The following is a 115343-nucleotide window of genomic DNA, read 5'->3' on the forward strand; positions in this document are numbered from 1 at the left end:
CGGTGATATTTCGCAGGCATTAACACGCGGATTACGTCAGCGCAGCACCAATCAGGAGGAATCATCCGATCTGACTGCTCGTGAACGTGAAGTATTGATGCTAATCGCCGAGGGCTTGAGCAACAAGGAGATCGCCGAAGAACTGCATATCAGTATCAAAACGGTTAAAACGCATGTCAGCAATCTATTGATGAAATGCGAACTGGATGACCGTACGCAGCTGGCAATCTTTGCGCATCGCAAAGGCTGGGTCACTCAATATTAAGCCAGTTTTAAGATGAATTCTTACATGTAGAACGATTCATATGACGTTCATAAACGATCAAACCGCCGATTCTGGCGGTTTTTTGCTGTTTTTCCATACTTGATCTGGTGAGCAGGCAAGGATTTATTTTCTTTTTAATTGATTTTAATGTGAAGTTAAGGTTAATAAGCGAATATAACAATGTACCAAATGAGACGCAAACGATCTACACAGGCATTGCACTCATATCATGGGAATCTGGGAGGTTTTCTTCATGGAAGATAAGAACAAACATCAGTTTAATAACGGCCAGAACGATGAAGGCCAAAACAATCATACAGCAAACTCGGCTTCAAACGAAGCCAACAGCGAGCAATCGCATTACTATTCATACGGTCCATTTCAATCGCTTAACAAGGACAACAGCAATGAGCAATCGTCAACCACGTCCGACAATCAGGTAGAAGCGACGCCTCCTGCTCCGGTTCGTCCCATTTACAGTTCGGATTCCAACAATGCAGTGCCAAGCAGCTCGCCAAACGATCATCTCAACAATCTGCACAATACCGGTAACGGAAATGGTAATGGTGGATACAACGGTAATGGATATGGTGGCAATGACGGAAACAACCGCAAACCTCAATTCCAATACAACAAACCGAAAAGCCCTATCAAAACTGTGGTCGCTTCCGTACTTGCCGGCATGATCCTAATGACCGGTGGGATGTATGGTGCAGATCGTGCCAACCTGTTTACAGGCGGCGAAGCTGCGACCACATCAACAGGAACAGCATCGACCACCAACGCGACACCAGCTGAGAGTAATACCGTCACGCAGGCAGCATTGCCAGCAGGATCAGCAGATGTAGCGGATGTCGTGAAAACAGCCAGCCCGGCTGTTGTTAAAATCGAAACGTACACCAATTCCAGCTCTGGCAGTGGAGGTAGCAGCAGCCCTAACTATAGCGATCCGATGTACCGTTTCTTTTTCGGTGATCAATTCGGCGGCGGAGATGGTAGCTCCGGCGGCTCAGGTTCCGGCAACGGCGGAAATGGTAGTGGCAGCGGCAGTGGCTCGTCGGGTGGCTTGACCCCGCTCGGTATCGGCTCTGGCTTTATTTTCGATAAAAGCGGGTATATCCTGACCAATGCTCACGTAGTCGGTGATGCGAGTACAATCCAGGTTACACTGGAAGATAACAAAACACCGTACGAAGCCAAGCTGATGGGCAAAAGTACAGACCTCGATCTGGCTGTACTGAAAATTGAGCCAACGGAAGGTCAAACCGACTTTCCTTACATTTCACTCGGTAACTCGGACAATGTATCGATCGGTAGCTGGTTGGTCGCCATCGGTAACCCACAGGGGTTTGATCATACCGTAACAGCAGGCGTACTGAGTGCGAAGGAACGCAGTATTACCGCTTCCGACGCGTCCAACGGCGAATCGACCAAATATCAGCATCTGCTGCAAACCGATGCTTCCATTAACCCTGGTAACTCTGGTGGTCCGCTGCTGAATATGCAGGGACAAGTGATTGGGATCAATACCGCGGTGAGTGAAGACGCACAAGGTATCGGCTTTGCAATTCCGTCCAACGAAGTTGCCAAAGTCGTAGATAATCTGAAAAATGGTAAAGAAATCCCGGCTACTCCGGTTCCATTTATCGGTGCATCCCTAATGACGCTAACTCCGGAAATTTCCAAACAATTAGGTGTTGATACTACTAGCGGTTCGGTTGTAACGGAAGTATTGTACAGATCTCCTGCATACCAGGCTGACCTGCGTTCGTACGATGTTATTACAGGCATCAATGGTACTGCCTATACGAACAGTCAAGACTTGATCACAGCGATTCAAAAATTGACTGTTGGTGATAATGTAACCTTGAACATCATCCGTGATGGTAAGAAAATGGATCTGAAGGTAGCAATCGGTGATCGCAATCAATACGAGAAAACCGTAGGCACTTCGGGTACAGAAGGTAATCAATAATCGCATACGCGATTTTATATAACAAACAGGCGGAAGGGGTATCCTTTCCGCCTTTTGTGTGGGCAGCACATATAGTCTATTTTTCAATTCATTGTTACAATAGGACTAATACTCACATTACAGAACGATGACCAAAGGAGAAGCTGCGATGAGACCAACGATTCTAATTATTGATGACGATGAAAAAATTATTTCCATGCTCCGACGTGGGCTGGCATTTGAAGGATATGAAGTATTGACCGCTTCTAACGGAGCGGAAGGATTAAACAAAATGCTGGAAAACGATCCTGCGGTAATGGTACTTGATGTGATGATGCCACAAGTGGATGGTTTTGAAGTATGCCGACGTGTGCGCGAAGCGGGAATTTCCGTACCTATTCTGATGTTAACTGCCAAGGATGAAGTGGAAAATCGCGTCAAAGGGCTAGATGCCGGAGCAGACGATTATCTGGTGAAGCCATTTGCGCTGGAAGAATTACTGGCACGTGTACGGGCATTGCTGCGTCGTAAGCCGGATGCAGACAGTGCCAACACGAACCGATTGAGCTTTGAGGATCTGACACTGGATGCAGATGCGCGCGAAGTGACACGCGATGGGAATCGTCTGGAGCTGACAGCCAAGGAATTTGAACTGCTGTATCTGTTTATGCAAAATCCGAAGCGTGTACTTTCGCGTGATCTGATTATGGATAAAATCTGGGGCTACGACTATAGCGGCGAATCCAATGTGCTGGAAGTGTACATTGCGATGCTGCGCCAGAAAACGGAAGAGCATGGCGGCAAACGCCTGATTCAGACAATCCGTGGTGCCGGTTACATTTTGCGAAACAACACCTAGGAAAGGACGGACAGTATGTCAATACGTTTGAGGCTGACAGTATGGTATTCCGGCATATTAGCAGTAACATTGATGCTGTTCAGTATCGCCATTTACGCATTTGTATATTTTAATACGTATCAGGATTTGAGCAACCGTCTAACGGAACTGTTCAACAATCAGATCAATGTGTCGGTAGGTGTTCCCGATGAGAACGGAAGTATTGACTTGCTCCCTTCCCGCAAAGATTACAATCGACTGATTGATGCGGGACTTCGGTTTAAACTAGCTAACTATACCGATTCATCCAAAAATTTGACGTATAACGGTTCTTTTCTAAAAGTCCCTGATAAAAATAAAATACCCGCAAAATGGCAAGAGGTCAGTTACAATGAACGCACGTATCTGATTGCTTATGAGCCTGTACCAGATACGATAGATCCGCAAAATATACTGGGTGTATTGATTATTGCGTCGGATATGACGGATTCACATCAGTTGTTTGACAATCTGCGTGTGACGCTCATTGTCGGCTCGCTGGCGACGCTGTTTATTGCCTTTACCCTCGGGCTATTTCTGGCGCGCAAATCCATGGCGCCTATCGGCAAGGTGATCAAGGCAGCCAATCAGATCCAGAATGGAAAAGATCTGAGCGTTCGTATTGATTATGACGGTCCCGCAGACGAAATCGGGCAGTTGATCAGCACTGTGAACGGCATGTTTGGACGTACTGAGGTGTTCTACAAAGAACTGGCTGAAGCTTATACAGCACAGCGCCGATTTGTATCGGATGCGTCTCATGAATTGCGTACACCGTTGACTACTATTCGCGGGAATGTCGATCTGCTGCAAAAAGCATGGAATAAAAAGCCGCACGAAGCTCCGCATCTCGATGAAGAGATGCTCAAAGAGCTATCGATGGAAGCAATCAATGACATTTCCGATGAAGCCAAACGGATGAGTCGTCTCGTCAATGATATGCTCTCGCTAGCGCGTGCTGATGCGGGGCAGACGATTATGAAAGATGCGCTGCCTGCTGGCGAATTACTGGAAGAAGTCGTACGCCGGGCACAGTTTATTCCGCACCGCGCAGACTGGCAACCGGACATTTCGCCACAGCTGCATGAGTACTTTGTGTACGGCAACAAAGATTATTTACAGCAGATGCTGTTTATCTTTATCGAAAATGCGTTTAAATATACGCCGGAAGGTATTGTTACACTTGACACTGTTCTGTACCCGGATCAGATCGGTATTCGCATTAGCGATAGCGGGATCGGCATGGATCAGGAAGAGGTGCCACATATCTTCGAGCGCTTCTACCGTGCAGATGAATCGCGTGGTGTGACGCCAGGTACAGGTCTGGGTCTGTCTATTGCTAAATGGATTATAGACGCTCATGAAGGCTCTGTGGAGGTCGTTACCGCCAAAGGGAAAGGAACTACCTTTGTCATCTGGCTGCCGCTTGCTGCGGTGCCAGTAGAAGGCGAGATTCTAGCGGACAAATTGCCAGACGGCGAAGAAATATTGGAAATGAAGCCGGATCGCGATACCCGCAAACCGGGTCGACGCGACTCGAAAAAGAAACCGGAAAAAAACGCGCAAAAGAACGGAAAAGACGATCGTAAGCCGGATTCTCCTTTTTCGACCTGAATCGTATTGTACCGTATGACGTATAAGGAATACGCGGACATATAAACATGCACTAGCATCGCGGCACAGTTGACATTCGGATAATCGTACGTTCCGAACCGTCGGCTGTGCCTTTCCTGTCACCGCTCTGATAAGGTATAATGAAATTGTTGTTGCTCCTTTGCGAGCAAACCCCAGAAAGCAGGTGTTAAGCCCATCATGGAAATCGTAAAAATTGCGCCACGCGGATACTGTTACGGTGTCGTTGACGCTATGGTGATTGCACAGCAGGCCGCACAGAATCCGGATCTGCCGCGACCGATTTATATACTTGGTATGATTGTACACAACAGTCATGTAACCCAAGCTTTTGAAGATCAAGGTATTGTTACACTGGACGGTCCGAACCGTCTGGATATTCTGGATCAAGTAGAGAGCGGTACGATTATTTTCACCGCTCATGGCGTTTCTCCAGAAGTCCGCCGGATCGCTCGTGAAAAAGGATTGACGACCGTGGATGCAACTTGTCCCGATGTTACTCGTACCCACGATCTGATCCGCGAGAAAACAGCAGAAGGATATCATGTAATCTATATCGGCAAACGGAATCACCCAGAGCCAGAAGGCGCGATCGGTGTCGCACCAGATTATGTACATCTGATTGAAAAGGAAGAGGAGATCGACGAACTGGAAGTGAATGCCGAGCGCATTCTAATTACGAACCAGACGACGATGAGCCAGTGGGATATACGCAAGATTATGGAACGCTTGCAGGAGAAATTCCCGCATGCCGAAGTGCATAACGAGATTTGTCTGGCAACTCAGGTTCGTCAGGAAGCGGTCGCTGAACAAGCAGGACAGGCTGAACTGGTTATCGTTGTTGGCGACCCACGTAGTAATAACTCCAACCGTTTGGCGCAAGTATCCGAGCAGATTGCTGGTGTGACAGCGTACCGCATCTCCGATATTACAGAGCTGAATCGTGAATGGCTGCTAGGCAAATCCAGAGTAGCTGTTACAGCAGGTGCGTCTACGCCAACCCCGATTACGAAGGAAGTTATTGGATATTTGGAACAATACGATAATGACGATCCTTCCACTTGGGAGATGATACGTACGGTCAATCCGAATCGTTTGTTACCGCCTGTACGTGAGAAAAAAGGTAGAACGACCAATCAACCGGTTCGTCGTTAAATCGTTTCTATGAAGCTGTCTAATAGCTTAGTCCGATACATTATCATTCGAAAAGTACTGTGTTTGCCCCTCCGGCGGACACAGTGCTTTTTGTATATTTGGGATTTTTTATCATACAAAAATTACGATTTCATAACCATAAGCAGGCAAATGATCATCTATTTAAAGCAAAATAAGATGTCTTACATTTACATAATCCGTATAAGAATTTGCATTTTCGTCACAACTGATATTATTGACACTGATAGACAAAAGGTGTATATTTACTTTAGTGATTAAAAGCTTAAAAGCGTGCAAGCTAAAAAGCATAAAATCAATAAAGCGAACGCTAATTTATAGGAACGATAATTTATAGTTGCTTAGTATTTATAATCTCAATGTCCCAAACTATACAATCCTACAGGAGAGGAAGATTTTATTATGATTATCCATGTATCCAAACAAACATCGCAGGAGCAATTGAACCAGATTGTAGAGCTTGTACAACAAGAGGGAGTACAAGCGCATGTATCGCATGCTACCGACCGCATCGTAGTTGGTATGATCGGCTCGGTCAAACCGGATTTGGTAGCACGTCTTCAACAGATGAACGGTGTACAGTCAGTGAACAAAGTGTCCAAATCTTACAAATTGGCAAGTCGTGAATTCCATCCAGAGAATACAGTGATTCGCATCGGAGATGTGAATATCGGCGGTGGTGAACTGGTCGTTATGGGCGGTCCGTGTGCGGTAGAATCACCGCAGCAGATTGACGAAATTGCTCGTCTGGTCAAAGCCGCAGGTGGTCAGGTATTACGCGGAGGTGCGTTCAAACCGCGTACTGGTCCATACAGCTTTCAAGGAGTTGGAGTGGAAGGTCTGATTATGATGGCTGAAGCAGGCAAGAAGCACGGTCTGCTCACGATCACTGAGGTTATGACACCGGAATATGTTGATATTTGTGCAGAATACGCGGATATTTTGCAGGTCGGTACTCGGAATATGCAGAACTTTGATCTGCTGCGCAAGCTGGGCGAGATTCGCAAGCCTGTGCTGTTGAAACGTGGATTCAGCGCGACATATGATGAATTGCTGAATGCAGCAGAATACATTTTGGCAGGCGGTAATCCAGATGTAATGCTGTGTGAGCGTGGTATTCGCACGTTTGAATCATACACGCGCAATACGCTTGATTTGTCAGCGATTCCAGTGCTGCAACAACTGAGCCATTTACCGGTTATTTCCGATCCGAGTCATGGTACAGGACGCCGCGAATTGGTAGAGCCGATGACTAGAGCGTCCGTAGCCGCAGGTGCGGATGGCCTGATTATCGAGATGCATACCGATCCAGACAACTCGATGACTGGTGATGGTGTTCAATCGCTGTTCCCGGATCAGTTTGCTCATTTACTGCGCCAGCTGGAACAATTGTCTCCTATTATCGGCAAAAGCTTCAACACGCCCAAAGCACCAGCAGAGCAGTTTGCCGTGTCCGCTCAGTCGTAAGAGGTAATATAGGACAAATCTTCTTTAATCATGAATTATTGACTGAATAGTACCTGAATATAGACTGTTATTTACGTTATTTTCGATAAATGAAACAGCTTATTGTACATGTACAGATTGAACACTTGAACAATGTGAGAAGACAGGATGTACTTCATTGCCTTTGCCACAACATATTCGTAAAGCGCACAACGTTACTTCTGTACAAACAAATGCAAAGAAATAGACATTAATAACAAACCGCAAGGCAAAAAGACTGGTAGATCAAGGAATCTCGGTCTTTTTGTCTTATTATTTATGATGTTTTCTCACAGTGTAAGCTCTTTCAAAATTAGAATGAATCAAGAGCAGACTTGTAGTTTGCAAAGGAAAGGAGTAATATGCCTTTTAAATATATTGCTGATTTGACGCTTTAAAGCGGCTGATACATATCATTAGCACTGAGATGTAATAATCGCCGATTGACGAGTATAATTCTTTTTTGGTAAGCTAGTAAGTGTAAGCATATCTTACATTTCAGCCAGAAATATATTACATGGCTATTGACGATGTTAGGTTTAAGGTTTTATAATGACGACAGAAAAAAAACGAGAAAATGAACATTGAACGTTAGAAAAAGTTGTAATGTTCGGAAATTTGGGGAGGAAAGTACAAATGCCGGTAGAAAATGTATTGAAACTCGCACAAGAAAACAATATTGAGTGGTTTGATTTCCGTTTCGTGGATCTGTCTGGACGTGCACACCATATCTCGCTGCCATCTAGTGAAGTTGATGAGGATACGTTTGTAAATGGTGTAGCGTTTGACGGTTCTTCTATTCCGGGTTTCCGCGGTATTGAAGAGTCCGATATGGTTATGATGCCAGATCCGGAATCGGTGTTTATCGATGCGTTTACTGCTCATCCAACACTGAATATCATGTGCAACATCTACACACCGGACGGCGAGCGCTATGAGCGTGACCCACGCGGTATTGCCGAGAAAGCAGAAGAATTTCTGCAATCCAGCGGTGTAGGTACAGCGGCATTCTTTGCTCCTGAGTCCGAATTTTTCATCTTTGACGATGTTCGCTACCAAAGTGACACTAACGTATCTGCGTATTCCGTAGATTCGAACGAAGCGTTTTGGAACACTAACCGCAAAGAAGAAGGCGGCAACCTTGGTTTCAAAATCCGCAAAAAAGGCGGTTATGTACCGGTTGCTCCAGTTGATTCCCAGCAAGATATCCGCAGCGAAATGTGTCGCCTGCTGGAAGAAGCTGGTCTGAAAATCGAGCGTCACCACCATGAAGTGGCGACTGCCGGTCAAGCAGAGATCAACTTCCGTTTTGATACATTGAAATTCACAGCAGATAACCTGATGAAATACAAATACATTGTGCATAACACAGCACAACAATATGGTAAAACAGCAACATTCATGCCGAAACCACTGTTTGGTGATAACGGTAGCGGTATGCACGTTCACCAATCTATCTTCAATGGCGATGAGCCGTTGTTCTATGAAAAAGGTGGCTATGCGAACCTGAGCGAAATGGCGCTGCACTACATCGGTGGTATTCTGTACCATGCACCAGCTCTGATCGCACTGACAAACCCAAGCACCAACTCGTTCAAACGTCTGGTTCCTGGTTACGAAGCGCCGGTTAACCTCGTATTCTCCAAAGGTAACCGTTCCGCAGCGGTACGTATCCCGGTAGCTGCTGTAACACCAAAAGGCTGTCGTATCGAGTTCCGTACACCAGATTCCACTGCCAACCCTTACCTGGCGTTCTCCGCTATGCTGATGGCTGGTCTGGACGGTATTAAAAACAAACGAGATCCTCGCGAACTGGGCTATGGTCCTTTCGACAAAAACATCTATGAGCTGTCCGATGCGGACAAAGAAGGTATCCGCAGCGTACCAGCTTCCTTGGAGGAAGCACTGGATGAACTGGAGAAAAACTATGAGTTCCTGCTCGAAGGTGACGTATTCACTGAAGACTTCATTACAAACTACATCGCATTCAAACGTGCTGAAGCGAAAGACGTAGCGATTCGTGTACATCCACACGAATTCAGCCTGTACTACGATTGCTAATACGAATGTAGTCTGATGAAGATGCAAATGGCATATACGCCTACCCAATCCTCCGGAATATCTGTTCCGGAGGATTTTTTAAATCAAGCTGCGATCAATATACTGAAATTGGTAGTTATATTGGCAGGTGCTTTACCATCGTGATATGACTGAAAAGCCGTTTGTAAAGTGAAAATCTACTGGAATAGCAAGGATCGTGTTGCATAGCCTTGTTCGGAAATAGGTTTCATTGAAGCAATATATCTGTTTGGTATCAAGTGATTGTGTGTGCAACTGCAAAGTGACAAAAGGCACTTGCTTGGTTCAACAATTGCTGATATTATAGCGATAATTACCATGAACCTGACATCACTGCATTACAGGATTAAAGATGGCAGGCGTGATCTGAAAGGGTGGAGAAAGAGATGACCAAGAGAGCATACAATTTCAATGCAGGTCCTGCAGCGTTGCCGCTGGAGGTGCTGGAACGCGCCCAGAAGCAATTTGTAGACTATGAAGGTACTGGAATGTCCATTATGGAGATGTCGCACCGTGGAGCCGTCTACGAGGGCGTACATAACGAAGCAGAACAACGCTTGTTGTCCTTGTTTGGTAACCCGAAGGGGTACAAGGTATTATTCCTGCAAGGCGGAGCAAGCACGCAGTTTGCGATGCTGCCGATGAACCTGTTAACGGAAGGCAAAGTGGGTAGCTATGTTGATACAGGCAGCTGGGCGGGGAAAGCGATCAGCGAAGCGAAATTGATCGGTGAGACGCATGTCGTCGCTTCAAGCAAAGCTGCTAATTATATGAGCGTACCGGATTTTGATACATTTGATATTCCGGCTAACGCTGCTTATGTGCATCTGACCTCCAATGAGACGATTGGTGGGGTACAGTTTTATGAGTTTCCGAATACCGGCGATGTGCCATTAATTGTGGACATGTCTAGTGATATTCTGAGTCGTCCGCTGGATATTAGTCAGTTTGGTATGATCTATGCAGGTGCTCAGAAGAATCTGGGTCCATCCGGTGTAACGGTCGTTATCGCTCGCGAGGAGCTGATTAACGAGTCGCCGTCGCATATTCCGACGATTTTCCGTTATAGCACGCATGCGAGTAACGGCTCCCTGTATAATACGCCGCCATCGTTTGCGATCTATATGGTCAATGAAGTATTGAAATGGATTGAAGAGAAGGGCGGTCTGGAAGGCATCGCCCGTCTCAATGAGCAAAAGGCTACGCTGATCTATGATGCGATTGACAACAGCAATGGCTTCTACAAAGGAGCTGCTGATTTTTCGAGCCGTTCCCTGATGAATGTTACGTTTAGGCTGCAAACGGAAGAACTGGAAAAAGCCTTTATTAAGGCATCCGAAGAGGCTGGTATGATCGGTTTGAAAGGTCATCGTAGTGTTGGTGGACTACGAGCATCGATTTATAATGCTGTTCCTTATGAAAGTTGTCAGGCGCTGGTGGATTTGATGGAAAAATTCCAAGAAAATCACAGCTAAACAAGCAACTTTTGCAACGAAAATGCGTTAAAAAGGTAAAGCCTTCCCCGTCGGGAAGGCTTTTTTTAAAAATATTCAACTATTTTTTGTCAAAAGCTGTCGCAATTTACCGAGATCGGTTATAATCAAAAAGTACTATATAAAAGGTGGAAACAGAACTATGGCACTACACATCGTACTCGTGGAACCAGAGATACCAGGAAACACCGGCAATATTGCCAGAACATGCGCAGCTACGGGGATTCACCTGCATCTTGTACGCCCGCTAGGCTTCAAAACTGATGATGCGACGCTCAAAAGAGCAGGACTGGATTACTGGCATGCAGTCAATATTGAGTACCACGATTCATTTGAAGAGGTTCAAAAGTCCTACTCAGGTCATCGTTTCTTCTATGCGACGACCAAGGCTAAAAACAAATATTCTGATTACACATTTCAGGATGGCGATTTTTTCGTATTTGGCAAGGAAACCAAAGGTTTGCCACCCGAGCTAATTGCAGCTAATCCCGATACAGCCATAAGAATGCCAATGACTGGCGATGTGCGTTCGCTAAACTTATCGAACTCCGCAGCCGTTATTGTTTATGAGGCGCTTCGGCAGCTGGATTTCCCCGGTCTTGATTAAAGGGGAGTCGGTGAGAAAAGCTTGGTTTCTAAAAGAAGGAAGCGAAATTAGTAAAAGTTAGCAGGATTCAACAAGTAAGCGGAGAATATAGTGGAGAGTGGAACAGAGAATATATAGCTGATATTCCAAATTTTATGATCCAATATTCTTCCTTCACTTGCGTGAGCACAACTATCGTGCTCCAGTATCAATAATTAGAGAGGTGTTAATTGTATGAAACCGGCAGGCGTTGTACGTAAAGTTGATCAATTGGGAAGAATCGTATTACCAAAGTCTCTGCGCAAAAGATATCAAATGAATGAAGGTGACCCAGTCGAAATTCTGGTACAGGGCGACCACATCATTCTGGAAAGATATCGTCCAAAATGTGTATTTTGCGGCTCTATGGAAGAAGTAAGTGAATTCAAAGAGCGCTACATCTGTGCTCAATGCGTAACGGAAATGAACCTGATTCCTAAAAATGCCTAATTTATTTAATGAGTAACATCGATATATAAAGACGATGAGCATATAAGCTGCTCATCGTCTTTTTTTATGCGCTATAGTTCATATTTTATACGCTGTTGGTTTGTTGTTATTTAAAGAATAGGAAGTTGGTAGCTACGGGACGGAGATTACCGTCGGACGGGTGGTTGACCACGCGTCCGTTCAGGATCAGCGAAGTGGAACCGCCGCCGTCCAGATTGTAGGCATCTACAACGCCCATTTTATACAGTTTGTCCTGTAATTCTTTGAGCGTTGCGCCAGAGCTTCCGTTCTCATTATACCCATCGGCGGCGATAATAATGAGCTGATCATCCTTATATTTGCCGATCACTGTGCGTGGGGCACGTAGCGGCGTTTTTTGCCATTTGGCGGGTATAGCGACCTTTTGCCCGTTTTTGATCAATACAGGAACGAAGGAGGCGCCAAATGATGGACTGAGCGCATCCAGATTCGCCTGACTGTTGAATTTGCCACCGATCAGTTGACCGGAACGATTCAGACCGACGAAAAATAGATCTTTGAATGTTGCCTGAAAGCCATTCACGTATTTGCCATCCAGTACAGTAGTGCTGAGCGGATATCGCTTGCCACCAGAGTCGGCGAATCCGCCTGCATTGATACCAGCGATGGCACCATAGCGCTGCGTCGCAGTGAGTGTCGTTTCCGCACCGCCAAATGTATCTTTGCCGAGCGTCATCTTCATCGCATCGGGATCAAGTAGTTTGATCTTCATCGCATATGCTTTGTACATGCCGGGGTTGAGCCGGAACAACTCGATTTGAATCCGGTCGCTATTTACACGCTCCGCGGCGGCACCTAGCTTTGAAGTGATGCGCTTGTTGTAGATTTGCTCTGGTTTGGCAGCTTGCACGGTCGCCGTTTGGACGATTGAAGACATGGCGGTGGTAGTCTGATTGTATAGACGCGTCGTTTTCTCAATAGACGTCGATGTTTGCGTGGCTACCTTTTCCGCCTGATCTAGCCCGTTCATGATGGAAGTGGACTGAGCAGTTAGCGTTGTTTGCGGTTTATAGGTGTCCAGATCTAGCGACACGGTCAGCTGCTTCGGTTGTAGCAACAAAACGATCAATAGTCCGATAAACGGAGCCAGTGCCAGCAGGAAGAACCGATTGACAGTTTTGACACGCATCGTCATTTGAGTAACTCCATTTTCTTTTGCAAGGTATTCAATTGCTTCTGCACTTCATTCAGCTGAGTGTACAGTTTGTTGCTATTGTCGGTTTTGCTGCTGGCGTTGTCTTTGGTAAAGGTGAGTAGTTCGTTGAACGAATCGACTTTACTTTGCAGGTCGTTCATTTCCTTTGACATGCTGCTCAGTTTGGTTTCGTAATCGGTTTGCAGCGCTGCAATCTGGCGCTCGGTATCCGCCTGAATCGCAGTAATCATCTGCTGTTTGACATGGTTGCTATATAAATAAGCAGCGGTCGCGCCGATAGCTATAATCAATATCCAGAATAACAAAAACCATTTGGCAGAGGACCCTCTGGAGGTCTCGATCCGTGATGCGACACGCCGATTAGACTCTGCTTTTGAATCCATAATGATCACCTCGGTACATACAATAGTTTGAAGAATATCGTCCATTTTAACATGACGTATAGGGAGCGTCCATTTCCGTAAGCTATCAGATCACGCTAGGTGGATTGTACTTGCATGATTGATGGACGATCTGACAAGGATAGCAAATGTGCAATGAATCATGCTCATTCTGGAACGTTAAACGCAAGGGAGAATGAATAGTTTCGCATACATTTACCCATTTTCTCAAAGAGAGCGATGGATGGATGAACGGATAATAAGGCGACAGCAGTTATGCTGGTATCAAGTACAAATCGCTGAGAGTCGGCATGGCAGCTAGGTCGAGAAAGACATGTTTTGACCGTTTTAAATGAAGAAAAGAAAAAGATAGGATTAAAAATAGTCTGCACGTAACCGATAGTAACTATACAGTCCCACCGAGGATCAATGTCTGAAACAGGGAGGAAGTGCCCCAATGGATAGTACATGGAAGGTTATCATTATTGATAATCATCCCGCATTAATGCTGGGAACCAAATTGATACTGGAAGAGACGGATAATCTGAGTGTTGTCGGTACAGCCGGTTCGGTTAAAGATGGACTCAAGCTTGCCGCACGCGTGAAACCACATCTGATCCTGCTGGACGATTCGCTGCCAGAAGGCAATGCAGAACTATATTTGCGTCAAATCAAGCGCAGCAGTGAGCAGAGTCATGTCATTGTACTGACGGGTGATAACAATCTATCATTGTTCGCTGGCTTGATGAGCATGGGCGCAAGCGGTGTATTGTCCAAAGAATCGTCGCCTGCACAATTGCTGCATCTGATCAGCGGATTGCGTCAAGGATTGACGGTAATTCCGTTGTCGTGGCTTAGCCATGGCGTTGTACCGGTTCCTGCACAAATACCGACCGACGGTTATTTTGAATTGTCTCCACTGGAACACAATATTATGACACAGATTACACAGGGGTTTACATACGATAAGATCGCTGAGACGATCCGTGTAAGCCGCCGATCTGTCGATAATTATTTACGCAAAATCTACGATAAGCTTGGCGTCAACAGTCGTGCGCAAGCGATTGAAAAATATACACTGTATTCGCATACCGCTTCGTTTAAAGGGGCATTGGAGAGTCATCCCAGTGTCGCGACTGTAGAATCCGGTGTTACACTGGATAATGTATTGCCTCATTCGCCTGCAACTGCGGCAAAAAAGGTTGCCCTTGATTCAAGTTCAGGTGTATGATCTTGAAAAAGCATCGTACAGGAGGCTGGAACGGTGAAGTTCTCATTTGCATCCAGGGTTGGCAAAATGCCGCCATTTTCAGTCAGACCGGCAGCGGACAATCAGCGCCGCGAATCATGGATTTCGCTGGCGGAAGAGTTGCCTGCTGAGGAGTTGTTCCCGCTTGCCCAGTTGGGGGAAGCGGCAGGGGCGGTATTTTCGGCAGGTCCGCTTGATTTGCAGTATGGTGATGTAGCCGGTTCGCCTGAATTGCGAGAATGGCTGCATACCCGCTGGCAAAAGGATCAGAAGCTCGTCGTCGATCCATCGCATATTTTGCTCACATCCGGTAGCCAGCAGACGATTGATCTGCTAGTGCGTATTTATGTGAACAGCGGAGATGTCGTACTGATCGAATCGCCCGCGCCACCGGGCTGTTTGCAGGTGCTGCATTTGCAAGGGGCAAAGGTAGTGCATGTAAATTGTGATGCCGATGGTATGGTGCCGGATCATCTGGAGCAATTGATTACACAGCATCAGCCCAAGCTGTTATTCGTATCACCGAACTTTGGTAACCCAACCGGACGTGCATGGAGTCTGGAACGTCGTCGTCAAGTGGTAGAGCTATGTCGCCGATATGAGCTATTAGTCGCGGAAGATGATGCGTATGGTGATCTGCATTTTGGATCGGAGCAGGTACGTTCCTTCCGTCGTCGGTATCCGAGTCTGTTTCAACTGGATCGCGAACAGGGTGGCAATCATGTGCTGTATATCGGTTCATTCAGTAAAACGATTGTACCAGCGCTGCGGATTGGCTGGGCGGCTGGCGATCCGCAACTGATCGAGGTACTATCGGCAGCCAAGCAGACGGCAGATTGGCAATCCAGTACGATGAACCAAGCGATTCTGCTACGTTTGCTGCAATCGCCACGTTTTGACTGGGATAGCCATATTACGATGCTGAACCGGGAGTATGAGATTCGGCTCAAGTTGATGCTGGAATTGTTGAAACGACCGAACTGGCGTGGTACTGAGGTCGAGATGCCGGTCGGCGGCATGTTTTTGTGGGCGCGGTTGCCGGATGGGCTGGATGGTGAGGAATTGCTGAATCGGGCGTTGGCGAGAGGGGTCTCCTTTTTGCCGGGTCAACGTTGTTATGCCGATGGGCAGGGCAGCAGCAATATTCGCTTGAATTTTAGTCATCCGGGGCGCGAGGAATTGCTGCTCGGTATGAACCTGATCTCTGAAGAGATCGCTGAGCTACGGAATCGCTAATCCGCTTGGATGCTAATGAACCCTGTTCTGTAAGGGACAGGGCTGACATAAGGCGGATGATACATAGGAATAGAATTGACGAATACGGAATGGCGTGGATGGATAACTGTCCGCGCCATTCTTGTTGTTCTATTGCTGGATATTCTAGTACTGAATACGATGTGTAGATGTGTAGTTGATATGCATTTGGCTACTCAAATCATTCGTTGTGTATAAAAATGATGCTGGCATGGTCGACCAAATTGCATCTTACAGCTGTCCAAAGCGCTGGATGATGGACGCATAATCGCGCAGTGCCTGTTTGCCAGTTGTCGTGAGTCGGTATCGTCCGCGTGCCATACGTTCAAACCAGCCGTAATAATTTTGCTGCATGATCGATGCTGCTAGCGGGACGCCGCTCAATTGACGCAACGTAGCAGGGGAGATGGCTTCCTGATCGCCAAGTGCATAGGCGACGCGCAGCGCCTTTTCCCGGTAAGCGGTAATCAGTGGAACGCCGCTACTGCCACCCAGATTGTAGTCGCCGCTGCGCTCTGCGAGTTCTTTTGCCAGACGAGCACGCTTGCTGCCTTTGCGCGGAGCAGATGGCGGCGTGCTATTCAATGCTGGCGTGCATAGTATTTCCACCAGTGGACGTTTGGTCTGGTAAAAGGTTACAGTGATCAGACCGAGCTGTAGTCGCTGACAGAGTTGAATAAGTTCGCTCCAACGCTGATTGTGCGCGCCTTTTTTGGCACGGTTGCGTTCTACGGCGACGTATACATTGCTACTGAGTGTTTGCCGCTCCAATCCTTGCAAAATGAGCGCCAGATTGAACGTTTTTTTGATCTCAATAATGAGTGGTTCGGGATCATTCTGACGTGTGCCGACCAGATCGCAATGACGGACTTCGCTCTTGATATCATAGCCCTGAAGGGCGAAAAAGTGCTTGATCGGAAGGTATAATTCGCTTTCTTTTTGAACAGCCATATCGGAAGATTCCCCTTTTGCCGTATGAATATATGTGAAGATTATGTGGATCGGTAATATCGGTCAAATGATGTCTGTACATGATGGGATTTTATTATAAAACAAGTGTGCTGGAGAACCAAAATTTTTTTGATAAAAAAACAGAACTTCTTTGACATTTCCATACAACGGTGTATAATGGAAATAGTGCGAATAATTTTATGGAATAAGGTGATTACTCATGAAAAAAGAAGGACATCCTAAATTTCAACAGGCTATTTTCCTGGATCCAAGCTGTGGATATAAATTCCTGAGCGGAACAACTAAACATTCCAGCGAAACTATGGAATGGGAAGATGGCAACACTTACCCTGTAATTCGTGTGGATACTAGCTCTGCTTCCCACCCGTTCTACACTGGTAAACAAAGAAACGCAGACGTGGGTGGCCGCGTAGACAAGTTCAACAAAAAATACGGCTTGAAATAAGACCTGTTTCTTGTGAACCTCTCTTCACAACCATGCCGGTTGTGAACCGTCATAAAAAGCGTACCGTGATATCTTCGGATAAAAGCGGTACGCTTTTTTTGTTGTGGATCGGCATATGTAGTCGACCTGCGCCTTTTTTGATATTCATATCCAGCATGTTCAAGTACGGATAAAAAGGTACATCTTTGTCGTCGTATGCCCTCATTGCGATAGTCACTGTCGCCTAGGTTGCCCTACTCATTCGTAAATCTCGTGTACATAAGTATCTGCGTATCATTAAAAATAGCACTCCCTTTTCGCGAAAGTTTATACTGCGTTTACATTAACCATACACTGCATACAAAAATGACAGATATACTGTTCAGGAAACAGTTGGACATCTAGTGCATGTAAAACAGGCTGAACCGCGTAATCCGGTTCAGACGACCATGGTGAAAACAGGTGGAGTTGAATATCATGATGGAACTTACGATTCTTGGCGGCGCGGGCGAGCATGGACGATCCAGTTATCTGCTGAGGCGGGAAGACCGTTATTTGCTGCTTGATTGTGGGATGGAGCTGCCACGGGATGAGCACGATTTTCCTGCCCGAATGACGTATATGTTATCACGAACACAGGCTGTCTTTTTGTCACACGCGCATGAGGATCACAGTTCCGGTTTGCCGTTATTGGAGCAGTATGGATATACCGGCGATATTTGGACGACGCGGGCTACGCTCAAGCAATTACCGGTTTGTCTTCGTATGCATGAGCAACATCTGAACGAGCAGCACTATGTGGTTGCTGATCACAAATCAGACCAGTGGTCGTATCATACCGCTAGTGAACTAGCGAATCCGTTGACGTATGAACATAATGATAATGATCAGCGACAAGTAAAAGTCTCCAGCGATGCTGAACGAAAGCCGCTGTCTTCTCTAAAATTCCGCTATCTGGAAGATGTCGCACCGCCAGGAGAATGGACATGGCTGCGTCCAGAGCTACAAGTATGCTGGGGACGGGCAGGTCATTTGCCGGGTTCCATCTGGGTTGCAGTGAACTGGTATGGCAAGACGATCTTTTATACCGGTGATTATAGTGCCGAATCGCGACTACTGGAAGCAGATCGTCCGCTGCATCATTCGCGTATTATCTCGCGTGCACATCCGTCACCTGGGCAAATTCCAGATCTGGATCTGGCAATTGTCGATGCGGCGTATGGTGTAGATACAGATCGGCAGGGCAATAAGCTATCACAGTTGAGTCGGTATATGAAGGAAACGTTGAAGCGCGGAGGTGCGATTCTCCTGCCGGTACCGTTATATGGACGCGGACAGGAATTGATTCTGTGGGCGCGTGAGCAGTTTGCTCAGATTCCGATTCTCGTAGAGCAGGATCTGCTGGAAGCGCTAGAGTTGTTCGCTGCTGAACCGCGCTGGCTGCGTAGCGATGGAGCGGAGCGTATTGCACAGCTATTGAAGCATCCACAATTGTATCGGCTGACGGATGAGCATTCGCGCGAAGCCTTATTTCGCCAGCATCCTAGTTCGATTCTGTTTACCGACGACGGGATGCTGCAATCGGTCAAGGCACAGCAGCATTATACTCGTATTGCTACGAGTGCTGTGAATCGGGTGATTTTTACCGGTGATCTGGCGCATGGCTCATTCGGGCGGTTGCTGCTGATGGATATGGAGCATCAGGGCTGTCAGATTCATCATGTGCGCTACAAGGTGCATCAAGGGCTGCCGGATGTGCGGCAAATGCTGCTTGACCTCAAAAGCCCGCGTACCCTGCTCGTACATGCGACACGTCCGCGTACCGATGGACTGGCGCTAAGGCTGGAGCAGGAAGGCTTTCAGCAGGTACATTCGCTGAAGCCGGATGATCAGTTGTATTTTTGACCGTATATAAGCACGAAAAAGAAGTGCGCCGCAGAGACGCACTTCTTTTTGCTAAGCAGGTTCATGTAGAACCCACTCTGCTGAACTTACTGATTCTGTTAGATGGTTCATTGGCAATGAGCATTCGTTCCAACACTACTGCTCATGCACACGGTATCCTTGCTTCTGCCGAATCGTGTTGCTACGTTCTTGCTACAAAATCAATATCCGCCTTGATCCATTCTACTCATAGTGGCAAAGAATGCCGCGCCGAAAATCGCAAAGAAGATAATGTACAGCACGATCCAGATCGCTGCCCACAGCAGTGCGGCTTTGGCGTAGTTCGATTTGGACAGTGGTGCGCTGTTACCGAATGCCCAGACGAACAGCATAACGATATTGACGACAGGAATCGCTAGCAGCAGCAGGGTGATCATCCAGTCTTTGACACTCAGTACACCTGCGCGCGGGTTGTAACCACCGGGTGGGTAGTTCGAGTCTGGAGGGTAGTTCGGATTTTGTCCGGGTGTGAATTCCGGATTGGGTTTGTTAAAATCCAATTTGTTCTTCCCCTTTCAAATATATGTATTTGGTGTGAAAGCTGTAAAAAGCCCACCTTATCTTATACCCAGACACCAAGCTGACAACACACGTATATGTAAAATGTTAAATTCGAACTATTTTGTATACCAAATTTTCGTAAACATGCATTGTATAGACATGTTTAAAATGATTAAAATAGAGAGAGCAAGTAGCGAAATGATAGGATTTAGCATCCTATCTTGAAATGGATAACAGAATACGTTACGCTATACATATAGATAAAACCGAGTTAAACGATATGAATTACATAAAAAGCTATGATTTTTATGTACAAAGCTATTGCAAGTTACTAAAAGTATCTTTATAATGAGATTTATTCAAAGGTTAGCTTGCGAAACTTTCAAAAACGTCTTTCATGGTTAATGAAATAGAATCATGATGATAATCATCAGCTATCGTAATGAACAATCGAATAGAGATCTTCGGGGTAAGGTGAAATTCCTGACCGGCGGTAAATGTTGACGATGTCGACAGCAGCCCGCGACTCACTGTTCCAATTTGGAGCAGTTGACTGATCTGGTGCAATTCCAGAGCCGACGGTAAAGTCCGGATGGGAGAAGATCAACACATAAACCTGTACAGGTTTATTTGCCGATGGACAACATTGGTATATCCTATGTACATGTTTATTTGATCAGCCCCTGAATGTCGGTTCCCGATGCTCAGGGGCTTTCCGTATAAGATCGCCTATTCAAATTCTAATCATATTAAGGAGTTTGAATTATGGAAAACGTCAACTATCGGTTTCAATCTGCCGCTGAAACCAAACAACGTCATGTCAAAAGCGGCTTCTGGCTCGTCTTTATCGGGGCAGCACTATGGGGTGTTGATCCGCTATTCCGTATTATTTTGCTGGAGTCGTTCACATCGACCCAGATCGTATTGCTGGAGCATCTCGTAGCATTCCTAGCTGCCGCTCCGATTTTGTGGATCAATCGTCATGAGCTGCGCGGTCTGAAATGGCAACATATCGGCGCGCTGCTGTTCCTATCTTGGGGCGGCTCGGCAATTGCGACTGTACTGTTCACGATGGGGTTATCGCATGGCGATCTCAACGCCGTCTTATTATTGCAAAAGCTGCAACCATTATTCGCCATCATTCTGGCGCGTCTACTATTGAAAGAAACATTGCCACGCGGTTTTGGCTGGCTGTTCGTTCTGGCGCTGGGCGGTACGTACTTGCTAACATTCGGCTTTGCCGTTCCGATTGGTCATTTTAACGATTTTGCACAGGTCGGTTCCTTACTCGCACTCGGCGCCGCTGCATTATGGGGTGGATCAACCGTTATGGGGCGTCTGATGGTCGGCAAAATGAAATACGAAACGGTCACCTCGCTGCGCTTCATTCTGGCGATTCCATTACTGCTCGTCTTGACCTTGAACGAAAACGCAGCATGGAGCCTGCCTGCAGGTGCCATCCCTGTCCTGCTCGTCATCGTCAATCTGGTCGGTCAAGCTCTGTTGCCGGGACTGCTCAGCCTGCTGATGTACTACAAAGGCTTGTCCACGACCAAAGCATCGGTAGCAACGCTAGCAGAATTAAGCTTCCCGATGGTCGGTGTCCTGATCAACTGGATCGTCTATCATCAGGTCGTAACGTGGTCGCAACTGCTCGGCTTCATACTGATCTGGGGCGTTCTGTTCGCCATTTCCAGACAACAACAACCAACTGAAGCCAAAGACCCGGTTCCTGCTACTTCCTAACGATCAGTACGCAACTGAAATTGGTATGTAAATGCTCTTTCACTTTCGATAAAAGCCTAACCAAAAGCTACGTCAACTCAATCAAGTGAGTTTGCGTAGCTTTTTGAATATATGCAGCAGATGGAATCTATATAAAATCATCCACACACGGTGAGCAGGGATAAGGTATGATGGATACAAATTTAATTGTAACCGCTTACGATATTGTTGTAGATGCTGTCCTGCTGCTTTGATTGGGAACCTATATTGTATCTGAGGGAGGAGCTTTATCATATGAAATATGTCCAACATCCAACTGCGCGCAATGATCGCGACCAACGTCTGCCACGACCGGAATATCCGCGTCCGCAACTGGTACGGGAAGATTGGATTAATTTGAACGGGACGTGGGCGTTTGCGTTTGACGATGAACACCGCGGAGATGCAGAAGGCTGGCATATACGCGGACAGGGGACATTTGACCGCAGCATTGAAGTTCCGTTTGCCTTTCAAAGTGAATTGAGCGGTATTGGTGACACCGGATTTCACGATCTGGTCTGGTATCGCCGGACACTGGAGCTGCCGACCGACTGGGCGGGGAAACAGATCATCGTTCATTTTGGTGCGGTTGACTATGCGGCAACGGTCTGGGTAAATGGACAATGGGCGGCGGCACATGAAGGCGGGCATACGCCGTTTCAAGCGGATATTACAGCGTTGCTGGATAAGGAAGATACAAACGAAATTGTGGTGCGCTGCGAGGACTTTAGCCGTGATGTAACGCTGCCGCGCGGTAAACAGTACTGGCTGGAAGATTCAGCAAGTATCTTTTACACTCGGACGACTGGAATCTGGCAAAGTGTATGGCTGGAAGTGGTAGAGCCGTATCACTTGCAGCGTCTGCGCTTGACGCCGGATATTGATCGCAACGAGATTCGGATCGGGCTGAAGTATACGCCGGAAACGGGACGTGCGCTACATACGAGCTCTTTTCAGGTACGATTGATGGTGGATTTTGACGGAGCAAATATCGCGAGCGACGAATTTTCCTTGCGCAGTGTGGAGCCGTTCCGAGCAATTGGGCTGAATGACTTTAACGATCATACACAGGGGCGCTGGTGGAGTGCTGACCGACCGAATCTGTATGATCTGCGGGTGGAGCTGCTGCGTGACGGCGAAGTGGTGGATACGGTGGACAGCTATTTTGGTATGCGCAAAGTGTCTATCGACAACAGTCGGTTTTATTTAAACAATCGGGCTGAATTTCTGCGGCTCGTCTTGGATCAGGGGTATTTTCCAGATGGCATTCTCACACCGCCGTCGGATGCAGCGATCCTGCGAGATATTGAATTAACACAGCAAATGGGCTTCAACGGTGTGCGCAAGCATCAGAAGACGGAAGACCCGCGCTTTCTATACTGGTGCGATGTGAAGGGGCTGATGGTGTGGGGCGAAGCTGCCAATGCGTATGATTATTCCGAGCAATATGTGAACCGGTTTACCCGCGAATGGCAGGAGATCATTCAGCGTGATTACAACCATCCGTCCGTGATCGTCTGGGTGCCGCTTAACGAGAGCTGGGGCATTCCGAATGCGCTGGTCGATCAACGTCAACAGCAGCATGGGCTGGCAATGTATCATCTGACTCGTTCACTGGATGAGATGCGCCCGGTCATTTACAACGATGGCTGGGAAATGATGAAAACCGACATTGTGGCAATCCATGATTATGCGTGGGAAGAGCAGGTGCTGACAGACCGTTATGCTAACGTGGAGACAGCTGTTAACGCGACGCCGGGCAATCGCCACCTCTTCGTCGGTGGTGCGCAGTATGAAGGGCAGCCGATTATGATCACGGAATTCGGCGGCATCGCGTACCAGACAGGGGAACAGGAGGGCTGGGGCTACTCCGGTGCCGAGAATGACGACGATTATTTGCAGCGTCTACAGGCGGTCATTCGTCCACTGTACGGCTCGCCGATTGTGCGTGGATTCTGTTATACCCAGTTGACAGATGTGGAGCAGGAAATTAACGGTCTGCTGACTTATGATCGCCAGCCGAAGGTTCCGCTGGAGCAGATTCGGCGGATTGTGCTGAATCAGGAGTAGAATGTGTAATAACGCAGGAATGACTATGCACACTTGGACTGAAGAAATGCCAATCGATTGATCTTGTACCTGACAAAGAACCTGAACGTGTATAGATACATGTATATCCTTTGCCATAAATACACGCATAACAAGTGATCGTTATGCAGTGATTATGATGGGAAGAAGTATGCAATCTGTACACCGTCTCAGGTTCTTTTTGCATGTATAGTGTAGTGCGATAAAATAATACCTGTATATTTTACATAAAAAAGGGAACTCATGGACGCTGTGCTCAGTCTACATAGAGAAGGCTCAGAGCGAGAGAGAAGGAAGGGGATATTGTGGACGATAGGGAGCTATTTGAGACATACCGGGAATCGGTCTATCGGTACTGTCTGTATATGACGGGCAATCCTGCCGATGCCGAGGACATTTGTCAGGAAGTGTTTATTAAGGCATTGCTGGCAAAGCGGGATCATATTACACATGAAAAGGCATGGTTACTGCGCATCGCCGCGAACGAATGTCATACTCAGTTTCATCGGCGTACTAGTCGCAAGCGGCGAGAGCAGCGAGCATTTACGTTGCATTTGCCGCTATTGTCTGGCAAATCAGTAGAAACGCAGATTGAGCATGGAGAGACGGTGGATGAGTTTGCTAAGCTGTTGAATCATTTGTCAGTGCCGCTACGAGAGGTGTTGTTGCTGTATTACATGGGGGAATGCAGTACAACCGAGACGGCAGAGATTCTGAATATTCCAGTGGGTACGGTCAAATCCAGACTAAACCGTGCACTGAAAAAGCTACGCAAATATTCAACCCATTTCACCGACGATGCCCAGAAAGGAAGTGATATTCATGCCAAAATGGGATGAGCAGACGATCAAACGGCATCTAGACAAAGAACCGGAACAGACCCCGGATTACGATGGGATGTGGAGCCGCATCCAGCGGGAAGTCGATAACCGTCGCTCCGGTTGGAGTCGGGATGATCAGCCCAAGATGAAGCAGTTTCGTTCGCAGAAGCGGGGACGAAGAGGGGGAGTCATTGCGCTCGGTGCAGTTGCAGCGATTGGTATTGGGGTATTGGGTTGGCAGTACAATGAGCAATCTATACCGATACAATCGACTCAACAAGCAAGCTATAATGTAGAGTCTGCCATCCCACATGCACAAGATAATTCTCTCAATAAGAGCCTGCCAATAATAAAAAATCTGAACATTGAGTCTGTGCAAAATGGCGTAGGGCTAAGATTAAATACAGGACGCTTCAATGTTAATCCAGACGGAATTGAATCGTTAACGCTCAATTTCAGTTTATTTGGAATCGACAAATCCACATTCGATTATGCTTCATTTGTTGAGGGAGATCTTGTGAATGCTGAAAACGGAAGTGATGTTATCAGTACATTGAATGGATTTGACAAAGCTAAAAATTACTTTGCAGACGAAACGTTCTCCTTGAACGAATCTGCGAATATTATGGATAAGCAGCAGTATCTGGTGAAGTTCAAAGATCTAGTATTGATCAAGCATCATAACCTTAAATTGCCATCTAACATGCAGACAGGTAAACAATATACGATTCATCCCGGTGAACAGGCGAACTTCTTGCTTCACTCCCTTAACTGGTCGGATAACTATCGGAAACTGACTCTACGTTATAGCCTAGATCAAAGTGTGATCAAAATTCCAGACAATGATCAGTTTCATAAGCTACAGGCGATGAACAAACTTGTTTTGCGGAAAAATGGCGAGTTGCTAGATTATTCATCATCTCTTACTACTGAAGGAAATATTGTGGAACAGCAGTTTGATTTCAATACATCAATGGTAGATGATCAACAGGATATCGATTTCTATTTCGATTATGCCAATATCGTTCGAACACTAGATGGACAATGGACGATTTCGTTTTCTATGAATGAATAATCGTACACGATCATGTGAAAAAGTATTTTATATTATTCGCAACTTTTCCAGCTATGATGAAGTCTAAAAACAAGGACTTCAAAAATATGGAAAGGAAGATGGATATTGAAAACGATCAAAATGCTCTGGATCATCTCTGTATTGATGATCATCGGATTAGTGCCTACGTTGACCGCACAAGCAGCAACCGAACTAACCATTGTCACGCCTGCCGGGCAAAAATTGGACGGAGGCACCTTGACCACTTCGAGAGGACAACTCATGCTCCCGTTACGTCAGCTTGCCCAAGCCACCCACTCCCAATTTCACATTGCTGCAAACGGCACGATCACGCTGGCACCGTGGGCGGGTGAGGTATATACATTCAAGCTTGGTCAAAACGAATACAAGCTTAATGATGGAAAGCAAAACGTATTTCAGCTGTATACACCGATACAGAAGATGAACGGTCGTATGTATATTCCGGCTGCTGTTATCCGACAGCTAGGTTACAACTATACCTACAATAAGCAAACCTTGACGATTCAGCTGCCATTGAATAGAGATGATCGACAAATTTTGGACAAAGGCGATCTTGCGAGTGCACGTAAGCTGATTGTAGAAGGCACTCTAGTTTCGCTCCCCGGTGTACATAGTTTGCGACAGCCATTGGAAGTCACATCCAATGGAGAAATGTTGGATCGTGAATTTCTATTTCCGGAAGGAGAAGCACTACGGTTCTATTATATTTATGGAGATACGATTTCATTGATTGAATTCAAAGGCGATTTCCTAGTTATTACATGGCAGGCACATGGATTGAGCGCCGAAACAGGCGATTTCCATACGCTGAACGACCTACTTACATTTCAATTAAAAGATAAATGGAGCGATATTCCATTAAAGTATCAAAACTTTGTATATTATTTGCATGGAGGCTGGGGTGATAGTAGCTTAGTAGAAACAGGCATCATTCATTCAAATAACAGTTTTCACAGAACAGGTAGAGTATATAAGGTGGGAGGGGCAATTTCGGATCAATCGGGTACGATTTCGTATACGTTACCTGATGAAAAGCGCATCGATACGCGCTGAGATAGCGACGCATCTTTAAGAGTTAAAAGTATAGAAAGTAACAAGTTTTAAGTACATGCGGTCTAGAAAATAAGTAGGTAGCAAGTATATAGTTTTTTAAACGATAAGGAATTTCACCGATATCATAAGTAGACTTATACCAAAATAGTAGCAATGAGAAGATCAAGAGTAAAAGATCCAACCAGACTTCCCTAATGCAAAGTTCCTAAACAAAAACAAAATCAAAAACCAATAAACAAAGAACCTGTCCGTAACAAGATGCTGTAATCGGAACAGGTTCTTTGCTGTTGCATTGGATTCGCTAGCACATCAATAAACTGGCATGATATACCCCTAGATTCCTCATACTATTACCTGCTATACCCAATAAAATGGAACCGGTTCCTAAAGGAGTTGTCAGCTCTATCAATGTGCCGTATACTGTCAAAGTTACAGTCGTGTAACTATACTGAAAATTTGCGTAAGCTTGTTATATCAGTAAATAAGTAGCTGTATCAACTCATCATCCATCATTGTGAATTCCATTCCGCATTCACACATTCAACACCGAACATTGAACATTGAACAACATTTGCAATCCATAACATTGGCAAAGGAGGAATGCTTGTGCGGGAAGAAGAAACTGCTTCCCCGGCAGCGAAGCGGCTTCAACGCCGTCAGCATATGCAGCAACTGGCAGAACAGCTCATTGTACAATCCGGCGGGCTGCATAATGTACAGGAAGTATTGCATTGCACAACCCGTATCCGCCTGCGGCTGCATCATCCTGAGCTGGCAGATCACCTAGCGCTTGCCAATATTCCAGAAGTACAAAATATACGTCAGGTTGGTGGGCAACTGCAAATCATTGTAGGACCAGAGCTAGTATTCCGGCTGTATCGCCAGATTGAACGCCAGTTGCAGCAAAAGGAAACGACAGTACCACAACAGCATACGATGGAGTCAGAGACAGACGGATCTGTGGGTGAAGAATTAGCAACTCCACCATTCACTGCTGCGGCGATTCGTGCCAATGATCATCCCTCAAAGGATAATCTGCCACTCGTCAGACGTCCGCTGACTACGCGTATCGTAGACGCGGTATCGTTCTTTTCCGATATTATCGTGCCGATGATTCCAGTCTTTGTTGCGGCAGGCATGTTGCTCGGACTGGTTAGCTTACTGCAATTTGTCGGCTGGGCGCAAGCAGATTCCCTCTGGTTCCGATTGCTGCAACTGCTGACCGGATCGATTTTCCAAATCATTAGTGTGATGTTTGGCTATTATGCTGCCAAGCGATTCGGCGGTACACCTGTACTAGGCGCAGTATTGGGGATGTTAATGTCCAGGCCGGAGATTGTAGGCAGTGATGGTATGCCGCCTTCGGTTATTTCATCGTTCGGGTTAGTCGCCCTGCCGCAGTTCAGTTATCAGGGGACAGCAATTCCGGTCATCGTCGCCTCTATGCTGATGGCGATGCTGGAAATCCGCCTACGCCGTATCATTCCCGGTTCCGTACATGTACTGGTCATTCCGGTATTGTCACTGCTCGGTGGCAGTATGCTTGCGCTGTTCGTGATCGGTCCGCTCTCTGGATGGTTGGGTCATTGGTGTGCTGCACTACTGGAGCATCTGTATGCGTACGGTGGTACTTGGTTTGGATTGGTGTTGGGCGGGGCGTACAGCAGTATTGTACTGACAGGGCTGCATCAAGGGTTACAGGCGATTGAAGCAGGCTTGATCTCCAACCCAGATATTGCGGTGAATTTTCTACTGCCGATCTGGTCGATGGCAAATGTGGCACAAGGCGGGGCAGGACTGGCAGTGTATGTGCGTACCCGAGATTCCGTGTTACGCAAAGCGGCATTGCCGGGCGCACTAATTGCCTTTCTCGGCATTACAGAACCGGTCGCGCTTGGTGTCAATCTGAAGCTGGTGCGTCCATTTATCGCGGCGGCAGCTGGTGGTGCAGTCGGTGGCGCTTATATCGGCTGGTATCATGTGGTTGCTAGCTCTTTCGGGTTGACTGGCATTCCGATGCTGGCATTCATTATTCCGTTTGGCTGGTCTAATTTTATTCATTATATGACTGGCTTTGTGCTGGCGACGAGTACAGCATTTGTACTGACCTTGTTGCTGGGCAGAGATGGGCGTTCATCATAACGTATTGTGGAGGTAGATGACATGAAAATCAAAAAGATTCTGAACAACAACGCTGTCATCGTCGACGATCAGGGACAGGAGAAGATTGTGATGGGCGGCGGGGTGTCTTTTGAAAAAGGCAAAAACGATATCGTTGATCCTAGTCGCATTGAGAAAATATTCATTTTGGAAGATCAGGAGCGGTATGGGTATTTGCAGGAAATGCTGCAAAAGCTACCAGAAGAGGAGATCGCAGTGTCGGAGCATATTATTTCCCATGCGGAACGTGAGTTGAATGTTTCTTTTAATGAGCATATTCATATTGCGCTGACCGATCATCTGTCTCATGCGCTGGAGCGGCTGCGTAGCGGCATGATCATTCACAATACATTGCTGGAAGAAATACGAATTCTATATCCGGCAGAATTTCGCATCGGGTTATATGCTCGTGAACTGATCGCCACGCGTCTACAGATTGATATTCCTGAGGATGAAGTCGGTTATATCGCTATGCACATTCATACTGCTGTCATGAATGCAGGCTCTAGTGCTGCTTCTTCCGGTCTGGCAGCGCTCATTCGCGATATGGTAGAGGATATTGAATATGTGCTGAACCAGCCGCTAGATCGCAAGTCGGCAGCATATGAACGATTGATTAGCCAGCTGAAAAGTATACTGCAATCCTCGGTCGATGGTCATCCAGCTGCTGAATTGGATGAGGAGATCATTGTGATCGCTCGTGACAAGTATGCGGATTGGTATGCACAGGTGCAGGAGATGACCGATCATGCGGAGGACGAATATGGATATACCTTTACCGATAGCCAGCGTGTACTTATAGCGATTGAGCTGCAACGGTTGCAGGAAAGGTTGGGTCATCCAGCCCGTTGACACATCGTAGCTAGAAGCGTATGAACGACGAGAATGGACTTGGTTCATTACGAACAAGCAGCAGCATCAACTGTTATTCATACCGATACAGTTCCATATACCTGTTCCGCCTACTAAGCAGAACTATTCATTTTCAAAGGTTGTCTGGATAAAAAGTAGCAAAAATGTAACCTTCAATGACAAACTGTAACCTTTGAAAATGTGAGAATAAGACTAAAAATGATGATTTTTCATGAAAATTTGCGAAAATAGTCGTTTGTATCTGGTTGTCAAATTGGTTCATTCTCTCTATAGTACTGTCAGCAGCAGGCGGTATAGAATAGGTGTCAGCAACAGCATATCCGGGTGTGTTACTGGTAAAGCAGGCAAGACCTAAAAAACTCCGACTGGAGATCGCTATGTCCTATGACATGGTATCTGGTTAGGGATTTTTAGGTCTTTTTGTCGTCCAGTTCCTTCCGGCATTCCATATTCTGAAAGGGAGTTTGAATTATGAACATCAATCAATGGTATAAAAAGGCGGCTGTCGTTACGGTGGCAGCAGCGCTGTTGGCAGGCGGTACACCGGCACTTGCCAGCGGCTACGGACAGGATTACAATGGCGGTTCTCCGACACGTCCTACACATCCTGTACCGGAGAATCCAGCTATCCCATCGGTGATCGACGATACATACGGCTTCTCGCATATCACCCGTTTTGATGCACTGAAAATTCCACAGCAGCAACAGCAATCGCAATTTCAGGTGCCTGCATTCAACAAGGACGAGATACGCAATATTCCGTCTGCTGTCGGCAAAGATGCAAACGGCAATACGATCAATCTCGACGTCTGGGACACATGGCCGCTGCAAAATGCGGACGGTACAGTTGCCAACTATAACGGTTACGAGATCGTATTCGGTCTAGCTGGCGATCCGAAGAGTTCGTCCGACACATTCATCTATCTATTTTACAAAAAAGCAAATGACCAATCGCTGGACGCTTGGAAAAATGCCGGTCGTGTGTTCAAAGATACGGACAAGCTGGTGCCCAACGACTGGATTCTGAATCATCAATCGGAAGAATGGTCTGGCTCAGCAACGATGACCAAGGACGGCAAAGTACGCCTGTTCTACACAAACCGTCATCCATGGGATGCGGATCAAGGCTTCTATGGCAAGCAGACGCTGACAACTGCGCAGGTGAATGTATCACAACCGGAAGATGGCACATTAAAAGTGGATGGCGTGGAAGATTTCAAATCGATCTTTGACGGCGACGGCAAAATGTACCAAACGGTCAATCAGGCATTCAGCGCGGGTGACTATTCCGATAATCATACGCTGCGTGATCCACACTATGTAGAAGATAACGGTCACAAGTATCTGGTATTTGAAGCGAATACCGGCTCGGAAAGTGGTTATCAGGGTGACGAGATGTTTTACAACAAAGCCTACTATGGTGGCAGCGACGAATTTTTCAACATTGAACGGGAGAAGCTGCTGAATAGCCCGGACAAGGATTACATGTCTATCGCTAACGGAGCGCTTGGCATGATTGAACTGAACGACGATTACTCGCTGAAAAGAGTAATGAAGCCGCTGATCGCATCGAATACCGTAACAGATGAGATCGAACGCGCCAACATTTTCAAAATGGATGGCAAATGGTATCTATTCACCGATACACGCGGTGCGAAAATGTTCCTTGACGGTGTAGATGCAGAAGACATTTATATGCTCGGCTATGTATCGGATTCGATCGACGGACCATACAAACCGCTGAATGGAAGCGGGCTGGTGCTGCATCAGGATCTGAATCCGCGTGATGTGACATGGACATATGCGCACTTTGCGATTCCACAGGTGAAGGATAATAAAGTGGTCATTACGAGTTATATGACCAACCGTGGTTATTTTGCCAATCAGCAGTCGACCTTTGCACCAAGCTTCCAAGTGGCGATTCAGGGCGACCGTACATCGGTTGTACCGAACAGTACTCTGAATCAAGGTCAGGTAACAACGAAATAACGAAATAAAAAATACAAAATGACGAAATGGAAATATGCATGTTAATGTATAGATTCGTTTGAATCTATACAATCGGTTTGCTATGACCATGAAGTCTCATTTGAGGACTCGTTTGATTGAAGTTGAATTGGATACACCTTGGATGGAAATTGTCCATGGGCAAGAACGGGAATAGAGGGGGAGAAAGTTGGCGAATGACCGCCGCTTTCTGTTCCCTTATTCCATTTATATCGCATCTGTTATGAACAGGATCAACGACATCAGAGAGGAGAACATATTATGAAGCATCCAGATAACCGCAACACATCCAGAACGACAGTCCTGCGCCGGTGGATATGGCCGCTTGGACTGACCGGAGTGATCGCTATCGGAACGGCGGCGTGCTATGAGCTGCAACCTGATGCATCAACATCTTCATCTACACAAGCGGAAGCAAGTAGCTCAACCAATCCGTCAAGCCAGTCGAATAAACAAAGTGAATCCAATGGACAAAACCAGCAGAATGTAGAAGCACAACTGTCTTCTACCGGGCAGCAGATCAACGGCTACCGTTCGAACTATCATTTCACCGTGCCGGATAAATGGAAGAATGATCCGCAGCGTCCAGTCTACGCCAATGGCAAATATCATTATTACTATCTGTACAACAAAGACTACCCTAACGGTAACGGCACCGAATGGCGTCATGCTACCTCAACCGATCTCGTACACTGGCAGGATCAGGGCGTTGCGATTCCAAAATACACTAGCGCCAATGGCGATCCATGGTCAGGCTCAGTCGTTGTCGATACGAACAATACAGCCGGTCTGGGCAAACATACGATGATCGCTATTGTGACCCAGCCTTCTGCCAATGGCGGAGCGCAGGAGCAATACCTGTGGTTCAGCACGGACGGCGGCAATACGTTCAAGGCATATGGCAACAAGCCGATTTTGTCCAACCCGGGTAATGCCGATTTTCGTGATCCGAAGCTGGTCTGGGATAAGCAATCCAAGCGCTGGATTATGCTTATGGCGGAAGGCAATCGTATCGGCTTTTACACTTCCAAAAATCTAAAAAGCTGGCGTTATGTTAGCGACTTTGTAGCCGACAATATCGGTACACTGGAATGCCCTGATCTGTATCGGATGCGGGCATCGAATGGTACGTATAAATGGGTACTTGGCGTTAGCGCCAACGGCCGTGCATCTGGTCAGCCGAATACGTATGCGTACTGGATCGGCACCTTTAACGGACTAAGCTTCAAAGCGGACAATCAGCAGCCGCAATGGCTTGATTATGGATTTGATTGGTATGCGGCAGTGACCTTTGAAGATGGCACCAGCAACAAGCCCTACGATCATCGCTACGCGCTCGCATGGATGAACAATTGGGATTATGCCAACAATACGCCAACGCTGAAGGATGGCTATAATGGCACCGACTCGATGGTGCGTCAGATTCAATTGAAACCATCATCTAACGGCTATACGCTGCTATCCCAGCCGATCCGTGGACTGTCCCAATTTGTCGCCGCTACTCAGCATATTCCGAGTGTGGAAGTGGACGGACAATATAAGCTGGATGTAAAAGGTTCTTCGTATCAGCTGGACGCCGACATCTCATGGTCTGATCTAAAAAATGCAGGCTTACAGCTACGCCGTTCGCCGGATGGATCACGACATGTGGATGCAGGTGTGTTTGTAGAAGGCGGGTATACGTATGTGAATCGTTCGTACACTGGTCATCCTGACAACAGCAACAATCTGCTGGAAAGTCAGGCGCCCTTCGATTCGTCGAAGAAAAAGGTGCATCTAAAACTACTGGTCGATAAAACAAGTGTAGAAATGTTCGTCGATGGCGGGCAAGTAACACTTTCCAATCTGGTATTCCCGGAGCCGGGTGATCAAGGGATTGCGCTGTATAGCGAAGGGGGCAAAGCGGTATTTGATAATGTTGTCATCAAATATCTAGGCAAATAGAGCGGCTGTAGCTTCAGCCGCTCTGTTCTACACAGATAATAAATTGTTCAAAATCAGGCAAATGCTCCTCAATCATCTCTTCCAGAATCTCCACCTGTACCGCCTGATAATCGTGCATGGCGATATTACGAAAGCCAACCATCGCCTTCAGGCTGCGATTGAGCGCCGGATCAATGATGCCACTGCGCTGCAACAGATCGAACGCATCCCGGCTGCTCTGCGGCACACCAAGTTTATTTTCAGAAATCAGGTGCATCGCCAGATCCAGACATCCTTCACAGGCACGCTGCAAATTCAAAATAATCGAATCCTGACGGGTAAAGTTGAACAGATTGTCGACATTGCCTTCATATTCCTCATGAATCCGCTGCACACATCGACGAATGGTAGCGGATTTGTTCAATATAATATCTCTATTCACGATAAGAGTTCCTCCTATAGAAGTGGCTGCCTGTTCACCATTCGCCACGGGTGTATCCTTGTTGCGCTGCTCCGATAATCGATCTGTATGACATTCTATCGGCAAAATAAAGCTGGACTTGTTCGCAGCATCCGTCATCATCGACTGTGACTGTGACTGTGACTGTGACTGTGACTGTGACTGTGACTGTGACTGTGACTGTGACTGTGACTGTGACTGTGGTGACAATAGCGTGTCGATCACCGTCTGTCTGCGCTCACCGAGCAGCGCATAATCGCGATAAGCAGTAATCCAAGCTAACGGTCGCAGCAGCTCATTGTGCTCGTACAGCACGACCGCTGTCGTAGCAATTTGTAATTGAAAGACCGTACTGGCACATGCAAAATCGATCAGATCCACATCTCTACTGAGCAGATCTGCCAACTCCTGTGCCAGCATATACCGCCGATAAGTAGACAACGGTCGGCGATGCGGCGATGACATATAAACCAGATCCACATCGCTATCCACTCGCAATTCCCCGCGTGCCGCAGACCCAATTAGCAATATCAGCTCCGCATCACACTGTTCACGCAGTCGTTGAATGATCGGCTGCATCATCTGGTGAGACAGCTGCATGAACGATACCTCCCGACGATAAAATGTCCAATTTTTACAACTATAACACACTTTTACGATGAATTTGGTATCGTCTCTACACAGCATTTGCTGGGAACATGTCTTGCCCCATGCTGCTCGGATCGTCTATTTCGTTTGCCATCATTATCCGCAATTGGGAAGCTACATTTGACTTGAGCCGCATCATCACGTTAAATATAAGCGGTACCCCTGTGCAGAACGAAACGACGCACACCTAGATCATACAAGCAGATGTGTACGGCAGATGTATACGTTAAAAGCAGATATTCACTTTTTACATGCCGAGTAGCTTTATAACCAGATCGCTCGATAGCGGGTTCATCCTAATGCAATGACCATTTCGTTACTACAACCACAATGGAATAAATATCCATCTACCGCACCAGCTTATACATACAAATCAGATCAGGACAGCTATCCATACCATAACAATCATTACAGCAACCTACATTAGATATATGAGATTTATACAGACGAGACAGACGGTTTTGCGACAAGCGTAATGAAATGGAGGGGCAACTTTTGGGAATGCCTTATGCAGACAAACGCAGTACGACTTCATGGATGATGTATGATTGGGCGAATTCGGCGTATGCGACAACCGTACTGGCAGCGGTGATGCCAGTCTTTTACAGCTCAGTGGCTGCTTCTACACTGGATAAAACGACAGCTGCATCGTATCTCGGCTATACGCATTCGATTGGCATGTTATGTGTAGCGCTGCTATCGCCACTGTTGGGTGCAGTATCGGATGTGGCGGGCAATAAAGGGCGGTTTTTGTTTGTATTCTCGCTACTGGGCATTGCGGCAACGATATGTTTTAGTACGATCGGTACAGGGGATTGGCTGTTTGCTTCGATTTTGTTAATTGTATCGACAATTGGGTTTGCAGGCAGCAATGCTTTTTACGATGCGTTATTGCCGGATATGGTGCCGCGTGGACAGCGGGAAGCGGTATCGGCGCGCGGGTATGCGTATGGTTATATTGGCGGTGGACTATTGCTGGCGATCAATTTGTTGATGATTCAGCAGCCGCACTGGTTCGGATTGCAGGATACGTTAGCAGGAACCCGGCTTTCCTTTGTAACGGTAGGAATCTGGTGGTTAGTGTTTGCGATCCCATTGTTTCGCGTGAGCGGTGCGTGGTCGAAGCGTTCGACGAACGCTCCCACGATGAGTACGGTGGCTTATCTGCGCGCAGGTATGAATAATATCAAGGTGAGTTTGCGCGGGATTCGTCGTTACCCCGAGCTGGTCAAGCTGCTGGCAGCATTCTGGTTTTTCAATGATGGCATCAATACGATTATTCTGATGGCAACGGTATACGGGGCGACGATTGGCATTGGTACGACCGATCTGATGCTGGCGTTGCTGATGACGCAGTTCATCGGATTCCCGAGTACATTGCTGTTTGGCAGACTGGGTACTACCTACGGCGCGAAACGGTTATTGATAATATCGTTATCGGTGTATTTGCTTATTGTCGTACTGGGTTACTTTATGACTACATCGTGGCATTTTTATATGTTGGCGGCGTTGGTTGGATTGGTGCAGGGTGGCAGTCAAGCGTTAGCGCGTTCGCTGTTTAGCGATCTGATTCCACCGCAGCGTACCGGGGAGTATTTTGGCTTAATCAACGTTACTGGCAAATTTGCTTCGATCTTCGGACCGTTTCTGTTCGGACTAGTCGGACAGCTGACTGGTTCAGCTCGCTATGGCATTTTATCACTGCTCTTTTTCTTTATTATGGGCATTGGGTTGCTGTTGTTCGTGCGCGTCGAGCAGGGACGGGAGCAAGCACTGCGATAGCATGAGCACTATGAAGGACATAGATACAATGCTCAATAGACACCTTGCTCTACGTTCTGATAAACTGGAAATAAATTGGAACGATTGTACTTGTTGCTACGTATAGGTGTACAACGGATAACTACTCTATGGATCGCCATTGCTGTATTCTTCATCACTTATGATAGATAAGCAGGGAGGCTGAATGGTATGAATGATCGCGATATGAACAATAACAATATGCACCCCGGATTACACTCAGAAGAATATGTGAATGAATTGCACAACGATCATCGCCGCCGCTTGCTACATCCTCGTGGATTTTTGCATGAATTGAGTAATTATGGACTGGCGGTACTGCTCATCGCTGCTGTATTGCTTGCGATCGTATGGTTGCGTTAATTGAATAACGAATCATTGGCTATGTTGCATATACTGATTTACATGTAAATCCCTGATTCACATGTAAGACCCCCGATTCCAGTGAATCGGGTTTTTTGATGTTCACGGAATAGTAACCGGTTGAAAAACGTATAGGATACAAACAACCTGAAACGACTTGAAAATGGTATAATACAATCATTTTAGTATGTGTTCTACAGCAGTAAGCTCTTGTCATCTACATACAACAGATATTTTCTCAATCCGATCTATATAGAATGGAGGAACCACGATGCAACTTCAAACCAAGAGACTGATCTTACGCGATCTCGTACCGGATGATTGGACAGCTATACATACGTATACATCCATGCCAGAGGTAACGACCTATACGGCATGGGGACCGAATACCGAAGCGGATACGCAGGCGTACATTCAGCAGGTGGTAGACTGGCAACAGGAGCAACCACGTCAGCATTATGAGCTGGGCATTCAGCTGCAAAGCAATCGTATATTGATTGGCGGTATCGGCATTCATCTGCAATCTACCAATGCCGAGATTGGCTATGTCCTGCATCCACAGTATCAGGGGAGCGGGTATGTAACGGAAGCAGCGCAAGCATTACTCAGTTATGCCTTTGACAAACTGAACGTACATCGCATCTATGCGACCTGCCGTCCCGCCAATACCGCGTCGGAAAAAGTAATGACAAAGCTCGGTATGACACGCGAGGGAGTGTTGCGCCAACATTGGTATTACAAAGGCGAATTTCACGATTCCTATTTGTATTCTATTCTATCAACCGAGTATGCTGGACGATAATTTGCTAGTATATGAGCTGTTTACGTATTGGAAGATACGCTGTTATTCGTAGTATAGTTGTATGGGAAACCTTTATTTTCGGTATGGAAATCATGGAAGCAGAAGGGCTGGGATTGCGATGGAATTTACGTTACAGGAAGCAAGCGTTACGCAGCTGCAACAGCTGATGGAAGAAGGACAGGAAACGGCGGTATCAATCGCCTCTCAATATATGCGCCGCATCGCCCAATTGGATCAGCAAGGTCCGCAGCTGCGCTCTGTTATCGAGCTGAATCCAGATGCCATTCCTATAGCGATGCAGCTGGACAGCGAGCGCGCGGCAGGGCATATTCGCGGTCCGTTGCACGGCATTCCCGTGCTGATCAAGGATAATATCAGCACATCCGATCATATGCACACTAGCGCGGGTTCGCTCGCACTGGCAGATTCGTTTGCACCGACAGACGCGTTTCTTGTACAGCAATTGCGTCAGGCAGGAGCGGTTATTTTAGGCAAAACCAATCTGACCGAGATGGCGAATTTCATGTCGTTTCAGATGAAAAATGGTTATAGCGCACGCGGTGGACAAACGCTGAATCCATACGGTCCCGGGCAGCTGGATACCGGCGGCTCTAGTTCTGGTTCCGGTGTCGCAGTGGCTGCCAATCTATGCGCAGTTGCGGTCGGTACGGAAACGTCTGGTTCGATTTTGAGTCCATCTGCCAGCAATAGTCTCGTCGGCATCAAGCCAACGCTAGGACTGATTAGCCGCACTGGTATTATTCCGATTACATACACGCAGGATACGGCGGGACCGATGGCGCGTACAGTAGAGGATGCAGCGATTCTGTTAGGTGTACTGGCAGGACGCGATGCGCAGGATACGACTACACTATCCGCACCTGTGAATATACCGGATTATGCAGCAGATTTGTATACTGCGAGTTTGCATGGAGTGCGCATTGGCATCAATCGAGCGCATCTGGATCGGTGTAATGAAGAAGAGATTGCCATTATGGAGGCATCGATTGAGGCGATGCGTCATGCGGGGGCGATCATTATCGAAGGTGCCGATTTGCCAGATACGGTAGCCGAAGGTGATATGACGGTGCTGCTGTATGAATTCAAATCAGCATTGAATGGATATTTGGCAAGTCTAGGTGCGCAGGCAACCGTACGTACGCTAAAGGAAATGATTGACTTCAATCATCTGCATCACCGGGAAGCGTTGCGATATGGACAGGACATTTTGCTCAAAGCAGAATACGAAACATCTGGCACATTGACTGAGCCAGCTTATATCAACGCTCGTCTGGATCAGTGGCAAGCTGCGCGTGCAGACGGCATTGACACAATCTTGCATCAGCATCGACTGGACGCCATTTTCACACCTGAATTTACCGATACACCAGCAGTTGGCGGCTATCCGGCGATTATGGTGCCTGCGGGATATCGCCGTGACGGTATGCCGTTTGGCGTTAGCTTTATGGGGACTGCATATAGCGAAGCACAGCTGATTCGTATTGCATATGCTTTTGAACAGGTCGTGCCTGCTCGCCGCAGCCCGCTGCTATAGACGAAGGTACAATGCTACTGATTCTATGATTTCTCTCCAAGCAATCACGTATCTCCACCCGGTCATTGCCGCTCATGGCAGTTACCGGGTTTTTGCTATACACTGCGATCTGAACTGAGCAAACGTCGTATGATGAATCACAGATCACTTTGAAACGATAGAATATTCATCATTATGCAGAAAGAGGCGTTCATTTCTCCAGTCCATATATGTAAACGGTTAAAAATGTTTGATTGCTATCTACACTTCCTGTTGCAAAAGTACGACATAATATAGAAAGAAACGAAAAAACTTAACTTTCGATGATTGAGGAGGATTTATGAATACAGCCATTGCGCCTACACAACCCCCTGTTTTTGCCGACTCGTATGAAAAGCTTGCTGCCAAACTGCATTTGTATACATTATTGCTGCTGCTTGGTTCCTGTGTTCCGATCTTTGCGCTGATGTATATCCTTGGCATTATGCCGCTTATGTACTGGATTGGCATTGAAGCTGTCGTGATTATCGCTATCCCCATCTTGATTTTGTTATATCGTCGTTTTCATGAATACAAAAGCGGCAAACACTGGCTGACCGCATTTTCCTTTTTCATCACATTTTGCTCGTTATGGGTAATTCCATCAGAAGCGGCGTGGTCGTCTATTTTCATTTATGTGCTGTTGGCGTTATTGTATCTGGATCGCCGAACGACTGTATTAAGTATTGTGTACATGCTTGGTATTGAAGTGGTGCACGTACTATATAATCCATTTTTGAGCAGTGCTAGTATTATGGATAAAATCGTCGTTTTCCTCGTGACGATTATGGTTGGCGCGGTAGCAGTCTCCGTCTGTATCGTAGGTCAGCGTATGGCTGCCCATCTGCAAAACCAGCGCGACCAATTAGATGCGCTGCTCGGCGAAGTGGAGCAATCTGCGGAACGGTTACATGATTTTGGTCTTGGATTACAGCAAAATGTACAGGATACGAATCGACTGGGACGAGAGTTGAATGTAGGATTTGGCGAAATTGCTGGTGGTGTGTCCTCCCAAGCGGTAAGTATTAACGAGGTGAATGAGTCGATCCAGCATTCCGAATCATTTATCCATGATATTGACGAAGCTGCTGTCCAGATGAATCGCCTGGCGGAAAAGGCTGCCGTCTTAACCCGTTCTGGTGGCGAGCATGTGCAGCGTCTGCATGGTAGTGTTGGTACTGTGGCAACCGTTATGGATAATACGCATACTGCGATGGATCAATTCCGCGAATACGCTGCCGATATCTTTACTGTATTGGAATCGATTGAGGGCATTGCACGGCAGACGAATATGCTATCATTCAATGCGGGAATCGAAGCCGCACGCGCAGGAGAGCATGGACGCGGATTTGCCGTCGTTGCATCCGAGATTCGCAATCTGGCGAACGATTCCCAGCAGGCGACTCTGAATATTAGTGAAATTTTGAATCGGGTGAATCAACAGCTAGAAGTGGTCGGCAGTGGAATTACCGAGGGGCGCGAAGTGATTGGTGGAATCCAAGAGGCTGCTGGTGAGACCGGCAGATTGTTTGGTCGCATTCTCGACGAAACGGTGATGGTGTCCAGTCATTCCGCTGATATTAGTCGTAAAATTGCGGAACTGATCGAAGCACTCAAGCATTCCGTTATGGAAATTGGTAGCATTTCCGCTGTTACCGAACAGTCTAGCAGCTCGATTGAACAGATTCATTCCAGTCTGCATCTGCAAACCGAACGAGTCGATTCTATTGCGAACAGCTTTGATCAATTGCAGCATCTGATTCAGCTGCTCAACCGCTCCCTGAGTCAAAGTGATACTGCATCTGCCCAGCCTCATCTAGCATAAATCATATCGGGATTGAAATGTACAAAATTCCTTCTAATTCCAGTAAATGTGATAATATTGTCTGTGTTCGACACGCCAGTACAGCAACTAAGCTGATCTTAGAATGGATTTGGTTTTAAAGCGTGAGAGCACATCCTCAAAACCAACATTTTTCTTTCGTATTTGCAGAAAGAAGGTGTTGGTTTTGTTTGTTTTCTCCTTTTTATCCACAAGATGGGTCTTTTGCCCGGTTTCTCATGCAGAGGATTGACTAAAATGACAGACTGCAACAATATGGAATATAGATTCACCGATGTTCCAGTATATGTATTTTTATGCCATTATTATTCATCTGATTGACCACATTCAAAGGAGGAATTGGAATGCAGCAATCCAGTGTTTCTGTTGAGCAAATGATTCAGATGATCAGCGATGTGAAGGACGATCCCGCGTGTTTGACCACTCTTGGTTCGGACTCGGACATTATTCATGATGCCGGTTTGGACTCCCTCCAGCTTATTCATTTTATTTTGCGTATTGAAGACGAGTTTAACGTAGAGATTGATTTTGAGGAATTTGATATGGATCACCTAGGCTCGATTGCGAAATTTTGCGATTTTGTCAATCATTCGCATGCCGGGGAAAGCGTAGAATCACTGGAAGCCTGATCTTTTACATAACGATGTAAAGATGGGGCTTGGCAAGGTACAACAGACAGGGTCCGCATGACGCACAGGATCACGGTATGACGTATAACATGCCGTTAGATGCTGCTCGCCGTCTGCTGTCTTTTGCGACGACACAACAGGAAAATCATCTTCGCCATTTTGATGAAAGAGGTGTTCTGTGTGCAGCCAAGAAGTGAAGTAACGATAGATCGTGAAGCCTTTAAATTAATTAAACGAACCGTGCGCAATGCCACTGTATCCTACCGTAACAAAATCAAAGACCCTACTTACCGGACAGAGCTACCGCAATCGCTCGGCATCAAGCTGACGAATCGCTGTAATCTGCGATGTACCCACTGTTTCCAGTGGAATGAAGACGGCTACCATCACAACATGGAGAAAGCCGAGCAAAATATGGATCTCGATCCTGCTATTTTCAAGCAATTGCTGGATGATACGCGGGAGGTCAAGTCGCGCCTGTATCTATGGGGCGGCGAACCGATGTTTCACCGTCAATTCAGCGAGATTATGGGACATATCCAGAATGATCGCCGCGAGATGACGATCTGTACGAACGGATTGCTGATCAACAAGCATCTGGATCAGATTCTGGATTTGTCGGAAAATCTGGAGCTATTAATTGCGGTCGAAGGATTCGAGGCTGAGCATGATCTGATTCGCGGTAAAGGCACCTTCAAAAAGACGATGGCTGAGATTGATCGTCTGGTAGAGCTGCGTGAACAAGGATTGTATAAAGGTCGCATTTCCGTGCATGCCGTTATCAACGACAATATGATCGGTCGTATGAGCGAGCTGCTGGAATTTTTTGAATCGAAAAAGCTTGATCTCGTGATGCTGTGCTTCCCATGGTATATTTCCCGGGAAACATCGCTCAAGATGGATCGCTATTTTGCCGATCGTTTTAGCTGGCTGCGTCAGCTGGATGAACGTCATATTAGTAGCTGGCATGCATTTAAATACAAAATCAATCCGAACAAAATGGAAGCGCTTATGGACGATCTGAACAAGATCAATGATCGTGTCTGGAAAATCCGCGTTCGCTATCAGCCGGGTCTTGATTATGATGAGATCGATAAATTTATCCATGGCGATGAGATGACCAGTCGCTGCTCCAACAACTGTCTGGCGCTCACGTCGCGTACTGACATTATTCCAGATGGTAGCGTAATGCCATGCAAATTTTTCGCTGAATTCACGGTAGGCAATTTGAAAAATAAAAGTCTCAAGGAAATCTGGGATTCCGAGGAATATGCACAGATTCGCCAGACGATTAACGAAGGGGGGTTAACACCGGCTTGTTCCAAATGCAGCGTCCTGTACCTGCACGGAGCTAGCGGATTGCAGTCGCTCAACTATATCTGATCCGTACAGGAGGAATAAGGATGAGTACAGACCACAAAACGCTGGTGCCGCTCAGCATTGACGTGCTCGGTGTGAACGATGAGGAAGTCGCAGAGCTGATTCGGTCGGTGCCGCTGCCCGCCAATGGACAGCTTGTCGTTGCAGATTTGCTGAATGTAGTGGATGGTCATTTTGTGATCAATCATTGCTTCTATGGAGCGATGCGGGCGATGCTGAATCAGCAAGGATCGCAGCTGGAAGAAACCGATATTTATTTCCTGTGTAATGGTCCATCTTTACGCTATCGGGGTGGTAGCCAGTACGATACATTTGGATTGCGTCCGATTGTGGAGATGTTGCAGGAATGGAGTGAGCATACAGGTATCGGCATTTCTTATACATCGGTTGAGCCAGAGCAGCGCGATCAGGCGGAGATTTTACGCGAATGGTATGACGTATTATCTTCTGGCAAAACGCTTCTATTGCATGTGGAAACTGCCAATCTGGTCTATAACCAGCTGTTTACGGAAAGCCCCGGCAAAGGGCATATTATTCAGCTGTACGGATTACAGCCATCTGACAATATCGCGCATATCGCCGACCATTTCCTGCTCGATCAGGCGGGGCAGGTGCTAGGATACAATGGCACGATTCCGCTGCATGAATTGCTGGAAGGCGTAATCGAGTACGGGTATTTACAGAGCGAGCAAGGCATTGATGTTACGCCGCAAACGGTGTTGTCTGCTGCTGCCATCCATATCGAGGAGTTTTTGAATGGAGGGCTGAACAGTGACGGCTATACAACCGGGATCGCTGCGTATGGTCAACTGAATGCGGAACTGGCAAGTTTGCGAGAACTGGACGATGTGCAATTTGAGGAGACGTGCGGAGTTGTCTATTATCATCTGCGGATTGAGAGTCTGATGCATCTGCTGCGATATACTAGTCAATTTGCTGAACGGTATCGCTCACTGCTGGGAGACAACGCAGCAGAATTGGTCAACGACCTGCAACAAGTACAGGAGCAAGCACGCCGCCAATTGATGAAATTGTACAAAATGGGTGCACGACGTGATCGTAGCAAGCTAGATGCGTATATGGACAGCAATATAGAATTGCTGGAAACGATGGCATTGAAGCTGGAAGCATTAGTCACTGCTAGCAAAGACGCTGCGATCATACCTACATCATGATGTAGAGTCGACCAATTCAAAAAAACACATACTCTATCTCGCAATCTGGCAGTGACTTGTCAGACTGCGAGATGACGGAACGAGACAGCCTATATGCCTTCTTCACCCCTGACGGATTGTATATCCAGTCAGAGGATGCAGGCAGGCTGTATCTTTCGTTTCACTTTTTACCGCTGCGGATAGACCATTCGCAACGAGGATCATCATAACTCGAAAGGAAGGGATGACATGCGTGAATGGATGTCTGATGCTGATAGATCACCGATTTTACATATGGGCACCTTTGAAGCAGAATTGCACTGGCGTGAGAACAATCTGGCGATTTTGCCAGCATTGCCAGACAAGGAAGCGGAGAAGATTGTGACCGCGATGGACGAGTTATTGTTTTGCTTTTGCAAGCCGGGTGATCTGTTGCTAACTCGGTATGCTTCCTCACCGGCACAGCTGGATTATACATCTGCGCTTGGATTTGATTATGTTGCGAATACTGCCAATCTGGAGCAGTTTGTCGGTTCGCCGCTTGCAGCGGTTACGGCAGGGCAGCTACCATCGCGCGCGCGTCCTGCCGATCAGCATCCGGTATCGGTATTCCGATTGCTGTATGAGCATGGACAGCCAATTGAGAATGAGCTACCTCTGTCTGGTGCAGTGTTATCGCCATTTGCATGGGTGCCTTATATTGGCGAGATCAGTCGCAAATTCGGGATTTACAGCAATCATCCGTCATTGGAGATCGTGCGGCGTGTGAATACGAAGCGTTATTCCGCATGGATGAAGCAGCATCTGGATTTGAAGCATCCGGGCTTTTTTGTGGAGAGTGCGGCAGAGTTGGAAGTGATCGGCAGTGAGCTGCTGCGGGATGGGACGTTTTTGATCAAAGACAATTATGGTGTATCTGGCAAAGGCAATCTGCATATCGAAACGCCGTCGATGCTGACACGCATTCTGTCCAGCATTCGCAAGCAAGAGGAGAAGGGGCGCAATGTGCAGTTTGTGCTAGAACGCTTTCAGCACAAAGAGCGCGACTTCTCATGTCAATTCCATATTACCGAGCAGGGCGATATGGATATTTTGTCGGTGCAATGGCTGGCGAATTCGCAATTCGCTTATCGGGAATCGCTCTCGCCGGACATTCAGTTTATGGATCGGCTGGAGCAGGCGGCGTATTTTGACATTATGATGGATATTGGGCGGCAGCTGTACCGAGATGGGTATTTTGGACATGTATGTATCGATTCGATGACGTTGGAGGATGGTAGCATTGAGCCGCTGGTAGAGATTAATGCACGCAAATCGATGAGTCTGATCAAGAACAGCATTGACCGTTATTTGCGTAAATACAATCTGTTCGGCAATATGACCAATTATACAGTGTCGCATGACGGCAGCTTTGATCATGAACAGCTGCTGCTGGAATTGGAACGTGAAGGGCTGCTGTTCCTGCCGCATCGCGAGACTGGCATCATGCCGCTCACTTCCGCCGCCTTATCGGTCAATCATGCCGATATTCCACCCGGCAAAAAGCGCAAAGGACGCTTGTATCTGTCTGCCGTTGCCGCTGACGAGCCGGGCAAGCATGAGCTATTGTCTCGACTGGAGCATCTGCTGGAACGTAGCGGTCTGCATATTTTGAACTGAAGCGTCTGCCTGCACGCAAACGCATCATGGTATTGCTTATTTGCATCTGGATACCTGAAATGAAAAGGGAGGATGTCATATGACCGTAACCATATTATGTTCAGGCTTCGGACTAGGCTTCTACACGCCGGGGCTACTGGTGGAGGCAGGCTTGCGGCGGCTGGGTATACCGGCAGAAGTGCTTGTATTTGAAAATGTAATGAACCCGGAGCAGCGCGGCAAGGTCGATCATAGCCGCAGGGCGTATCATGAAGACTTCTCGGTGGCGCTTATGTCGCAGCGTATTCCACAGGATATTCGCAAGAGCATGGATGAGCAGCAGGTGCATGCTTTACTGAATCAATGGAAAGCGGAGGGACGGCGGCATTTTGTATGTCTATCCGGTCACTGGGTATATTTGCTGGAGTTGTACCGGCAGCAGATGGACAGTGAGCTGGAAGTGGATCTATTGTATCTGGATGCGTCCGATTCGCCTTCCTGGAAACATCTAAAAAAGCGACTAGGTGCGCTAACTGATGACTATCGCGAAGTGTGGCTGTTCGGACGACAGCATGAGCCGATGTATACGTATATCGATATCGTGGATTCTGATCCTGTTGTTCCGTATGAGCAGCGAGAGCGTCGACTGCTCGTTCATGGCGGCGGCTGGGGGATGGGTACATATCGCGAGCACCTGCAAGCGCTGAATCATGCCGGATACGGATTGGATATCGTACTGTACGAGGGCGATGAGCCGGGTGCAACGAATGCTGGACAACGCTATTATCGGATGGACCCGTCATGGCGTACATGGCAGCAAAATGAACAGGGCAAGCATACATTTCCCCCCTTTGCTGAAGTTCGTAGTGGCGAGCAGAAGTCGTATCGTCTACATGAAGATTATCATCTGCTATGCGAGATTGAGCGCCGGGTATGTGCTATCGTGAGCAAGCCTGGTGGCGGTACGCTTGCCGATTCGTTTGCCTCTGGTACGCCGATTATTTTTTTGGAGCCATTTGGTGAGCATGAGCAGAACAATGCACAGCTATGGCAACATTACGGATACGGGCTGAGTTACGACACATGGATGAGTGAATATGGCGGTGGCACTGATATTTTGGAGCAGATGCACAATCGGCTGCTTCAGGATCGGCAGTCACTATCATCGTATACGGAACAATTGTCTGCACGCTGGGGTTTGGATTCACAAGCATCGGCAGGTGACGACCAACTGCTGACGCTGACAGAGGAGGAGCGCCATTGAAAGAACAACGCATACCTGACAATGTGATTCCATTGCCAGTTCGCGATCTGCCGTTGTCGAGACAGGCACCAGGATTGGTCTCACCAATGCATACGGTGCGTTTGGGCATTCTCGGCTGTTCTGGCATCGTGCCGCGCGCTGTATTGGAACCGGCAGTGCATGTGCCGAATCTGGAAGTGACAGCCGCTGCCAACCGTACCTTGTTCAAAGCCCAGCAGATGGGCAAGCAGTACGGTATCCCGATCATTCACCATACGCTGGATGATCTGCTGGATAACCCGGAGCTGGATGCCGTCTATATCGGTCTGAGCAATCAATTACACGCCAGTTGGATTGAAAAGGCGCTACGCGCGCGCAAGCATGTGCTGGTAGAGAAACCGATCTGTCTAGATGCGGCACAATTGCCAGTGCTGAGTGCGGCGGCAGAGCAATATGGTGTGCATTTGGCAGAAGCGATGATGGTGTCTCATCATCCATGGCAGCAGGCATTGCGGCAATTGATCTTTTCCGGCGAATTTGGCGCATTGCTGCGTACCGAGACACGGTTGGCGATTCCGGCGCGTGATGATCATCAGCATAATTATCGTAGTGATCCAGAGCAGGGCGGTGGTTGTCTATGGGATCTGGGATGCTACTGGCTGCAATTTTTGCAGTTGTTTACGAGACTGGATCAGACAGAGCTGGAAGGACGCTCACAGTTTGATGGACCGAATGGTTGCGATTGGACGTTTCAGGCGCAGGCGACGCTACGGGATGGAGTGAAGGCGGAGGCGCTGCTATCCTTTGAACAGCCGTATGCGTGTCGGCATGTACTGCATTTTGAACAGGCGACTGTGACGATCAACGATTTCTTCCGCTGCAATCTAGGCTTTTACAAATTAAAATTCAAAATCGTACCTGTGCGCCGCAATGTTGGCGACATAGAAGTACAACAGCGTATGTTCGAGCCAGCTAATTATTATGTCAATCAACTGCATACATTTGTTCGTGATGTGCAGCAGCATCAACTCGGACAGCCCAATGAGCAGTTGGACGAAGCAGCAGATCGTATTCGCGCGCTGTCCACACTATATCAAAGTGCTCGTACCCATATGGCTTTATTTTAAAAGCAGTACTCGCCGATCCAACATAACAAAACCGCCAGCCGGTCGCGAAACCAGCAGGCGGTTTTTTGTTTTTTTGTATGGATATATTTTGATTCGATCGGCTAAATAAAATGCTCCGGTGGCAGCAACTCGCTCCAATCCAGCATCAATAGTGGACGCGGACCGATTGGACGTGTCGCGCACACCGCCAGTTGATAATGCCCGTCCATATTGATCTTACGGAAAAAACAACTCTGGCTGCGGTGGTCATCCCAGCCGCCGGAAGAATCTTCTTTTGGATCAGGTGCAGTCAGCCGCGCAGTATGCTCATCCACCAATTGAACGGCAAAGGAATCAAGGGGGATCGATAACCCTTTTCCGACAAATTTGATATAACTTTCCTTCAATGTCCACAGCGTGTAAAATAATTGAAGTCGCTTCTGTTCCGGTGCATCTAACAGCAGCTTGTATTCGGATGAGGTGAAGAATCGCTCTGCAATCGCAAAGTCGATTGGACGCACCTTTTCAATATCGACACCGACTGGGGCAGAATCGTCCGCACAGATGATCCAATCCCCGGCATGAGATAGATTAAAATGAACATGCGGATGCTGTGTCAAAAAGGGCTTTCCATAGCTATTCTTGCCCATATCCAGCGTATCGGCATCCAATTGATAACGCTCCCGCAAAATATGCAATAGCAGCAGTTCTCCAACAAGACTGCGCTGAGCATCCTGCTGGCGTTGAAACCGTAATGATGCATCCCGTCGTTCCGCAGATACCGCAAAACGCATACGCGTCATGACATCGTCCGGCAATAGCTCGGGCAGATGTACACCAGTAATAGTAACCAAGCCTTTATCCTCGCTTATCGTCTGGCTTGTCCGTAGACAGCCTTGGAATGTATACCCATATATTGACGAATAATGACAGGCACGTCAATATGACAGAAGAGGAAGTTTTTGCTGGAAGGGTTCCTTTACACAGACAGGACATACAATGCACCTTGAAGCTGATATAATGAACACATTCACAGCAAACAGCTCGCCTGCTCATCAGGTGGCTCAGATTGAACTACAGGAGGAAGACCGTTGTCAGAAATAAAACATTTACCTTATCAAAGTGAAGATACGTATTTCGTACAGATGATACCCGATATTCAATTTGCCCGTTTTCCGAATGGAACCACATTGAAAATGAATATTTTGCGTCCAGAATCCCATATTCCACTGCCATTGATCGTCTGGATCGTTGGCGGCTCTTGGCTGGATGCCGATCATTATAAACATGTACCGGTCATGTCCGAACTCGCACGTCAAGGCTATGTGATCGCTTGTATTCAGTACCGTACCGTAAACCGCGCACCGTTCCCTGCGCAGCTAGAAGATGTAAAAACAGCAATTCGTTTCCTCAAAGCACATGCAGATGAGTACGGCATCGATGCCGAACATGTCGGCGTATGGGGGCATTCCGCTGGCGGGCATCTGGCTTCGCTCGCAGCTGTTACCGGTCATCAGCCGGAATGGGACGAACGCGGACAGTGGCCTGGCTATTCCAGTAACGTGACAGCTGTAGTCGACTTTTGCGGTCCGATTGATGTACAGGTTGATTTTGATCATGAATATGCTTTACCCGTCATTTCGCTGCTAGTGGGTGGTCCGATGCGAGAAAAGGGCGCCAATGCCGCTTTATCCAATCCAGTGACCCATATTCGTACCGCAGCCGAGCAAGGAACGGTATTGCCGCCATTTCTAATCATGCACGGCGATGCGGATGAAATGGTGCCACTGCGCCAGAGTCAGCTGTTATATGATGCCCTGCATGAAGCGGGTAGTCGTGTGAATATGTACGTACTAGAAGGTCTCAAACATTCGTCTTCCGGTCTGATGACGCGTATGGATGTGCTGGAAGCAGTTAGCCGCTTCTTTGCCCGTCATTTGAAAGGCTCCTGAGGCAGACGGCATGCAGCAATGCACACTTGCCGCTGTTACAGGTCGGATGAACACACAATATGGACACCGTTCCGGGTGTCGATGCTCAAGCGTTACATAAAGGGGGATGGGGACATTGGACAATCATGATAACGAGATTCTTCATCATCTGGTTGCCGGGGAGGGCGGTGTCTACCGTCCGTTGTTTGAGCATCACCCCGACGCGATTTATGTGATGGACAAGGAAGGCAATTATTTGTATACGAATCCCGCTGTGCTGCGTATGACGGGGTATTCGCCTGAGGATTTGCTGACAATCGACAAGCGGCAGATTTTTGGCGAGCAGCGTTTGCATTTTCGGTCGCCTTATTTTCAACAGGTGATGCAGGGGCAATCGGTACAGTTTGAGACGAATATTTTTCATAAGCAAGGGCATCTGGTATATCTGGATGTGACGTACGCACCGGTTGTAAAGGATGATCGGATCGTGGGCATCTTCGGCGCTGCCAAAGACATCACATCGCGCAAGCAGGCGGCGGAGCAACTGCGTCAGAGTGAGCAACGGCTGAATCTGGCGCAGGATATCGGCGGGTTTGGCTGCTGGGACTGGAATTTGCAAACTCGGGAGCTGGTTTGTACGCCGCGCTTCTTTGACATTATGCATATGGAGCAGGAATCGCCGACATTGCTGTATCGCCGCTTTCTTGCACGGATTCACCCGGATGACCGCAGTGCCGTTCGGGAAGCATTTCGCCAAGTACTGGCAAAAGAAACGATCCATCTTGAATGTCGATTGAGTGAGCCGACACATGATGTCAAAACGATTGCGATCCGTGGACAACTCGTTCGTCCAGATGAAAGTCGTGAACGACGGATGGTCGGTACGGTGCAGGATATTACCGAGCAGCGGCTGATGGAGGATCTGATTCGGGAAAGTGAACGACAATACCGAATGTTGTCTGAGCATACGATGGATCTGATCTCTACTCATACGGCAGACGATCATTTGAGCTTCCTGTATGCCTCGCCGTCGCTTACCCGTCTGCTTGGTTATGAGCCGGACGAGATGCTAGGACAGCAGGCTATCGATTATCATCATCCAGAAGATCATGCTGTCGTACAAATCTATGTGCAATCCATTCTGTATGCGCAGGAGCAGCATACAGTCTGCTACCGGTTTCGGCATAAGGATGGGCATTATGTCTGGTTGGAAACGAGTGGTACATTTGCCCCTGATACGATGTCGCCGACAGGCGGAACGATTGTGGCGGTATCGCGGGATGTGTCTGATCGCAAATTTGCCGAGCAACGATTAATGGAGAGCGAACAACGGTACAAATCGCTAGTAGAGTACAATCCGTCCGGTGTGTATTCGTTTGATACGGAAGGACGTCTATTCAATCTGAATCCGGTCGCGGAGATTCAGAGCGGTTATGTGAGCGGCAAGGTAGAACATGTGTATTTTACCGATCTGATCGACAAAGAAGATGTGGATGAGGCGCAGGAGCATTTTAACAAAGCTCGACTCGGCTTACCGCAAAATTACGAAACTACGTTAATCCAGTCCGGTGGCGCTCGTATGGAAGTGAACATTACCAACGTACCGATCATCGTCAGCGGTCAGATTACAGGTGTGTTTGGCATTGCTACGGATATTACGGAGAGCAAGCGGTATGTGGAGCGGATACAATCGATTAGCGAGGAATACAATCTGATTCTTAGCTCTGTATCGGAAGGGATCTTCGGTATCGATCTTAGTGGTCGAGGAATCTTTATCAATGAAGCTGCTGCGCGTATGCTGCAATTGCCACGCGAGGAATTCATCGGTTCGCCGCTACAGGAGATTATGATCAATGCACGTGTAGATGGGGAAACGTATCCGCCTGAACACAATCCGGTTCAACTAACGCTATCGGACGGGCAAGCTCGGCATGCAGCAGAGGAAGTCTTTTTTCGGCGAGACGGGTCAAGTTTCTTTGTCTCGTATCGCATCAATCCGCTATTTGACCGGGAGCGCATCGTAGGAGCGGTTGTCGTATTCAGCGACCGGACGAATGAACGGGCGATTATGGAGGCAAAAGAAACGGCAGAACGTGCTGCTTATGCTAAGTCGCAATTCATTTCCATGATCAGTCACGAGCTGCGCACCCCGATGAATGCCATCATTGGTATGACCGAGCTGATGCATGAGGCGTCGCCAGACGATGAACAACGCTGGTATGCGGATATTGTACTGCAAAATAGCCATGAGCTTATGCGGATTATGGACGATATTACCGATGTACATCGGCTGGAAAATGGGCATCTGACGCTGGATGAGCAAATCTTCGATCTGCATGAACTGATGGATACCATTTATCAGCTATTTATGCCTGTAGCGGCAGATAAGAACATCCAGCTGTATCTATCCATCGCGCAGGAAGTACCGCGACTGGCAAAAGGCGATATCGTCCGTCTGCGTCAGGTGTTGGTGAATATAGTCGGCAATGCGGTCAAATTTACCGATCAGGGCAGTGTACAGATTGCCGTCGAGCTGTCTCATCTGTCTCGTGAGCATGGGATGCTAGTTGAATTCCGCATTGTGGATACTGGTATCGGCATTCCGGCGAATCGGTTGAACGAGCTATTCCATTCGTTCTCGCAAGTGCATCAGGTGATGAACCGTCATTATGGGGGCACAGGCTTGGGCTTGTTTATTAGTAAAAATCTGATTGAGCTGATGAACGGAACAATCGGAGTAGAGAGCCGGGAGCATAGCGGATCAACGTTCTATTTTACAATTCCATTGCAATTGGCAGAGTAGCCTATAGAATAGCTGGAAATGGATGACAGTAAAAGGGAAAGCATAACCACGAATGATCCAAAATGTGCAATATCTAAAATTTAAAATTCACGTATACACGTATATTTGAAAGCTATCTCTCTATAGCCATCCGAATCTGAATCCAGTTCATGCATCAGCCTGAATGTACGTTATACATTTAGAAACACAGAGAAAGCCGTATTCCACAGTATGGGATCAGTCCCACGGGAATACGGCTTTCTTTGTGCTTTTTTATCGTCCTTAGTAGATCGCCTTGCACAGAACATCATGCAATACAAGCAACAAGCAGATCGTAATATCTATCCATTCCTGAACGCCAAGTGTAACGTACTTACAATGTCGCGTACATCAGCGCAATCGTCTGCGGTCCGCAATGACTGGAAATGACACAGCCTGCTTCAGTGATGATTACCTGCTGGACATCCGTCTGTTCACGCAATACCGCCTGCATATGCAGCGCTTCTTCCTCTGCTAGTGAATGTACGACGAAGATCACATCCTTGTCCAGCCGATGCTTATTGTCTAGCGCATTACGCAGCAGCTGTTCCATCGCCTTGTCGCGTTTACCGCGAACTTTGTATGCTGGTGTCAGCGAGCCTTCCGGTGTGACCTTGATTACTGGTCGAATCTTGAGCAGACTGCCGATCAGATTTTGCATACCTGAGCAGCGTCCACCTTTATACAGATATTCCAGTGAATCAATGGCAAATTCGGTCTCGATTTTGCCGCGCACCGACTCAATCATGGATACAATGGCAGGCACATGATTGCCAGCCGCTGCTGCCTGAACTGCCTTCATCACTAGCAAGCCGATTGAGCTGGACAGATTAAGCGAATCGATCACGGTCACGCGACCAGCAGGCAATTCTTCGGCAGCGATCACAGCATTGGCATATGTAGAAGACAGCGCTGAGGAAAGGCTAATATAAATAATGGAATATCCTTCGTCCACCACCGGGGTAAACGCCTGTAGAAAATCAGATGGGGAAGGGGCAGATGTCTTGGGGAGCTGACCGTCGCGGCTTACGCGCTCGTACAGCTGACCCGGTGTTATATCAACACCATCGCGATAGACATCCTGACCGAACGTTACATACAGCGGCACGATGCCGACCTGATGTTCTTGGAGCCAGGCAGAAGGCAGATCACACGTACTATCTGCAAAAATGCGAATCGAAGTCATAAAAGTCTCCTGTCTATTGTTTCTCGTACATGAATATATAAAGTAACACGGATGGCGTTATTATACCATGACTTGCTGTTCACCAACATACATAGCGTCTTCTGTGATCTAAGAACAGGCGAATGAAATGATTGATATGAGTGGATCAGCATTCAGCCTGATCAGCGATACGCCTTCATCAATTGCTCACAATTGCGCTACACAGCAATAGGAATCGATACGCTATAATAAAATAGATGAAATTCAAAGGATTTTACGGATACAGGAGGCATATCATGCAGCGTACTTACATTATCATCGCTTCGATTCTCGGCATGATCGGCGTCATCTTCGGCGCATTTGGTTCTCATATATTGGAGCCTATCATTGGAGCGCGAATCGAAACATTCAAAACCGGCGTGGAATATCATTTTGTGCATACACTTGCTGTTCTGCTAGTAGCATTGTTAGCAGGTCAACTAGGCGAAAGCCGATTGTTACGCTGGTCAGCAATGTTGTTCGTGATCGGCATCGTCTTTTTCTCCGGCAGTTTGTACGTACTGTGCATAACGGGCGTCAAAGTACTGGGCGCGATCACACCGATTGGCGGCGTCTGCTTTATCGCTGGCTGGATTTTGCTGGCAATCGCCGCAGCGCGCTCTGGCAAAAGAGTCTGATACAGCGAGAATATTCATTTCATACGTGAAGGATCATCAACATGATCCGTTCGCAACACGCAAAAACGCCGACTGAACTTAATCAGTCGGCGTTTTGTCATTGAATCCTACATCATCTTATTGAATGCTTCATACTCAAGCATGCTGGAAATCATCGATTTCGTTAAGTTTGAACGTGTATACCTGCTTCTCGTCTACATGATAAACGCTGATCGTTTGATCCTCGTTATCGTATTTCAAAATACGGCACGGAATAGAAACACGTTCTCCGCGGCGATTGAGAGTTAAGCGAATCAACTGATTGCCTTGAATGTAGAGGGACAGCCAATTTCCCATATCATTTTCAATCTTCTCATGCAGTTGAGCAGCAGCCTTTGTTTGCTCTGGTTCTGCGGCTGGCTTGGGTGGTGCTTTCTTGCTTGTAAATTGCGATTTTAAGTCCACGGGCGTCTGATTGTTACCTGCGGCGGCAACAGCTTTTTCAATTTTCGCACCAAGTTTAATACCGTTTACAATGCGAAAATCTGCAAGTTCTGCCTGACTGTTCAGGATATCCAGCAGCTTTTGAAGGGCGACCGCATTGCTTGTTCCGGTAATCATGAGGTCTACATTAAATAAAAATTCGGTAGCATCATTAGTCTGCTGTTTGTTCATCATTTCCCCATCTCGCTTACTATATCGGATTGGTCTAACCGTGTAACAACTTGTCAATAAACTATACCATTTTTTCGTCAAATTTCATAGGTCTTAGGATACAGTCTATAGGTACATTTTAACAGTATACCTTAAAATTAAAAATTCTTGTACACATAATACGGTTTTTTACTATTATCGGATTACAGCACGTAAATTTTAACGTTATTGGCAAGTAACAACTATAAAATATATACACATACACCAAAAAACCGAAACGATATACATTTCGGTTACATTGGTACTTTGGAACTATATAAAAGATGACAAAAAACGGGTAAATGTACTCTTTTTAATACTTTAGTTACTGAATAGTTTAGGCAGTTCTTCCTGATAAGAAGGGTACACGATTCCTTTTTCCGTAATGATTGCCGTCACATATTCATTCGGTGTTACATCAAATGCTGGATTGAATACTTTGATATCCTGCGGAGCTGTACGCTTACCAAAACTCTCCGTAACCTCAGCAGCGGAACGCTCCTCAATCGGAATCTCAGCTCCGGTAGTAGTCGCCAGATCAATCGTCGATAACGGGCAAGCAACATAGAATGGAATATTATGCGCTTTTGCCAATACAGCTACACTATACGTGCCGATTTTGTTAGCAACATCACCGTTAGCAGCTACACGATCCGCACCGACGATTACAGCTTGGATCCAGCCTCTTGCCATCACCATGCCTGCCATATTGTCGCACAGCAGAGTAACGTCAATGCCTGCTTGCTGTAATTCAAATGCTGTTAGACGAGCACCTTGCAGCACGGGACGTGTCTCATCCGCGTACACCTTAAGCTGAATGCCCTGCTCCTGTGCCAGATACATCGGTGCGAGCGCCGTACCGTATTTGGCTGTTGCCAGACCGCCAGCATTACAATGCGTAAGCACGCCCATGCCATCTTGGAATAGAGGTAGTGCGTGTACGCCGATCATGCGGCATACTTCTTCATCTTCTGCATGAATCGCGATCGCTTCATGTTCCAATTCGCGATTGCGAGTTGCTGTATCATGATCTTGTTCAGCGAGCTGATGAGCGCGCTTGTTCATACGATCCAGCGCCCAGAACAAATTGACCGCAGTTGGACGTGATTCTGCCAGATGCGCAGCTGTTTTTAACACTTGCTTCAGCCAGATTGCTGCATCTTCGCCTTCGTATTCGCGAGCACCTAGCACAACGCCATAAGCAGCGGAAATACCGATCGCGGGTGCCCCGCGTACTTTCATGGATTGAATGCCTTCGAATACTTGATCCGCTGTGAACAGTTCCAACATTACAATCTCATCCGGCAGCAGACGCTGATCGAGCATCAGTAATTTGTCGCTTTCCCAGCGTAGCGATAATAAGGGTTCAAACGGAGCCTGAACAGCGCCGTCATGGTTTGTATCGATATGACTCATAGTTATAATCACTCCCTTGCATAATGAACACGCATGAAACGGATAAATCATTAAAATATACAATATCGGAAAAGCGGCAATTTGCACAGTTCTTTTTGCTGATTGGGATCATTTACAACGTTTGTCGCAGCAGAATAACGATAGGGAAAGTTGTTTCGTCAAACAGGATGACGGGTAAGTTCTATGCAGACGAGCATGACATGTTGATGGTATGGATTACATGCCAGCACATCAATAAAATTCGATAAAAGCGAGGGATTTTCATTATGTCTAACGTAACGAATCAAAATTCAACTCAAACCAAACGCATCGAAGAATTGCTGAATCTGCAAGTAGCAAACCTGAACGTATTATATGTAAAAATCCACAACTTCCACTGGTATGTAAAAGGTGAGAACTTCTACACGCTGCATATCAAATTCGAAGAACTATATAACGAAGTAACCCTGAAAATGGACGAAATCGCTGAGCGCCTGCTGACACTGAAAGGTTCTCCAGCCGCAACGCTGAAAGAATATTTGGAACTGGCAACCGTACAGGAAGCTAACGGTAGCGAAGATGCTCGTACGATGGTACAAACAATCATCGAAGACTTCGCAACAGTAACCGAACAGTTCCAAGAAACAATCGAGCTGGCTGAAGAGTCCGCTGACCAACCGACAGCAGATATGCTGATCGCGTTCAAAGCTGATCTGGAAAAACACATGTGGATGCTGCGCTCTTACCTGGGCTAAGCTACACATCATATCGCCAATGGGACATATGCTCTTTTACAGAGCCATCGTTCCATACGGTCATCAAAATGGCTGTCAAAACGCCGTCTGCTATATGCAGGCGGTGTTTTTTGCGTTGTTTATATCGTTTGTTGCGCGATTCGATAAGAGCACCATCTGATTGAACGTCAAATATCCTAATCATCAATGAATAATACATGTTATTTAATATATTAATAGTAAAATAATAGTATTATTAAAGTGCGTTCATTGTCCATGAAGTCATTACATACTGCGTGTACCGTGAATAGCATGAAAAGGGAGAGTGAAGATCATGAAGACGATTCGCTTATTCAGTGTCATGATGATTGCACTGTTATGTTTCCCTGTTTCGCTAACTTCTGCTGCGGGTTCATCAGTTACACCTCAAACCGATCCGCCGGATTACGGACATTATGTTTGGTCGGAATGGTTCGAAGTGGCGGAAGATTATCCTGAAGGATATACAAATTGGTGGAGTACGAATAATGTAGTCGATGTAACGGTAGTTACCCAACTAGAAGGGGATTCTCGTTTAACAGTGTCTTTCCAAGAAGGTGGTGGCTCTAGCGGTTGGCACACATTTGAGACGCATGTTATTGAACAATCCGGTTCTTATCCATACAGATTTGGAAGAGGTCCCGTTATTCCGGCTGAAGATTATAATACGTATCGGGTACTATATCGTGTAGATAACGCTTCCGGCCCTGCGGCGGCTCATGGCGATATCGATATCGAGATACACAATGTATGGGCAGGACCAAATTGGTAACATCATACGGAATCAAATAATGCATATGCTGTGTATGGACTTCGATCGGGATTTCTTTACCTTCTTCAGCAAAAATGTTCTGTTATATGGATCCAACATGGAACCCAAGTGGATGTATTCTTTTCGAATAGGTGTAAAATAGGAAAAGAATACAGTTCATCATCTGGCGGCATAAAGGAGACAAACAATCGTATACACAGCATTTCTTTATGCCGTTTTGCTAAAAGGAGGAGACAAAATGAGTCATTCCGAACAACGCGTTATCGCACTGAAAGAATGGGCGTCCGCGATCCGTGCGCTGGAAGAAGGCAGTCAGATTCTGCTCATGCGCAAGGGCGGTATTGTAGAAGAAACGCGCAGCTTTGCATTAAAAGACAATGCTTTTTACCTGTATCCTACGTATGAGCATCAGCGCAGTGAACTGCTCAAGCCGGAGCATCGTCATCTGGTAGAGGAATCGCTGCAAGATTGGTCGCCAGAGCAGCAGACTGCTAACATTCGGCTGTACGCCGAAGTGACAGACGATCTGGAAATCCATGATCAGGAGCAACTGAATCTGCTACAGGGACATCACATCTGGACAGATACTTTTGCCGAAGAACGGTTACGCTGGAAAAAGAAACATCCGCTTCATATTCTCTTGCTGCGGGTATATATACTTGAACGACCGGTGGATATTCACATCGAAGAGCAGTATATCGGCTGCAAATCGTGGATCTCCATACCAAGTGGTCCGGTGACGAGCGAAATGACGCCGGTGTTGGACGCTGCGGAGTTTGAGGCAATGAGAACCGCTGCACTGCAATCGCTGCAGAAGCGAGATATTCCTGCCATAAAGCTTGACTGAGATGAATCGGTCAGGCTTTTTCTTATTTGATGCACAACAAGTGAAAATATGATATCATCATGGCTTTCACGTTAAGATACAGTGAAGCATATACCTATTCGTTGCAGCTACATTGAAATTATTATAAAATAGCTTGAGAATCGGTGAGAATCAGTTTAGAATAGGTCTAAGGAAGATTTATTCTTAGACTTTATCTAAATCTACCGAACGTTGAGGGATTTTCCTTTTCATTTGAATAGATGATGCAGCAGGGAAAAGCGCTCTGTTCGCGGGAAAAGGTGGTCATGTGCCACTTCCCGGGGTCATGCCTGAAATGGGCTTCTCCTATCGCATCGTACCGTCGGCAATATTCTGTAAAAATTGCCGCTATTTTTTTGCGAAAGACCCCGTTTTATTGTTATGATTTAAGAAGCAAAATGATGTTGTGATTAATCCTGAAGCTGCACTGAATAATACATCAAAATTGTTCTATTCAGCAGCTTACTTACTTATTTTGGAGGGACGTCTACTATGGCAACAAATTTCGTCATTGAAGGTCTGAAAGCAACAATCGAGAACAAAGAAATCCTCAAAGGTGTGAACCTGTCGATGAAAGGTGGAGAAATCCACGCAATCATGGGACCGAACGGTACTGGTAAAAGTACACTGGCATCCGCACTGATGGGTCATCCGAAATATGAAGTAACAGACGGCGTTGTTACACTGGACGGCGAAGACGTACTGGAGATGGAAGTAGACGAGCGCGCTCGCGCAGGTCTGTTCCTGGCAATGCAATATCCGAGCGAAATCAGCGGCGTAACGAACTCCGACTTCCTGCGTAGTGCGATCAATGCACGCCGCGAAGAAGGCAAAGAAATCTCCCTGATCAAGTTCATCCGTCAAATGGAAGGTAGTATGAAAGAGCTGGACATGAACCCTGAGTTCGCTCACCGTTACCTGAACGAAGGCTTCTCCGGTGGTGAGAAAAAACGTAATGAAATTTTGCAAATGCTGATGTTGGACCCGAAAATCGTTATTCTCGATGAAATCGACTCCGGTCTCGATATCGATGCTCTGAAAATCGTTGCTGCTGGTGTAAACAAAATGCGCAGCGAAGATCGTGGCTTCCTGATCATCACTCACTATCAACGTCTCCTGAACTACATTACGCCTGACTACGTACACGTTATGATGCAAGGTCGTATCGTGAAATCCGGTGGTCCTGAGCTGGCTGCCCGCCTGGAAGCGGAAGGCTATGACTGGGTTAAAGAAGAACTCGGTATCACTGACGAAACCGTAGGTCAAGAACAAGAAGCGTAAATAACGGTACGGAAGGAGCAAAAGCATAATGACATTGCAGACGATACTTCCGCTGAGCGCGGAAGCACTGAAATCTCTATCCCAGCAAAAAAACGAACCGGCATGGCTGACGGAAAGCCGTCTGAGCGCGTTGGAACTCGCTTCCCGCCTCGAACTGCCAAAACCGGAAAAAACGAAAATCGATAAATGGAATCTGTCTGAATACGGCACACACCAATCGGCGACTGTCGTACCCTCTGTACAGGAGCTGCCAGAAGCAGTAAGCGCTCTGGTTAATGAGGACGAAGCAGCTAACCTGCTCGTACAAAAAGATTCTGGTGTCGTATATAGCACGCTGTCCGACGAACTGAAATCCCAGGGTGTTATTTTCACCGATCTGGAAACAGCAGCACGTGAACACAGCGATCTGGTAGAGAAGCATCTGTCCAGCGTTGTGAAGAACGATGAAAATCAGCTGACCGCTCTGAGTGCGGCACTGTGGAACGGCGGCGCTTTCCTCTATGTTCCGAAAAACGTAGAAGTGTCCGTACCGCTGCAAGCAGTGTTCCTGACGGAGAACGCAGGCGCTACCTTTGCACCACGCGTACTCGTCATCGCAGACGTAAACAGCTCCGTAACGTATGTGGATAACTACATTTCCGCAGGCGAAGACAACCGTCTGCACAACGGAATCGTAGAAGTCATTGCAAAACCGGGCGCGAAAGTTCGTTTTGCAACGGTTCACCAATTCGGTCTGAGCACAACAGATATGAGCTATCGTCGTGCGATTACCGAGAATGATGCATCCATCGAATGGATTATCGGCGAAATGAACGACGGCAATACCGTAACCGATACATCCACGATTTTGAAAGGCAACGGTTCGACGTCCGATGCGAAAATCATCGCTGTCGGTTCCGGTTCCCAGCGTCTGAACTACACTACACGCGCTGTTCACTTTGGTAAAGATTCCACCAGCCAAATGACAACTCGTGCAGTTATGCGCGAAGAAGCCAATGCCATCATCAACGGTATTACCAAAATTGAACACGGCGCAACCCGTTCCAACGGTGAGCAAGCAGAGAAAGTACTGATGCTCAGTCCGAAAGCACGCGGCGACGCGAACCCAATCCTGCTGATTGATGAGGATGACGTTATGGCGGGTCACGCGGCTTCGGTTGGACAGGTGAACCCTGAACAGGTACATTATCTGATGTCCCGTGGTATCTCCCGTGCACAGGCAGAGCGACTGATCATTTACGGTTTCCTGGCTCCGGTCGTTTCTGACATTCCGCTGGAACAGCTCCAGACCCGCTTGCAACAGCTGGTCGAAAGAAAAGTCGGTCAGTGAACGATCTGATCCGCGAGCAGTTTCCGATTTTACACCAGGAAGTAAACGGACATCCGCTTGTATATCTGGATAATGCGGCAACATCGCAAAAGCCGCGCGTCGTACTTGATGCGCTGCGTCATTACTATGAATACGATAACTCTAACGTACACCGCGGCGTGCATACGCTCGGTACACGCGCAACCGACGCTTACGAAGGTGCACGCGAGAAGATCGCGCGTTTCATCAATGCGTCGCGCAGTGAAGAGATTGTATTCACCCGCGGTACAACCACAGCGCTCAATCTGGTTGCTTCGGCATATGGCGGTCCACGTCTACAGCCGGGTGACGAGATTGTGATTACGCCGATGGAGCATCACAGCAATCTCATTCCATGGCAGCAGCTGGCTCTGCGCACTGGTGCCACGCTGAAATACATTCCACTGCAACCAGATGGCAATATCGATCTGGCAGATGTGGAGCAAGTCATTAACGAAAATACCAAAATCGTCTCGGTTGTCTACGTATCGAACGTGCTTGGCGTAGTTAATCCGGTCAAAGAAATTGCCGAGATTGCCCATCGCCACGGTGCAATCATGATCGTGGATGGCGCACAGAGCACACCGCATATGAAAGTGGATGTGCAGGATCTGGATTGCGATTTCTACGCATTTTCCAGTCATAAAATGTGCGGACCGACCGGATTCGGTGCACTGTATGGCAAGCGTCAGCTGCTCTCACAGATGGAACCAATCGAATTCGGCGGCGAGATGATCAACGATGTCGGTCTGTACGAATCGGACTGGAAGGATGCACCATGGCGGTTTGAAGGCGGTACGCCGATTATCTCCGGTGCGGTTGGCCTTGCGGCTGCGATCGACTTCCTGAGCGAAATTGGCATGGACAAGATTGAGGAGCATGAAGCCCATCTCGCGAACTACGCGATGGAGCGCATGTCCAAGATCGAAGGCATTCACATTTACGGGCCGGCGAAACGCAAAGTCGGGATCGTGACATTCAATCTGGATGGCGTGCATCCACACGATCTGGCAACCGTGCTAGATACGTACGGAATTGCCATCCGTGCCGGACATCATTGCTGCCAGCCGCTCATGAGATGGTTGGAAGCAAGCTCGACTGCACGCGCCAGCTTTTACCTGTATAATAATGAACAAGACGTGGATCGCTTTATCGAAGCGTTAGTTCAGACAAAGGAGTATTTTGGCGATGCAATTGGATGATCTATACCGCCGCGTCATTATGGACCATTACAAAAACCCGCGTAATCGTGGGACGTTTGGCGACGATGCGGTTACAGTGAATCTGAACAACCCGACTTGTGGCGATCGGATCTCACTGCAACTGCTTGTCGAGGATGGCAAAGTAACAGACGCGAAATACACTGGCGAAGGCTGCTCGATCAGCATGTCCTCCGCCTCCATGATGACCGAAGCTGTCAAAGGCAGAACGTACGAAGAAGCACTTGATATTGCAGACCGTTTCTCCGCCCTCATGAAAGGCGAAGAGGTGCAATTTGATGAATATGAAGAGATCGAAGCCCTATCCGGAGTAAACAAATTCCCCGCTCGCATCAAATGCGCTACACTGGCTTGGAATGCATTGCGTAAAGGAATCGGCGAAGACAGCAACAACAATTAAGATGGGGAGGCTACAACCATGGCTAAAAAAGCACCAGAAATGGAAGAGTACAAATATGGTTTCCGCGACGAGCACAAGGCGATTTTTCAGTCCGGTAAAGGTCTGAGCAAAGAAATCGTTATGGCAATCTCCAAAATGAAAGACGAGCCGCAATGGATGCTCGATTTCCGCCTGAAATCACTGGAGCAGTTCGAGAAAATGCCAATGCCTGAATGGGGCGGCGACTTGAGCGAACTGGATTTCAACGATATTCAGTACTATGTAAAACCGTCCGAAGGACAGGGGAAAACATGGGAAGAAGTACCGACTGAGATCAAGGAAACCTTTGACAAACTGGGTATTCCAGAAGCAGAGCAAAAGTTCCTTGCTGGTGTATCGGCTCAGTACGAATCCGAAGTCGTGTACCACAACATGCAGAAGGAACTGGAAGATCAAGGTGTTATCTTTACCGACACCGATACCGCGCTGCGCGAGCATCCGGAGATCTTCAAAGAATACTTCTCCACCATCATCCCGCCAGCAGATAACAAATTCGCAGCGTTGAATAGTGCCGTATGGTCCGGCGGCAGCTTTATCTATGTTCCACCAGGTGTACAATGCGAAATTCCGCTGCAAGCGTATTTCCGTATTAACTCCGAGAACATGGGTCAATTCGAGCGTACTCTGATCATCGCGGACGAAGGCAGCTTCGTGCACTACGTTGAGGGCTGTACAGCACCAATCTACAGCACCAACTCCCTGCACAGTGCAGTTGTCGAAATTCTGTGTAAAAAAGATGCGCGTGTACGTTATACAACGATCCAAAACTGGGCGCCAAACATCTACAACCTCGTTACCAAACGTGCCGTTGCAGAAGAAAATGCGAACATGGAATGGGTTGACGGTAACATCGGTTCCAAACTGACAATGAAATATCCTGCGGTTGTACTGAAAGGTCGCGGCGCCAAAGGTTCCGTACTGTCCATCGCTGTAGCTGGTAAAGGTCAGCTGCAAGATGCAGGCGCGAAAATGATCCATTTGGCACCAGATACAACATCTACGATTGTATCCAAATCGATTAGTAAACACGGTGGTAAAGTAACCTATCGTGGTCTGGCATCGTTCGGACGCAACTCCGACGGCGCAAAATCCAACATCAAGTGCGATACGCTGATTCTGGATAACGAGTCCACGTCCGATACGATCCCGTACAACGAGATCAAGAATGATAACATCACTCTTGAGCATGAAGCAACGGTATCCAAAGTATCCGAAGATCAACTGTTCTATCTGATGAGCCGCGGTCTGAGCGAAGACGAAGCGACACAAATGATCGTTATGGGCTTCATCGAGCCATTTACGAAAGAACTGCCGATGGAATATGCGGTAGAGATGAACCGTCTGATCAAGTTCGAGATGGAAGGTTCAATTGGTTAATGCTTAAATAACAAATGTATTAAGGATTATGCTATATGAATAATCAGTGTGCTATCAATATGATACTGTTTAATCAAATACACTTATGATTTCTTATTGCCGTTCCATATGTAACGCCTATACGTATTTTGAATATCGATAAGGTGTATGCTTGCTATAGACGCACGTTTTATTATAGAATCCACAGAATTTTCTGTGGATTCTTTTTTTGTTTATTTTACGAACTGTTTATAATATATGTAGCTGAATACAAGGTAGTCACTAAAGTGGATAGACAGTAAAATCTCTTATTTTTGCTATTTATTATCAAGAAAAGCCTCTACCATGATGGTTAGAGGCTTTTCTTGATAAAGATATATAAGCCATAGGACAGTTAGCTATTACTTTATCTTTTGATTCAGTACTATTGATTTTATCATTTATCGTTAGGATCACTAACAAATAACATAAGCCCCATACCTTCATAAGCTTTCATTTTGTATTCAATACCATTGTAAACAGTTGAAGTATCTAACGTTGAAAAATCGACGTCATCTTTAAATATACCAAGCTGCTCGCCTACAATTTTAGCAGCGTTAGAACCAGAATCAGGATTAGTTGCCAATACTATGATTCCGAATGTCAACAAAAAATCTTGTGCTGAACTTGATGTTTTTGCTTGTGTAATTAAGGAAATTTCACGTATGGATCCATCCGATTTATTTACTGATCCGAGTAGTACGAGATCATCAGAAAAGATATGTGTAAATGTATTCTGTACAGCTCCTGTTTCGACGTTTACTTCAGATATCTTAAGATCTGCACCCAGTCCTGAAGATTTTTCATTAAAAGATTTTCTGAATTCTGTTGCTGTCATACCAATACTACCTGAACTTTTTGCTTCTTCTTTCTCAACAACTTTCGTTTCTTTTTTGATCGCAGCTTCTTCATCTGTTTTAGTTTTATTCATTGGTTCAGAATTTTTTTCAATGCCCTTAGAAGCATTTGTTTTATTATCAGTTGAGGCCGTGTTGGCTTTTTCAGGTTCTGTTTGTATAGTTTCCTGTTTAGTAGCAGGTTGCTCATTTTGAGCACTTCTTGTTGATTGACCTTTATTTGGGTTGATAATCATTAATAGAATAAGACTAGCTAAAAGAATCCACATGATACGAAATTGCTTTTTTGCTTTAGGAAATCCTTTTCTTTTTGATCTAATTGCTAATACTAAATAAACACTAAACGCGATTGTCACCATACTTATTAAAAATTCAATCATTTTCAATATCCCCTTTTATATGTAATATAATAGGAATATTATATATTTATTAGGATTATTAAGCTACACATTTATTAATAGTAAAATTATGCTTCTGTGTGAGTACTCTTTACAATAAATATTTACAAATACACTAGACTATTATTCATTTACAGTTATACAAAATAGTGATTGTAGAATACCATGCTAACCGAAATCGATACACCGAATATGCTTCATCAGCAATCTCTCAACAACCATCCCGGAATCACCCGAATATACACAAGCTCACCCATCAGTTCCACAACTGTCTGCGTAACAATAATAGCAGCTACCAACGTGTTCCAATCATCCGGCAATGCCAGTGCGAGTGGCAGTACAACTAGTGAATTTCGTGTTCCTGAACTGAATATCACTGCCCGTCCAGAGGCAGGTTCCAATCGTAACAAGGTCACAATGCCTTTGGAAATCCAAGGCATGATCAGCATAAACAGAACATACACAGGAATCACCTGAATCAATACATACCAGTAAGTCGCTAACTTGCCCATTTGCGATGCAATCACAACGAACAGCGTCAATGCCATGAACGGAACGGGAACCCATGCCGAACCGTCCAAGATCAGTTGCCCATAGCGATGCTTGCGAGACATCAACTGTACAATGACTGCGATCACCAGTGGTATAACGATGATGATCAGAAATGCTTCGATAAACGGCTTCGGATTCACAATATCCGCAGCATCCTGCCCCATGAATAGCCACAAATACACGGGCAGCAAAATCATTTGCGTGATAAATAAAATCGGTGTAGCCAGCAGCATCAACTTCTCATTGCCACGTCCCAGATGCGTAAATACGATGACGTAATCTACACACGGCGTTAATAGCACCAGATACACACCAAGCAATATCGGTGGATGTTGCGGCAAGAGCCACGATAAGCACCAGACAACAATCGGTACAGCAATATAATTTGCAAGCAAAATAGCTACTACAAAACGCCGATCTTGCAGCGACTCCTGCATTAAGCCAAACGGAATCTGTGTAAACATGCCATACATTAGCACAGCAATAACGCCAGATAGCAATACAGGATTGTCCAATACCGACATCCCTTGTGGAAATAGCAGCCCGAGTCCGATTGCTGCAATCAATACAACGATATAGATACCAATCTGCTGTTGTTCCATTTTTTCACGAGTGAGCATATGATCCCCTTTTCCCAATGTTCTATATTTATGTGCTTTTATTATAAGCATACACCAGTTGAATTTTCTTTATCCTTTGAGATGAATTGGTCAAATGGCGAGAAGCGTACTTATTCCTTTACTAATTCCAAATCATATCAATACTACCGTATCAATGTAACAGCGAATAATGGCAGTGCAGATTATACCGCTATTGGCGAGCTGGAAATGTATTAAGTATTACACAAAAACGACCGCTATACCCCAATGGGTGGCGGTCGTTTTTTCTTTTAAAATATTCAAGAATCGCTATATAAGTGTAGGTAGTGGCTCATCGTATAGGTATAATAATGTTGATACTGCAAATGAAAGAAGAATGAAAGAAGTATGATCCAAAATTTCCGATTTGCTCTCTGCCTTGATTTGTCTGATCTATCTTGATCTGTTTGCTCTCTGCCTTGATCTGTTTGATCTACCATGATCTGTTTCATCAATGCCTCGATTTCGTTGCAGGCATACGAAAACATCATAAGAAATACTGTACATCATTCCACATACAACAAAAAAAGAAGGATACTCACGATGCCTATCAATTCGTTTGAACATTACCATATGAGCTGGAAACCAGTCATCGACAAAACGCAAAAGCCGATCTATCACGCGCTTGCGACTCAATTGGAACGCGATATTATCAGCGGTCATCTGCTGCCTGGTACGCAGTTGCCACCGCAGCGTGAGTTGGCGGATTATCTCGATCTGAATCTTAGCACCATCTCCAAAGCATTCAAAGTATGCGAGCTGAAAGGGTTGCTCAGTGCAGTCGTTGGTAGCGGTACATTTGTGTCGTACGATGCGCTGTCTAACGCCTATCTGCTAGAAGATCAGAAGCCGCAGCATGTCATCGAGATGGGGGCGACGTTTCCAGACAATGATTCGTACGAACCGCTCATGCTGCAATTGAAAAGTATGCTGCATGACGGGGGCGATTATGCGCGCTGGTTTGGATACGGTCGTCCGGGCGAGAATCTCTGGCAAAAGGACGCGGCAGTGCAGTTGATGCGGCGCGGTGGACTGGATACGACGGTAGAGCATATTTTGTTCGCTAATGGGGGGCAAAATGCCATCGCTGCGACACTTGCCGGATTATGCAAGCCGGGCGACCGGATTGCGGTGGATCAGCATACCTATCCGGGGCTGAAAACAGCTGCTGCGATGCTCAGTATTCAGCTGATACCGATCAAAGCGGACGATGGCGTGATGAGTCCCACTGCGCTGGAATACACCTGCAAAAACGAAAATATTAAAGGCATTTACCTGATCCCCGACTGTCATAATCCGACGGCATCCATTATGCCGCTCGCTATTCGGCAAACAATTGCTGCTATTGCTGTACAATACCAGCTCTTCATTATGGAGGATGCGTCGTACCATTTGCTAGCATCTCATCCGTTACCTGCGCTTGCTTCGTTTGCGCCAGAGCAGGTGATCCATATTGCCAGTCTGTCCAAATCGCTCGCACCCGGTTTGCGTATGGCATATGTATCGGTGCCCAATCAGGTTCGGGAAGCAATCTCCAAAGCGCTATACAATCTGAATGTCACGGTATCGCCACTGCTGTCTGAGCTGACGGCACGGATGATTGTATCGCATCAGTTTGAAGAGTTGATTGCTGGTCATCGTCAGCAGACGATGCAGCGTAATAAAGCGGTGAATACATTGCTGGCTGGATACACCTGTCACGGTGAGGATACTAGCATTTTTCGCTGGTTGTTATTGCCGGAAGGTTGCAGTGGAGCACAGTTTGAGGCGCTGGCTGCGCAGCGAGGTGTTCAGGTGTATGCGGCAGAACGCTTTGTTGTGGGTAACAGTTCACCGGAACGGGCGGTACGATTGTCGGTTTGTGCGCCGGTATCCTTGGCGGAACTGAAGCAGGGACTGCATATATTGAAGCAGCTATTGGATCATGTTGCACAAGAGCATGAATAATCGGGTGGTCAGTAATGTTCAAGTTGTTTGAATATCTCCTTTTTATAATAACTACTAGTACGCATTACACATGCAACGAATATTACACATGTAGCCAATATCACACATGTCACCAACATTGTATGCCATACAATTATAGTATTGTATGGCTTTTTCGTATCATGATATGATAATCCCATTCTGGTAGGAAGTACTACGAATCGGATTCTGAAGGAAAGCAGGTTGGAGCATAATGAGCAGGAATCATACAAATGGATCGCAGCAGCAATTGGATTGGCTTCACCGTTACAGTCAATCACCAGAGCAGCAGCAAGCTCTGTATCGGCGTACATTAGGTGTCGTCAGTGTCTCGCAAGTATTTGGCGGTGCAGGGCTGGCAGCAGGTGTTACGGTAGGAGCGCTACTTGCCCAACAAATGCTCGGTACAGACGCTTATGCTGGTGTGCCATCTGCGTTGTTGACGTTGGGATCGGCAGGGGCGGCACTGCTGGTTGGACGCTTATCGCAGCGGTACGGTCGACGGACAGGGCTAACGATTGGCTTTATGCTAGGTGGAGTCGGTGCGATTGGGATTATTTTGGCAGCGGTGTGGAGCAGTGTTTGGCTGCTATTTGCGGCGTTGCTCATCTACGGTTCAGGTACAGCGACGAATTTACAAGCCAGATATGCGGGAACTGATCTTGCGAGTAGCAAGCAGCGGGCAACAGCGGTTAGTATGACGATGGTATTTACAACATTTGGTGCGGTGGCAGGACCGAATCTGGTGAATGTGATGGGCAATGTTGCCTTATCCCTAGGGATTCCGGCGCTGGCAGGACCGTTTATACTCGCTGCGGCTGCGTATCTATTAGCAGGATTGATATTGTTTGTCATGCTGCGTCCTGATCCGCTGATGATTGCAGAAATGCTGAGAATACAGGGATTGCAACCGTCTGCTCATCCTGCACATAACCGTACGACACCATTGGAAAATAAAAAAGGGATCATCGCTGGTGCAACCATTATGGTCGTTACGCAGGTGGTGATGGTTGCGATTATGACGATGACACCTGTACATATGCAGCATCATGGTCACGGTCTGGGCGAGGTCGGATTGGTGATTGGATTTCATATTGGAGCAATGTATTTGCCATCGCTGGTGACCGGACTACTAGTTGATAAGCTAGGGCGGGCGGTAATGGCGGTCGCTTCCGGCGTCACCTTATTATTGGCGGGGCTGGTTGCGGCGTTTGCGCCTGCTGACTCTATGATCTTGTTGATTGTGGCACTTTGTCTGCTCGGTCTGGGCTGGAATCTGGGCTTGATCAGCGGTACGGCATTGATCGTCGATTCAACCGAAGCTTCCACCCGGGCAAAAGTACAAGGTTCGGTCGATGTATTGATCGCCTTATCCGGCGCCGCTGGGGGAGCATTGTCTGGTATGGTTGTGGCGGGTTCCAGTTATCCGGTATTATCGATAGCTGGTGGAATTCTGTCGCTACTGCTCATTCCAGTTGTTATCTGGTCGCGATCCTCACGGCAACCCGTGTAAGAATGGTTGACGAATGGATATAACCTTTACAAAAGGTACTGTTTATATTGTGATATGAAGATATCGATATGGATTGGATCAGACAACAACTTCCGAATATAGGTACGAATGAGAAGATGATCCACGAAGCAGAACGGTTGTTCATAAGAACAGCCGTTTTTTGCTATATTGTGGGTTGTTCTGGCTTAGCCGTACATGGCAATGCCCAGCATTACTAGTGGCAAACCGGATGTACAAGCAACATAGCTCACTATTATCCTATCGCCCAATTCATTTTTTTGTTGCAAATGCAATATGAATACGATAGATTAAAAGTGTCTTATTTTTGTTGCATTTGCAATAAAATGAATATTGGAGGATATCATAATGACAGATATTTTACGTGAGGTCGGCATGATTGCGAGAGCGCTTGATTCCATTAGCAATATTGAATTCAAAGAGTATGATCTGACGAAAGGGCAATATTTATATTTGGTACGTGTCTGTGAGCATCCGGGCATTATTCAGGAAAAGCTTGCCGAAATGATCAAAGTTGACCGCACAACAGCTGCGCGTGCAGTGCAAAAGCTGGAGCTGAGCGGATTTGTGGAGAAGCGCGAGGATGAGCATAACCTGAAGATCAAAAAGCTATTTCCAACTGCGAAAGGTCAGCAGCTATATCCGTTTATCCAGCGCGAGCATCATCATTCGGAGCAGGTTGCGTTGAGCGGATTAACAGAAGAAGAAGGCGCTACGCTGCTGGCATTGCTGCAACGCGTGCGCAGCAATGTAGAGAAAGATTGGGAGTTTGTGAAAAAAGGCAACAAACGTCAATATTAAGGAATTGATCAGCGTCGTATGCGATATCAATCGTATACCAAATATCAATGGAACATGAGCAATCAATACCATTGTGTATGTTAGAAATCATGAAATGATAACAGGACATTGCTGACCTGTTAGGTTGTGCATACCTATAAGCAATAAGGAGTGACATACGATATGACAATCACGCTAAGCCGCTGTACCACCGCAGATGTGCAAGCGCTGCGTAGTATCAGCTACGAGACATTTGACGAGACGTTTGCTCCATACAATACACCGGACAATATGAGTGCTTATATGGATCAGGCATATGATACGAACAAGCTGGAAGAGGAGCTGTTGCATCCACATTCGCAATTTTATTTTGTAATCAAAGACGGACAGCATGCCGGGTATATGAAGCTGAATACAGATGATGCGCAGTCGGAGTCGATGGGCGATGAATCGCTGGAGATCGAACGAATTTATGTACGCAGTACGTTTCAAAAGCAAGGGTTAGGACGTTATTTGCTTAATCAGGCACTGAATATAGCGGCAGAGCATAAGAAAAGCAAAATTTGGCTAGGCGTATGGGAAAAGAATGACAATGCGCTGGCGTTCTACCATCGGCTGGGCTTTGTGCAGATTGGCGAGCATTCCTTTTACATGGGAGATGATCGGCAAATCGATCTTATTATGATGCGGAAGCTGTAGTTAGTGTGTCATATGGATATTGAAGTGGTAAGCGACCAGTCGACGGTCATGAATAGTAATTGTATATAGTAAGAACACCCCTATCTGTTGATTGGATAGGGGTGTTATGGGTTATGCTCCTACGCATCTTTACATGACGTTTTGCACAGTTATATTACATCTGGTGCATTTACAGAAATGGATGGTTGGATGTGGTCGGAGATTTGCGTATATACGGTTTTTTCTTCCAACCGCCCGCCTTTTTCTCTTTTGATGATAGAGAGAACGGTGTATAACCACCTGCATACATCGTCCCCGGCTTGTAACCAACAGCAGACGATAATTCGGCAGGAGTAGCATGCTGCTTATGTTCTAGCAGCTTGAGCAGCACCAGTGCCGCCGCGCGAGCATCTTCCAGCGCATCGTGATGCTGAAGTGGAATACCATAATATGCAGCCAAATTGTTAAGCCGATGGGCAGGAAGCTCATTTAGCACTTTTTTGCTAAGCAGATAGGTGCAGTAGTATTGAAAAGCGGGATACCCTGTTGCCGCTGCGTCCAGACTATGACGCAGCACGCTCATATCGAAGGCAGCATTATGTGCCACTACATGTTTATGTTCAAAATAAGGCAGTAGCTCTGACCACAATTCGCCGAATGTCGGTTCATGCTCCACCATAGACGGCGTAATTCGGTGAATACTAATATTCATGGGATCAAAATGCTGCTGCGGGTTGATCAGACGCGAATATTCGTTCACAATCTGTCCGTCCGCTACCTCGACGATCCCAATAGAGCAGGCGCTACTGCGACTGGAATTGGCAGTCTCAAAGTCAATCGTTACAAAGTTCATTCCATTCATCCTTTCCCGGCAATCCCCGGGGTGTTTGTGTTTGATTCTAATTCTAGTATGATTTCGCATGCTGCCAAACATTACAAAACCGTTGTTGACGAACGAGCCATCCCCCTGTACCCTTTGAAAGGAAGCCAAATGACAAATAACGGTATATTCATCTGTGCAAGCACACGGTACATAGTGCTGCCCGGATTTCTTATTGTAGTACATATGTACGCTGTATACTAGTGAGTTACACACAATAGGCAGTAGACAACCGACAATTTGATACACAAGGGGTTAACAGAACATTGAAGAGTAGACGAAGTGAACGACAACACAGACGAAAAAAGAATTCCATACGTGCATGGCTGCTTACATTGCTTGCTGTATTGATCATCGGAGTGGGCGGCACCGTATGGTACATGCAGCAGCAAGTCTCGACTGCCGAAACGAGGAATGCAAGTGGTCTCAATGAGCAAAAGGGTAATACAGCCGCTCAGCAACAGAACGGAAATTCTGCTACGGATTCCTCCAGCCCAGCTACCGATAAGGATAGTGCTATCCAGCAATCGGCACCTACTGTAGATGAGCAATATGATCTGGTATTGATCGGCAGTGAGATTGAAGGCATTCTGATGGCAAAGGCAGCGCACGATGAAGGATTGAATGTACTGATCCTTGATCCGCGGAACGAGCCGGGCGGTCAGCTGTTACAGGGACAGATGCTCGTACTAGACGAGCCGAACAACAACAAAAAAGTCAGTCTTGTTCAAGGCGAGATGAAGAAGCTTTATAACGCCTACAATAGTGGCGAAATTCGCAAGGAATCCGATTTTGTGGAATATTATAACGGGTTGATTCAAGGGATTACGCTCAAAAGCGGCATCACGCTCGGACATATCCAGCAGGACGAATTGAACCATATGCACTCCATTTCCAGCATCACGTATACGGAGAAGGATGGTGCAGAGCATACGGTATCAGCACGTTATTTTGTGGAAAATACCGACTATGCTGCACTCAGCTCTAAGCTGGACGTTACGCGGATTCCGGGTGTGGAGTCCATTTTCAGTGATAGCGACAAGCCCGAGTATATGGCAGCAACGTATATGCTCAAATTCAAAAACGTCGACTGGATCGCTCTCCACAGCGCGACATTATTGGACTATCCGCTCTCCAATCTGGAAGCGAAATATGGAACGAACACGTATGTCGATTACGACTTTGGCACCGGGTTCAACAAGGTGACCGACAAGCTCAAGCTGGCAGATTCTCAGCTCAAGCTACGCGGCATCAACTCAACTTATCAGAAGCATGGCGATGTGATCATCAATGCACTGCTGATCTATGATGTCGATCCATCCAATCCAGAATCCGTCAGCAAAGCAATCGCCAAAGGCAAAGCCGCGGCGCCGGAAGTGCTGAAATTTCTGCGTGACAATATTCCCGGCTACAAAAACGCCGAGCTGAACGGGTTCCCGGATTATCTATATATCCGTGACTATAACCGGTATCAGACAGATTATGTGCTGACGTATAACGATGTACAAGACAGCAATATGTTCTGGGACAATGTGAGTGTGGGCGGTTATCCGATGGATATTCAAGGTACACACGAGGTTCCAACAGGCAAAGGATACGGCAAGCCAGACTTTTACGGCATTCCGATGCGATCATTTGAGTTGAAGGATTACGATAATGTACTGGTCGCTGGTAAAAATATCGGTGCAGAGATTCAGGCATACGGTAGTGCACGCATCACTCCAACTACCGCGCTAGCAGCTGAGACGATGGGCATTATTTTGGGGCATGAAGGCAAAGACAAGCGTCTACGTGAGCTGACCAAGCAGGATTTTGAACAGATTCATGACTATTTGCGTAAAGATTACAATATCTCGTTGGAATAGGATGTATTGCTGCATTCCTGCATTCATGTATTCGCGGGTAGAGCATGAACAGATACTAGCGACATGATCCAACATACAAAACAAACAGGCACGCCGGTTATATAGAACCATGGACCGTTTCATCCCATCTGAGATGATATACGGTCGCATGCTTCTTATAGTGGCGTGCCTGTTTATTGATTTCTACATAAGTATGGCAAATCTATAAGTAGACGGTAAGAGCTGGAGTAAGCGAAGCGCAGACGAGACTATCGAATACGCTACAGGAAAATATCTTCAATTTCCAGATTGGATTGCATGGACAGGTCTTTGAAGCCTTTATCTGTTTCGATCAACGGGCGGAAATAATCCGACGGATTGGTCATGACGATTTTGCCAGTTTCGCCGGAGTTGAGACGAACTTTTTTGCCGATCATATTCGGTAACATATTGCGGATAAATGTCTGCGCTGCATCCGGGTACAGCTGACCGAAACTCATACGATGCAGCTCTTTTAATACTTTGAGCAGCTCTTGCTTGGATTGGTACACCCGATTGGTCGTCATCGCACTATAAATATCAGCAACCGAAACGATTCGCGAATATGGGTGAATATCTTCCAGCTTGAGACCGTGAGGATATCCTTTGCCATCGGTACGCTCATGATGTTGCAGAGCGACAATGGCGCTAATCTCATCCCCTGTAGATTGCATAATCAGATCATGGCCAAATGTCGTATGTTGCTTCATAATCTCAAATTCGTCCGCAGTCAGCTTGCCCGGCTTGTTCAGAATCTGAGGTGGAACCTTTGATTTGCCAACATCATGCAAATAACCAGCGCGTCCGATAATATACGCTTCACGCTCTGTATAGCCCATCCACGTTGCCAGATAATAAGACAGCATGCCTACCTGTAGGGAATGGGTATACGTGTAATTATCCGTATCATTGAGCACGAATAGCACGGATACGACGTCCTTCTGGGTATGCAGCTCGTTCATTAGCGGCTCCAGCATCTGATCCACCTGGCTACCATCGAATTCGCCACGCGAAGCCGCACTCAGAAACAGATTTTCAAAGCCCGACAAGGCAGTATCAAAATGCACTTTCGCTTCTTCCAGCGAACGCACAGGTTCGGTCTGTAAAGAATCAACCGTGTTCTCAATCTCCACATAATCAACACCATGCTGTAGCAGCTTGCTGATATCATTGGAAAGAAGAGTATGGCCCTTTTGCATAATGTGAATGCCGAATGAGTTGAATGTATCACTTAACAGCGTATCTCCCGGCTTTAAATCTGTCACATGAACTCTCAATGCGGGGCACCTCCATAAATGAATGTTAAATGTATCATATCAAGAAAGAATTTTGATAACAACGGAAACGTGGATAAAAGGACTCAGGACTTTGGCTCTACCGGATTCCACGGTCCGGTTTGCGCACCTTTCCATTCGGAACCGTCCGCCCATATTTCTTTTTTCCAGATTGGCACGGTTTCTTTGAGCCGTTCAATGGCGAAGCGACTGGCTTCATACGCATCATTGCGATGAGAGGAAGATACCGCGATGATGACGCTCGTCTCGGCGATTGCAACGGTGCCAGTACGATGACTGATTGCACAGCGTGTGCCGGGCCAGCGGCTGGCAATTTCAGTCCCGATTTTTTGCAATTGACTCAATGCCATCGGTACATAAGCTTCATATTCCAGATGAATCGTCTGCATCTCGCCAGTCATCTCGCGTGTTGTGCCGATAAACGCAATCGTAGCACCGTGATTGTTATCGCCAACTTTGGCAATCACTTCTTCCGCAGACAGCAAATTGCCGGTAATGACATACAGCCCATCTGGAGTTTGCGCGCCGTTATCGGCACCTGATCCACCGGATACGGGCGGAATAAGTGCCAATTCGTCATTTTCCTTAATAGTATTATCGACCGAAGCGTACTCTTGGTTAACAGCTGCAAAGGCGTGACGGATGGAATTTTCCGCATCAGGGTATAAAGAAGATAGCGTTTCCTTCAAATGAGCTACTGTAACCGGCAATGTGGTGCCATCATCAGCGACTGGTGGCTCGATATTTATTTGAACTTCGGACTGTCCGATTCGTTCGGCAAGCCCGGCGAATAATTTAATGGTATACTGCATAAAAGTAACGACCTCCAACATGTATTTATCACTTTTGATAGTACCATATTCTGATGTCATATTGGTGTGACAAGAAAAACACATACGGACATCGGCAGCAATGATATAATCAATGTTTATATTTGCGATAATACCCGAATTTGTGCGTGATGATACATCATCATAGAAGCTATTGAGACGAAAGGGGTTCCCGTATGAACACAGAACAGCAACGAGATAGCGACATGATCACGATTTTGCATACCAATGATCTGCACAGTCATTTTGAAAATATGGGCATCCTGGCTGCCATCGCGGATGAATATCGGCAACGCTGCGGCGATGAGCATGTGCTACTGCTCGATATCGGCGATCATATGGATCGGATGGCGATGGAAACGGAAGGCTCCAGCGGTGGCGCCAATGTCGATATTCTCAATATGACCGGCTATGATGCAATTACAATCGGCAACAACGAAGGCTTGACATATACGCCAGAGATTCTGAATCAGACATATGCTGGCATTGTTAGTCCGGTCATATGCAGCAATGTGATAGAGCATGAAACAGGGGCACCGCCAGTGTGGATGGAGCCATACCGAATTATCGAGAAGGGCGGCTGGACAATCGGACTGGTTGGGGCAACTGCGCCTTATGGTGATTTCTACGACATTCTGGGCTGGGATGTAAGCGAACCACTGGCAAGCTTACAACCACTCATTCGGCAGCTTCGAGGTCAGGTGGATTTGCTAGTGTTGATGTCGCATCTTGGATTGTCCACCGATCAGAGATTGGCAGAGCGATTACCGGAGTTGGATGTAATTCTTGGCGGTCATAGCCATCATGTACTGGAGCGTCCGTTGCAGATCGGTCACACCGTAGTCGGAGCAGCTGGCAAATTTGGACATTATATGGGGTATATGAGCTGGCAAAAGGATGCGCACGGCAACCGTCCACGTCTATTGGATAGCGGGCTAGTTCCAACCTCACCAGAGATGGAGCGTAGCGCCGAGATTGAAGCGGCGATTGTGCTTCATCGTCAGCGTGCAGAAGAACGGATGAGCCATGCGATTGCGATGCTGGAACAACCATTAGATATCAACTACGAGCATGAATCTCCGCTCGGCAATCTGTTGGCGCAGGCGGTGCGCCGTTATACTGGAGCGGAGCTGTCCATTGTGAACAGTGGACAATTGCTTGGCCCGTTGCCAGCAGGTGAGATCAGTGAGGCACTGCTACACCGTCTCTGTCCGTCACCGATCAATCCGTGTCTGACCCTGCTCAAAGGCAGCAGCATTCGGCAGGCGCTGGAACAATCACTGCTAGGTGAATTTACACATAAGCCGATTATGGGGTATGGATTTCGCGGCAAAGTGCTAGGCGGGTTATGTGTAGATGGCATGAATGTTCATGTGGATTGGTCGCGCCCGCCCTATGAGCGTATAACAAGCATCAAGGTAGGAACAGAGATACTGGATGACCAGCGTGAATATAGCGTTGGTTCGCTAGATATGTTTACCTTTCGAATCGGATACGAATCGCTCAGCGAGAGTGCGGGTGTGACGTATATGCTGTCTGAATTTATCCGCGATCTGCTACGAAGTGAATTGCAAACGCCGGGTGCGGTGTCTAGCTGTGCCGGAGCGCGCTGGTTTATGTTATGATAAACAAGACCTTGTACCAACAATTGCATAGTAGATGTGCATATGATCCGTTATGCAGAGTGAATTTCAGGGTTAATACATGAAATAAGGTGAAAAATAAATGACAGTTATACACAGAAGTGAGTGGCCGCTGAAGGAATTATCCCCGAGTTACGATCCGTGGGACCCACTGCAATCACTTCGCCAGTACGGCAAACATACGCTGACAAGCGTGGAGATGACGGTGACCAATCTGTGCAATATGCGCTGTGAGCATTGCGCGGTCGGCGATTCGCTCGTATTGCGCGAACCGGACATGATCCCGCTGCCGCTGATGCTCAAACGCCTTGATGAGGTAGAGCATTTGCAGACGATCAGCATTACCGGCGGGGAACCGTCATTTCGCAAAAAAACAGTAGATGAGGTGATCGTTCCGCTGCTGCGTTATGCACGCGAACGCGGGATCCGTTCTCAGATCAACTCTAACCTGACGCTGGACATCGGCCGATACGAGCAATTGCTGCCGTATCTGGACGTTATGCATATTTCGTTTAACTATACATCGCCCGATGATTTCCATGAGGTGGGCTTTGCCAATAGCGGTCATCCGGTGCCGCGCGAAGCCGCTGTACGCATGTATGACAAGATGATCGACAATACGCGTCGTCTGAGCGACGCAGGCATGTTCATTTCCGCCGAGTCGATGATCAATTACCGCACACACCGCAAGCTGCCAGAGATTCATAATCTGATTCGTGAAATGGGCTGTCAGCGTCATGAGGTGCATCCGATGTATGCTGCTGATTTTGCCGCTAAACTGCCAGTGCTGTCACTGGAAGATTTCCGCGCTGCGATTCACGATCTGTTGGATCATCGGGATCAGGATATGTGGATGCTGTTCGGTACATTGCCATTTTTCAGCTGCAATCCGGGTAAAGAAGATCGCGAGATCGTATCGCGTCTACGCGGCGAGCGCAATGTAACGGTGCGTAACGATCCAGACGGACGCAACCGGGTCAATGTGAATATGTTTACCGGGGATGTGTTTGTAACCGATTTTGCGGCGATTCCGGCATTTGGCAATATTGCAAACCGTAAGCTGGATGATATCTTTGGCGAATGGAGCAATAACCATCCGCTGAATCAGCAGGTCAATTGTCATTGCGATCTGGCTGCTTGCTGCGGCCCGAATCTGCTCGTGGCAGACATGTATTACAAAGATACGGATTTCAAATCACGCAAAGCGATACTGTAAAAGTCGCCTTCATTGTGCGCAGGTACGCCGTGTATGGGTTCCGGCGGCAGTGTGCGGCTGATGTACCATATATCCGAGAAAAGGGGCGTTCCGGTTGGGGCATGAGTTTGAGATCGGCAGTTTAATACTCAATTTGGCTCTTGTATTTGTACTTGTATTTTTGAATGGATTTTTTGTGGCCGCCGAATTCTCACTGGTCAAAGTGAGGCATTCGCGGCTAACGGAATTGAAAAGTGAAGGCAACCGTCTGGCAGGGTATGCGCTCAAGGTAAACAGCAAACTGGATGCGTATTTGTCAGCTACTCAGTTCGGTATCACACTTGCCTCGCTCGGACTTGGTTGGGTCGGTGAGCCGGCGATATCTGAGCTGCTGGTAGAACCGCTTATGTACAAATTAGGCTTTACCGATGGCACGTTAATTACGACGATTTCGGTCATTATCGGATTTGCGGTGATTACATTTTTGCATATTGTACTGGGCGAGTTGGCGCCCAAGTCGCTAGCTATTCAGCGGACAGATGGCGTATCGCTGGCATTGTCTGCGCCACTGCTGTTCTTTTACCGGGTATTCTTCCCGTTTATCTGGTTGCTGAATACGGCTGCCAATGGTGTTCTGCGCGCAGTTGGTATTGAGCCTGCGAGCGAAGCGGAAGGTGCGCATTCTGAAGAAGAAATTCGCATTCTGATGAACCAGAGCGCCAAGAGCGGGGTTATGGATGAAGGCGAGATTGAGCTCGTTAACAATATTTTTGAATTTTCCGATCTGCTTGCACGTGAAGTGATGTTGCCTCGTACCGATATGAATTGCTTGTATACGAATCTGTCCAAAGAAGAGAATCTGGCGATCATTCAGGATACGAAGCATTCACGTTATCCGGTGGCGGTGGAAGACAAGGACAGAATCATCGGCTTTGTACATATTACCGATGTACTGTTGTCGCCAGTTAATCAGCCGTATGATCTGGCTGCGCTGGCTCGTCCGATCCTTAACGTACCAGAGTCGATGGAGATCAGTCATGTATTGCAATTGATGCAGAAGAATCATGCTCAAATGACGCTCGTGGTTGATGAATACGGCGGTACTGCCGGTTTGCTAACTGCTGAGGAGATTCTGGAAGAGATTGTCGGCGAGCTGTACGATGAGTTCGAAGATGAGCGCCCGGATGTGGAACGGATCGGCGATATCATTTCGGTGGATGGTCGTATGTTGATCGAAGATGTGAACGAGCTGTCCGGGGTGGAGATTGATGACGATGAAGTCGATTCCATCGGAGGCTGGATGTTCAAAGAGCTAGAGGGCGTACCGGAAAATGGCAAAACCGTCGAAGTGGACGGTGTCGTATTCGAGGTTGCCGAATCGGAGCGTCTGCGCATTATGCGGGTGCATGTTCATCCGCTGCCTCAACAGGAAGATGAAGAGGACGAGGAAAATGAACATCGCAATGAGGAGCGTTCATCCGGCGAATCGTAAAGAATTGTCGTACTGCGAATCGTTGAGCCGGTAGGATCGGCTTAAATCATACAATGGTATACAGGCGGTATGGATCTTGTCCATACCGCCTGTGCTACATGTATACATAGTATAGAAGTATGGAAAAGGAGTGCGAATGATGAGTGAATTTCCAGTACTACGCAAGCCAGAAGCGATGATGTTTGATATGGACGGAACGCTGTTTGAAACGGAAACCGTTCTGCTGCCCGCCTATTATGCCACCTTTGAACAGCTGCGTCAGGAAGGATTGTACGAAGGCGAGACACCGCCAGAAGAGATCATTCTCGGCTCGCTCGGTATGCTGCTGGAAGATATCTGGGCGCGTGTGATGCCCGGTGTGGGAGAGCGCACAATTGTACGCGCGAATGAGCTGCTGGAACAGCTGCAAATTGATCGTATGAAGGCAGGTACATCGCGTTTGTATCCGCAGGTGGAGCAGACACTGCGTGAACTGCATCGTCACGGTGTAAAGCTATTTATCGCCAGTAACGGGCTAGAAGGCTATGTAAAAGCGATCGTGGATGTGCACCAGCTTAACGATATACTGGATGGTGTCTACAGTGCAGGTGAGTATCAGACAGCGACCAAGGTTGATCTGGTGAAGCTATTGCTGGAACAGCATCAGATCGAACGTGCATGGATGGTCGGCGATCGTTCGTCCGATGTCGAAGCAGGACGCCAGAATGATCAGACCGTGATCGGTTGTCGGTATGCGGATTTTGGTGACAGTCATGAGCTGGATGGCTCGGATGTGATCATTACGTCGTTTGAACAACTGCTGGATGTGTTTAATAAAGCGGAGTAGCGGCACGGTTTTACTTTGACCTGCAAATCAGTTACCCTGTAATGGATATGTTTTGGCCTGCCGTGGCTGGAGCTGCGGGCAGGCTGTTAGCATGTATAAAACAACGGTGATGGATTCACCGGAAAGTGGGGCTTTTTATGACAAACATTTATGACAAGGCCAACGAATTGTCTCAATCGATTCGCGATAGCAAAGAAGTGGCTGATATTACCGCAGCGATGCAACTGATCGACAACGACCCGGAAAGCAAACGCATGCTGGACGATTTCCGTGCGCGTCAGATTGAAGTACAACAACGTATGATGTCTGGCGATATGCCGAACCCGGAAGAAATGGAACAGATGGAAAAGCTGTTCGAGGTACTGAATCTGAACCTCAACATTCGTCGTCTATTTGATGCCGAGCAACGTCTGAGCACAATCATCGAAGATATTAATAAAATCATCACTGACAGTTTGAGCCATCTGTATGGCGGTTCAGCTCAATAATCTGTCATAATGCAGCATTGCAATAAGAGTATAACAGCATCCTTTCGTACTGATAGGATCACAGCAGGAACAGTTAATGCTTCCAGCTATTGCTAATCATTGGTTATAACTTCGGATGACTATATCGCCCGGAGCAGAGAAGCAGCGCGACTTATCCCAAATTGGGAGGAGACGCGCTGCTTTTTTGTGCTATAATACAACAATAGTGATACAGATACGGGAAGGTGGTGCTACAGTTGCAGGAACAGGATGATTCGATTACGAAGCATGAGCAGCTGTTACAACATATCGAAAAGCTCAAAGTTGGCTCCAAAATCTCGGTACGCAAGCTGGCAAGGCAGATGGGTGTTAGTGAAGGTACTGCCTATCGTGCGGTCAAAGAAGCGGAAACGATGGGCATCGTCATTACACGCGAGCGGATTGGTACGGTACGGATTGAGAAGCGTCCACGCGGTGTATCTGATCAACTGACATTTGCCGATGTAGCGGACATTGTAGAAGGCAAAGTACTGGGCGGCAGCAGTGGTCTGGACAAAACGCTTGTGAAGTATGCGATCGGTGCGATGAAGCTGGATGCGATGATGCGTTATGTGGAAGCAGGCAGTCTGCTTATTGTCGGTAACCGAGAGGATGCCCACCATCTGGCGTTGGAGCATGGCGCAGCAGTGCTGATTACCGGTGGTTTCAGCACTAGCCCGGAGGTCAAAGCGCTTGCGGATGCACGCGGTCTGCCGATTATTTTGTCGCGTCATGATACATTTACCGTGGCGTCCATGATTAACCGAGCCTTATTCGACCGGATGATCAAAAAGAAAATTATGCTAGTTGAGGATATTATCGCTGGCAGACCGAAGCCGGGTGTACTGAAGGCATCCAGTACAGCGGATGATTTTCACGAAACGGCAGAGAAGACTGGCTATCAACGGCTGGCAGTAGTTGACGAATGGAATCGGATCATCGGCATTGTTGGACGTAAGGAAATTCAGCAATTGCCACCGGATCAACCTATTGAAAAGGTGTTAGTGCGTCGTCCGATTACCGCAACGCTGCAAACGTCACTGGCGTCCGCCGCGCAGACGATGATGTGGGAAAGTATCGACTTTCTACCTATCGTTGACCGGAACCGCAAGCTGATCGGCACGGTCACAAGACGTGAAGTACTGCAAGCGATGCGTGATGCACAGCATGAGCCGAATACAGGCAATATGGAGACGTTCGATTATCTGATCTGGAACGGATTTGCCGAAGAACGGGATGAAGAGGGTGGCGTGGTCTTCCATGGCTTCATTACGCCACAGATGGCGACGGAGCTAGGTAACATTTCCGAAGGCATTCTGATCTCGGTTATGATTCAAGCAGCGATTCGCACCGCACGATTATTTACCAGTCATGATTATGTACTGGACAATATGTCTACGTATTTCCTGCGTCCGGTTCAAATTGAGGATGCGATTATGATTCGTCCGACCGTGCTTGAAGCAAGCCGCCGCACATACAAAGTCGAGATTGAGATTCTGTACGAAAATGCGCCCGTCTCCAAATCGATGCTGACATTGCAATCGATTGATCATGGCTGAGAGTATACGATGAAGTGACATGCTACAGTAAGGCGAAGCGATATATCGAACCAAGAAGTGACATCGCACAGTAAGGTGAAGCGATATATCGAACCAACATGTATACAGCAAAGAGGCTGCACCGATATAAGCGGGCAGCCTCTTTGGTATATATAGCAATGCACTGTTGCTGAACAGTGTAGTCTGATTACACTTTAAAACGGTCAACCATGCCTTTCAATTCCTGCGCCACGCTGGACAAAACAGCTGCGGACGAAGAAATCTCTTCCATTGTCGCCAATTGCTGCTCGGTAGCAGCAGAGACCGATTCGATCTCGCCAACGGCTTGACTGCTAATACCAGACATTTCGTTGACCGATTGAATAACTCGGCTCGTACCATGAGACAGAGTGAAGGATGCGTCGGATACACTTTGGATACTATCGACCACCTGATTTACATAGCTACGAATCCGACCGAACGAATCACCTGCCGTTTGCACAGCGCTGATGCTTTGTTTGACCTCGCTGGCACCAGCATTCGTTTTGCCAACGACGGACTGGATTTCGGTCTGAATGTTCTGGATCAAGCCGCCAATCTGATTGGCAGAAGAGGATGCTTCGTCTGCCAGATTACGGATTTCCTTGGCAACGACGCTGAAGCCTTTGCCATGCTCACCAGCGCGGGCGGCTTCGATACCTGCATTGAGAGACAGCAGATTGGTCTGCTTGGCGATCTGAGCAATGGCGGTTACAATCTCGCCAATCGTTTGAGAATGCTGGCTCAGATTACCGACGGAGCCGGACAATTCATTGAAAATAGATTGCAGCTTACCAATCTCATCGTTCGCAGAGCGCAGCGCATTGTCGCCCTCGGTTACTTTATCTGCGGTCAAAGCAGCGGTAGCGGCAACCTGCTGAGCGCTACCGGCAATATGCTGAATACCATCAGCCATCTGATACACTGTACCCGAAGTATGATTCACCTGCTCGGACTGTCGCTCCGAACCGGAAGCCATTTGCTGGATCGATTCGGCGATATGCTGCGACGCGTGTGTCGTTTCGGTAGAACTGGCATTTAATTGTTCCGAAGAAGAAGCCAGATGCAGCGACGTATCTTTGACATGGGCGACAATCTCGCGCAGGCTGGAAGTCATCTCGGCAAGTGATTGCGATAGCGCCGCTACTTCATGCTTGGCACGAATATTCCATGTTGTCGTCAGATCGCCTTTGGCAACTGAATCGGTCGCTTGAACAAGCTGCATAATCGGTCGTGTTAATCGTCCGGCAAATATATAACCGGCTACAATCGCAACAATCAGGGAGACGACAAGAATAATGATACTGCTATACAGCAAGGTGAAATATTCCTGCATAATCAAGCTGTATGACTTCTCGCTGAATACCGTCCAACCTGTAATTGGATCTTTCATATAAGAAACGACCTTTTTCGTAGCTCCTGTTCCATAAATGAGTGTGCCACTGTTACCAGCTGATCCTTGTTGAAAGGCAGTCGTTGTATGAATATCGCTATCGAGCTGTGTCGTATCAGGGTGAGCCAGCACTACACCAGTACGGTCGGCAATATAGGCAGTTTGCCCATTGGTGGAAAATTCCTTGGCATATGTGCTCATCGTATCTAGCGGCAATGAACATTGTACAAAGCCCGTCAATGTGTTGCTGTCATCAAACACAGGGTAAACGATGTTAATGATTTTTTTGCCGGATGATTTGCTGACCAGTACATCGGAGATGACGGGCTTCTGTGTGGCGATCAACTGCTTGTAATAATCGCGATCACTGACATTATCCAGATCGGCGTCAGTATTTTTGGCAATCTGCTGACCATCCTGATCGCTAAATACAAGCGTTTGCAATTCTGGATGCAGACCAGCTACTTGAGCGAGCAGATTTTTCGTTTGGGGAAGCTGGTCAGGCGTATACTGTTTAAACTCCGGGTTCGTTGCCAGCTGTTGCAGCATGGACAGCTCGCTGTTTACGAGTGTTTGTGCCTTTTGCAGCACGAGATCGACGTTCTGCTCATTCATGGCATATGCATCGTTCTGGATTTTCTGGGTTGTGCTAATCAGACTGAACGCTCCGAACACCAACAATGGTACAATGGTGATAATTGACACAACAAGTATTAACTGCCTCTTCATGATTTTGTCCCCGCTCTCCACTTAATCAAGTGTAAACTTGCATACAATATTCTTTTTATCGGTGACAATAAGTAAAACATTAGAAAGTATTGTCAGTATTTGTCGTGGCTCAGTATAAAGTTTTCGTGGAACATACAGATCAATGGACCATTTATGGTAAAATAATAAAGCTGAGTATGCCCGCAAAATGGCGGGTAATGGCTGTATAGAATCTCAGAAATACGACTACAGAAAGCAGGGAAGCGTATGACCCCATTCGTACATTTGCACGTGCATAGTGAATACAGTCTGCTCGACGGGGCTGCGCGTATTCAAGATCTAGTGAGCCGTGCAGCGGAGAATGGCATGACCTCGCTCGCGCTGACGGATCATGGCGTGATGTATGGAGCCATCCCATTTTACAAAGCTTGTTTACAGCACGGCATCAAGCCGATTATCGGCTGTGAAGTCTACTATACTGCCGGTTCGCGCCGTGAGAAGGCTGCGCGCAAAGATCAGCCGATTCATCATCTGCTGTTACTGGCGAAGAACGAAACTGGTTATCGAAACCTGATGAAGCTGTGCTCAATCGGGCACCTCGAAGGCTTTCACTATAAGCCCCGTATTGATGGGGAAGTGCTGCGACAATATCACGAAGGCATTATTTGCCTGAGCGCCTGTCTGGGCGGCGAGATTCCGCAGCATCTACTGAACAATGAACCGGAAAAGGCTAAACAGGCTGCCCAGCGTTATCTGGATATTTTCGGTGAAGATTTCTATATCGAATTGCAAGATCACGGTCTAGCAGAGCAAAAGAAAGTCAATCCGCTGCTCATTCAATTAGCACGTGAATTAGATGTGCCACTCGTCGCTACTAATGATGTGCATTATCTCACCGAGGACGATGCCAAAACGCAGGATGTGCTGATCTGTATCGGCACTGGCAAAACGGTGGACGATGAGAGTCGTCTGCGCATCCCGACGAACCAGCTATATCTGAAAAATGGTCAGCAGATGGATACGTTATTCCCGCATGTGCCGGAAGCGACTGCCAACACGGTTGCTATCGCTGACAAATGTCAATTGAATATTCCGCTTGGTCAATCGCTGTTGCCATCGTATCATCCATTGCCGGAAGGGGTAGATGCTGCCCGCTATCTGGAACAGCTATGTCGCGAAGGATTGGAGCAGCGTTATAGCGAGGGCGAGCTATGGAATGTACCAGAACAACGTGCCGAGCTGGAGCATCGTCTGCAATACGAATTATCTGTGATCGGCAATATGGGCTTTGCCGATTATTTCCTGATTGTATGGGACTTTATGAAGTTTGCTCACGAAACCGGCATTGTGACCGGACCGGGTAGGGGCTCATCAGCAGGCAGTCTGGTAGCGTATGTACTACGGATTACGAATGTCGATCCGATTCGATATAAGCTTCTATTTGAACGTTTCCTGAATCCAGATCGCGTATCGATGCCGGATATTGATATCGACTTCAGCGATCTGCGACGTGATGAGATGATTGATTATGTTGTATCCAAATATGGGCGTGATCGGGTTGCTCAGATTATCACCTTCGGAACGCTGGCTGCCCGTGCAGCTGTACGCGACGTTGGACGAGCACTCAATGTGCCCTATTCTGATACCGACCGTGCTGCCAAGCTGATTCCGGCGCAGATTGGCGTGACGATTCAGCGTGCGCTGGATCAGGTGTCCGAGCTGCGTGACCGCGCTGCTCAATCGCCAGCGGTGAAGGAATTGATCGATACCGCGCTCAAGGTCGAAGGGATGCCGCGTCATGCTTCTACTCATGCCGCAGGTGTCGTCATTTCCAGCGGTCCGCTAACTGATGTCGTACCATTGCAAGAAGGTAGTGAGCATGCCGTGCTGACCCAGTATGCGATGGAAAATCTGGAAGCAATCGGTATGCTGAAAATGGACTTTCTCGGACTGCGCACCTTATCTATCATCGAACGCTGTTTGGACTGGATCAAGGAACAGACCGGTGAAGTGATTAATTTTGACCAAATTCCGATGGATGATGCGCTCACTTACAAAATGCTCAGTCAGGGCGATACGATGGGCGTATTCCAGTTGGAGTCGCCGGGAATTCGTCGTGTGCTGCGCGATATGAAACCGAGTGAATTTGAAGATATCGTCTCGGTCAATGCGCTGTATCGTCCAGGTCCAATGGACTTTATCCCGCGTTATATTGAAGGCAAGCATGGCAGCATTACGGTGGAATATCCGCATCCCGATTTGCAGCCAATTCTGCAAGATACGTATGGGATTATCGTGTATCAGGAGCAGATTATGCAGATTGCTTCCTTGATGGCGGGCTTCTCACTTGGGGAAGCCGATCTACTGCGCCGAGCCGTTTCTAAAAAGAAACGCGAAGTGCTGGATCAGGAGCGTGCCCACTTTGTGGAAGGTAGTCTCAAGCAGAATTATAGCGAGCAGGATGCCAATGTTGTGTATGATATGATCGTTCGCTTTGCCGATTATGGATTCCCGCGTGCGCATGCGACCGCCTATGGCGTGCTGGCATTCCAGACTGCTTATCTCAAAGCGCATTATCCGGTTCAATTTATCGCATCGATGCTGACCGCCGTTATGGGCGTACATCGTCGAGTGGCAGAATTCGTGCTGGAATGTCAGCGTATGGGGGTGGAAGTGCTACCGCCGGACATTAATCAGAGTGGTGTAACCTTTACCCCGGTGCCAGATGAATCGGTATCCAGTGGTGGACATATCCGCTTCGGTCTTGGCGCCGTCAAGAATGTCGGTACGCAGGCGATTAATAGCATGATCAAGGAACGCGAAGATCGTCCGTTTGACAGTCTGGTCGACTTTTGCCGTCGCGTCGATCCGAAGGCGTGTAACAAGCGCGTCATCGAGTCGCTCATTCAAGCAGGTGCTTTTGACAATTTGCCTGGGCATCGTGCTCAACTGCTGCAAATGCTAGATGAAGTGATCAAGGAAGCGGCAAAATGGCGCAAAGAGCGTGAGGAATTGCAGATTGAGATGTTCGACTTTGATCTGGGCGAGAAGCCGAACTGGGAAGTGTCGTACCCGGATGTGCCGCCATTTAGCGCGGGTGAACAGCTGGAATTTGAACGCGAGCTGCTCGGATTATACTTGTCCGGTCATCCACTGGACGATTATGAGCAGCCAATTGAACAGTCCGGTCTGTCACGGTTGATGAATCTGCATGAAGCCGAAGACGAAAGTCTGGTCGCTGTTGCTGGTATGGTCGTTTCACTCAAAGCAATTACGACCAAGCAGGGCAAAGCGATGGCATTTATGGAAATGGAAGACCAGATTGAGAAGTGCGAAGTCGTGATGTTTCCGGAAACGTGGCGCAAATGCCGCGATCTCGTTGACAAAGGTGTACTGCTAATTGTGCGCGGTCGTCTGCAACAGGAAGACGAGGGCTTCAAGCTGCTGGCAGAAGAAGTGATACCTCTCACTCCCGATCATACAGTGGAGATGGCGGAAAAGGTCAAGCAGCGCATTCAGTCTGCACGCAGCAAAAAGTCCCTGTCATCCAGTAGCGGAACTAGCAGCGGTTCATCAACCGCCGCGGCGCGTTCCATCGCGCGCACATCGACAGCAGACGGCGGAACCGCCTCATCGCGCAATACGGCATCTTCAACTGCCGAGCGTAGTGCAGCCGCAGTCGTAGATGCGTCGAAGCAGCACGTCTATATCAAAATTACGAGCGAAGCCCAGCGTGCAGGCAAGCTGGAGCAGCTCAAACAACTGTTCGCCAATCATCCCGGTCAGCTCGGTACGATTCTCTTTTATGAAGAATCGCAAAAGCTGTTCGATCTGAGCGGCAGTTATCGCATCAAGCCTTCTCCCGACCTCTTCAAGCAAATGGAGCAGATGCTAGGCGAAGGCACCGTACGTGTAAAATAAAAAATAACATCGTTCCTAAATAAGATTTTTATAGTATCGATCTGCCATTGTCCCTATCAACACTCCCATCGATCCACCGCTCACCTCTGAACGGTGGATCGATTTCTTATGATGTTTCTTTGTTGCGGCAAAAAAGTGTGGTATGGTATCATTATCCCATTATGTGGGCTTCGGCCTGCCGTTTTATCATGATCGTATCATTTATCAAAAACAAAGCACATTCATAAACTGGGGAATAAGTATACGTCTGAAGAGGTGTAGTTGTGTTTAGAGATTTATTCCAGAAGAAAAAAAAATATGCGACCATTCCTTCACAGCGCTGGAGTAATGAATCCGCATCAGATGAGCAGCCACAGGAACGCCCGAAACGTGAAATTCCCGAAGGCCTGATGAACAAGTGCAGCAAATGCGGCACGATTCATTACAGCAAGGAACTGGAAAAAAACCTGAAGGTATGCAGCAACTGCGGTTATCATATGCGATTGAACGCGATTGAGCGTATCGTTATGACCGTGGACGAAGGCAAGTTTACCGAGTTTGACGCGGGTATGGAATCTGTCGATCCGCTGAACTTCCCGGGCTATGCCAAAAAGCTGGAGCAGCAGAAGATGAATTCTGGTCTGCGCGATGCAGTGATTACCGGTCAGGGCGAGATCGACGGTCATCCGGTCATTCTGGCTGTAATGAGCTTTGACTTTTTCAGCGGTAGTATGGGTTCGGTTGTCGGCGAGAAGATCACCCGTGCGATTGAAGCAGCTGATGAGCGTAACTTGCCACTGATTATGTTCTCCACCTCTGGCGGAGCGCGTATGCAGGAGAGTATTATCAGCCTCATGCAGATGGCGAAGACGAGCGCGGCATTGGCACGTTTTCAAGAAAACGGCGGACTGTACATATCCGTCATTACCGATCCGACGATGGGTGGCGTATCCGCCAGCTTTGCGATGCTGGGCGATGTGATTATGGCTGAGCCGGGCGCATTATTCGGTTTTGCCGGTCGTATCGTTATTGAGCAGACGATCCGCCAGAAGCTGCCTGACAATTTCCAGACAGCCGAGTTCAATCTGGAGCACGGACAGCTCGATATGGTTGTCAACCGTAAAGATATGAAGTCCATGCTGGGCGAATTGCTGGACTATCATACATGGAAAGGGGGATTTTGAGTGGCAGGAGAGATGCCTTTTGAAATGCCTCTCGTTGAATTGCGCAAAAAGATCGACGAGCTGAAACAGTTTGGTCAGGAAAAAGAAATCGATTTTACCGATGAGATCAACCGTCTGGAAGAGCGTTATCGTCAGATGGAAGGTGAAATCTATACCAATATTAGTCCCGCCCAGAAAATGCATCTGGCGCGGAATCAGCAGCGTCCAACAACGCTGGATCTGATCCCGCTGATCTTTACCGATTTTATCGAATTGCACGGCGACCGCATGTATGGCGACGATCTGGCAATTGTTGGTGGACTGGCACGTCTGGATGGCAAGCCGGTAACGATTATCGGACAGCAGCGTGGGAAGGACACGAAGGACAATATCGCTCGTTTCTTCGGCAGCCCGCATCCAGAAGGATTCCGCAAATCGATTCGTCTGATGAAGCAAGCCGAGAAATTTGGACGTCCGATTATTACATTTATTGATACCAAAGGCGCGTATCCGGGTAATACAGCAGAGGAGCGCGGTCAGTCAGAAGCGATCGCCCGCAACTTGTGGGAGATGGCGAAACTGCGTGTGCCTGTCATCTGCGTCGTAATTGGCGAAGGTGGTAGCGGCGGTGCACTGGCAATCGGCGTGGGTAACCGCGTCCTGATGTTGGAGCACGCCATTTACTCGGCAATCTCGCCGAACGGTGCCGCTTCCATCCTGTGGAAAGATGCCTCCAAAGCCGATCAGGCAGCGGAAGCGATGAAGATTACGGCAAACGATCTGCTAGATATGGAGATCATCGAAGCGATTATTCCGGAGCCGCAGGGCGGAGCGCACAAAGACTATGAAGCAACCGGCACGGCGATTCGCAGCGAGCTATTGAATCAGCTGCGTCAATTGTCCGGTATGGATGCAACATGTCTCGTGGAAGACCGTTACCAGAAATTCCGCAAGATCGGCGAATTTGTCGAGAAGCAGGTACCGACTAACTTTGGTACAACCAATCAACAAGAGCAGCAAAAGGAACAAGCCGCAGACTCCGTATCGGCGGCAGGGGAAGACGAGCAGAAGCTATCCCCGGTGACCACTGCCTTTCATAACGACGATTCGACCGATGCATTGCCTCACTAAGCATCGATTGATCGTCACCTAGTCAATCATGCCGTCCATGCCTCCCGGCAGGGAAGGGTATGGGCGGTTTTCTGTTGTGCAGGTGCACATCTACCGCTCCAAAGGCAGTTTCAGGGCACGGCGGGATAAATAATGTCCATCCCTGTATACAAAACGGAGAATTTGTAGTACATTTAGTTGTTGGGGCCTGTTATCTGTCCGATGACAGGTTATGTTGGAAAACAAACAATAGAGAGACCTTGAAAACGGAGGAAACACATTATGCGTAAATCTAAGATTGTATGTACGATTGGACCGGCAAGCGAATCCCTGGAAAACACGAAAAAACTGATTATGGCAGGCATGAACGTTGCCCGTCTGAACTTTTCCCACGGTGACTTTGAAGAGCACGGCAACCGTATCAAAAACATCAAACAAGCCAGCAAGGAACTGGGTAAAACTGTAGCTGTCCTGCTGGATACCAAAGGTCCGGAAATCCGCATCGGCAAACTGAAGGAAGAACCGATTGACCTGGTTCAGGATGAATACATCACGCTGACTACCGAAGAGATTCTGGGTGACCAGCATCGTCTGACTGTATCGTACAGAGAATTGCCGGGCGACGTTGAAGTTGGCTCTACAATCCTGATCGATGACGGTTTGATTGGTCTGAACGTTGTACAGGTACAAGGCACTGAGATCAAATGCCGTATCGTCAACGGTGGACAAATCAAAGGTCGCAAAGGCGTAAACGTACCGGGCGTGAACATTTCCCTGCCGGGCATCACAGAAAAAGATGCTAACGACATTATTTTCGGTGTTGAGCAAGGTGTAGACTTTATCGCTGCTTCCTTCGTTCGTAAAGCAAGCGATGTACTGGAAATCCGTGAACTGCTGGAACAAAAAGGCGCAAAACATGTACAAATCATCTCCAAAATCGAAAACCAACAAGGTGTCGACAACCTGGACGAAATCCTGGAAGTATCCGACGGTTTGATGGTTGCCCGTGGTGACCTCGGCGTAGAAATCCCGGCTGAGCAAGTACCTCTGGTACAAAAACAAATGATCGAAAAATGTAACCGTGCCGGCAAACCGGTTATCACGGCTACACAAATGCTGGATTCCATGCAACGTAACCCACGCCCAACGCGTGCGGAAGCAAGTGACGTGGCGAACGCAATCTTCGACGGTACTGACGCAATCATGCTGTCCGGTGAAACAGCTGCTGGTAAATACCCAGTAGAATCCGTACTGACTATGGCTCGTATCGCTGAAAAAGCAGAATCCGCGCTGAACTATCGCGAAATCTTCTTGAAACAAAGCCATGCACAACAAACGACAGTAACAGAAGCGATCAGCCAATCGGTAGCTAGCTGTGCGATGGATCTGAATGCAACAGCAATCATTTCTTCTACTGAGTCCGGTCATACTGCTCGCGTAGTAGCGAAATATCGTCCGCAAGCGCCAATCATCGCTGTAACGACGAACGACCAAACGATGCGTCGTCTGTCTCTGGCATGGGGCGTACACCCGGTTAAAGGTACACAAGCGCATTCCACAGATGAACTGTTCCAAGTGGCACTGCAAGGTGGTAAAGATTCCGGTTTCCTGAAAGAGGGCGACCTGGTTGTTATCACTGCCGGTATCCCACTGGGCGAATCCGGTTCCACGAACCTGATCAAAGTAGCACAAATCGAAGCATAATCCCTTCGTTGTGCGTATAGCATAAGCAAAAAAGCAGTGGAGCGAATCCATTGCTTTTTTGCTTGTTTTTCGTATCATCGTCTGGCAAGGAGGAATTATAATGGCAAAACTGGAATTGAATCTGCCCAGTGCATGGCATGGCATCGCCTTCCGTGTACGGTATCAGGAGAACGATCCGATGGGCGTTGTCTATCATACGAATTATTTAAACTGGTTTGAGCTGGGGCGCACGGAGATGATTCGCGATCTCGGTTTCCGTTATCGCGATATGGAACAGGCGGGTGTACTACTGCCGCTTGTTGATGCTTCGTTATCATACGGACACCCGGCACGATACGATGATCGGGTCGCTGTGTATACACGCATCGTTAATTTCTCGCGGCTGCGTATTGATTATGAATACCGTATTCATCTGCTGGATGAGCATGATGAGCAATCGGTTGGCGAAGCTTCATCTTCACGCCAGCGTCCAGTATTTGCTGCTGACGATGAACTGCCCGGCAAACATCTGACGAGTGGAAGTACCCGGCATGTGTGGGTCAGTCGTGAATTTGTGCCAGTGCGGCTTGATAAAGTATTGCCATCGCTGTATGATGCACTTGTAAGGTCTTTGCAAGTGTAGAGAGGAGAGGTACCGCTTGAAGAAATGGATTGCTGCGCTAATCATCATTGTGCCACTCCTGGAATGGTACGTTTTTTTGCAAATGATTCAATGGATTGGCGGCTGGAATACGCTAATTCTACTCATATTGACATCGCTGATCGGTGTAGTGATGATGCGATTTGAAGGTCGCAAAGTGCTGGAGGATACGAAGGCATTGATTAACGCCAACCAGCCACCGGGACGTAAAATGCTGGATGGATTATGTGTATTCATCGGCGGCATTATGCTTGTATTGCCGGGATTCGTGCTGGATGTGATTGGCTTTACTATCGTATTCCCGCTCACACGTCCGCTGTACCGCAATCTGCTGCTCAAATGGATTGAGAAACGGATGAAAAAAGGCTCGATTACTATTTACCGTCCGTAATAATATGTATGACTTCATGATGTGCATGAATATAATGAAAATAAGCCTTTCGCTGTGCAACAGGATCAATGTCCTGAGCATGGCAAAAGGCTTTTTATATTGCAGCTTTCATTTCTTGATTCCATTTTTAAAAGATATTTATGATCCATCAAGTTACTCTACCGTTCACGATATAGTTGCGCAGATCACGAAAGACGTTAGCACGATTCAACGCGGCAACAAATACAAGCGTGACCGGACCAATAATCAATCCGAGTGCACCAAACAACTTCAGCCCGACAAACATACTGATCAGTGTTGCGAGTGGATCAAGCCCGACATTGCTGGCGAGAATCTTAGGCTCCATAATCTGACGAACAATCAGAACGACGATATACAGCACACTCAGACCGATACCGAGTCCCAGATTGTTGCTCATAAAGCTGTAGATTGCCCATGGCACCATCACAATACCGACACCAAGATAAGGAAGCAGATCAACCAACCCAATCAGCAAACCGATCAATAATGCAGATTGTACATTCAAAATGAACAGCCCGATAATGACGATAATGCCTGTAATGGAGATGAGAATGAATTGTGCTTTTACATAGCCGAACAGCGCTTTTTGCAGATCATTCCAGATGGCGACGGAAGGCTGGCGAATAGCAGCGGGAAACCACCCGGATACCATGCGTGTATGGCGTTCCCAGCTATTGCTAATAAAGAATGCCGACAGCACAACGACTACGATAATCCAGGCAAAATTCGGCAGTGCCGTCAAGAAGGATAGCAAATAATTCAAAATGCTGGTGACAATCCCGCTGACCATACTGGTCAAACTTTGCGTCGTCTGATGCAGATTGTCATTAATCGCACCCTGTGCAGGTCCTTGCTTCAAAAAGCCACTGATCTGGTCGATGATCGATTGAATGCGGTCATTTTGAGTCCAGCCGACAAACATCTCGCGCCAGCTATCGATATGCTCATTGAATGTTTCCATCAAGGTAATCGTTTCCTGCACGAGTCGCGTGACGAGCAGCGATAGCAGTGCAAGTAAACCCCCTACATAAATGAGCAACGAAATGGAGACTGCCAACCAGCGCGGAAATCGAAGCCGCTTCTGAAATAGCCGCACCAGCGGGTTCATCGCATACGCAAACAGCCAGGCAAGCAGCAACGGATAGAGGAGTGGGAACAGATAACGAACGGCAATACATGTCAAAACAATCGCTACCAGCACCCACAACCCTCGTAAAATCCGGTTGCGGATAATTGTGTTCAAATGGCTCGCTCTCCTTACTATTCATACTCACCGTTATGTAACCCGGTTCATATAATGAGTTAAACGATACAGTAGCGCTTTGAAACGAATAGACGCTTGCGTGAGCAATCTTTTATATATACGGCATATTCATCCTATAAAAAGGAAACCTATTCATTTTATTGATTATTTTCCGATATAAGAAATTGGTAGGTGACTAACTGTGCCTGCTATCATTCAAGTAGAGAAGGGAAATGAACATTCCATGTGTACAAAAAGAGTGAAAATGATGACAGGATTTACAATGATGATGATGATGCTATTCAGCTGGCTCATTCCTTCACAGGTTCAAGCAGCAGATACTGTTAGTGCAGTGAAACGGATGGTATTTTCCATTCCTGCTAATACGTTTTGTGATCAATCGCATCTGGTGGAGTTATCGTTAAATGTAACGAATTTGAGCAATGCCGATCAGAAAGTAAAGCTGGATTTTTTAAAAGCAGATGGGACTTCTTTTGTAACAGCGGGAACTACATATAATGGGATGACATCCGAGCTGATTCCCGGCTCAGGAGTAGCAGTAGCAGCAGGTCATGCTTCCACGTATCATTTTACCTTTGGTGGGCAAACAAGCAATTGTGGAGATCGTCCATTTACAGGTATTCTGACGACGAGCGGCTCAAGCAATGCCGAGCTGATTGCTTCTGGATTCGTTAATAGTTCACTGTATAGTGTACCGATTATTATCAATGGTGGAATGGAATGGCTGTCTGCGCCACAGACTGATAGCACCGAGCCAACTACGCCAACTCCTGTACCAGCGCCAACACCAATCAATCAACCTGTCGATCAGTGCAGTGTGACACCTGTCAATTCGCTGATTCATGCGATGACCGCTAATCAGGATGTATACGGCAAAGCCAGTTCCAGTAGCTATGATACATCATGGGATGCACAAGCTTATCATGCGTTTGATAACAAATGCTATCCATTTTCCACAAAAAATGGCGAGATCCAAGGCTGGTTAAGCTATGAGTTTACTGACGCCAAAACCGTAACATCCTATTCGATGCAAATGAAGCAAAATGATAGCCAGTATGGATTGGCTCAAGCGCCCAAATCATGGGTATTCGAAGCTTATGATGGGAAAGCATGGGTGACATTGGATAGTCAAACTGGAATCAAAACTTGGACAACCGACAAAGCTAATGTCTATACGATTCCGAATACGACTGCGTACAAACAATATCGTATCCGCTTCTTAGAGAACAATGGCGGCAATCTGATCTGCATTAGCGAAATGGGCATGATGGGATATTAAAAGGAGTACCAACATACATCAAAGAGTATATACACTTTAATGTATGTTTATAAATAAAATTCCTTCTCCATGTTCATTGCAGGCGGACCGAATGCAATATCATAGTAGTATAACTGCTGTATATTATTCGCCAAAATGATTTTGCCTAAAGCATAAATCGCTTCCGAACATACCGACCGACCTTCCATAAAAAGGGTCGGTCTTTTTATTTTCGGCATATTCGTATACAATGAGGTATCGACGAATTTGTGAATAAAAGCGAGCGAGCACTATTGTAAAGGCTTACAAAAAAATCTTTATCGGAAAGATAAAACAATTTGATATCCTATCAATCTCCACTTTTGTTCACAAGTCCGTCAAAATAAAGTATGATAATATAAGGTTCTTGGAAGGTTAATGACAGGTGTAAGGTTCAGCAACCTCAAAATACCTTAGTTCCTGCATACTACGATCTTCATAATTTTAACATTTTTAAAAATGTAAATGTTTTCATTAACAAATTAGACAAACTTCAAGAGTCGTTTTGCAAAGGAGAGAATCACATGACAGCTACCAAAGGTTTAGAAGGCGTTGTTGCAGCAAGTTCATCCATTAGCTCCATTGTCGATGGAGTTCTAACGTACCGTGGGTACGATATTGATGATCTGGCTGTAAATGCCAGCTTTGAGGAAGTCGCCTATTTGCTCTGGTTTGGTAAGCTGCCGAATCAGAACGAGCTTGACCAGTTGCAAAAAGATCTGGATAAATATGCAGTACTGCCGGATGCGCTTATTCAACAAATCAAACTGTATCCATCTGATATGAACCGGATGGCGGCGCTGCGCAGTGCCATCTCGGCGCTTGCTTTGTATGATGAGCAAGCCGATGATATGAGTACCGAAGCGAATCACCAAAAAGTGATTAAATTGCAGGCGCAACTGCCAGCAATCGTTGCTGCCATCGGACGTATTGCCGAAGGTAAAGACCCGGTTGAACCGCTGAAAGGTGTGTCCATCGCGCACAACTTCCTGTACATGCTGAACGGCACGGAACCGGAACCAACAGCGATCAAAGCGCTGGATCAAGCACTTGTGCTGCACGCTGACCATGAATTGAACGCGTCGACATTTGCTGCTCGTGTTACGGTGGCAACGCTATCGGACATCTATTCCGGTATTACGTCTGCAATCGGCGCACTGAAAGGTCCACTGCATGGCGGTGCCAACGAAGCAGTTATGAAAATGCTTGAGGAGATCGGTTCGCCCGACAACCTCGAAAGCTATATTCAACAAAAGCTGGACAACAAAGACAAAATTATGGGCTTCGGTCACCGCGTTTACAAAAATGGCGATCCACGTGCCAAACATCTGCAACAGATGTCGCGTGAACTGGGCGAGAAGAACAATGATCTGACTCTGTACGAGATGAGCGTGCGTATCGAAGAGTTGATTAATGAGCGCAAAGGATTGAAGCCGAACGTAGATTTCTACTCTGCATCCATGTACACGATGCTGGGCATTCCACGCAATCTGTTTACACCGATCTTCGCAATCAGCCGTGTAGCTGGTTGGGCTGCTCACATTTTGGAGCAATATGAGAACAATCGGATTATTCGTCCGCGTGCTGAGTATGTAGGTCCAACCGATCAACAGTACAGCCCGGTCGAGTCTCGCTAATCATTCCGCATTTGCAGTACATTTTTATCGCGGAAATGGTTGACAGCAATTCCGACTTTTCATTATCTTCCAGTGTCTGCTAAAATAAATACAACCGTTGTTTGGAGCGCATGTCAGTGATGTCCTTCACAGCATATGCCATCATGGCATATTGCGGGCAAGAACAGGCAGGGTTTACACGATACGATGAGATCATATCAAGGAACGCGCAGAGCGGATCTCGCCATCTTGATGATGACATCGCAGTCAAACGGGAGGTTGTCAGGCACCCGCCGACAGCCCCTGTGGAGTGCGCTGCTGCCAACATGCGCCTGAATATAGACGGAAAATGAGTCAATTCACCGGCGATACTGCCATAGGGCACAATCCGGAAATATGACGAGTCACCAAATACAACCGAGGAGGAACTTATATTATGCCGAACTTTGAGAAGTACGAACTGCCAACTGCTGGTGAGCAAATCACCATTCAAGATGGAAATCTACAGGTGCCAAACAACCCGATTATCCCTTTCATCGAGGGTGACGGTACAGGTCGCGATATCTGGAAAGCTTCTGTACGCGTACTGGATGCAGCAGTAGAGAAAGCTTACGACGGTTCCAAAAAGATTGCATGGTACGAAGTATTCGCCGGTGAGAAAGCGTTTAATACATACGGCGAATGGCTGCCTGCTGATACGCTGGAAGCAATCCGCGAATATATCGTAGCGATCAAAGGACCACTGACTACACCAATCGGCGGCGGTATCCGTTCCCTGAACGTAGCGCTGCGTCAAGAACTGGATCTGTACGTATGCTTGCGTCCAGTACGCTACTTCGACGGCGTACCTTCCCCGGTAAAACGTCCTGAGCTGGTGGACATGGTTATTTTCCGTGAAAATACAGAAGATATCTACGCAGGTATCGAGTACCAAGAAGGCACCGAAGAAGTGAAAAAAGTGCTGGAATTCCTGAAAAACGAAATGGGCGTGAACAAAATTCGCTTCCCAGAAACGTCCGGTATCGGTATCAAACCGGTATCCGAAGAAGGTTCCAAACGTCTCGTTCGCGCGGCTGTACAATACGCGATTGACCACGAGCGTAAGAGCGTAACGCTGGTACACAAAGGCAACATCATGAAATTTACAGAAGGTGCCTTCAAAAACTGGGGCTACGAAGTCGCTGAAGCTGAATTTGGCGATAAAGTATTCACATGGGCACAATACGATAAAATCAAAGAAGACCAAGGTACAGATGCTGCTAACGCTGCTCAAAAAGAAGCGGAAGATGCAGGCAAAATCATCGTTAAGGATGCGATTGCTGACATCGCGCTGCAACAAGTTCTGACTCGTCCAGCTGAATTCGATGTAATCGCAACCCTGAACCTGAACGGTGACTATCTGTCCGATGCACTGGCTGCACAAGTTGGCGGTATCGGTATCGCACCGGGCGCAAATATCAACTATGTAACAGGTCACGCGATCTTCGAAGCGACTCACGGTACTGCACCGAAGTATGCAGACAAAGACGTAGTAAATCCAGGTTCCGTTATCCTGTCCGGCGTTATGCTGCTGGAACACCTGGGCTGGCAGGAAGCTGCTGACCTGATCTACAAAGGTCTGGAAACTTCGATCAACAACAAAACGGTTACTTACGACTTCGCACGTCTGATGGATCAAGCGACAGAAGTAAAATGCTCCGAGTTTGCTGATAAAGTAATCGAAAACATGTAGGAGGATGACTCGATGACAGCGATTAAGCGCAAAAAAATCACGATTGTGGGCGCCGGGTTTACCGGCGCAACCACTGCTTTGATGATTGCCCAGAAAGAGCTTGGCGACGTGGTGCTGATTGATATTCCGCAACTCGAAAACCCAACCAAAGGCAAAGCGCTTGATATGCTGGAAGCGAGTCCGGTGCAGGGCTTCGACAGCAGGATTACAGGCACTGCCAATTATGAAGAAACGGCAAACTCCGATGTGGTGATTCTAACGGCAGGCATTGCCCGCAAACCGGGCATGAGCCGTGATGATCTGGTCAATACCAACGCCGGTATTGTGCGTTCCGTATGTGAGCAGATCAAGCAGCATTCCCCGGAGTCGACCGTTATTATTTTGAGTAATCCGGTAGATGCTATGACCTACGTTGCTTACCAGGCACTTGGTTTTCCGAAACATCGCGTCATTGGACAATCCGGCGTACTTGATACAGCGCGGTACTGCACATTTATCGCTGAGGAATTGAATGTCTCGGTTGAGGATGTACGAGGATTCGTGCTGGGCGGACATGGGGACGATATGGTTCCCCTCGTTCGTTATTCCAGTGTAGGCGGCATTCCGATTGATACTTTAATTTCAAAGGAACGATTGGACGAGATTGTGCAGCGCACCCGTGTAGGTGGCGGCGAGATCGTCAATCTGCTTGGAAACGGTAGCGCTTACTATGCTCCGGCAGCAGCGCTAACGCAGATGACCGAAGCGGTGCTGAAGGATAAGAAGCGTATCCTGCCTGTGATTGCGTATTTGGAAGGCGAGTACGGCTACGATAATCTGTTTCTTGGTGTTCCAGCGATACTTGGCGGGAACGGCATTGAACGCATTTTCGAGCTGGAACTGACCAAGGATGAACAATCCCAGTTGGATCGATCTGCCGATTCCGTACGCGATGTGATTCAAATTGTGACAGCCTGACGTGGAGTATTCGCTCCTGCATGCAAATTGTGCAAGATTGCGAATACTCTGATGGCAGGTGAAGCAATCTGCATAAGCACGAACATTACGACCTTTTCTGTATATCCATTGTTGTGGGTACTACAGGAAAGGTTGTTTTGTTGTGTACAACAATTGTCCAAGCACGGAACGTGAATATGCATTTTTGATAGTAATACTATATTTTCCACATTGGATTGGGTAAAATAGGAATGTAGCTTTATCTCTCAGATAAAGAAGTCGGATAGTCGAATTACATACGGTTTGAATGATCGGCTTGCGGCAGAATTGATTTGAGTGGGAAGGCTCATTTTATTCTATGCAGATGGGGGAGAGGAATCAGTGATTGATTTTCTCGTATTTTTGCACATTTTAGGTGCATTATCGACAGGGTTTTATTTGTTGTTACCGTTTATTGCTAGTAAATTAGCAAGTTGGGATGGGTCATCGCAGTCCGGTGCGATCCATATCATTCGTGTGCTGAATCGCATTGCTCAGTTTGGTCTGATTGTGCAACTGCTAACTGGTGGCTATCTGATGACGAAGGGCGATTATTCAATCGCGTGGATGACAATTGTTGTAGTGCTATTGCTGGCAATTGCTGCACTGGGCGGTATCATGGGCAAACCGCTGCGTCTGGCGTTAGCGGATATTCAGCAAAGTAAAGACATCGCTGTCTATACGGGCAAAATCCGCTCGCTTAGTGTTGGATTGGCTGTATGCTTGCTGCTGATGAGCTTTTTCATGGTATACCGTCATCTGATTTGATCAACATCTGATCTAATCAACGGATACAACAGAAAAGTCGTAACAACAAAAGCGCAACAACAAAGACATAACAACAAAGGCGCAGCAAAATGCTGTAACGAAAAGGTACAATAAAAGACGTAAAGACAAAATGTAACGAAAAACGTATCATGCACGAAGAACAGAAAACTGTATGACGAACGCAAAATAAAGAACAAAGAACAAAGAACAAAGAACAAAGAATAAAAAGCAAAAAACGCAAAACGCAAAACGCAAAACGCAAAACAAATAACGAACAGCAGAAACTGCTACTGAACTGCACTGTACCTCTAAATGCACATTGGTTTACCCGAGGTGGTATCTAATGTCCATTTTAAGAGGTGCAGTTTCATACTAAGTAGCGGTTTTTTGTTGTTTTTCTTTGTATTGATATGCTTCCAGTCTATTTCATTGTCGCCGATGTTCTTTATTTTTCGTTGTCCTTCATTTGTTGTGCTTCATTAGTAATTTATTTTACATAAATGAAATATATAGGGAGAAATGAACGGTTATTTGTTTGAACATGAATTGGTAGTGGTAATAAAGCACCGTACTGTTAAAAATATCGCACTGTTAAAATACTGCACTGTTAAAAGCGCCGTACCGTTATATGAGAAGTTCAATAGCATACATACGCTATTGTCAGAATAGAGCTGGATCATTCTAAACGATGAGAGGGGAGTTTTATTATGTCTACACGTCCAGAACAATTACCACCGCAACATCAGGATCAACATCCGGGAATCGAACAGGAGATGACACCGCGTCCGCAATTTGAGGCGCCCGAGTATAAAGCTGCTGGCAAATTAACTGGTAAAGTCGCTATTATTACAGGCGGCGATAGCGGGATCGGTCGCGCTGTAGCTGTGTATTTTGCCAAAGAAGGTGCCGATGTAGCAATCCTGTACAAAGATGAGCATCAGGACGCAGAAGAAACGAAAACGCATGTGGAAAAAGAAGGTCGCAAATGTATCGCGATTGCTGGTGATATCGGCGACGAAGCTTTTGCCAAACAAGCGGTCGATCAGGCAGTACAAGAGCTTGGTAAGCTCGATATTCTAGTTAACAACGCTGCCGAGCAGCATGTCCAGAAGTCGATTGAAGATATCTCTGCCGAACAGCTGGAGCGTACGTTCCGCACGAATATTTTTGGAATGTTCTTTATTACGAAAGCGGCAATGCCTTATTTAAAACAAGGCGCGTCGATCATCAACTCGACCTCTGTTACCGCTTATCGTGGACAGCCAACGCTGATCGACTACTCATCTACAAAAGGAGCAATTCTATCCTTTACCCGCGCCCTTTCAATGAATCTGGCGGAAAAAGGGATTCGCGTCAATGGCGTGGCACCGGGTCCAATTTGGACGCCGCTCATTCCAGCTTCGTTTGACGAGGAAGAGGTAGCAAAATTCGGTCAATCCCAGCCGATGAAACGCCCGGGACAACCGGAAGAACTGGCTCCAGCGTATGTGTATCTCGCTAGCACAGATTCGTCGTATGTGAGTGGTCAGGTCATTCACGTTAATGGCGGCGAAGTCGTCAACGGCTAATCGTTATAAACTAGTCAACATTTGATCGTTATGCTATATGTCTATACATTTACACGTCTATATGCTGAAATGTTACATGTGCAACTATGAAGTCAAGCCCGCGTGCTACGTGGGCTTTTTGCTTTGTGTATGGATCGACAATCCACCTTCTTCAAACGATACATAGGATAGATGTAGGCTGCATATTGTCCAATTACGAATAGGATCATAATGAGAAAATGGATATACGAGCGTTCCCGCGAATCTGCTCTAAACATATGTTCCGTATCGGTCGAAAAAGATAAAGAGATCTATTTTCCGATAAGGATGAGAACGAATGACATTATTGAGAAAAAGAATTATACAACAGCGACAACAGATCATGCTGCAACTTCGCAAAGAAGACGGTTTCTCGTTAATTGAAGTAATGGCGGCGATTGTGATTTTGTCCGTCATCATCATGATGGGTTTGACGTATTTTAGCAGCTCCCTATCGTATACCAAAACGAATGAGAACAAGACGGTTATGGTGAATCTGGCGCGTAATGCGCTAGTGTATGCGGAGAAGCAGGATTTTGCTGCATGGAAAAAATATTTTATTACCGATAGCAAAGGTGCCATCACAGGAACCTCTTGTACGAGCAGCAGCGCGTGCAGTCAGTATAGCTTTCTTGTGACCAATTCCAGTCCAGAGGTGCTGGCACGAGTACTGAATCCGAATATTAATGGTGTTCAGTATACGGTGACGATCCGTTACCAGCCAACATCAACAACGACTACTAGTACGTCGACTACAGCTACAGATATTCGTAACAATACGAGTTATTTGCTCCCAATTCAAGTTAGTGCGCAGCCGACGGGACGGACGAATGTCACCGGAACGAATGTGGAGGGATATATCACCAATGAGACAATTCGTTGACCGTCTGCGCAGTCAGGATGGATTTTCGCTAGTAGAGGTGCTGGCTGCGCTGATCATTACCGGCATCATGGCAGGGGTGATCTATGGAGTCGCGCTGTTTGGATTTCGTAGTTATTATCAGATCAATACCGATAATTTGCTGCGTTCGAATGGCGATATTTTGACGACATCGATCATTACGCAGTTATACAGCTTTGCCCCGGAGCGGGTGCGTCAGATTACGAGTGGCGGTAACCCGGTCGGCATTCGATTGGAACGTACAAGTCAGGCATCGACAGCGCAGTCGGGCGATATGGAGATGTCGGATATTTATGTGTACGGCGGTGTGCTGTATATCGGGAATGTACAGCAGGTTGCAGCGGTGAACAAGGCACTGTTATCGACCAATCTGGATCTGCCCGCAACGAGTACACAAGGAGCGCTGCTGCATGATGCGAATCGCGATGGCATTGATGATTTGGCAAAAGCAGTCTCGCTGCAAGGTCGCATTCTGTTGAACAATAGCTCTACGATTGCAATTCAATCGCCAGACGGCAGTACCTTTTATACGACTGGTATTATTAATGTATTGCTCAAACTGTCCAGTGACAATCAAGGGCAGAGTAACGGCATTTCGCTGCAAAGCAGCTTTGGTTTCTAACGAGTGTATAGCATACAGGAGAGGTTGGCTTCCATGATGGGGAGAAAGACAACAAAACAACATCCATCGGCATCTGCTGACCAGCATATTCGTATCGGTAGCCGCATACGGAATAACTGGCGCAGTGAACGTGGATCAGCGCTAGTGATGGTCATGTTTGTACTACTGATTATGACTGTGCTTGGTTTGGTGGTCATGCGTGCCACGCTGACGGATGCTTTTATGACCGAAGTACGCGAAAGCGATGTGCAAAGTTTGCATCTGGCTCAGAAATCACTGGATGAAGCGGTCGCGCTCATTGGTTCACAGCTGAACTTGAGTGGAGATATCGATCCGGTCGCGCTCGCGCAAAAAGTCGCAACCGTCAACACCAGTTTGCAGAATCTGGTAGTTGCTAATGCGTCGGTGCCAGTAGCGAAGAACGGACAGAACTTTTCCCGATTAATCAGTGCCGCTATGAAACAAGAGACGACAACTCGCTTCGTCTTCACCTTGACTTCAGAAGCGACAGTGAACAAAATCTCACGTAAACTTCAGCAAAAGGTAACGATCGACAGCTATCCGGAATTTCTGAGCTATGCATTCGGTTCGGAAAATAATCTGATCCTGAATGGTGCGCCTGATATCGTCGGCAATATCTACGCCGGCGGACTGCTGACGACAGATAATATCGCTAATTACGAATACAAAGGCAAGCAGCTTACGGCGTCGACGACGTATCCACTTTTAAATGGCAATGCGTATGTGCAGTCATTCGGTTCCATTGTCAAATCCGGCGAACCGATCAGCCAGCAACCGCAAAATACGGAGAGCGCATTACAAACTGCTCTGAATATTCCAGTCGAAAATGTAATGATTAAAAACAAGCAAAAATTCGTTCAAGTGAATCTCGACGATACGTTTGTCGATAAGCTGGCACAGGCAACCGGCATTGCGCGCGATACGCTGAAAACGAAATATGCGCAGACAACCACCGATTCCACCGGCACCAAAAACGCAGCTACGCTGATCACATCCATTCTGAGCGATTCGGCGTACAGCAGCAGCACGACCTTTGATCGCCTGGATCTCAAACCAGTTACACTGCCTGCCAATCCGACAGATGAGCAGATTGCTGCGGCGCAGAAAGCGGAGGCGGACAAGCAGACCAAAGTGCAAACCAATTTGCCGCAGCTGACCAAATCGACTATTTTCGATGGCGATCTGACACTGGATGGACAGACGCTGAATGCACTGGTTTATCCAGAAAAAAGCAGTACCGTTACAGGCACGGACGGCGTATCTACATTTAACAAATGGTTTATCGTGAACGGGAACCTGAATATTATCAATACTGGCAATACCCCGATCAAAATCCAAGCCAATATCATCAGTACCGGAACGGTCACGATCAAAGGTAAAGTTACGATGGACTCGTCCATGTATGTGATGAAATCAGCAGTATCCGGTTCGTATTCAACCGTGCTGGAGGATGCGGTCATTACCGGGTTGAATGATAAAGAAGTAGTGATTATGTCCAAAGGTTCGATTTTGCTGAATCGGTTTGATTCCTTCAATAATGCACAACCTGCACAATTGACCGGCTTCTTTTATACCGATGCACAGGCGACGCTATACGGTGTCGGTTCCAAATTCGCACTAAATGGCGGCTTCTTCTCCAAAGGTGACCTGACCGTTAATGCGGTTAATGGAGCAGCCAATGCAGGCGAATCGACGATTGCCTTTTCCGCTCCGTTTAACCGTAGCGACAGTCGGTTTAAGGTGACGTACAGCGACAAAGTATACGCGCATCAAGGATTGGGATTACCGCGTGTCAATCAGATCACCGTTAATGTCGGTAAGCTTCAATTGTTACCGCAGAGTGCCTCTTGACGATGAATACGATGTGAATCTTTTTATCATATGCAAATGATCATGGTTGTAAAGTAAAGGTTTGATAGAGCAGAAGAAATAATCTGCTTAGCGTTACAACTTCCCATCGTTTCAAACGATCCTACAAGCAACAAGCCTAACATGCTATCCATGTCATAATTGAAAAAGCCCAGAACGCTGTTATTCTCAACGTTCCGGGCTTTTTGTTATGGCTGCATATCTGTTGACAGCAGTAGGAATGGCTTAGTTTTAGTACTAGATTAGTAGCGATTGCCATCCTGACTTGGACCGCTGCTTTCGCTCGTATCCGAAATAGTGACGGTCGTGGATGCGCTGATGCTTGGATAATTGGTATAGGTTGCTGTAATGGTAGCTGTTCCTTTTTTACGTGGTGTCAATTGACCTGTACTCGTATTGAGCGTAACGAGATCTTTGTTGCTGGTGCTAAAGACGACATTCTTCCAAATATCCGCAGCCAGCTGTGCATCGGGATCTTGACTGAAGACCAGATCTTGTTTGAGATTGTAGGCGGTTAGATTACCGACCTTCAGATTGTTACGAGCCGTTTGTCCACTGGTCAGGAAGTTCAGACTGATCGGATCAATCGTGATCGTTTTCTTTAACGTGTTCGTACCGTCGGTAACCGTAATGATTGCCGATCCAGGTACAAGCGCGCCTAGCACAAGTTGCGGTGAGCTGGTATCGGAGAGCAGTTTCAGTGAGCCTGTTCCCTGATTCTCAACGGTCCAAGTAACTTTGGCGACATTACTGGAAGCCATGGAAGCGGACAATGTCAGAACTTGCCCCATCGGGATACTCGAAGCGCCGTCCAGACTCAGTTTATCTGTGATCAATACCGTATACGTGGCTGTTTTGCCTCCACCTTGTACGGTCACTACTACCGTGCCAGGCTTGTTTGGCGTCAGCTGGATACTGCTGCCTGTACCTGTAGACAAGGTGGCTGCTCCCGTTGGTGTACTCGACGTGATCGACCAGCGGTATTCACTTGGTGCCAGATTCGCTGGATTGGCGGTTACGTCTAGTTTGATTGAACCATTGCCTACCTGAGCTGTCTTTGGACCGCTAATCGTCAATATCAGCGGATTAACAATCTCAATCGGGTGCTCTGCGGTATACGTGCGTCCATTCAGCGTAGTCACGGTCGCAACAAGCGTTACCGTGCCTGGTGAACTGCCACGGACGATGACATTCCAAGGATTGGCAGTATCCGCAGTAAGGGTTGCTTTGTTTTCGCTAGCATCTTTGAATGACCATTTGACAGTAGCGGTATTGTTTGCCGGAGTTAGAACGGCAGTGTAGGTGCTTTGTTCATTCATATTCAGCGAGACCGGTCCGTTTATAAGCAATCCAGGTTGAATGACTGTAATAGTCGCCGTATAGGTAGCATTGCTGCCATCGGTTGCTGTAACAGTCACACGGGCGGTTCCTGCACTGACGGCGGTCGCTGTCGCTGTTTCGCCGCTTGCACTTACCGTTAGAACCGCTGGATTGTCCGAAGTCCATTTTAATACTTTATTATTAGCATCTGTAGGCAAAACGACTGGAATGAGTGTCTTCTGATCACCGACAAGCATTGTGTCATTCGGCAGTGTGAGCGAAGACACTTTCACGATGGACTGGAATACGATATCCGGGAATACAATCGTTGTTTTGGTTCCGGTATTGGAATCCGGCAGCGTTACATTACCGCTGAACAATGGCAGTTTAGCTCCGCTTCCGGAACCGTTCATGGATGCGGCAATGAGTGTACCTTCAATACTTCCGCCAAAGCTAACCGCCGCTTGCGGTGCCAGAATGGAACCTTTGATACCGATCCCACTCATGCTTAGCGTAGTTGCTTGTTTAAAATTAAACAGTACCTGACCTGGATTAAGATCATTGCCATCTGTATCTTTGATACTCAATCCACCACTCATAGAGACGGTAGTTCCGCTTACATTCACAATAACGGTAGATGTTTTGGGAACTTGAATATTCAAGGAACTGGTATTGCTGATGGCAAGGCTGGATACATTAAATACATTCAATGATGCATCCGTACCGGTCAACGTAACGCCTCCCTTTGATTCCAACTTAGTCGTTCCGTTTGCAGTCAAAGCTGCCAATTGAGTGGATACGGTATTCAATTTGGTAAATGCCGTATCAAAGTTAATCGGCTTCGCTTGTGTAGCGGTGTAGCCTTTGTATTGAGGAGCTGTAATCGTACCGCCGTATACGGCAATACCGTTTTGCACGGAACCGCCCTCTACACTCAGGTTACCGCCGGCGATCAAGACTGGCGTGTTGCTTGTTGTATTGGTTAACTTGCTACCAACATTGAAGCCGCCGCTCAAGGTTACATTACCGCCGCCAGCCATTTTACCTTCGCTGGAGAAGCCGGAAGAGTTCATATTGATATTGCCTTTAATGAAGAAATTATAATCGCCCGCTGCACCGAGAACATTGGTGCCGTGAATATCGTAGTATTGCAGTTTGGCATTCAGTAAGCTGTAGGCTCCTTTTGTCTTCGGTGTAACGGTTAGTTGAAATTTAATCGGATCAACTTTGTCTGGGGTATATGCTTGTATACCATTTTTTGTAGTCAAACTATAGGCGATATCGCTATATGGCATCGTCAATGTATACCCAGTAGCAATGGTTCCAGATTTAACCATACCAGTAGGTAACGAGTTTGTATCGACTTCCAGATTTGCAGGCAAAGTTTCGGTATACTGGATACCCGAAACTGCCATATGAGCGAAGCCTTGCTCTTCGCTGCTCACAGAGCTATAAGCAATAGTTTGCGGAGTGACTGAGTATTGCAAAGTAACCGGTTTTTCATTTTCAGCAGTATTGGTTGTAGTATCAACACCGGAAACGATTTTGCGTTCGGTCAACAGATTTGCTTTGGCTGGATCGATGGTCAGGTTGACCGTTTTGGTTGTAATCGCACCTTGTTTATCACGTACTGTAATTTCGATTTGCAGTGCGCCGCCTTGAGGCAATGGATTGGTGAATGTCTGGCTGATAGTCTGACCGGTAACGACCGTTTTTTCGGGAATCTCCAGATCCGTTAGATATGCACCGTTGGATTTGAATTTGACGCTCGTATACAGTGTACGGTCTTTTAGATCCCAGTCGTTCGGCGTGTAACTCAGTACAAGATCACGAAGATAGGATGGCTTGCTGCTGCCGTCCAGCGGCGCTACTACACTAATATCTGGCGCATGGTTGGAGCCGATAAACGCTCGGTACATCGTATTGACGAACAGCTTTTGCTCCCATTCCGGGAACTGGCTATTCGTATGACCGGTACCGGAATAGGTGACATTTCCGTTGGAGTACGTATAGTAATGGTTCCAGCTATCTTGTACATCTCGGTTGCTGCCGGTGATATTGTACCAGGAGACAATATCGGGATCTTCTAGATTGAGCGTAAAATACTGGTCATGCGTCGTATTGATCTGACCAACGTTACCAGAAGACGGTTTGACAGTCAGGTCGAACGGATAGGTTGTCAGTAGACCAGTATTGACAACCTGTGTTGTGGTTGAGGCATTTACTGCATTCAGACCAATATTCGTTTTGGGAGCGATCTGACCAGACAATTGTTGAAATGCATCGATCCATGGTTTTGTTTTGGCACTTTGAGCAGTTGATTCATAGATCGTATCATGCGTAAACATAACCGCTTGACCAGAAGCAATAAAGTTTTTGATTGCTTTGGTCGAATCGTCAGTCAAGGTTGCGTATAGATTGTATTCATCGCGGAAGCCGAAGATTAACATGTCATAGCTACCGTTCAGATTTTTGGAGGTAGTCGTATTGAACTCCGGCATCTGTACTGTCGTAATATTCAGCTGATAGTCGGTGCCAGCCAGATACGTCTGTACCATATTGCTCGATTTCAATAGACTGCTGTTTGTATTGTCTGATGGCATAACCTGAAGTACACGAACGACTGTTTTTTCATCTTGATAACGAATAACGCCAGTGCTGTACGTGGACAGGGCGCTACCGGACTGGGTATTGACGATTTCTAGTTTCCAGTACAGCAGACCGGAATATGCCTTCGGCAGCGCATAGCTAAGCGTACCGGACGAATCGCTCAAGATCGTACTGGCGACAAGATTGTCGCTATTGGTCTGGAACACTTTATCTACACTCAGATACAGATTGGCGTGTACATTGCCGGAACTGTAATTGGAAATGTTATCAGTAGTGAAGGCGAATTTCAATTGATCGCCCAATTTGTAAATGTTTGCTTTGTTCGTACTATAGTCAATCGGCAAGCTGCTAATGGTCATCTGTGGTCGCTGGGTCATCAGCTTGTACAGACTAGAGCTAGTGCTCTTGATCTGTGTCACGACCGAAGGCAACGTCGTATCGTTTACAAACGTTACATTGCTCACTTTACCAGCAGTCGTGCTGTATTTGGCAAATGTGCTGTATAGAATGCGCTGGTCGGCTGCCACTTTGGTCGTATTTGCAGTCTGGCTAAGAATAGACTCATGCAAAATAACCGGCAATCCTTTGCCAATATAGTTGTTGACGATATCGTCTGCTTTCAGATGCGTAATATCGTTCATAATGCCAGCGGTGTTATGATCTTGTCCGTTCACACCGGCGGTACTATACGTTCCTTTACCAATATAGATCGCATCATACTTGCCGCTCAAATCCTCGCGTAGAGCAACAAATTGCTTCATCCGCATCGTGGTCACAGTCACATTGGATGTCCCTTGCAGCTGAGTGCTCAGCGCAAAATCCCCGTTATCGTTGATCTCCAAAATTTTGATCGAATACGGGGTAGATGCTCCTGCCATCATATGGAATAGCGGAATGCTGACCAAGCATAGTAGCGCGGCAAGCAGGATGATTTTTACTTTTTTAAGCTTCATTGGCGGGCGCCTCCAGCAATTTTAATTCAGCTGTAATCTTTGATATCTCAGATTCCGATACATAGAGTACGTACTTAATTATATATCGGCTTACACCGCCGATTTATGAATGACAAATAACCTAATTTCGGCAAAAAAATGAATCAGATTCAACATTTCCATCTACTATACATTTCAATCCGATTCTGCCGATAATGGTACTATAATATCCGAATTCTTCCATTTTATGCTGGAGATGAATAACGACATGAAGATTATGAAAAAAAAGCTGGGAGACTTATTATACGAGAACGGTCTGATCTCTCAGGAGCAATTGAATCAAGCACTGGAAGAACAGCGAAGCTCCAAACGTAAATTGGGCGATGTATTGCTGGCGCAAGGGTATATTACCGAGCAGCAACTGATCGAGGTATTGGAGTTTCAGTTGGGGATTCCGCACGTCAATCTGTTCAAATATCAGATTGATTCTGCGGTCACGCAGATTATTCCAGAAAGTATGGCGAAGCGCTATCAGGTGTTGCCGTTTATGAAAGAAGGCAGCAAGCTATTCGTGGCGATGGCGGATCCGCTGGACTATTTTGCAATCGAAGATTTGCGTATGAGTACAGGATTCCGTATTGAACCGGCGATTTCCAGCCGGGATGAGTTGCAGCGCGCGATTGCCCATTACTATGGTCTGCGCGATTCGATGAGTCAGATGATGGGGGAATTGCCAACAACCGAGGAGATCGAGGAAACAGAGATTACCGACGAATCCTCGCCAGTTGTAAGGCTCGTTAATCAGATGATCCAGCAGGCGGCGCATCTGCGTGCTTCCGATATTCATATCGATCCGAATGAGAATGATGTCGTAATTCGCTACCGGATCGACGGACAGATGCGCACCGAACGTCATCTGCCCAAGCAGATGCAAGGCTTCATTACCGCCCGTTTAAAAATTATGGCAAAGCTGAATATCGCGGAACGCCGGTTGCCACAGGATGGACGGATCAAATTACAAGTCGATCTGAAAATGATCGATATCCGCGTCTCGTCCTTGCCAACCATGCACGGTGAGAAGATCGTTATGCGTTTGCTGGATCTGAGTACAGGTGTGAAGCCGATTGATCAGCTTGGTTTCAATTCCCATAATGCAGCGGCTTTTCGTGAAATGATTGAGCAGCCGTATGGCATCCTGCTCATTACTGGCCCGACTGGTAGCGGGAAGACGACTACGCTGTATTCGGCGCTAAATGTGCTGAATGTAGAAACGTCCAACATCATTACCGTTGAAGACCCGGTGGAGTACCAGTTGGAGGGAGTCAACCAGGTACAGGTGAATCCGGGGATTGGACTGAGCTTTGCATCCGGTTTGCGTTCGATTCTGCGTCAAGATCCGAACATCATCATGGTGGGGGAAATCCGGGATAACGAAACAGCCGAAATCGCGATTCGTGCATCATTAACCGGTCACTTGGTGTTGTCTACCCTGCATACGAATGATGCTGTTAGTACCGTCATGCGTTTGCAAGATATGGGCGTGGAATCGTATCTGATCGCTTCATCCCTACTTGGAATCGTGTCTCAGCGTCTTGTACGCCGAGTATGCCCGGATTGTCGTCAGCATTATGAGCCAACAGAACAAGAAGCAGTATTGCTGCAAAGTCGCGGGATTCCGATTGATCGCTTACAGCGCGGCAAAGGCTGCGGTAACTGTAACCATACCGGCTATCGTGGACGGGTGGCGATTCATGAAGTGTTGAAGATCGATCAGCAATTGCGCGAGATCATTTCTCAGGGAGCATCACTGGAAACGATTCGTAATGCCGCTCGGGAACAGCAGATGATCACGCTGATGGAAGATGGCTTGCGCAAAGTAGGCGAAGGCGTAACAACCTTGCAAGAAGTGATGCGTGAAACGGTATCCTACTAAATGTAAATAACCGTCCTATCGTGGCTGATGTCATAGGCAATATCGTGACAGCAGCCGGCAAGAGACAGGGGGAATGAAGTAATGAATGATATACACCCGGATATCCGACAGATGCTGACCGATATGGTTCGATTGGGCGCTTCCGATCTGCATTTGTCCGCCGGTTCTCCACCGATTATGCGTGTGAATGGAAAGCTGGATGCCCGCTCCA

Annotated in this window: 90 protein-coding genes and 1 riboswitch (2 of these 91 only partly in view); of the genes, 73 read left to right on the plus strand and 17 right to left on the minus strand. The window is 47.1% G+C overall.

The annotated features are described in order from the left end of the window. The 10 genes from ACDE64_RS06950 to ACDE64_RS06995 all read left to right on the plus strand — a co-directional run. Positions 1-265 carry the final stretch of a response regulator gene (locus ACDE64_RS06950; RefSeq protein ID WP_411345750.1) on the plus strand. 401 nt of this gene lie to the left of the window's left edge, so only the last 265 of its 666 coding nucleotides appear in the window; its start codon lies beyond the left edge, outside the window; its stop codon occupies positions 263-265. A gap of 253 nt (positions 266-518) precedes the next feature. Next, positions 519-2240 (plus strand): S1C family serine protease, encoded by a 1722-nt coding sequence (locus ACDE64_RS06955; protein ID WP_411349467.1) that lies wholly within the window; start codon positions 519-521, stop codon positions 2238-2240. 148 nt (positions 2241-2388) lie between these two features. Then, entirely contained in the window at positions 2389-3078 is a 690-nt protein-coding gene (locus ACDE64_RS06960) for a response regulator transcription factor (protein ID WP_411345752.1), read from the plus strand. Between the two features lie 15 nt (positions 3079-3093). Next, a complete protein-coding gene (locus tag ACDE64_RS06965; RefSeq protein ID WP_411349468.1) occupies positions 3094-4710 on the plus strand; it encodes a sensor histidine kinase in 1617 nt (538 codons plus the stop codon). A 198-nt stretch (positions 4711-4908) separates the two neighbouring features. Continuing rightward, positions 4909-5883, plus strand: a complete 975-nt coding sequence (locus tag ACDE64_RS06970; RefSeq protein ID WP_411349469.1) for a 4-hydroxy-3-methylbut-2-enyl diphosphate reductase — start codon at positions 4909-4911, stop codon at positions 5881-5883. Positions 5884-6303: 420 nt separating this feature from the next. After that, the gene (gene aroF / locus ACDE64_RS06975; RefSeq protein WP_411349470.1) at positions 6304-7368 is read left to right on the plus strand and encodes a 3-deoxy-7-phosphoheptulonate synthase; all 1065 of its coding nucleotides are present in this window, start codon (positions 6304-6306) and stop codon (positions 7366-7368) included. Positions 7369-8022: 654 nt separating this feature from the next. Next, complete coding sequence (gene glnA, locus ACDE64_RS06980) at positions 8023-9447, plus strand: type I glutamate--ammonia ligase (protein ID WP_411345756.1); 1425 nt, start codon at positions 8023-8025, stop codon at positions 9445-9447. 404 nt (positions 9448-9851) lie between these two features. Continuing rightward, a complete protein-coding gene (gene serC / locus ACDE64_RS06985) occupies positions 9852-10940 on the plus strand; it encodes a 3-phosphoserine/phosphohydroxythreonine transaminase (RefSeq protein WP_411349471.1) in 1089 nt (362 codons plus the stop codon). Between the two features lie 160 nt (positions 10941-11100). Then, entirely contained in the window at positions 11101-11565 is a 465-nt protein-coding gene (trmL, locus tag ACDE64_RS06990) for a tRNA (uridine(34)/cytosine(34)/5-carboxymethylaminomethyluridine(34)-2'-O)-methyltransferase TrmL (RefSeq protein WP_411349472.1), read from the plus strand. A gap of 213 nt (positions 11566-11778) precedes the next feature. Next, positions 11779-12033 carry an AbrB/MazE/SpoVT family DNA-binding domain-containing protein gene (locus ACDE64_RS06995; protein WP_046215508.1) on the plus strand — a complete coding sequence of 85 codons (255 nt, stop codon included), beginning with the start codon at positions 11779-11781 and terminating at the stop codon, positions 12031-12033. Positions 12034-12139: 106 nt separating this feature from the next. Here ACDE64_RS06995 and ACDE64_RS07000 read toward each other — a convergent pair whose 3' ends face one another. Together ACDE64_RS07000 and ACDE64_RS07005 are read right to left on the minus strand one after the other, a co-directional pair. Beyond that, entirely contained in the window at positions 12140-13207 is a 1068-nt protein-coding gene (locus ACDE64_RS07000; protein WP_411349473.1) for a phosphodiester glycosidase family protein, read from the minus strand. Then, the gene (locus ACDE64_RS07005) at positions 13204-13611 is read right to left on the minus strand and encodes a hypothetical protein (protein WP_411345760.1); all 408 of its coding nucleotides are present in this window, start codon (positions 13609-13611) and stop codon (positions 13204-13206) included. Before ACDE64_RS07005 ends, ACDE64_RS07000 begins: the two co-directional genes overlap by 4 nt. 454 nt (positions 13612-14065) lie before the next feature. Between ACDE64_RS07005 and ACDE64_RS07010 the strand changes: the two genes are divergently transcribed. Both ACDE64_RS07010 and ACDE64_RS07015 read left to right on the plus strand, forming a co-directional pair. Beyond that, positions 14066-14839: a response regulator gene (locus ACDE64_RS07010; RefSeq protein ID WP_411345761.1), complete on the plus strand. Its 774-nt coding sequence runs from the start codon at positions 14066-14068 to the stop codon at positions 14837-14839. Between the two features lie 33 nt (positions 14840-14872). Next, positions 14873-16093, plus strand: coding sequence for a PLP-dependent aminotransferase family protein (locus ACDE64_RS07015; protein WP_411349474.1), 1221 nt, complete (start codon positions 14873-14875; stop codon positions 16091-16093). A gap of 249 nt (positions 16094-16342) precedes the next feature. On the opposite strand, the gene ACDE64_RS07020 is transcribed toward ACDE64_RS07015, so the two are convergent. Then, positions 16343-17062 carry a DUF2161 family putative PD-(D/E)XK-type phosphodiesterase gene (locus ACDE64_RS07020; protein ID WP_411349475.1) on the minus strand — a complete coding sequence of 240 codons (720 nt, stop codon included), beginning with the start codon at positions 17060-17062 and terminating at the stop codon, positions 16343-16345. A 220-nt stretch (positions 17063-17282) separates the two neighbouring features. Between ACDE64_RS07020 and ACDE64_RS07025 the strand changes: the two genes are divergently transcribed. Both ACDE64_RS07025 and ACDE64_RS07030 read left to right on the plus strand, forming a co-directional pair. Next, on the plus strand, positions 17283-17528 hold the full coding sequence (locus ACDE64_RS07025) for a type B 50S ribosomal protein L31 (RefSeq protein WP_367055359.1): 246 nt from the start codon (positions 17283-17285) through the stop codon (positions 17526-17528). A gap of 456 nt (positions 17529-17984) precedes the next feature. Continuing rightward, entirely contained in the window at positions 17985-19412 is a 1428-nt protein-coding gene (locus ACDE64_RS07030) for an MBL fold metallo-hydrolase (RefSeq protein WP_411349476.1), read from the plus strand. 200 nt (positions 19413-19612) lie between these two features. Here the strand turns inward: ACDE64_RS07030 and ACDE64_RS07035 are convergent, their stop codons facing one another. Continuing rightward, complete coding sequence (locus ACDE64_RS07035; RefSeq protein WP_411349477.1) at positions 19613-19951, minus strand: hypothetical protein; 339 nt, start codon at positions 19949-19951, stop codon at positions 19613-19615. A 457-nt stretch (positions 19952-20408) separates the two neighbouring features. Then, positions 20409-20560: riboswitch (FMN riboswitch) on the plus strand. Positions 20561-20717: 157 nt separating this feature from the next. Between ACDE64_RS07035 and ACDE64_RS07040 the strand changes: the two genes are divergently transcribed. The 9 genes from ACDE64_RS07040 (at position 20718) to ACDE64_RS07080 (ending at position 33758) form a co-directional block, all read left to right on the plus strand. Further along, the gene (locus tag ACDE64_RS07040) at positions 20718-21698 is read left to right on the plus strand and encodes a DMT family transporter (RefSeq protein WP_411345767.1); all 981 of its coding nucleotides are present in this window, start codon (positions 20718-20720) and stop codon (positions 21696-21698) included. A 273-nt stretch (positions 21699-21971) separates the two neighbouring features. Beyond that, positions 21972-23786, plus strand: a complete 1815-nt coding sequence (locus ACDE64_RS07045; RefSeq protein ID WP_411349478.1) for a glycoside hydrolase family 2 protein — start codon at positions 21972-21974, stop codon at positions 23784-23786. Positions 23787-24109: 323 nt separating this feature from the next. Next, positions 24110-24643 (plus strand): RNA polymerase sigma factor, encoded by a 534-nt coding sequence (locus ACDE64_RS07050; protein WP_411349479.1) that lies wholly within the window; start codon positions 24110-24112, stop codon positions 24641-24643. Continuing rightward, positions 24627-25700, plus strand: a complete 1074-nt coding sequence (locus tag ACDE64_RS07055) for a hypothetical protein (RefSeq protein ID WP_411349480.1) — start codon at positions 24627-24629, stop codon at positions 25698-25700. The genes ACDE64_RS07050 and ACDE64_RS07055 overlap by 17 nt, the downstream gene beginning before the upstream one ends. A 105-nt stretch (positions 25701-25805) precedes the next feature. Further along, a complete protein-coding gene (locus tag ACDE64_RS07060; RefSeq protein ID WP_411349481.1) occupies positions 25806-26774 on the plus strand; it encodes a stalk domain-containing protein in 969 nt (322 codons plus the stop codon). A gap of 606 nt (positions 26775-27380) precedes the next feature. Then, entirely contained in the window at positions 27381-28916 is a 1536-nt protein-coding gene (locus tag ACDE64_RS07065; RefSeq protein WP_411349482.1) for a PTS transporter subunit EIIC, read from the plus strand. Between the two features lie 21 nt (positions 28917-28937). Beyond that, positions 28938-29786, plus strand: coding sequence for a PRD domain-containing protein (locus ACDE64_RS07070; RefSeq protein WP_411349483.1), 849 nt, complete (start codon positions 28938-28940; stop codon positions 29784-29786). A gap of 492 nt (positions 29787-30278) precedes the next feature. Then, complete coding sequence (locus tag ACDE64_RS07075) at positions 30279-31796, plus strand: glycoside hydrolase family 68 protein (RefSeq protein ID WP_411349484.1); 1518 nt, start codon at positions 30279-30281, stop codon at positions 31794-31796. Positions 31797-32075: 279 nt separating this feature from the next. Then, positions 32076-33758, plus strand: coding sequence for a glycoside hydrolase family 32 protein (locus tag ACDE64_RS07080; RefSeq protein ID WP_411349485.1), 1683 nt, complete (start codon positions 32076-32078; stop codon positions 33756-33758). Positions 33759-33771: 13 nt separating this feature from the next. Here the strand turns inward: ACDE64_RS07080 and hepT are convergent, their stop codons facing one another. Continuing rightward, a complete protein-coding gene (gene hepT, locus ACDE64_RS07085; protein WP_411349486.1) occupies positions 33772-34797 on the minus strand; it encodes a type VII toxin-antitoxin system HepT family RNase toxin in 1026 nt (341 codons plus the stop codon). 549 nt (positions 34798-35346) lie between these two features. Between hepT and ACDE64_RS07090 the strand changes: the two genes are divergently transcribed. The 11 genes from ACDE64_RS07090 to ACDE64_RS07140 all read left to right on the plus strand — a co-directional run bounded on the left by ACDE64_RS07090 (position 35347) and on the right by ACDE64_RS07140 (position 48397). Further along, positions 35347-36627, plus strand: a complete 1281-nt coding sequence (locus tag ACDE64_RS07090; RefSeq protein ID WP_411350246.1) for an MFS transporter — start codon at positions 35347-35349, stop codon at positions 36625-36627. 189 nt (positions 36628-36816) lie between these two features. Next, positions 36817-37008 (plus strand): hypothetical protein, encoded by a 192-nt coding sequence (locus tag ACDE64_RS07095; protein WP_411345778.1) that lies wholly within the window; start codon positions 36817-36819, stop codon positions 37006-37008. Between the two features lie 271 nt (positions 37009-37279). Beyond that, positions 37280-37810 carry a GNAT family N-acetyltransferase gene (locus ACDE64_RS07100; RefSeq protein ID WP_411349487.1) on the plus strand — a complete coding sequence of 177 codons (531 nt, stop codon included), beginning with the start codon at positions 37280-37282 and terminating at the stop codon, positions 37808-37810. A gap of 118 nt (positions 37811-37928) precedes the next feature. Further along, positions 37929-39365: an amidase gene (locus ACDE64_RS07105; protein WP_411349488.1), complete on the plus strand. Its 1437-nt coding sequence runs from the start codon at positions 37929-37931 to the stop codon at positions 39363-39365. Positions 39366-39684: 319 nt separating this feature from the next. Further along, positions 39685-41208, plus strand: a complete 1524-nt coding sequence (locus ACDE64_RS07110; RefSeq protein ID WP_411349489.1) for a methyl-accepting chemotaxis protein — start codon at positions 39685-39687, stop codon at positions 41206-41208. Between the two features lie 362 nt (positions 41209-41570). Beyond that, positions 41571-41855, plus strand: a complete 285-nt coding sequence (locus ACDE64_RS07115) for an acyl carrier protein (RefSeq protein ID WP_411349490.1) — start codon at positions 41571-41573, stop codon at positions 41853-41855. Positions 41856-42035: 180 nt separating this feature from the next. Beyond that, the gene (locus ACDE64_RS07120; RefSeq protein WP_411345783.1) at positions 42036-43238 is read left to right on the plus strand and encodes a radical SAM protein; all 1203 of its coding nucleotides are present in this window, start codon (positions 42036-42038) and stop codon (positions 43236-43238) included. A 20-nt stretch (positions 43239-43258) separates the two neighbouring features. Continuing rightward, positions 43259-44410: a BtrH N-terminal domain-containing protein gene (locus tag ACDE64_RS07125; protein ID WP_411349491.1), complete on the plus strand. Its 1152-nt coding sequence runs from the start codon at positions 43259-43261 to the stop codon at positions 44408-44410. A 228-nt stretch (positions 44411-44638) separates the two neighbouring features. After that, positions 44639-46048: a hypothetical protein gene (locus ACDE64_RS07130; protein ID WP_411349492.1), complete on the plus strand. Its 1410-nt coding sequence runs from the start codon at positions 44639-44641 to the stop codon at positions 46046-46048. Between the two features lie 79 nt (positions 46049-46127). Further along, the gene (locus ACDE64_RS07135; protein ID WP_411349493.1) at positions 46128-47291 is read left to right on the plus strand and encodes a UDP-glucuronosyltransferase; all 1164 of its coding nucleotides are present in this window, start codon (positions 46128-46130) and stop codon (positions 47289-47291) included. Continuing rightward, positions 47288-48397 (plus strand): Gfo/Idh/MocA family protein, encoded by a 1110-nt coding sequence (locus tag ACDE64_RS07140; protein ID WP_411349494.1) that lies wholly within the window; start codon positions 47288-47290, stop codon positions 48395-48397. Before ACDE64_RS07135 ends, ACDE64_RS07140 begins: the two co-directional genes overlap by 4 nt. 101 nt (positions 48398-48498) lie before the next feature. Here the strand turns inward: ACDE64_RS07140 and ACDE64_RS07145 are convergent, their stop codons facing one another. Next, positions 48499-49230, minus strand: coding sequence for a 4'-phosphopantetheinyl transferase family protein (locus ACDE64_RS07145; RefSeq protein ID WP_411349495.1), 732 nt, complete (start codon positions 49228-49230; stop codon positions 48499-48501). A 237-nt stretch (positions 49231-49467) separates the two neighbouring features. On the opposite strand from ACDE64_RS07145, the gene ACDE64_RS07150 reads away from it, so the two are divergent. Together ACDE64_RS07150 and ACDE64_RS07155 are read left to right on the plus strand one after the other, a co-directional pair. Beyond that, positions 49468-50328: an alpha/beta hydrolase fold domain-containing protein gene (locus ACDE64_RS07150; RefSeq protein ID WP_411345789.1), complete on the plus strand. Its 861-nt coding sequence runs from the start codon at positions 49468-49470 to the stop codon at positions 50326-50328. Between the two features lie 115 nt (positions 50329-50443). Beyond that, entirely contained in the window at positions 50444-53110 is a 2667-nt protein-coding gene (locus ACDE64_RS07155) for a PAS domain S-box protein (protein WP_411349496.1), read from the plus strand. Positions 53111-53462: 352 nt separating this feature from the next. Here the strand turns inward: ACDE64_RS07155 and ACDE64_RS07160 are convergent, their stop codons facing one another. Next, entirely contained in the window at positions 53463-54314 is an 852-nt protein-coding gene (locus tag ACDE64_RS07160) for a DegV family protein (protein WP_411349497.1), read from the minus strand. Positions 54315-54589: 275 nt separating this feature from the next. Between ACDE64_RS07160 and ACDE64_RS07165 the strand changes: the two genes are divergently transcribed. Beyond that, complete coding sequence (locus ACDE64_RS07165; protein ID WP_411349498.1) at positions 54590-54970, plus strand: DUF423 domain-containing protein; 381 nt, start codon at positions 54590-54592, stop codon at positions 54968-54970. Positions 54971-55105: 135 nt separating this feature from the next. Here the strand turns inward: ACDE64_RS07165 and ACDE64_RS07170 are convergent, their stop codons facing one another. After that, a complete protein-coding gene (locus ACDE64_RS07170; protein ID WP_411349499.1) occupies positions 55106-55627 on the minus strand; it encodes a hypothetical protein in 522 nt (173 codons plus the stop codon). Positions 55628-55963: 336 nt separating this feature from the next. Next, positions 55964-57058 (minus strand): S-methyl-5-thioribose-1-phosphate isomerase, encoded by a 1095-nt coding sequence (gene mtnA, locus ACDE64_RS07175; protein ID WP_411349500.1) that lies wholly within the window; start codon positions 57056-57058, stop codon positions 55964-55966. 266 nt (positions 57059-57324) lie between these two features. Between mtnA and ACDE64_RS07180 the strand changes: the two genes are divergently transcribed. From ACDE64_RS07180 to sufB, 8 genes are all read left to right on the plus strand, one after another. Beyond that, positions 57325-57792 carry a Dps family protein gene (locus tag ACDE64_RS07180; RefSeq protein WP_411345795.1) on the plus strand — a complete coding sequence of 156 codons (468 nt, stop codon included), beginning with the start codon at positions 57325-57327 and terminating at the stop codon, positions 57790-57792. Positions 57793-58105: 313 nt separating this feature from the next. After that, positions 58106-58582, plus strand: coding sequence for a hypothetical protein (locus ACDE64_RS07185; protein ID WP_411349501.1), 477 nt, complete (start codon positions 58106-58108; stop codon positions 58580-58582). 238 nt (positions 58583-58820) lie between these two features. Further along, positions 58821-59429: a DUF1802 family protein gene (locus ACDE64_RS07190; protein WP_411349502.1), complete on the plus strand. Its 609-nt coding sequence runs from the start codon at positions 58821-58823 to the stop codon at positions 59427-59429. Between the two features lie 510 nt (positions 59430-59939). Beyond that, positions 59940-60728 (plus strand): Fe-S cluster assembly ATPase SufC, encoded by a 789-nt coding sequence (sufC, locus tag ACDE64_RS07195; protein ID WP_411345798.1) that lies wholly within the window; start codon positions 59940-59942, stop codon positions 60726-60728. A gap of 28 nt (positions 60729-60756) precedes the next feature. Continuing rightward, positions 60757-62058, plus strand: coding sequence for a Fe-S cluster assembly protein SufD (gene sufD / locus ACDE64_RS07200; RefSeq protein WP_411349503.1), 1302 nt, complete (start codon positions 60757-60759; stop codon positions 62056-62058). Beyond that, entirely contained in the window at positions 62055-63278 is a 1224-nt protein-coding gene (locus tag ACDE64_RS07205) for a cysteine desulfurase (protein WP_411345800.1), read from the plus strand. Before sufD ends, ACDE64_RS07205 begins: the two co-directional genes overlap by 4 nt. After that, positions 63265-63696, plus strand: a complete 432-nt coding sequence (gene sufU / locus ACDE64_RS07210) for a Fe-S cluster assembly sulfur transfer protein SufU (RefSeq protein WP_367055499.1) — start codon at positions 63265-63267, stop codon at positions 63694-63696. Before ACDE64_RS07205 ends, sufU begins: the two co-directional genes overlap by 14 nt. Before the next feature lie 18 nt (positions 63697-63714). Then, entirely contained in the window at positions 63715-65112 is a 1398-nt protein-coding gene (sufB, locus tag ACDE64_RS07215) for a Fe-S cluster assembly protein SufB (RefSeq protein WP_367055502.1), read from the plus strand. A gap of 415 nt (positions 65113-65527) precedes the next feature. Here sufB and ACDE64_RS07220 read toward each other — a convergent pair whose 3' ends face one another. Both ACDE64_RS07220 and ACDE64_RS07225 read right to left on the minus strand, forming a co-directional pair. Further along, the gene (locus ACDE64_RS07220) at positions 65528-66367 is read right to left on the minus strand and encodes a DUF2304 domain-containing protein (RefSeq protein WP_411349504.1); all 840 of its coding nucleotides are present in this window, start codon (positions 66365-66367) and stop codon (positions 65528-65530) included. Between the two features lie 218 nt (positions 66368-66585). Then, positions 66586-67557 carry an arsenic resistance protein gene (locus tag ACDE64_RS07225; protein ID WP_411349505.1) on the minus strand — a complete coding sequence of 324 codons (972 nt, stop codon included), beginning with the start codon at positions 67555-67557 and terminating at the stop codon, positions 66586-66588. Between the two features lie 561 nt (positions 67558-68118). On the opposite strand from ACDE64_RS07225, the gene ACDE64_RS07230 reads away from it, so the two are divergent. The 4 genes from ACDE64_RS07230 to ACDE64_RS07245 all read left to right on the plus strand — a co-directional run bounded on the left by ACDE64_RS07230 (position 68119) and on the right by ACDE64_RS07245 (position 72550). Continuing rightward, entirely contained in the window at positions 68119-69522 is a 1404-nt protein-coding gene (locus tag ACDE64_RS07230) for a PLP-dependent aminotransferase family protein (RefSeq protein WP_411349506.1), read from the plus strand. Between the two features lie 232 nt (positions 69523-69754). Then, positions 69755-71053 carry an MFS transporter gene (locus tag ACDE64_RS07235; RefSeq protein ID WP_411349507.1) on the plus strand — a complete coding sequence of 433 codons (1299 nt, stop codon included), beginning with the start codon at positions 69755-69757 and terminating at the stop codon, positions 71051-71053. Between the two features lie 366 nt (positions 71054-71419). Beyond that, on the plus strand, positions 71420-71872 hold the full coding sequence (locus ACDE64_RS07240; RefSeq protein WP_411349508.1) for a MarR family winged helix-turn-helix transcriptional regulator: 453 nt from the start codon (positions 71420-71422) through the stop codon (positions 71870-71872). 162 nt (positions 71873-72034) lie between these two features. Then, complete coding sequence (locus ACDE64_RS07245; RefSeq protein ID WP_411349509.1) at positions 72035-72550, plus strand: GNAT family N-acetyltransferase; 516 nt, start codon at positions 72035-72037, stop codon at positions 72548-72550. A gap of 169 nt (positions 72551-72719) precedes the next feature. On the opposite strand, the gene ACDE64_RS07250 is transcribed toward ACDE64_RS07245, so the two are convergent. Next, positions 72720-73382, minus strand: coding sequence for a 3'-5' exonuclease (locus ACDE64_RS07250; RefSeq protein ID WP_411349510.1), 663 nt, complete (start codon positions 73380-73382; stop codon positions 72720-72722). Positions 73383-73675: 293 nt separating this feature from the next. Between ACDE64_RS07250 and ACDE64_RS07255 the strand changes: the two genes are divergently transcribed. Further along, positions 73676-75274, plus strand: a complete 1599-nt coding sequence (locus tag ACDE64_RS07255) for an FAD-dependent oxidoreductase (protein ID WP_411349511.1) — start codon at positions 73676-73678, stop codon at positions 75272-75274. 260 nt (positions 75275-75534) lie between these two features. Here ACDE64_RS07255 and ACDE64_RS07260 read toward each other — a convergent pair whose 3' ends face one another. Both ACDE64_RS07260 and ACDE64_RS07265 read right to left on the minus strand, forming a co-directional pair. Then, positions 75535-76569, minus strand: a complete 1035-nt coding sequence (locus ACDE64_RS07260) for an HD-GYP domain-containing protein (RefSeq protein WP_411345810.1) — start codon at positions 76567-76569, stop codon at positions 75535-75537. An 83-nt stretch (positions 76570-76652) separates the two neighbouring features. After that, complete coding sequence (locus ACDE64_RS07265) at positions 76653-77399, minus strand: molybdenum cofactor biosynthesis protein (RefSeq protein WP_411349512.1); 747 nt, start codon at positions 77397-77399, stop codon at positions 76653-76655. Between the two features lie 194 nt (positions 77400-77593). On the opposite strand from ACDE64_RS07265, the gene ACDE64_RS07270 reads away from it, so the two are divergent. The 6 genes from ACDE64_RS07270 to ACDE64_RS07295 all read left to right on the plus strand — a co-directional run bounded on the left by ACDE64_RS07270 (position 77594) and on the right by ACDE64_RS07295 (position 84638). Next, positions 77594-79042 (plus strand): bifunctional metallophosphatase/5'-nucleotidase, encoded by a 1449-nt coding sequence (locus tag ACDE64_RS07270; RefSeq protein WP_411349514.1) that lies wholly within the window; start codon positions 77594-77596, stop codon positions 79040-79042. Positions 79043-79142: 100 nt separating this feature from the next. Then, entirely contained in the window at positions 79143-80276 is a 1134-nt protein-coding gene (yfkAB, locus tag ACDE64_RS07275) for a radical SAM/CxCxxxxC motif protein YfkAB (RefSeq protein WP_411345813.1), read from the plus strand. A 94-nt stretch (positions 80277-80370) separates the two neighbouring features. Beyond that, positions 80371-81747 carry a hemolysin family protein gene (locus ACDE64_RS07280; RefSeq protein ID WP_411345814.1) on the plus strand — a complete coding sequence of 459 codons (1377 nt, stop codon included), beginning with the start codon at positions 80371-80373 and terminating at the stop codon, positions 81745-81747. Between the two features lie 139 nt (positions 81748-81886). Continuing rightward, complete coding sequence (locus ACDE64_RS07285; RefSeq protein ID WP_411350247.1) at positions 81887-82573, plus strand: HAD family hydrolase; 687 nt, start codon at positions 81887-81889, stop codon at positions 82571-82573. Positions 82574-82710: 137 nt separating this feature from the next. Then, complete coding sequence (locus tag ACDE64_RS07290; protein ID WP_411345815.1) at positions 82711-83061, plus strand: YlbF family regulator; 351 nt, start codon at positions 82711-82713, stop codon at positions 83059-83061. 236 nt (positions 83062-83297) lie between these two features. Then, entirely contained in the window at positions 83298-84638 is a 1341-nt protein-coding gene (locus tag ACDE64_RS07295) for a DRTGG domain-containing protein (RefSeq protein WP_411349516.1), read from the plus strand. Positions 84639-84825: 187 nt separating this feature from the next. On the opposite strand, the gene ACDE64_RS07300 is transcribed toward ACDE64_RS07295, so the two are convergent. Then, on the minus strand, positions 84826-86778 hold the full coding sequence (locus ACDE64_RS07300) for a methyl-accepting chemotaxis protein (RefSeq protein ID WP_411349517.1): 1953 nt from the start codon (positions 86776-86778) through the stop codon (positions 84826-84828). A 246-nt stretch (positions 86779-87024) separates the two neighbouring features. Here ACDE64_RS07300 and ACDE64_RS07305 point away from each other — a divergent pair, with 246 nt between their 5' ends. The 6 genes from ACDE64_RS07305 (at position 87025) to ACDE64_RS07330 (ending at position 95665) form a co-directional block, all read left to right on the plus strand. After that, positions 87025-90678: a DNA polymerase III subunit alpha gene (locus ACDE64_RS07305; protein WP_411349518.1), complete on the plus strand. Its 3654-nt coding sequence runs from the start codon at positions 87025-87027 to the stop codon at positions 90676-90678. 263 nt (positions 90679-90941) lie between these two features. Continuing rightward, entirely contained in the window at positions 90942-91841 is a 900-nt protein-coding gene (gene accD, locus ACDE64_RS07310) for an acetyl-CoA carboxylase, carboxyltransferase subunit beta (protein ID WP_411349519.1), read from the plus strand. Beyond that, positions 91842-92951: an acetyl-CoA carboxylase carboxyltransferase subunit alpha gene (locus tag ACDE64_RS07315; RefSeq protein ID WP_411349520.1), complete on the plus strand. Its 1110-nt coding sequence runs from the start codon at positions 91842-91844 to the stop codon at positions 92949-92951. It begins immediately after the preceding gene. Positions 92952-93212: 261 nt separating this feature from the next. Beyond that, positions 93213-94634, plus strand: coding sequence for a pyruvate kinase (pyk, locus tag ACDE64_RS07320; RefSeq protein WP_411345821.1), 1422 nt, complete (start codon positions 93213-93215; stop codon positions 94632-94634). A 100-nt stretch (positions 94635-94734) separates the two neighbouring features. After that, positions 94735-95256 carry an acyl-CoA thioesterase gene (locus ACDE64_RS07325; RefSeq protein ID WP_411345822.1) on the plus strand — a complete coding sequence of 174 codons (522 nt, stop codon included), beginning with the start codon at positions 94735-94737 and terminating at the stop codon, positions 95254-95256. A gap of 16 nt (positions 95257-95272) precedes the next feature. After that, complete coding sequence (locus tag ACDE64_RS07330) at positions 95273-95665, plus strand: FxsA family protein (RefSeq protein ID WP_411345823.1); 393 nt, start codon at positions 95273-95275, stop codon at positions 95663-95665. Positions 95666-95813: 148 nt separating this feature from the next. On the opposite strand, the gene ytvI is transcribed toward ACDE64_RS07330, so the two are convergent. Next, positions 95814-96929 carry a sporulation integral membrane protein YtvI gene (ytvI, locus tag ACDE64_RS07335; RefSeq protein ID WP_411349521.1) on the minus strand — a complete coding sequence of 372 codons (1116 nt, stop codon included), beginning with the start codon at positions 96927-96929 and terminating at the stop codon, positions 95814-95816. Positions 96930-97212: 283 nt separating this feature from the next. Between ytvI and ACDE64_RS07340 the strand changes: the two genes are divergently transcribed. From ACDE64_RS07340 to ACDE64_RS07380, 9 genes are all read left to right on the plus strand, one after another. Next, a complete protein-coding gene (locus tag ACDE64_RS07340; RefSeq protein ID WP_411349522.1) occupies positions 97213-98229 on the plus strand; it encodes a discoidin domain-containing protein in 1017 nt (338 codons plus the stop codon). Between the two features lie 542 nt (positions 98230-98771). Beyond that, positions 98772-99884 (plus strand): citrate/2-methylcitrate synthase, encoded by a 1113-nt coding sequence (locus tag ACDE64_RS07345; RefSeq protein WP_411349524.1) that lies wholly within the window; start codon positions 98772-98774, stop codon positions 99882-99884. A gap of 415 nt (positions 99885-100299) precedes the next feature. Further along, entirely contained in the window at positions 100300-101595 is a 1296-nt protein-coding gene (gene icd / locus ACDE64_RS07350) for an NADP-dependent isocitrate dehydrogenase (RefSeq protein ID WP_411345827.1), read from the plus strand. Between the two features lie 12 nt (positions 101596-101607). After that, complete coding sequence (mdh, locus tag ACDE64_RS07355; protein WP_411349525.1) at positions 101608-102552, plus strand: malate dehydrogenase; 945 nt, start codon at positions 101608-101610, stop codon at positions 102550-102552. Between the two features lie 360 nt (positions 102553-102912). Then, on the plus strand, positions 102913-103338 hold the full coding sequence (locus tag ACDE64_RS07360) for a hypothetical protein (protein ID WP_411345829.1): 426 nt from the start codon (positions 102913-102915) through the stop codon (positions 103336-103338). Between the two features lie 707 nt (positions 103339-104045). Further along, positions 104046-104906, plus strand: a complete 861-nt coding sequence (locus ACDE64_RS07365) for an SDR family oxidoreductase (RefSeq protein WP_411349527.1) — start codon at positions 104046-104048, stop codon at positions 104904-104906. Between the two features lie 316 nt (positions 104907-105222). Continuing rightward, a complete protein-coding gene (locus ACDE64_RS07370) occupies positions 105223-105807 on the plus strand; it encodes a prepilin-type N-terminal cleavage/methylation domain-containing protein (RefSeq protein WP_411349528.1) in 585 nt (194 codons plus the stop codon). Continuing rightward, a complete protein-coding gene (locus tag ACDE64_RS07375) occupies positions 105791-106447 on the plus strand; it encodes a prepilin-type N-terminal cleavage/methylation domain-containing protein (protein ID WP_411345832.1) in 657 nt (218 codons plus the stop codon). The genes ACDE64_RS07370 and ACDE64_RS07375 overlap by 17 nt, the downstream gene beginning before the upstream one ends. Before the next feature lie 33 nt (positions 106448-106480). Beyond that, positions 106481-108319: a hypothetical protein gene (locus ACDE64_RS07380; protein WP_411349529.1), complete on the plus strand. Its 1839-nt coding sequence runs from the start codon at positions 106481-106483 to the stop codon at positions 108317-108319. Between the two features lie 260 nt (positions 108320-108579). Here the strand turns inward: ACDE64_RS07380 and ACDE64_RS07385 are convergent, their stop codons facing one another. Beyond that, positions 108580-113220 carry a DUF5057 domain-containing protein gene (locus ACDE64_RS07385; protein ID WP_411349530.1) on the minus strand — a complete coding sequence of 1547 codons (4641 nt, stop codon included), beginning with the start codon at positions 113218-113220 and terminating at the stop codon, positions 108580-108582. A 247-nt stretch (positions 113221-113467) separates the two neighbouring features. On the opposite strand from ACDE64_RS07385, the gene ACDE64_RS07390 reads away from it, so the two are divergent. Both ACDE64_RS07390 and ACDE64_RS07395 read left to right on the plus strand, forming a co-directional pair. Next, positions 113468-115132: a GspE/PulE family protein gene (locus tag ACDE64_RS07390; RefSeq protein WP_411349531.1), complete on the plus strand. Its 1665-nt coding sequence runs from the start codon at positions 113468-113470 to the stop codon at positions 115130-115132. An 81-nt stretch (positions 115133-115213) separates the two neighbouring features. Then, positions 115214-115343 carry the 5' end (the start) of a type IV pilus twitching motility protein PilT gene (locus tag ACDE64_RS07395; RefSeq protein ID WP_411349532.1) on the plus strand. Its footprint extends 920 nt past the window's final position, so only the first 130 of its 1050 coding nucleotides appear in the window; it begins with the start codon at positions 115214-115216; the stop codon falls past the right edge of the window.

The organism is Paenibacillus sp. WLX2291, assembly GCF_046603665.1.
Taxonomy (GTDB): Bacteria; Bacillota; Bacilli; order Paenibacillales; family Paenibacillaceae; genus Saccharibacillus.

Coding starts and splice junctions, on each gene's coding strand:
- ACDE64_RS07160 (WP_411349497.1), bottom strand. CDS start 54,314: ATGACTTCGATTCGCATTTTTGCAGATAGTACGTGTGATCTGCCTTCT.
- ACDE64_RS07135 (WP_411349493.1), top strand. CDS start 46,128: ATGACCGTAACCATATTATGTTCAGGCTTCGGACTAGGCTTCTACACG.
- mtnA (WP_411349500.1), bottom strand. CDS start 57,058: ATGAGTCATATCGATACAAACCATGACGGCGCTGTTCAGGCTCCGTTT.
- ACDE64_RS07225 (WP_411349505.1), bottom strand. CDS start 67,557: ATGCTCACTCGTGAAAAAATGGAACAACAGCAGATTGGTATCTATATC.
- ACDE64_RS07115 (WP_411349490.1), top strand. CDS start 41,571: ATGCAGCAATCCAGTGTTTCTGTTGAGCAAATGATTCAGATGATCAGC.
- ACDE64_RS07390 (WP_411349531.1), top strand. CDS start 113,468: ATGAAGATTATGAAAAAAAAGCTGGGAGACTTATTATACGAGAACGGT.
- ACDE64_RS07325 (WP_411345822.1), top strand. CDS start 94,735: ATGGCAAAACTGGAATTGAATCTGCCCAGTGCATGGCATGGCATCGCC.
- ACDE64_RS07190 (WP_411349502.1), top strand. CDS start 58,821: ATGAGTCATTCCGAACAACGCGTTATCGCACTGAAAGAATGGGCGTCC.
- ACDE64_RS07165 (WP_411349498.1), top strand. CDS start 54,590: ATGCAGCGTACTTACATTATCATCGCTTCGATTCTCGGCATGATCGGC.
- sufC (WP_411345798.1), top strand. CDS start 59,940: ATGGCAACAAATTTCGTCATTGAAGGTCTGAAAGCAACAATCGAGAAC.
- icd (WP_411345827.1), top strand. CDS start 100,300: ATGCCGAACTTTGAGAAGTACGAACTGCCAACTGCTGGTGAGCAAATC.
- mdh (WP_411349525.1), top strand. CDS start 101,608: ATGACAGCGATTAAGCGCAAAAAAATCACGATTGTGGGCGCCGGGTTT.
- ACDE64_RS07000 (WP_411349473.1), bottom strand. CDS start 13,207: ATGACGATGCGTGTCAAAACTGTCAATCGGTTCTTCCTGCTGGCACTG.
- ACDE64_RS07385 (WP_411349530.1), bottom strand. CDS start 113,220: ATGAAGCTTAAAAAAGTAAAAATCATCCTGCTTGCCGCGCTACTATGC.
- ACDE64_RS07370 (WP_411349528.1), top strand. CDS start 105,223: ATGACATTATTGAGAAAAAGAATTATACAACAGCGACAACAGATCATG.
- ACDE64_RS07005 (WP_411345760.1), bottom strand. CDS start 13,611: ATGGATTCAAAAGCAGAGTCTAATCGGCGTGTCGCATCACGGATCGAG.
- glnA (WP_411345756.1), top strand. CDS start 8,023: ATGCCGGTAGAAAATGTATTGAAACTCGCACAAGAAAACAATATTGAG.
- ACDE64_RS07250 (WP_411349510.1), bottom strand. CDS start 73,382: ATGAACTTTGTAACGATTGACTTTGAGACTGCCAATTCCAGTCGCAGT.
- ACDE64_RS07110 (WP_411349489.1), top strand. CDS start 39,685: ATGAATACAGCCATTGCGCCTACACAACCCCCTGTTTTTGCCGACTCG.
- ACDE64_RS06995 (WP_046215508.1), top strand. CDS start 11,779: ATGAAACCGGCAGGCGTTGTACGTAAAGTTGATCAATTGGGAAGAATC.
- ACDE64_RS07365 (WP_411349527.1), top strand. CDS start 104,046: ATGTCTACACGTCCAGAACAATTACCACCGCAACATCAGGATCAACAT.
- hepT (WP_411349486.1), bottom strand. CDS start 34,797: ATGCAGCTGTCTCACCAGATGATGCAGCCGATCATTCAACGACTGCGT.
- serC (WP_411349471.1), top strand. CDS start 9,852: ATGACCAAGAGAGCATACAATTTCAATGCAGGTCCTGCAGCGTTGCCG.
- ACDE64_RS07040 (WP_411345767.1), top strand. CDS start 20,718: ATGGAAAACGTCAACTATCGGTTTCAATCTGCCGCTGAAACCAAACAA.
- ACDE64_RS07030 (WP_411349476.1), top strand. CDS start 17,985: ATGATGGAACTTACGATTCTTGGCGGCGCGGGCGAGCATGGACGATCC.
- ACDE64_RS07290 (WP_411345815.1), top strand. CDS start 82,711: ATGACAAACATTTATGACAAGGCCAACGAATTGTCTCAATCGATTCGC.
- ACDE64_RS07375 (WP_411345832.1), top strand. CDS start 105,791: ATGAGACAATTCGTTGACCGTCTGCGCAGTCAGGATGGATTTTCGCTA.
- ACDE64_RS07105 (WP_411349488.1), top strand. CDS start 37,929: ATGGAATTTACGTTACAGGAAGCAAGCGTTACGCAGCTGCAACAGCTG.
- sufU (WP_367055499.1), top strand. CDS start 63,265: ATGCAATTGGATGATCTATACCGCCGCGTCATTATGGACCATTACAAA.
- sufD (WP_411349503.1), top strand. CDS start 60,757: ATGACATTGCAGACGATACTTCCGCTGAGCGCGGAAGCACTGAAATCT.
- ACDE64_RS07285 (WP_411350247.1), top strand. CDS start 81,887: ATGAGTGAATTTCCAGTACTACGCAAGCCAGAAGCGATGATGTTTGAT.
- ACDE64_RS07125 (WP_411349491.1), top strand. CDS start 43,259: ATGAGTACAGACCACAAAACGCTGGTGCCGCTCAGCATTGACGTGCTC.
- ACDE64_RS07090 (WP_411350246.1), top strand. CDS start 35,347: ATGCCTTATGCAGACAAACGCAGTACGACTTCATGGATGATGTATGAT.
- ACDE64_RS07080 (WP_411349485.1), top strand. CDS start 32,076: ATGAAGCATCCAGATAACCGCAACACATCCAGAACGACAGTCCTGCGC.
- ACDE64_RS07220 (WP_411349504.1), bottom strand. CDS start 66,367: ATGATTGAATTTTTAATAAGTATGGTGACAATCGCGTTTAGTGTTTAT.
- ACDE64_RS07380 (WP_411349529.1), top strand. CDS start 106,481: ATGATGGGGAGAAAGACAACAAAACAACATCCATCGGCATCTGCTGAC.
- ACDE64_RS07305 (WP_411349518.1), top strand. CDS start 87,025: ATGACCCCATTCGTACATTTGCACGTGCATAGTGAATACAGTCTGCTC.
- ACDE64_RS07170 (WP_411349499.1), bottom strand. CDS start 55,627: ATGATGAACAAACAGCAGACTAATGATGCTACCGAATTTTTATTTAAT.
- ACDE64_RS07300 (WP_411349517.1), bottom strand. CDS start 86,778: ATGAAGAGGCAGTTAATACTTGTTGTGTCAATTATCACCATTGTACCA.
- yfkAB (WP_411345813.1), top strand. CDS start 79,143: ATGACAGTTATACACAGAAGTGAGTGGCCGCTGAAGGAATTATCCCCG.
- ACDE64_RS07095 (WP_411345778.1), top strand. CDS start 36,817: ATGAATGATCGCGATATGAACAATAACAATATGCACCCCGGATTACAC.
- ACDE64_RS07240 (WP_411349508.1), top strand. CDS start 71,420: ATGACAGATATTTTACGTGAGGTCGGCATGATTGCGAGAGCGCTTGAT.
- ACDE64_RS07270 (WP_411349514.1), top strand. CDS start 77,594: ATGAACACAGAACAGCAACGAGATAGCGACATGATCACGATTTTGCAT.
- ACDE64_RS07020 (WP_411349475.1), bottom strand. CDS start 17,062: ATGGCTGTTCAAAAAGAAAGCGAATTATACCTTCCGATCAAGCACTTT.
- ACDE64_RS07010 (WP_411345761.1), top strand. CDS start 14,066: ATGGATAGTACATGGAAGGTTATCATTATTGATAATCATCCCGCATTA.
- ACDE64_RS07075 (WP_411349484.1), top strand. CDS start 30,279: ATGAACATCAATCAATGGTATAAAAAGGCGGCTGTCGTTACGGTGGCA.
- trmL (WP_411349472.1), top strand. CDS start 11,101: ATGGCACTACACATCGTACTCGTGGAACCAGAGATACCAGGAAACACC.
- ACDE64_RS07245 (WP_411349509.1), top strand. CDS start 72,035: ATGACAATCACGCTAAGCCGCTGTACCACCGCAGATGTGCAAGCGCTG.
- aroF (WP_411349470.1), top strand. CDS start 6,304: ATGATTATCCATGTATCCAAACAAACATCGCAGGAGCAATTGAACCAG.
- ACDE64_RS07185 (WP_411349501.1), top strand. CDS start 58,106: ATGAAGACGATTCGCTTATTCAGTGTCATGATGATTGCACTGTTATGT.
- ACDE64_RS06960 (WP_411345752.1), top strand. CDS start 2,389: ATGAGACCAACGATTCTAATTATTGATGACGATGAAAAAATTATTTCC.
- sufB (WP_367055502.1), top strand. CDS start 63,715: ATGGCTAAAAAAGCACCAGAAATGGAAGAGTACAAATATGGTTTCCGC.
- ACDE64_RS07265 (WP_411349512.1), bottom strand. CDS start 77,399: ATGCAGTATACCATTAAATTATTCGCCGGGCTTGCCGAACGAATCGGA.
- ACDE64_RS06970 (WP_411349469.1), top strand. CDS start 4,909: ATGGAAATCGTAAAAATTGCGCCACGCGGATACTGTTACGGTGTCGTT.
- ACDE64_RS06965 (WP_411349468.1), top strand. CDS start 3,094: ATGTCAATACGTTTGAGGCTGACAGTATGGTATTCCGGCATATTAGCA.
- ACDE64_RS07070 (WP_411349483.1), top strand. CDS start 28,938: ATGAAAATCAAAAAGATTCTGAACAACAACGCTGTCATCGTCGACGAT.
- ACDE64_RS07025 (WP_367055359.1), top strand. CDS start 17,283: ATGAAAAAAGAAGGACATCCTAAATTTCAACAGGCTATTTTCCTGGAT.
- ACDE64_RS07180 (WP_411345795.1), top strand. CDS start 57,325: ATGTCTAACGTAACGAATCAAAATTCAACTCAAACCAAACGCATCGAA.
- ACDE64_RS07055 (WP_411349480.1), top strand. CDS start 24,627: ATGCCAAAATGGGATGAGCAGACGATCAAACGGCATCTAGACAAAGAA.
- ACDE64_RS06955 (WP_411349467.1), top strand. CDS start 519: ATGGAAGATAAGAACAAACATCAGTTTAATAACGGCCAGAACGATGAA.
- ACDE64_RS07100 (WP_411349487.1), top strand. CDS start 37,280: ATGCAACTTCAAACCAAGAGACTGATCTTACGCGATCTCGTACCGGAT.
- ACDE64_RS07345 (WP_411349524.1), top strand. CDS start 98,772: ATGACAGCTACCAAAGGTTTAGAAGGCGTTGTTGCAGCAAGTTCATCC.
- ACDE64_RS07045 (WP_411349478.1), top strand. CDS start 21,972: ATGAAATATGTCCAACATCCAACTGCGCGCAATGATCGCGACCAACGT.
- ACDE64_RS07235 (WP_411349507.1), top strand. CDS start 69,755: ATGAGCAGGAATCATACAAATGGATCGCAGCAGCAATTGGATTGGCTT.
- ACDE64_RS07340 (WP_411349522.1), top strand. CDS start 97,213: ATGATGATGATGATGCTATTCAGCTGGCTCATTCCTTCACAGGTTCAA.
- ACDE64_RS07230 (WP_411349506.1), top strand. CDS start 68,119: ATGCCTATCAATTCGTTTGAACATTACCATATGAGCTGGAAACCAGTC.
- ACDE64_RS07130 (WP_411349492.1), top strand. CDS start 44,639: ATGCGTGAATGGATGTCTGATGCTGATAGATCACCGATTTTACATATG.
- pyk (WP_411345821.1), top strand. CDS start 93,213: ATGCGTAAATCTAAGATTGTATGTACGATTGGACCGGCAAGCGAATCC.